The following is a 115,343-nucleotide window of genomic DNA, read 5'->3' as shown; positions in this document are numbered from 1 at the left end:
ATGTTTTACCAACGATTCAATCTCGTTGTCAATCTATCGTGTTTCGTCCGCCATCGATCGATGATCTATATGACGCATTAAAAGAGGAAATTGACGATGAAAAAGCGAATATGTTAGCGCATAGTGGCTATATGTATGAGCAAGCTATCGAAATCGCGAACGATTCACAATTTGAAATCATCGAACAATCCGCAAAGAATTATCGAGAACATTGGCAAAGTTGGCAAGCCATTGTGGATATGCAAACGCAAATTTTTGTTCCCAAAAGTCCATTGTGTGATAAGACCTGGATTCGCATTTGGATCCAATGGCTACTCTTTTTCATTAAGAAAGATAAGACACTTTCCTTAACTACTCGGGTGGACTTGGAATTGATTCTTGTGGAAGCGATAGATACATTACGCATACCTGTTGATCTAGGTTTGTTTTTAGATCGCGTGTATGCGCAAATACGAAAGGTTGTGCAAAATGAAAGAAGATAAAGAAAGAAGGAGCAATCCTCGTTATAAATTTTTAATATATATTCAGTTTGATCATTCGGCCAAACAATACAGTTTTGGAGCTCGGACCGACTATCATAAAGGACAAAAAGTGGTTGTTGAAACTGTGCGGGGCAAAGAATTAGGAACCGTATGTGCACCAAGCGTGCCTTTTGATCCCCAAAAAACAAAGGGAGACATCAAGCCTGTCATTCGTTTGGCGACCAAATATGATGAGATCCAAAAAGTAGAAAATGAAGAAGCTGCTGAAAAAGCCATCAAAATTTGTCGGCAATGCATTGAAAACCTAGACTTAGACATGCATTTGATCAATGGCGAATATACATTGGATCGTGCCAAAGTCATTTTTACCTATGTCGCTGATCAACGTGTGGACTTTCGTCAATTATTAAAAGATTTAGCTAGTCAACTTCATTGTCGAATTGAATTGCGACAAGTAGGACCGCGAAATAAAGCAAAAATGATTGGTGGACTGGGAAATTGTGGAATGGAAACCTGTTGTTCTCGGTTCTTGAACGATTTTCAAACGGTATCGATCAATATGGCAAAAAACCAATTATTAGCGTTAAATATTTCTAAATTAAGTGGCCAATGCGGCAAGTTAATGTGTTGTTTGCGTTATGAAAACGACGAATATACCAACATGCGTAAAGGTTTGCCAAAGATTAATTCCAGGATCCAATTTGAAGGGAATACCTATAAGATTACGAGCATGAATGTGATTCAAAAAACCGCAAAATTAGAGAATCGGGAAGAAGTTCGTTTTGTGACATTTAAAGAATTATGGCCAGACAAGGATTTTGATGATGATTAGACAAAAAAGTTTTGCCTTTCAAAGACCCACTGTATATTTGGTACCCACACCCATTGGAAATTTAACGGAAATGGCACCCCGCGCCTTGGATATCCTCAATCAAGTGGATGTCATAGCGGCAGAAGATACCCGAAATACTCGAAAATTGTTAATGCACTATTCCATTCATAAATCGCTTTTTGCTTGTCATGAACACAATCAACAAGTTGCCATTCCTCAAGTACTAGATGCCATTGCATCCAATCAATCGGTTGCTCTTGTATCGGATGCAGGATATCCACTCTTATCCGATCCAGGACAACATTTGGTTGAAACTTTGATCCAAAAAGAAATCCCTGTGGTATCGATTTCAGGTCCCAATGCCGCCTTGGATGCCTTGGTTGCGAGTGGACTTCCCTGTTATCACTATATGTTTTATGGCTTTTTAGATAATAAACACAATAAACGCATCCAGGAATTAGAAACCATAAAAACGTTTCCTTATACCATGCTTTTTTATGAAGCTCCACATCGGATCCAAGCAACATTGACCGATATGCTTGCAGTATTTGGGAATCGTAAAATGGTCCTGGCTCGCGAATTGACCAAATTACATGAAGAATATCTACGAGGAACGATTTCGGAAATTCTTGAAGTATGTGAGGAACTAAAAGGCGAAATGGTCATTGTGATGGCTGGCAACCAAAAAGAAGAAAGTTTTGATCTTGATCAAGCTATCGAACGAGTGATCGAGTTATCGAAGACCCTGAAATTGAAAGAAGCCTGTAAAGAAGTCGCGAAAGAAACGGGCGCTTCAAAAAATCTTTTGTACCAAGAAGCTTTAAAGCGAAAATAAGAGTAGAAATTGGGATAATTTCTACTTTTTTTATGAGGAAGGAATACGAATAATGGCATTGGTAAAAAGAAGTCATAGACGTTGGTGCCAATTTCATGTAAAATAATGGTGCATAGAAGTTTTGGAGGTCTAACTTATGGTCTTAAGTAGATTCACAAAAATGTATGATAAAGCTGTCATAGTGCGCCATTTTTAGGTGCGCTTTTTTTGTATAAAAAAGGAGGAAAAACGATGTCAAAGAAAGTTTTAATTGTGATGGGATCCCGTTCGGATCTACCAGCTATGGAAGGATGTATGAAACAATTGGATGAATTTGGGATGGAATATCAAGTTCGTGTATTGAGTGCACATCGTACACCAGAAGCGGTATTAAAAGTGTCTAGTGAAGCCAAAGAAAAAGGTTTTGGTGTGATTATTGCAGCTGCCGGTGGAGCCGCTCATCTAGCCGGTGTGATTGCGAGCTCAACACCATTGCCGGTCATTGGTATTCCAATCCAGACATCGGCTTTAGGCGGTATGGACTCTTTATTATCCACCGTACAAATGCCAAGTGGCGTACCTGTTGCGACCGTTGCGATTGGTAAGGCAGGACCCAAAAATGCAGCTATCTTAGCTTGCCAAATGATTGGGATTGGTGATGAACAAGTCCAACAAAAAATCATTGATTTTAAAAAAGCCCAAGCCGATAAAGTTTTGGCCGATTCAGTCGTAGAATAGGAGACTATATGGATACAAGATTCTTTGTTCAAAAGAAAGAACAATTTCGCACCGAAGGAAGATCTTTGACCAATGAATTAAGAGATTCATTGGGATTATCAGATGATTTTTCTTTATCTCGCTACAATATCTATGATGTATTTAATGCCGACCATCAAGATATTGAATTGTTGAAAAAAGAGGTATGTAGTGAAGTGGTCACCGATTCTGTGTATGATCACGTGGATCTAGAAGGCAAGATCTATTTGGCCTATGAATATTTACCTGGACAATATGATCAACGTGCCGATAGCGCGATGCAATGTTTGATGCTTTTAAACAATAAACAAACTGTTCGGATCCATTCTGGAACTTTGTTGGTTTTTGAAAATGTCAAAGCCGATCAATTAGCTGCCATTGAACACTATTTGATCAACCCCGTTGAAGCACGAAAAAAAGATCTAGCCATATTGGAAGATGATCTAGACATTACCGTCAAAGACGTTCCCGTATTGACCGGGTTCAATACGATGGATCCAAAAGCATTGTCCGATTATCGTGAAGAATTGGGTTTAGCCATGTCCCAAGAAGATATCGAATTTGTACAAAATTATTTTAAAGATACGGAACAACGAGAACCAACCATGACTGAAATCCGCGTTTTAGATACCTATTGGTCCGATCATTGTCGACACACGACATTTGAAACCGTATTAGAAAAAGTCGATTTTCAATTGGATACATTTGCCGAACAACTCCAAGCAAGTTATGAACGATATTTAAAACTGAGAGAAGACCTAAACCGTACGCATAAAGAACAAACCCTCATGGATATGGCTACCATTGGCGGTAAATATTTGCGGAAACAAGGCAAATTGGAAAATCTAGAAGTGAGTGATGAAATCAATGCTTGTTCCATTGAGATCAAAGTCGATGTGGATGGCAAAGATGAAGATTGGTTATTGATGTTTAAAAATGAAACCCATAACCATCCAACAGAAATTGAGCCATTTGGTGGTGCAGCCACCTGTATTGGTGGTGCCATTCGTGATCCATTGAGTGGACGTAGCTATATTTATCAAGCCATGCGTATTACAGGTGCAGGAGACATCACCAAACCCATCAGTGAAACGATGGAACATAAATTACCACAATCGAAGATTTCTACCGAAGCTGCACATGGTTATTCCAGCTATGGCAACCAGATTGGTTTGGCAACCACCTATGTAGAAGAAATCTATGATGAAGGTTATGTAGCCAAACGTATGGAAGTCGGTGCCGTGGTCGGAGCGGCTCCCAAAGATCATGTCATTCGTGAACATGCCGAACCTGGTGATATCATCGTTTTATTAGGTGGAGCAACTGGTCGAGATGGAATTGGTGGTGCCACCGGTTCAAGTAAAGAACACAATGATACGTCCTTAGATAAATGTGCCAGTGAAGTACAAAAAGGAAATGCTTTGATTGAACGAAAGTTACAACGTTTATTCCGTAATCCGGAATGCACTCGATTGATCAAGATTTGTAACGATTTCGGCGCAGGTGGAGTATCCGTTGCGGTTGGTGAATTGGCTGATGGCCTCGACATCAACTTAGATGCTGTACCCGTAAAATATTTAGGCTTGGATGGTACCGAACTTGCCATTTCGGAATCTCAAGAACGAATGGCTGTTTGTATTGAAGCCAAAGACTTTGATCATTTTGTACAATTGGCCCATGAGGAAAACTTGGGTGCTGTCAAAGTCGCTGATGTAACGGATAAGAATCGTCTGGTCATGCGTTGGCGAGATCAAGTCATCGTCGATATGTCACGTGACTTCCTAAATACCAATGGTGTTCGTCAACATCAAAATGTAGAAGTCGTAAATAGTGAATACAATGTGGATCCGTTTGCCCCTTCCAATACAACTTTAACCGATGTGCTCCAAAGTCCAAATGTAGCTTCTCAAATCGGTTTGAGTGAAATGTTTGATGCATCCATCGGAAAAAGTACCGTGTTGATGCCTTGGGGCGGAAAATATCAATTGACCCAAGAAGAAGGTTCTGTACAAAAATTACCAGTACATGGTTTTACCAATACTTGTTCATTGATGACCTATGGATACGATCCAGATCTAAGCAAGTATTCACCGTATTTAGGTGCTCAATATAGTGTAGTGGAAGCCTTAGCACGATTGACTGCATTAGGCGCCGATTACTCGACCGCTCGTTTAAGCAACCAAGAATATTTTGAACATCTAAGTAAAGATAATCAGAAATGGGGCAATCCATTCCAAGCGTTATTGGGATTGATCGATGCCCAATTGGCCTTTGAAACACCTGCCATCGGTGGTAAAGATTCCATGTCAGGAACGTATAATGATATTCATGTACCACCAACCGTCATTACGTTTGCGGTTACCACAGCCAAGACCGATGACATTGTCAGTGCAGCTTTCAAGAAGGCAAGCAACTATGTCTATTTGATCAAACATCATCCAAGTACGAACAATGTGCCAAATTATGAAGAATTGAAAGATAATTTCCAAACGATTCATGCATATATGCACAATGGCAAGATCGTCAGTGCAGCCACTGTCAAATTCGGTGGCCTAGGAGCTACGCTTGCACGGATGAGTTTTGGTAATAAGATTGGGGTAGCCATTCAAACCAATGAAGATCTTTATGGATTTAATATTGGTTCGATCGTGGTGGAAACGACCGAAACCATTCAAGATCCACATTTCACTTTATTAGGAATGACAAAGGCAGAACCAGAAATCATCTTAAATGAAGAAAAGACAAAAATTAGTGATGCGATCACAACATGGCAAAAACGCTACGATAAGATTTATCCAGCAACCACCGATCGTAAGGGAAAAGCGCTACAAACGCCATTGACCAATGTCGAATTATCACTATCTAAGAAAATTGTGGAAACACCAAAAGTTGTGATTCCGATTTTCCCAGGTCAGAACTGTGAATATGATACGACCCAACAATTTGAACGTGCTGGAGCAACGGTAACCCAAGTCGTCTTCAATAATATGAGTGTCGAGGACATTCAAGCAAGTATCGATACATTGGCCAAAGAAATTGAATCTGCGCAAATTTTGATGTTGGTTGGTGGATTCTCGAGTGGTGATGAACCCGATGGATCGGGTAAATTTATCGCAACGGTATTAAAGAATCCAAAGATCAATGCGGCTGTGGAAAAGATGCGAGCCAACGAAGGATTGATCTTGGGTATTTGTAACGGCTTCCAGGCATTGATCAAATCCGGACTCTTACCATATGGAGATGTGAAGAAATTGGATGCACAAAATCCAACATTGTTCCGCAACAATATCAATCGTCATGTGAGTCATATTGCTCGTACGCGTGTAACCTCCAATAAATCGCCTTGGTTACAAGGATGTACACCAGGAAGCATGTATTCGATTGCGATGAGTCATGGTGAAGGAAAATTTGTAGCCAGTGAAAAAGTCATTGAAAAATTATTGGCAAATGGACAAGTTGCTACGCAATATGTCAATGAATTTGGACATCCAACCATGAATGGAGTGGACAATATCAATGGTTCCACATTAGCTATTGAAGGAATCGTATCCGAAGATGGTCATATTTTTGGAAAGATGGGTCATAGTGAACGGTATGAACCAGGATTATTCCAAAATATTGACGGCAATAAAGTACAGAACATCTTTGCGAATGGTGTGCGATTCTTTACACATAAATAAGGAGAAGGAAAATGGCAGAAAAATATAAAGAGGCAGGCGTCAATCTAGAAGCGGGATACGAATCGGTACGTCGTATCCAATCGCATGTAGCTCGTACAAAAGTAAAAGGGGCCATGGATTCGATTGGTGCGTTTGGTGGTATGTTTGATTTGAGTGCTTACAATATCAAAGAACCTGTATTGGTTTCGGGTACGGATGGTGTCGGTACCAAATTGATGTTGGCCTTTGAAATGGATAAACACGATACCATTGGTATCGATGCTGTCGCAATGTGCGTTAATGATGTATTGGTACAAGGTGCACAACCTATTTATTTCTTAGATTATATTGCGGTTGGACAAAATAAACCGGCAGTGATCGAACAAATTGTCAAGGGTGTTGCGGATGGTTGCGTCCAATCCAATGCCGCATTGATTGGTGGTGAAACCGCAGAAATGCCGGATATGTATGACAAAGACCATTATGATCTGGCTGGATTCTGTGTTGGTGTTGTGGATAAATCCAAATTGAAAGATTCAAGAAATCTAAAAGTTGGGGACACCTTAATTGGTTTGCCTTCTACGGGTGTTCATTCCAATGGCTTTAGTTTGGTTCGTAAAGTATTATTCAAAGATGCACATTTAGATCCACATGCTACGTATGATGAATTGGATGGACAAGTTTTGGGTGATGTTCTTTTGACCCCAACAAAGATCTATGTCAAAGCAATCACTTCTTTGTTTGATGTGGTTGATATTCATGCGATGAGTCACATTACGGGTGGTGGTTTCTTTGAGAATATTCCACGCATGCTAAAAGATGGAATGGGTGTAGAAATCGATACAACATCATTCCCTCGCCCAAAGATTTTTGATTTCATTCAAAAAACAGGCAATATTGAGACCCAAGAAATGTACAATGTCTTTAATATGGGAATTGGCTTTATGATGGCAGTAGATCCAAGTGATGTCGATACTGTACAAGCCAAACTACAAGAAATGGGAGAACCATCCTATGTTGTGGGAAGCGTGACCGATTCAGGAAAGGTTGTCTTGAAATGATCAATATTGCCATCTTTGCTTCTGGATCCGGTACAAATTTTGAAGCAATCATGAAACACATTCAAGATGGTTCTTTGCCTGTTTCATGTCAATGCTTGATCGTTGATAAAAGTGATGCCTATTGTATTCAACGAGCTGAAAAATATAATGTGCAATCCTTTTTTGTGAATCCCAAACGATATGCTAATAAAGAGGAATATGAAACGATGATCTTGCATATTCTTCAAGATAAGAAAGTGGATCTGATCGTCTTAAGTGGATATATGCGATATATTGGAAAAGTTTTATTGGAAGCCTATCCAAACCGTATCATCAATATTCATCCTGCGTATTTACCGGAATTTCCAGGGGCTCATGCGATATTGGATGCTTTTGAAGCCCATGCGAAACAAACCGGTGTGACGGTTCATTATGTGGATGAAGGTGTCGATACAGGACCGATCATTCAACAACGTCGCTTAGATATTGATCCAAATTGGGATCTAGCCACGTTGGAAACGCATGTTCATGCGATTGAATATGATTTATTTTGGCGTGTGATCAAAGAAGTAGCAGAAAAAATAGAACAGGAGAAAAACGAATGAAAAGAGCATTAGTCAGTGTATCCGATAAGAGTGGTTTGATTTCTTTTGTACAAGGATTGGTCGATGCCGGTTATGAAATTATTTCTACGGGTGGAACGAAAAAAGCTTTGGAAGAAGCGGGTTTAAAACCTATTGGGATTTCCGAAGTTACTGGATTTCCTGAAATTTTGGATGGTCGAGTAAAAACTTTGCATCCAAAAGTACATGGTGGTTTGTTGTCGGTTCGCACCAATCCCGATCATATGAAACAAATCCAAGAATTAGGCATTGATCCCATCGATATGGTGGTCGTAAACTTGTATCCTTTTAAACAAACCGTTCAGAAACCAGGGGTATCCCACGAAGAAATCATTGAGAATATTGATATTGGTGGTCCATCGATGTTGCGTAGTGCGTCCAAAAATTATCAATCGGTTACCGTTGTTTGTGATCCTGCCGACTATGATAACGTATTAGAAGAAATCAAAGCAAATGGGGATACGACACCAGCAACAAGAGAGCGTTTAGCCGCCAAAGTCTTCCGTACCACGGCACAATACGATGCGATGATTGCTGAATATCTAACCAAGAAAACGGGCGAAGAGTTCCCAGAAAAATTAACGATCACGTTTGATAAAGTACAGGATCTTCGTTATGGGGAAAATCCTCATCAAAAGGCAGCTTTCTATAAAGGTATGCAGCCACAATATTCTTTAGCGAATGCGAAACAGTTGCATGGAAAAGAGCTTTCCTACAACAATATTCAAGATGGGAATGCAGCCATTGAAATTTTAAAAGAATTCGATGGGCAACATGCCGCTGTTGGCTTGAAACATATGAATCCATGTGGCATTGGTCTAGGCAATACGATTGATGAAGCTTGGGATAAATGTTTTGAAGCCGATCCCGTTTCTATTTTTGGTGGTATTGTTGCCTTTAATGATGAAGTCAACGAAACGACAGCGGAGAAGTTATCCAAGATCTTCTTGGAAATCATCATTGCACCTTCCTTCTCACAAGATGCATTAGATATCTTGACAAAGAAAAAGAATATTCGTCTGATGACTTTGGATGTAACTCAGAATGTACATAATACATTTAAGTATACCAATGTCAATGATGGTTTATTGGTACAAGAAATGGATATGAAACAAGTGAAGAAAGAAGATCTTCGTTGTGTGACCAATCGAAAACCAACCGAGGAAGAAATGGATCAATTGTTGTTTGCCTGGAAGGTTGTCAAACATGTCAAATCCAATGCTATTGTATTGGTCAAAGATAATATGACCATTGGTGTGGGTGCTGGTCAGATGAATCGTGTCGGCTCCGCTGAAATTGCAATCAAAGAAGCTGGTAAAAAAGCACAAGGATCCGTGATGTCGAGTGATGCGTTCTTCCCATTTAAAGATACAGTCCAAACAGCCATCGAAGCGGGTGTGACGGCAATCATTCAGCCAGGTGGATCCATTCGTGATCAAGAATCGATTGATGAATGCAATGCCCACAACATTGCGATGGTATTTACGGGTGTTCGTCATTTTAAACATTAATTTTTCTCATTTAAGTTAAAATTAAGGTAGCTCTACTATGATAAAACCATCAAGGAGCTACCTTGAATTTGTTTACTAGAAAATCCCTTTCTCTCTCTCAAAAATTATATTGCTTACTTTCTAGTAGACAAATGAATAGAAGGCGAAGATTCGTCTTCTTTTTTTTGTAGTGTTGACTGAATGCCATAAAAAGAAATCTGGTAAAGCAATTGATTGACTTCATCCAAAGACATTTTATCCGCGGAACGAAAATAATTGGTATATACAGCCAATAGACCCGAGGCAAAATAGGTGATGTACACTTCTTTTTCAACGGCTTTCATACCTAATTGTTCCGCATAAATATCTTTTAAATATGTAATGCATTCTTTTTCAAAAGGCGGCCAAAATAAATCATATAAAGCATCACTTGAAAAAAATTGGAACAGACGAAGATCACTTTGAATAAATTGATTGATGATCTTGAAGAGTTCTTTGGAGTCATAGGGATCTTGAAAAAAATGTTCGTCATTTAATTGAGAAAAAAGTTCAACAATTTTACGATGTGCAAAATCTTTTATGATGTCTTCACAAGAGTTATAGTGTAAATAAAAGGTTTTACGATCGATATTGGCTTCTTTGGCAATACTGGTGATCGATATCCGTTTGCCTGGAGTGGCTTGAAGCAAACGAAAATAGGCCGATTCAATGGCTTGTTTGGTTTTGATGATTCGACGATCCATAGTCAACAATTCCTTTCTAAATGTGGAAAATTCCCCAATCTTTTTCAAATTGGGAATTGATTTTATAAATATTAGTAATAATAATACTCATATGTAGAAAAATCAACAAAGGAGGGCAACAATGAAAATTAAAGTTGTGATGGACAGTGGCGGTTTGATGAACAAACAAGAAGCCAATCAATTCGGAATTGATTATTTACCTCTACAAGTAAGGATCAATGATCAATCCTATCTGGATGGTGTTGATTTGGATCGGAACTTTCTTTATGATCAAATGGAAAAAGGGGCAAAAGTACAAACCAGTTTACCTCCATTAGGCCTTGTTGATGAACTATTTCAAGCATATAAAAATACCGGTGTGACCGATGTTCTTTTGATCACATTATCCAATGCCTTATCTTCAACCAATGAAAAAGTGCAATGGTTAGGAAAAGAACTTGGCTTACATATGCATACCTTAGATATCTATTCAACCCTTGGCATGGAAAAGTATATGGCCATATATGCCAAACGGATGGTCGATGAAGGCATGGAACCAGAAACGATCATTGCCCGTCTACAAGAAAGTGTTGATCGTTCTTGTGGGTATTTAATTGTGGAAGATTTGGATCATTTGGCTAAAGGTGGTCGTTTAACGCCTATGGCTGCAAAATTAGGCGGTATGTTGAAGATCAAACCTATTTTACGTGTATCCAAAGATACCCAGGGACGTGTGGATCTTTATGATAAAGTCCGAACGATGAAAAGAGCCATCAAAGAAGCTTGCGAAATCATCAGTAGAGATCCCCAATTGAATGCAGAAGACTATCAAGTGGTGATCATGGATTCGCGGGCACAAGGGTATGCACAATATGCCCAAGATATGTTAGAGTTATTGGTACCAGGAATCGAAATTGAACGGGATGATCTATGTCCGGTCATCAATTGTCATACAGGGATGGGTTCCGTTGGTATTCAATATATCTATAGGAGGTAATTGTGAAACTTATTTCTTGGAATGTGAATGGGATTCGTGCGGTCCTAAAAAAAGATTTTGTGGATATATTATATACGTTAGATGCAGATGTATTTTGTATTCAAGAAACCAAAGCACAACCCGATCAAATAGAAGTGGACTGCAAAGATCTATATCCTTATCAATATATGAATAGTGCCGAACGAAAAGGATATAGTGGCACGATGATCTTTTGTAAGAAAGAGCCACTATCGATCACATATGGAATGAATCAGCCAGCATACGATACGGAAGGACGTGTGATCACGATTGAGTATGCAGATTTTGACATAGTTACTGTGTATACACCCAATTCAGGAACAGGTCTAAAACGATTGGACTATCGAATGGAATGGGATCAAGTCTTTACCGATTATGTCACGCATTTAGAAAAACCCGTTATTATATGTGGAGACTTAAATGTGGCAAATGAAGAAATCGATATCAAAAATCCAAAGACAAATCATAAGAATGCTGGTTTTACAGATGAAGAACGAAATAGCTTCAAAGCCAATTTGTTGAAACATTTCAAAGATAGTTATCGTACGTTATATCCAGATAAAGTCGAGTATTCTTGGTGGAGTTATCGGTTTCATGCACGGGAAAAAAATGCGGGATGGCGCATTGATTATTGGTTAGTTGATCCAAGACTTTGGGATGCAGTAGAAGATTCAAAAATCTTGACCGATATTTATGGTTCGGATCATTGCCCCATCGAATTGGATCTAAAGTAATGTTTTTCTTTTTTTCGATTTTACCTAAAACCAAAGATCTTGGATCCTATTGGATCGATTGCTTGGAAATGAATGCCCATGTCTATGTAACCTATCAAGAATTTGCGCTATTTCTGATACCACTCTTTCATTGGAAAAGAACCTATCATATCCAAACAGAGAATGGGGATATCTATTCATTGGATCCTGAAAAAGGCAAACAATTTGAAAAAGGAAAGGTTCCGATTACTTGGTCCGATCTAAAGAACATGCAAAAAGGAACTCGTGTTTGTCCCCATTGTGGAATGCCCATTGAAAAAGATTCCTATTCTTTTTGTCCTCATTGTGGAAAGCCGTTGTATTAAAAAAAGGAGTTTTAACTCCTTTTTTCATCTTTTAATAAATCCCTGATTTCTTTTAATGTTTCTAAGCTCTCATCGACTTCAGGGGCAGCCTCTTCTTTTACTGGTTTATGCATTTTTGCTATGGCTTTGATGGCACAGAAAATACATAGCGCAATGATCAAGAAATTAACAACGGACTGAATGAAATTACCAATTTTCAATGTTAGGCCAGTACCTGCATTGAGGGTGATCACCAATCCTGTAAAATCCAAACCACCGGTAATGGCACCGACAATGGGCATGATGACATCATTGACTAAACTGGTAACAATGGATGAAAAAGCACCACCAATAACGACACCAATTGCCATATCTAAGACATTGCCTTGCATGGCGAATTCTTTGAATTCTTCTAAAAACTTCTTCATTTTTTTCTCTCCTATATGACAATCATACCATGATTTAAAGAAAAAAAGTGTAAAAGGATGTATAATAAAGAAACAGGAGCATGCATATGAAAGATCAAATTACTTGTTCATCGAAGACTTCATCAAACTTATTATTGCCGTTGGTTATTTTTGTTTTAGCCATTTATTTTGGGTATAGTACAATTCAAGATTTGATGAAGGGTGTTGGCAGCAACAGCACAAACATCTTGTTTTTACTTGTTTATATTCTTATTTTTGCGGATAGTGTTCGTTTGTTGCTTGTGTATGCCAATCGTAAAATTATTGTGACAAAAGATAAAGTCATATATACTTCACCCACGAAAAAAACCGAGACATTGAATTGGGATGAAGTCAAAGTATATTCATTAGGAGACAATCGTATTTCTTTTGAATGGAAAGATAAAAGAGCCATCTTTTCTACCAAAGATGCCCATTATCATGATCTTGTTTTATTTCTACGGAAAAATGATCGATTAACAAATAATTAGTAGAGCCATCGGGCTCTTTTTTAAAGGAGACCTATGTCATCATTAATCAAACAAATCCAAGCCTATAGACAAAATCCAACGAAGACTCAGTTGGCGGATACATTAATTTTATTGTGTCAAAGTTCGTTGTGGATGCCTATGACCATATTGCCAAAAACTGGCATTAAAAAAGTACCGGATGAATTCCTTAAAGAAGATCGATCCTATATTCCTTTGTTTACGGATCGTAAAGAAATCAAAGATTCATACTATGATGAATTTTTTTGGGCACATGTGAAAATTGTAGATCTTGTGGATCAATACAAGGCCTTTGTGATCGATCCATTCACAACCAATTTTGTGATAGAACAAGACTTAGTCGATGTGATTCGCCAATCAAGAAAAGAGGGATAATATGTCATTTGATACCATAATGAAAACGATCCAGTCAGGATTAACCGGAAATAATAAAGAAGATATTGTCTATTTAAAAGAACAAATGCAGAAGTATAAGGATCATCCGATGCAGGAAGAAATCCATCGTGAAATTGGCAAGATGATCTATGATCGCTTGGATGCAAATCAGCAACAAGCCTATCAGGTTTCCATTGAAAAGGATCAAAAACAAATTGAACAAACATTAAAAGAAGTCAATTATTATCGCGAAAAGAAAGAATTGGATAAAGCAGTATCCATTATACGACCCATCATCAAAACTATGGAAAAAGAAACGCTTTTTAAAAATGATCAAATTCAAGATTATTTTTCTTTTCATGAACCCTTTGAACAAGCCTTATATATATATTTAGAAAAACCTAAAAAGAAAGTATCGACAACGCCGGTGATGTATAGTGATGTATATTATTTGTATGCTTCTTTATGGAAAGATAAAGGCGATCCATCTGCTTGTAAAGCGGCATTGGAAAAAGCTTTGGCATGGAATCCCATGTCCGCAAAAGTCCATTTTCTCTATATGAGTGAGATGAAAGATCTAGAAAAATATTTTGCGTATACAAAATTTTCATTCCAATATATGTTTCATCCTTGCGATTTAGCGCAATTGTATAAAAATTTCGCAGCCTATTATGAAAAGAAAAAACAACCCAATTATCAATATGGATGTTTGGGACTTAGCCTTCAATTTAAGGATGATGAAGAAGTAAAGAAACAAATGCAAGCCTTAGAAACACCAACGTTTGTACCGGCTACTTTAGAGGATCTAAAAAACGCAAATCTTCCTATTGGTGCGGATCAAACTGTAGTTGGTTTAGCTTATGGCTATGGCAAGACCTATTTTGAGAAAAAACAATTTGATCAAGCTCGATATTATCTACAAATTGCGTATGATCTGAGTCATGCGAAAGAAGTAAAAGACTTGATGGCGGAAATGAAAAATTGATTTTTAATAGAAAATAAGGTATATTTTTCTACAAATAGGGGGCTGTAAAAATGTTATTAAAAGTGTATAAAAATCAAGTACAATTGGTTGATGATAATGATGTAGTATTGGCACATTTAGATTTTACCAATGAAGACGGCGTATATCGAGTTGGTGATGTGGCCAAGAATACCCAAATTAGTCCAAAGGTTGAAAATAAAATGATGTCTTTGGCATTGGACAAGATTCGTAAGAATGGTGGTTTGGTCGTACCAACATCCACTTATGCGAAAGAATGGTTCAATAAGCATCCAGAAGATCGTGATTTGGTTGCGGCCGTAGAAAGTGTTGCACAAGAAACCGCAAGTATTCCACAAGAAACGGAAATTCAATTGGTGAAACAAGAACCTTCCAACAATCCACTACAAAATTTGAATACCGAAGAGATCAAGAAAAAAGGTGCCAAAGGTGCTTTAAAGATCTTATCGCGTTTGATGCAAGTAGTTTGTGCATTGTGTATGTTCGGTTCAGCTGTCTTGTTTGTGATGAATGCATTGAATTATACAGAATTTGTTCGTGTCATGATCACATCACAAGGACAAGATCATAAGATCTTCTTAGGTGGTATGGCTGCCTTTGTGGTATTCTGTGTCATCGAAGGTATTTGGACCTTAACAACAAAGAAAATGAAAGCTGGCGAAGAAGAATATCGTGTCGATACCGGTCGTGGTCTGATTGGTTTTATTCTAGTTGCTTTATCCTATCCAATCACACTCTATGTTGCGGGTATGTATGGTGAAGCCGGTGCATGGCAATGGGTCCAATACTTCATTACACCTATGCGATATATTCCTTTATTAGCTGTCATTGGTCTATTGTTGTGTATCTTGCGTAAATTGATCAATCGTTAGAGTTATAAGCTTGCTTATAGCTCTTTTTTATGCATGAAAAAAAGCACAGCAAGGCTGTGCTAGTCCAATTTTCGATATTTTCCCAAGAAAGATTGTGTTCGTTTGTTGGTGGAACGAAATAGTTCTTCTGGCGTACCATTTTCAACAATGACACCTTTATCCATAAAGATCATACGATTGGATACATCATGGGCAAAAGTCATTTCATGGGTAACGATGACCATTGTCATTTTTTGTGCGGCCAAGTCTTTGATGACTTTTAAGATTTCCAAGGTCAATTCCGGATCCAATGCGGAAGTTGGTTCATCAAAGAAGAGAATTTTGGGATTGAGTGCCAATGCACGAGCAATGGAAACACGTTGTTGTTGACCACCTGATAACTGACTTGGATAGGCATCTTCTTTATCAGATAATCCCATTTGTGATAATAGTTTTCGTGCTTGGGCATATACTTCTTCCGAATTTCTTTTTTGGATTCGAATAGGTGCATCCGTAATATTCTTCATGACTGTAAAGTGAGGAAATAAATTAAAGTTTTGAAAAACAAGACCAAAATAGCTTAATGCCCTTTTCTGTTGTTGTTTCGACCCATATATCGCATGACCATTCATGCTCTTGACCACTTCATCTCCCACATAAGTTAAGGAGCCATCATCCATGGTTTCTAAAAATGTTGCACAACGAAGAAGGGTGCTTTTTCCCGATCCTGAAGGGCCAATGATCGAAACAACTTCTCCTTCATCGACCGATAAACTAATATCTTTTAAAACTTGGTTGTCACCGAAACTTTTCTTGATATGATTCATTTCTAAGATTTTCATCGTGCCCAGCCTCCTTAGTCATAATAACGCATGCGTTTTTCGAAATATTCCATGATGGTAGCCACAATAAAGTTGAAAATGTAGTAGAAAATAGCAGCAGCTACAAATGGAATCATGCTCTTAAAGCTAGCAGCCAAGGCTTTTGCCTCAGTGAACATTTCCATATAAGCAATCGAATAAGCCAATGATGTATCCTTGACCAAGGTGATGATCTCATTGGTCAAGGCAGGCAAGATGCGCTTTAAGACCTGAGGAAAGATGATCGTAAAGAATGTTTGAGTCCGACTATAGCCTAATACTTTAGCCGCTTCATATTGACCTTTAGGCATTGATTCAATACCACTTCGATATATTTCCGCAAAATAAGCGGCATAATTTAAAGCAAACGCAATAATGACGGCTACACCTCGATATGCCGGTGTAATACTTATATCAAATAAGTAGTAGGGACCAAAATAAACAACTAAGAGTTGCAACATCAATGGTGTTCCACGCATGATAGAAATATAGATCTTAACAATGGTTTGAAGGATTCGATTTTTTGACATTCGTCCAAACGCAATCAATAATCCTAAAGGAAGAGAAAATAAAAGCGTTAATAAAAAGATTTGAATGGTGGTGCCCATTCCACCAATAAGTTGTTGGAAAGACTCCATCAAACTAATTGTTTCCATAATTGGCTCCTTTCTTACAAATTGAAACCAGGCAGATTGCCTGGCTTTTTTGAATTAATCAGCACTCAATACAACGACATTATCGCCAAAGTATTTTTCGGATAACTTCGCATAGGTGCCATCTTTGACCATTTTTTTCATGGCTTTCTGAACCTTGTCACGGAGTTTGGTATTTCCCTTTTCAAAACCAACCGCATATTGTTCTTGGCTCAGCTTGTCATCCAGGATCTTGAATTGGTCTTTACCCTTGGTTTGATCCAAAGCAACAAAGTAATCCATCGCAACGGCATCGGCTGCACCAGAATCGAGATCCATCATAGCGGTGTTATAGTCAGCTACCGAAGTATATTGTGCAAAAGAAGATTTTAGATCTTTATCATCATTGATAGCCGTTTCGGCACTCGATTCTTTTTGAACTTCGACATTTTTATCTTTTAAATCAGCCATGGTATTGATACCGGAATCCGACTTTACGACAAAGACTTGATAATTATTCATGTATGGTTCTGTCCATGTGTATTTCTTTTCACGTCCATTGATGGTGAAACCATTCCAGATGCAATCGATGGTTCCAGATTCCAATTCCATGTCTTTGGAATCCCAATCGATCGGTTGTAACTTGATATCAACGCCCATTTCTTTGGCACAAGCTTTTGCGGCTTCAATATCAAAACCAACATATTTCCCTTTTTTGTTTTTATAGCCAAAAGGCGGGAAATTTTGATCAAAACCAACCACTAAAACGGAATCATCATTTTTACTTGCGGTCTTGTCACTCTTTGAACTACTTCCACAAGCAGATAAACCAAGACTCAATCCAGCCACAAGTGCCAATGCCATAATTTTATTGAATATTTTCATTGTTCGCTCTCCCTTATATTCATATACATAGTAGATTTTACCATAAATGAATGGGAATGTGGTTTTTTTTCAGAAAAGAGTTTCACTTTCGTGAAAACACAATTTTCAGTATTGTTATGGCATTTTTGTGATAGAATAAAAACGACAAATTGGAGGAATTTAAAATGGAAAAAAGACCTGTAGTTTTGGTTGTCATGGATGGTATGGGTTTAGCTGAAACGCATTTAGGCAATGCCGTTCAACAAGCACATAAACCAACCTTGGATTACTTATATGCAAGTTGTCCACATACTCGTTTGCGTGCACATGGTTTAGCTGTTGGTTTGCCAACCGATGGTGATATGGGAAATAGCGAAGTTGGTCATAATGCCATTGGTTGTGGTCAAATTTATTCACAAGGTGCAAAATTGGTGAATGAAAATATTGATTCTGGTGAAATCTTCCATTCAAAAGCATGGAAAGAATTAGTTGCTTTTTGTAAAGATGGTCATAAGATGCATTTTATTGGTTTATTGAGTGATGGAAATGTCCATTCTCATATCAATCATTTAAAGGCTTTGATCAAACAAGCAAAAGCGGAAGGCATTCATGAAGTTCGTGTTCATGCATTATTGGACGGTCGTGATGTACCTGATACAAGTGCATTGACGTATGTAGATGATATTGAAAATTTCATGGGTGAATTAAATGATGATACGTTCCATGCATGTATTGCCAGTGGTGGTGGACGTATGCAAATTACGATGGACCGTTATGAAGCCGATTGGTCCATGGTTGAAAAAGGATGGCGCATTCATGTACAAGGTGAAGGTCGCAAATTTGCATCCGCAACCGAAGCCATTGAAACCTATCGTAAAGAATTAGGTGTGATCGATCAAGATCTTCCTGGATTCGTCGTTGCCAAAGATGGAGAACCTGTTGGTACGATCGATGATGGCGATAGCGTGATTTTATTTAACTTCCGTGGAGATCGTGCCCAAGAAATTTCACGTGCTTTTGATGGCGATGCATCGTTTGATAAATTTGATCGTGTCAAAGTACCAAATGTTAAATTTGCAGGTATGTTACAATATGATGCCGATCTTCAAATTCCTAAGATGTATTTGACGGAACCACCAAAAATCAAATACACATTGACAGAAGAATTATGCAAACATGGCATTCGTGAATATGCTATCAGTGAAACCCAAAAATATGGTCATGTGACATACTTCTGGAATGGTAACCGTTCGGAAAAATTTGATGAAGACTTAGAAACGTATGTAGAAATCAAATCCGATGTCGTTCCATTTGAGCAACGTCCTTGGATGAAATCAGCAGAAATTACAGATGAATTATGTGCAGCCATTGAAAGTGGTAAATATGATTTCTTGCGTACGAACTATCCAAATGGCGATATGGTTGGACATACAGGTAGTTTAACTTCAACCATCATTGGGGTTGAAGCCGTGGATCTTGGTTTACAACGTGTCATGGAATCGGTTAAGAAAGTCAATGGTGTGTTGTTGATCACAGCGGATCATGGAAATGCGGATGAAATGTATCAAGCACCAAAAGAAGGACAACCTTTGAAAGCAAAAACATCCCATACATTGAATCGTGTTCCGTTCATTGTTTACAATGCAAAATGTAAATTAAAAACAGATGATAACTTAGGATTAAGCAATATCGCAGCTACAGTTGCTGATTTCTTAGGCATTGAACCAAATGAACATTGGAACGAATCTTTATTGAAATAATGATTCAAGAGCCATCTTCGGATGGCTTTTTTTGTGCAAAAACTTTCATATAGAAGAAATAACTTTTAAATAATGGTTCATTAATTGATGGGAAATGAAATAAATCCCAATATACGGTACAAATCCTAAAAATTGTTGACTTCACCCGAAAGAAATGAAATACTGAACTCGTAAAAAATATGAAAGGCCTTTCATAAATGTGAGGAGGAAGAAAATAACATGGAAGTACTATCAAGTATTGCCCAAGGATTTATGAGTTTGTTCACCGCTGGTGGAAAAACATTTACAGGATGGGTCACAGGTATCATTCCAATGATCGTTTGCTTACTGACATTTATGAATTCAATCATCAAACTCGTTGGAGAAGATCGTGTCAATCGGTTTACAGCCAAACTAACCAAACACGCAATCTTACGCTATACATTGATGCCAATGATTGGCTTGATCTTTTTAGGAAATCCAATGGGATATTCCGTTATGCGTTTTTGTGAGGAAAAAGATAAACCAGCCATGTTTGATGTTGTGGCTACATTTGCACACCCCGTTACCGGTTTGTTCCCCCATGCCAATGCGGGTGAATTATTTGTGTATATGGGAATTGCCACAGGTATCAAAGAACTAGGCTTGCCATTGGGAGATCTTGCCATTCGTTATTTTATTGCCGGTATTGTATTGTGTGCCATTCGTGGTTATATCACCCAAGGCATTTATTTACATTTGACAGCGGCAGAAAGAGGATAAGAAAATGGCATATAAAACTATTAAGATCACAAAAGGTAGTGCTGGATTTGGTGGACCCTTGATCATCGAACCCAATGAAAAAAAGAATAAAGTATTGTGTGTAACGGGCCAACAAATCAGTCCCGTTGCCCAAAAAATTGCTGAAATGACTGGTTGTGAATTGGTGGATGGATTTAAGACAACCGTTCCCGATGATGAAGTGGCAGTCGCTGTTGTCAACTGTGGTGGTACGGCACGTTGCGGTGTCTATCCAAAGAAACGCATCATGACCGTCAATGTCGAACCGGTTGGTGCTGTCGGTCCATTAGCCATGTATATCACACCAGATATCTATGTATCGGATGTAAAAGAGAGCAACTTAGCGTATACGAATGAAACGAATACATCCACTGTACAAACAGTAGCCACTACGGATGGTCCAAAGACCAAAGACCAAGCCAAAGCCGAAATTGCTGCTGCGCAAGAAGAAAAGAAACCAGGCGTGGTTACGCGAATTGGTATTGGTGTAGGACATGTCGTCAATAAGTTCTTTGCGGCTGGTCGTGATTCGATTGATATGGTCATTCGTAATATCTTACCATTCATGGCTTTCACATCGACTTTGTTGGGTATCATTTCTGCCAGTGGATTGGGAAATGTTATTGCCCATACCATCAGTCCATTGTGTTCGACATTACCCGGTATGATCGCAATTTCCTTTATTTGTGGTTTGCCATTCTTGTCACCTATTCTTGGTCCAGGAGCTGTCATCGCTCAAGTGGTTGGAACTTTATTAGGAGCAGAATTCTCAAAAGGAAATATTCCTCCACAATATTCATTGCCAGCTTTGTTTGCTATCAATGCACAAGTTGGATGTGACTTCATTCCCGTAGGTTTGTCCTTGGGAGAAGCGGAACCAGATACCATTGAAATGGGTGTTCCAGCTGTGTTGTATTCGCGTATCATCACTGGTCCTATTGGTGTACTGGTTGGTTTCTTATTCAGTATTGGTTTGTATGCGTAAGTAAGTCGCATGTAAATATATTCTCTTCTTTTCCCATCTTTGGCCAGATGGGAATTTTTTTTGAAAAAAAAGAACGATGATCAAACATCGTTACAGATCCAATTTATTCGATAATTGTAAAACTTTTCGTGCGGTGGGTTGATCTATATATAAATAATCAACCAACTGACCATGAATGGCCGATAAAATGGATTGCGCTTTTTCGGTTCCTACCGCAATCACCACTTTATTCGGAATGGTACGGATGATGGATAATGGAACCGCAATCACACGACTATCTAATTCTTCATCGGCAATCTTTCCATCTTGGTCAATAAAATGACTACATACATCGCCAACTGCTTTTTCGGCAATATGATCATATTGTTCTTCCGTAAAATAACCCATTTGATAAAGAACCGTATCATGACCGATGGCACCAATGGAATAGACTGCAATATCACATCGTTTTGCACGATCTAGGCTTTCATGAATAAATTGATCGGTTTGAATGCTTTGGGCAATATCGGGATTGGATACGATGGCTGGAGCAGGCAACATATAACCATCGCCATTGAAGGCATCCACAAATGAACGAATCGCCGTAGTATACCCGGCATCATAAAGGACTCTAGACACCCCACCATTCAATTGTACAATGGAGACATCCTTCTTTTTTACTGGGACCAAAACTTGTGAAAGCGTTGTTAGAGTACGTCCCCACGCAATACCAATCGTACTATGATCATTGACCAGCTTCGATAGATCTTCAGCAGCCACTTGGCTGACATCTTGTAACAAGACACCTTGATTCTCGACGATATCGGATAAGATCGTCACTTTTTTTAGATGGAAGCGAGCCATAAATAAATTTTCCAAATCGGTAAAGGAGTGTTTTGGCTCGACAATGGATATTTTTACCAATCCCATTTCTGAAGCTAATTTGATCAAACGACTGACCGTAGACGTGGATAAATGTTCTTGTTTCGCAATTTCAATTTGTGACAGCCCCAATTCATAATGCAATTTCGCAATGCGGACAATCAGGTTGGTACGATATTGATCCATAGGACAACCTCCTTGCAATAAATTTCATATCATGAAATCGTTGATCTTCATATATCAATATAACGAAATAAATAAAAAAATACAATAAAAATAAATCCTTTATATAAGGCTATATTTCATCAAAATGAAATTAATCCCAATATATAAGAATAATCCTATTTCTTGTTGACAAGCCCCTTTTTTATGCAATAATGAACCTGTAAAAATAAATCTGGAGGAACAATAAGATGAGTATCATTACATTTATTGGTGCTGGACAAATGGCCAGTGCATTGACATTCCCTGCTTTTGAAAATGGTCATGAAGTACGTCTGGTTGGTACACCATTGGATCGTGACGTGATCGATGGATTAAGAAAGGATAATTTCCATATTCATTTAAAGAGAACCCTACATGAAGGCATTCAATACTATCAAGTGGAAGAAATGGAAGAAGCCATTCAAGGAGCAGATGCCATCTTAGGTGGTGTATCTAGCTTTGGTGTAGATTGGTTTGCTCAAGACGTTCTACCCAAGATTCCAAGAAATATTCCATTGCTTTCGGTTACCAAAGGGATGATTGATCAAGAAGACGGTTCCATGATGACGTATCCTGAATTTTGGGAACAAACCGAAGGAGGAAAAGGCCTATCGATCAATGCCATAGGTGGACCATGTACTTCCTATGAATTAGCGGATAAAGATCATTCCTGTGTTGCTTTTTGTGGAAGAAATATGGAAACATTACACGAGTTAAAGCAGTTATTCTCAACGGATTATTATCATATTTCTTGTTCCACGGATGTGGTTGGTGTGGAATGTGCTGTTGCCTTGAAGAATGCCTATGCCTTGGGTGTATCCCTAGCGGTCGGTTTGGCCGAAAAGAAAGAAGGCATTGGAGCCATTCATTACAATTCGCAAGCCGCTTTATTTGGTCAAGGGGTTCGTGAAATGCGTAAACTATTAGCCATCGTTGGTGGTAAGGATGACAATATCGTATATGGTGCTGGTGACTTATATGTAACGGTATTTGGTGGACGGACACGTAAGATTGGTACCCTATTGGGACGAGGTCTAAGTTTTGATCAAGCGATGGAAGAATTAAAAGGGGTCACTTTGGAATCCATCGTCATTGCCACGCGTACTGCACGGGCAGTGAAACGCTTAGATGCATTGGGAAAAGTCAAAAAAGAGGAATTTCCATTGTTGATGCATGTTGATGAGATCATCAATCAAGGAAAACCAGTCAATATTCCTTGGAAATCATTTGAAGTTGAATATAATGGATAATTTTTTAAGGTGTTAAGCATATCTTGTGTTTACACCTTTTTTTTATGCTAAAATGAAGCCATGCTCAAAGATTTATTAAAACGAAATCGCAGTACACGTGGTTTTGATGAAACACAAAAAATAGATAAAGAAACATTGAAAAAATGGATTTCATATACTCGTTATTGTGGTTCGGCTTCCAATCGACAACCGCTTAAATATTGTCTTTTCAATGAAAAGAAAGATGTTGAAGGTTTATTATCGCTGACAAAATGGGCGGGTGCACTACCCGAAGAGCATTTGCCAAAACCCCATCAACATCCAGTTGCTTTTATTGTGATCTTACAGGATACAACCATTTCCAATGGACGATTTGTGATGACCGATGTAGGCATTGCCGCTCAAACCATTCTTTTATCTGCCGTAGAAGAAGGATATGCAGGATGCATGATTGGTGCTTTTGATCCGAACAAAGTTCAAACATATCTACATCTTGAAGACCATCTGGTTCCATGCCTTTTGATCGCATTAGGAAAAGGAAGGGAATCAATCCAATTGATTGATCATACGGATTCGATCCAGTATTATCGAAAAGATGGCGTCCATTATGTGCCCAAACGAACGATGGATGAAATACTTGTGGAAAAGGAGTAGTAGACGATGTTTTTTCAACGAAAGAAAATAGATATTCAAGCAGGAATCAAAGAATTTCAAGAGACACCAAATAGTATATTATTGGATGTACGGACCAGAGAAGAATTTGCATCCAAACATATTCCCCATGCGATCAATGTCCCGCTGGATGAAATCGATGCGTATCAGCCTGAAAATAAAAAATATTTTGTATATTGTCAAAGTGGTCGACGATCGATGATTGCCGTTCAACAATTGAAACAAAAAGGGGTGGATGCCGTGAATATTGGCGGGATCCAAGACTATGTGCTATAATCGACAAAAATAGTAAGGATGTGAATTTATGTATTATCCTATGTTTTATATTGATCCCCTCTATATTATATTGGTAGGACCAGCGCTTATCTTTACTGGATGGGCCCAATGGAAGGTGACTTCCACTTATAAAAAATGGCGTCAATACGGGAATAGTCGTGGTATGACAGGGGCTCAAGCAGCCAAATATATGATGGAACAAAATGGCATTTATGATGTTGATATTCAAATGATTGGTGGAGAATTGACCGACAATTACAATCCGGCCAATAAAGTAGTCAGTCTTTCTAGTGATATTTATAATGGCACAAGCATTGCGTCCATTGGCGTGGCTTGCCATGAAGTAGGACATGTGATCCAACATCAGGTTGGGTATTTCCCTATCAAGATTCGTAATGCGATCATTCCCATTACGAACATTGGTGCGACATTAGCGATTCCATTGATCATTTTGGGTTTGATCTTAAATGCGGTCAACCTAGCATGGCTTGGCGTTTTATGTTTTGGCTTATCTACCCTTTTTCAATTGATCACATTACCCGTTGAATTTAATGCGAGTCATCGTGCCCTGCAAACCATTGATTCTTGTGGTTTGTTTACCGGTACCGATTATCGTGGAGCCAAAGCCGTTCTCACGGCTGCTGCATTGACATACGTCGCTGCCCTATTTGTGAGCTTGATGCAATTGTTGCGATGGGTCATCATTATTGGCGGCAATTCACGCGATGATTAAACAAAGAAGGCTTGATTCTTCATTAGGAAGAATCAAGTTTTTTTGTTGGCAACAGTTATAAACTGTTATATACTGTTATATGAAAGGAGCCCTATGCCTATTATTATCAATACATCTTTGATGATTCCTATTTATGAACAAATTGTGGATCAAGTCAAGACCATGATTCGAAATGGCGAACTACAAGAAAATGATGCCTTGCCATCGGTACGTTCCTTATCCAGAACATTAAAAATTAGTGCTTTAACGGTTAAAAAAGCATATGATACCTTGGATCATGAAGGATTTACGGTAACGATTCATGGAAAAGGAACCTATGTAACGGTAACCAATACCGAATTGTTGTTAGAAGATCAAAGAAAAGAATTGGAATCCGACTTAGAAAAAGTGATTCAAAAAGGAAAACGATTTGGTTTTTCACATGAAGAGCTCAAAGACTTGTTGGATGTGTTATTGGAGGATTGATGTATGGAAGTTTTAAAAGTAGACCAAGTACAAAAACGATATGGTTCGTTTGCTTTACGTTGTTCGTTACAAGTGGAAGCTGGTCATATCACAGGCTTGATTGGCAAGAATGGAGCGGGGAAAACAACCTTATTTAAAAGTATTTTGGGATTGATTGCTATAGATGGCGGAACGATCACATTATGGGAAAAGAATATCCGTCAAATACAAGCCAACGATCGAAATGCTCTGGGCGTTGTCCTTCCCGATACGGGAATGAGTGAATATTTAACCATTTCACAAATCCTTCCCATCTTACAAAATATATATACCGTCTTTGATCGAGATTTTTTTATCCATCAGGCACATCATTTTCATTTGCCTATGGATAAGAAGATCAAAGATTTTTCCACTGGCATGAAAGCCAAATTAAAAGTATTGATTGCGATATCTCACAAAGCCCAATTATTGATCTTAGATGAACCAACAGCAGGATTGGATGTGATGGCCCGTGAAGAAATCTTAGATCTTTTAAGAATGTTTATGGAAAAACAAGAACAAGGAGCAATCTTGATGAGTTCTCATATATCGAATGATCTGGAACAACTTTGCGACGATATATATTTGATCGATGAAGGACAGATCCTGCTTCATGAAGATACCGATGTGCTATTGGATGAATACGCTATCTTAAAAGTCAATGAAGGACAATACCAAAAGCTTGATACGTCCTATCTTCTGCGGGTAAAAAAAGAGGACTATGGCTTTCAATGTTTGACCAATGAAAGACAATATTATGTTGAAAATGCACCAGAAGTTGTCATGGAAAAGGCATCCATTGAAACCATACTTGTCTTGATGACAAAAGGAGAAAAAATATGAAGGGACTCTGGATCAAAGACCTACAATATGTCTATCTACAAAAATATTATTTCATCATGGTCGTCTTACTATCGATTGGATCGTTATGGTCGGATGATCCCGATTTCATCCTTACTTTTTTTCCTGCCATTCTTTCCTTTTTTACCCAAAGTTCAATCAGTTATGATGAATTGGATCATGGCTATACATTTCTATTTACGTTGCCCATTTCACGAAAAGACTATGTGATTGAAAAATATCGTTTTATGTTGGTTTTTTTATGGGGTGGTTGTTTGTTGATTGATTTGTTGATGATTCTATTGGGTAAGGTACCAAATACAACAGATACCTATGGACATATGATCATGATTGCTTGTGCAATGGTCATGGTTCAATCGATCCTTATTCCAATTCGTTTGAAATTTGGTATGGAAAAAAGTCGCATTGTGATGTTTTTGATCTTTGGTGGTTTTTTCCTATTGATTGCCAAACTAACAAAAGTGTTTGCTTCGATGCATCTATCGAATACTTTATGGTTAGGAATCTTTCTGTTTCTTAGTGTCATAGGATATGGAATTTCCCGCTGCTTAAGTATTCGCATCATGAATAAAAAAGAATTCTAATAAAAAAATACCAACAGATTTCATTCTGTTGGTATTTTTATCTAATCCAGACCCAATTCAATTCGCATGGATTTTGATAAATAACGAATATTCAACATTTCGCCAATGGCACAAACTTTATCCATGATCGAAACCAAATAGCTTTCTTTATATTTGGGTGGAATCGGTGTTAAAGGGAACATATGACGATGAATGATGTTGGCTTCCACTGGATTGATTCCATAATCCTCATTGGCTTTATTCATCGCGATGCGCGGATGACAGAAACCATGCCATTTATGCGAATCATCTTTTTCATGCCAGTCATATAAAAAATAATCATGTAATAATGCACCTTTGACCAAGGATGCTTCTCGAAAAGAAAAAGGCATATGTTTCGCAATAAAGTAACTGGTGTACGCTACACCAATGGAATGTTCATAAACAGTTGTACCACGATGTTGAGTGAAATTACGCTCTTGATTCATTAAATCGGAATCGGCAATTCCTTTACTATAAGCTAAAAACTCTTTTTGTGTTTGTGTTAACGGTTTAATTTTGTTTCTTTCCATTTATACCCCTCTTTGTTAAGATCGAGAAAAGTATAATCACTTTTATTTCAATTTACAAGTAAATTGACAATTTCACATAATTTGTAAGTATAATGATATAATGAAGCTATTAAGGAGCAAGAAATATGATCGCATTTATTCAAGGAACCGTACGATTGATCCGAACAGAAACCATCGTTGTGGATGTACAAGGTATTGGCTATGAAATTTATGTAAGTCGACCTGAAACGGTCCACTTGGGTAAAGACTTATTTTTATATACCTATCAATATGTACGGGAAGATGCCATTCTCTTATTTGGTTTTGAAAAAGAAGAAGATTATGAAGTATTTATGCGCCTGATCAATGTCCGGGGCATTGGTCCGAAAAGCGCATTAAATATTTTATCAGCCATTTCAGGTTCACAAATGATTGAAGCAATCGAAAAGGATGATGTCCAACGCTTGAAATCGTTACCCGGTATTGGTGCGAAAACGGCCAGTCAAATCGTGTTGGATCTAAAAGGTAAATTTGTTTCGATTGAAAAAGAAGATGCCAGCATGGATGATCCAGCATGGAAAGAGACCCAGGAAGCTTTGATCAGTTTAGGCTATAAAGCCAATCAATTGCAAACGATCAAAAAAGAATTGGCCAATCAAGATCTGACCACCGAACAAATGTTACAAAAAGCATTGCGTCTTCTCGCAACACAATAGAAATGAGGAATCTTATTGAATACAAGAACAATGGATGCACAACTTCAAGAACAAGATACGATTGAAGTCAGTTTACGTCCCCAAACCTTGGATGAATATATTGGTCAAAAGACTTTAAAGGCAAATTTATCTGTTTTTATCAATGCTGCCAAACAACGAAATGAAGCATTGGATCACGTGTTGCTCTATGGTCCACCGGGACTAGGAAAAACCACATTGGCCTATATCTTGGCCAATGAGATGCATGGCAATCTAAAAACAACATCGGGGCCTTCCATTGAAAAAAGTGGGGATCTCGCCGCTATTTTATCGACTTTGGAACCTGGTGATGTATTGTTTATTGATGAGATCCATCGCTTACCCAAACAAGTGGAAGAAGTGCTTTACCCCGCCATGGAAGATTATTGTCTGGATATTGTCGTGGGCAAAGACAGTGCCACGACCCATTCGATTCGATTGGATCTTCCGCCCTTTACTTTAGTGGGAGCAACAACGCGTGCGGGTGATTTAAGCGCGCCTTTACGCGATCGTTTTGGGATCACTAGTCAACTGGAATACTATTCTTTAGAAGAACTGTCACAAATTGTGGCACGGACCAGCCGTGTTATGAACACAACTTGTGAAAAAGAGGCTGTCAATGAAATTGCTTTGCGTTCACGTGGCACACCACGTATTGCCAATCGCCTATTCCGTCGAGTACGTGATTTTGCCCAAGTCTATAATGAAGGAGTCATTTCCTTAGATATTGCCAAACAAGCACTGGATCGTCTACAAGTGGATCATTTGGGATTGGATCGAGTCGACCACAAATATTTACGAGGAATCATTGAACGTTTTCGCGGGGGTCCAGTGGGATTGGAAGCCATTGCTTCCAGTATTGGTGAAGAACCAAGCACCATTGAAGATGTGTATGAACCCTATTTACTTCAAATTGGTTTCATCAATCGGACGCCGCGTGGTCGTATTGCTACGCACAAGGCATATGAACATTTACATATCCGTTATCAACAAGATCTCTTTGAGTAAAAAGATGGAAGTATCCATCTTTTTTCGTTATAATGAGTCGCGAAAGAAGGGGGATGTACCATGGCACAAAAATATATAGATATCAAAGGAGCTCGTGAAAATAATTTAAAAAATATCAATGTGAAAATTCCCAAAGATCAGTTTGTAATCCTGACAGGGGTTTCGGGTTCTGGCAAATCATCTTTGGCTTTTGATACGATCTATGCAGAAGGACAACGCCGATACATGGAAAGTTTATCCAGTTATGCGCGTCAATTTTTAGGCAATAGTGAAAAACCAGATGTGGATGAAATTTCAGGTTTATCACCAGCCATTGCGATTGATCAAAAGACCACATCCAATAACCCACGTTCAACCGTTGGTACATCCACGGAAATTTATGATTATTTGCGACTGTTATATGCACGAGTAGGAACGCCCTATTGTCCGCATCACCATATTCCTATCACAGGAAATACGATTAAAGAAATGGTCGATAAGATCATGGAATTACCCGAAGGTACGCGTTGTACTATTTTAAGTCCGGTCGTTTCAGGGAAAAAAGGCATGCATAAAGATTTATTGAACGATCTTGGAAAAGAAGGATATGTACGTGTTCGCGTCGATGGCGAAATCAAATATATCGAAGAGATGGATGATCTGGAAAAAAACAAAAAACATTCCATTGATGTTGTCGTTGACCGCATTATTCGTAAAGACAATCGTTCGCGTTTTTATGATTCCTTAGAAACCGCTTTAAAATTAAGCGATGGATTGGCCATCTGTATGACACCGGATGGTGAGACTTTGTTTTCTAGTAACTATGCTTGTAAGATTTGTGGCTTTTCAGTTCCCAAATTAGAACCACGCTTGTTTTCTTTTAATGCCCCTTTTGGTGCTTGTCCAACATGTAACGGGTTAGGGATCACGCAAAAAGTAGACTTGGATTTGTTGATTCCAGATTGGGATAAAAGTATCAATGAAGGCGGAATTCGATATTATAAAAATATTGTGAATAGTGAAAACCTGGAATGGCAGCGTATCGATGCTTTGATGCAATATTATGAAATTGATAAAGACCTGCCCTTAAAGAAACTCAAGAAAAAGGAGTTGAACTATATCTTATATGGTTCGGATGTAGCTATTGCGTATACGTTACATTCTCGTTCAGGCATTACCCAAACCAAATTGGAATATATTGAAGGTGTTTGCCCAATGATCGAACGACGCTATCGTGAAACCGGATCGGCATTTTCCAGAGAATGGTATGGCTCCTTTATTTCCGATCAAGAATGTCCGACTTGTAAAGGTGCTCGTTTGAATGAACAAGCTCTTTCGGTACAAATACAAGGTAAAAATATCTATGAATTTACGCAAATGAGCATTCAAGAAGCCCGACAATTCATGGATCATTTGGAATTGAATGATATGCAAGCCAATATTGCCCAATTAATTGTAAAAGAAATATCCAATCGATTAGAGTTTTTGGATCATGTGGGTCTAGGCTATATGACTCTTGATCGTTTGGCCGGTTCTTTGAGTGGTGGTGAGGCCCAACGAATTCGCTTGGCTACGCAAATTGGTTCCAAACTGACGGGTGTCATGTATGTATTGGATGAACCAAGTATTGGTTTACATCAACGAGATAATGATAAGTTGATCCATTCTTTAAAAGAAATGCGGGATCTAGGAAACACCTTGATCGTTGTGGAACATGATGAAGATACGATGCGTGCGTCCGATTATATTGTCGATGTGGGTCCGGGTGCGGGCATTCATGGAGGAACGATCGTTGCTGCCGGTACACCCGAAGAAGTGATGGCCAATCCGAATTCCTTAACCGGTGCCTATTTGAGTGGTCGTAAATATATTCCGATTCCGAAAAAAAGACGAAAAGGCAATGGTAAAAAAATTCGTATTGTCCAAGCCCAACAAAATAATTTAAAGAAAGTGACCGTTGATTTAAAATTAGGTACGTTTACTGTAGTGACGGGGGTATCGGGTTCGGGCAAGAGTTCTTTGGTAACCGAAGTATTGACGCATGGTATCCAACATACGTTGGGAAAAGCACATGTACAACCGGGCAAGGTCAAAGCCATCAAAGGATTAGAAAACATCGATAAATTGATTGAAATTTCGCAAGATCCGATCGGTCGGACGCCACGCTCCAATCCAGCCACTTATACGGGTGTCTTTGATGATATTCGTACTCTATTTGCGCAAACCAAAGAAGCAAAATTATTAGGATATGATAAAAGTCGTTTTTCTTTCAATGTGAAAGGGGGACGGTGTGAAGCTTGTCAAGGGGATGGTATTTTAAAAATATCGATGCAATTTTTACCCGATGTCTATGTAAAATGCGATCAATGCGATGGGACACGATACAATGAAGAAACGTTACAAGTCAAATACAAAGGAAAATCGATTGCCGATGTTTTAGATATGACTGTCGATGAGGCTGTGACTTTTTTTGATTCTGTATCCAAAATCAAACATAAGCTCCAAACCTTATCGGATGTAGGGTTGTCTTATATCAAATTGGGGCAATCGGCAACGACTTTAAGTGGTGGTGAAGCACAACGTGTCAAATTGGCGAGTGAGCTGCAAAAAAAGCCGACGGGCAAAACATTATACGTGTTGGATGAACCGACAACGGGTTTACATAGTGATGATGTAAAAAAATTAATTGATGTTTTACAACGTTTAGTTGATCATGGTGATACAGTATTAGTAATTGAACACAATCTAGATGTTGTGAAATGTGCGGATTGGTTAATTGACATGGGTCCTGAAGGGGGCGATCAAGGTGGAACGGTTGTTTGTACAGGTACACCGGAACAAGTTGCCCAAGTGGAATCCAGTTATACCGGTCAGTATTTAAAGCCGTTGTTAGAAAGAGGCCACTATGAATAAAGTCACAGTCAGAGATTTAGCGGAAAAATTTCATTGGAAAGTTGTTGTTGGCGAACAAGAAGCTTTCAATCGACCTGTCAAAGTAGCAGATACTAATCGTCCGGGATTGGAGTTGGCTGGTTATTTTCCTGATTCGATGACCAAACGATTGGTGATCATCGGTGAAAAAGAAAGTAAATATATTGAAGAAGAAATGGATCAAGTTTCGCAGCGACGGGCTTTTGAATTTTTAACCAGTGATGAAACACCGGCCATTGTTGTGTGTCATGAACAATCGGTACCGGAATCTTTGATCGATATTGCGCAGCGAAAGAATTTTCCTGTTTTCACAACAAATGTCAATACTTCACAAGCAATCATCAATGTGACGAATTATTTAGATGAACGATTGGCTGAATCCATGATCATTCATGGTGAGCTCATGCGTATATTTGGCGTGGGTGTCTTGATCACGGGGCGTTCTGGTATGGGAAAAAGTGAAATTGCTTTGGAATTGGTCAAAAAAGGACATCAGATCATTGCGGATGATCGGGTGGATTGTTATCATATCCATAATGGTTTGATTGGTCGATGTCCCGAATTACTACAAGGATATATGGAAATGCGTGGTATTGGAGTCATCGATGTTACACGTATGTATGGCGTCAGTTCTTTTTCGCCCCAAGCACAAATACGCTTGCATTTAGTTTTGGAACCATTTAAAGATTCAGTCCAATATGATCGTGTGGGTATTGAAAAGAAAGAATATACGGAAATATTTGGCGTTAAGATCTTAAAACAACGGATTCCAGTGAGTTCTGGACGGCCAATGTCGACAATTATTGAAACAGCAGTCACAAATTATTTATTGATGCAAAATGGTATTGATTCTGCGAAAGAATTTGAGCAGCGTGTGATTGCGCAAATTGAAAAAAATAAAGAAGAAGAGGATGATGCGTGAGTTATGCAGTTTTTTCCTAGTTCAAAAATATTCGTGTCCTTTGGAACACTCCATATTACTTGGTATGCCGTATGTATTTTGACAGGGGCTTTGCTGGCTTATATACTCTGTCAAAGAACCATTCAAAAATGGGGATATGCCAGTGCTTTATTGGAAGACTATTTATTTCCTTTATTATTGATTGGTATTTTGGGTGCACGAATCTATTATGTGATCTTTCAATGGGGGTATTATTCGCACCATGTGGAAGAAATCATTGCGATATGGCATGGTGGACTAGCCATTCATGGTGGTATCATTGCGGGGTTGTTATTTAGCCTGTACTATTTTCATCGCCACCATGTTTCTTTTTTGCGTATGTTTGATCTGATCATGCCCAATGTTTTGTTGGCACAAGCTTTTGGTCGATGGGGCAATTTTGCGAATCAAGAAGCCTATGGACAAATTGTATCCGCTTCGTATTATCGATATTTCCCTTCCTTTATCAAGAATCAAATGTTGATTGATGGATATTATCGTCAACCTACTTTTTTATATGAAAGTTGTTTGAATCTCATCGGTTTTCTTTTAATTTCTACCATTGGTCGAAAGAAATTGTATCGACATCGTGGAGATTGTGGATTCATGTATTGTGTTTGGTATGGCATTACGCGTTTCATCGTCGAAGGAATGCGTTCGGATTCTTTGATGATTGGTTCTTTTCGAATGGCCCAGATCATTTCCATCGTGGCCATTGTCATTGGCCTGTTGGGTTTAAAAGGCATTTTTCATCGTATTTTTGGATGGTATCACAAACCGGTGATCTTATTGGATGTGGATGGTACCATTTCTTCAAGCAAAGCTTGTGTTTCGCAAATTTGGACGGATATCTTTGAAAAATATCGTCCGGATATTCCATTGACCCAAGCTCAAAAAGATTCTTTTTTAGGACCTACGGTAGATGCTACGATAAAGAAATATTTCCCAAATGAAGATGGTCATACGATTCATGAAATGTATGATGCTTTATATGAAAAATATGCCTCACAAATGATCATGCCGATTCCCGGGGTTGAAGATACACTTCAATACCTACATGACAATGGGTATTTGATTGGGGTGGTTTCCAATAAAACCACCAATTTGATCGAAATTGATCTGAATTTGATGGGAATCGATTCTTGTGTGGATTGTGTCATTGGTGCTGAAAATATGCCAAAACCAAAGCCGAGTGCTTCTGGTTTGGTTGCAGCTTGTGATGTTTTAAATGTGGGCCATGATGATTTAATTTATGTAGGAGATACTTGTCAAGATGTACAAGCGGCCCGCAATATGGCAGCTTATTCCATTGCGTTTAGTGCGTATTCATCGGAAAAAAAGGAATTATTGGCATATGATCCTTGTCGTTTGATTCATTCGTTTCATGAGCTCCAAGATATTGTCCAAGAAAGTCGTTCTTGGTGTGATACGCGAATCTGGTGATTGTTTGATCACCATTTTTTTATGCATCCTCTTTGAATTTTGATCCAAGTTCCGCCATACTAATAAAAAAGGAGATTCATCATGGAAATAAAAAAGTTTGATTTGATTATTATTGGGGCAGGGCCAGCCGGTATGAGTGCTGCCATTTATGGTTCTCGTGCGGGATTACATACAGTCATGATTGAAAGTGGTGCGCCAGGTGGTAAATTATTAAAAACATTTAAAATAGCGAATTATCCAGGTACGCCTGATGTCAATGGCGCGGATCTTGCGGCGACCATGTTTGAACAATCGACGGCCTTTGGGGCGGAATATGTGTATGGTGATGTTGTTGAGATCACCAAAGAGAAAGAAGTAAAACTTGCCGATGGCACAGTATATCAAGGGAAAGCGGTCATTGTCGCAACGGGTACTCAAGAAGCCATGATGGGTATTCCAGGCGAAAAAGCGGCTGTGGGTCATGGCGTTAGTTTTTGTGCCGTATGTGATGGTGCTTTCTTTAGAAATCAGCCAGTAGCGGTCGTAGGTGGCAATAACTCTGCCATCGAAGAAACGGCGTTTTTATCACAATTTGCCAATAAGATCTATATGGTTGTTCGTGGCGATGATTATACGGCTGAATCAAGCAATCAGAAATTGATTGAAGGTGATGAAAAGATCGAGAAGATCACAAACGCAAAACCAGTAGAAGTCATTATGGAAAAAGGCAAAGTGACCGGTTTGGTGATTGAAGATCTGAAGACCCATACACAACGCACATTGGACGTAAAAGGAATCTTCCCTTATGAAGGTGAAAATCCAATGAGTTCTGCTTTGGTTTCTTTGGATGTTGTGAATACCCGTGGCTATGTGGTCGTAGACCAAGATCGTATGACCAAAGTACCAGGTATTTATGCGGCAGGCGATATTGTGGATAAAGATCTTCGTCAAGTGGTTACGGCCACCAATGATGGAGCCATTGCTGCGCAACACATCAATCGTATGATCAAGATGAAAAAGTATCAATAGCCAATATTTGTATTATAATAAGGGTAGGAGGAAGTACGTATGAAACTCATTTTAGCCATTGTTTCCAATGATGATAGTAGTATGTTGATTCGCGGTTTGAATAAAGAATCTTATCAAGTCACCAAGTTGGCAACAACCGGAGGATTCTTACGTGCTGGCAATACCACTTTATTGATTGGTTGTGAAGCTGAAAAAGTACAACGCGCTATTGAGATCATTGGGAAGTATTCTTCACAAAGAGAAGAGCTGGTTCCCAATACAGCAGGTTATGATATGGGCGCATTTTCAACCTATCCCGTAAAAGTGACCGTTGGCGGCGCGACCGTTTTCGTCTTGGATGTCGAACAATTTTTAAAACTTTAAAAATAGAGCTTTTTGGCTCTATTTTTTTGGTACAATAAAACCGATGAGGAAAAGAAGGAGTAGACTATGAAAATATTAGTTGTTGGAAAAGGCGGTCGGGAACATGCATTAGCATTGGCTTGTTCCAAATCACCACTTTGTACAGAATTATATGCGGCCCCTGGAAATCCAGGCATGGCTCAATTTGCGCATTGTGTAGATATCCGTGATAGTGATATTGATGGATTGGTGGCTTTTGCGAAAGAAAAGCACATGGATTTGACGGTTGTTGGTCCAGAAGCAACATTGGCATTGGGAATCGTTGATGCGTTCCAAGATGCGGGACTTCGGATTTTTGGCCCTACGAAAGCAGCTACACAAGTCGAATCGAGTAAAGATTTTGCGAAGAAGATCATGGCTAAGTATGATATTCCAACAGCTGCGTATCAAACATTTGATCAAGAAGAAGAGGCTTGGGCTTATGTACAAGCCAAAGGCGCTCCCATTGTCATTAAGGAAGATGGTTTGAAAGCCGGAAAAGGGGTTACTGTATGTCAAACCATAGATCAAGCCAAAGAAGCATTGGATGTTGCCTTTGCGATTGAAGGCAATCGCGTTGTTATTGAAGAATGTTTGGTAGGTTTTGAATTTTCATTGATTTCATTGGTTCATAACGATAAAGTATATCCTTTAGAAGTAGCCCAAGATCATAAACCCGTTGGGGATGGTGATGTTGGTGCCAATACCGGTGGTATGGGTTCCTATAGTCCCGTAAAAAAGATCACGCCGGCTTTAAAGGAAGAAGCCTTAGAAAAAATTATTTATCCAATGGCAAACGCAATGGTCAAAGAAGGCGTACCATTTACGGGATTCCTATATGGTGGCTTGATGGAAACCAAAGATGGCGTGAAAACAATTGAATTTAATGCACGTTTTGGTGATCCCGAAGCCGAAGTGATTCTACCTCGCTTAGAAAGCGATTTCGTTCAAGCGATGTTAGATGTCATGGATGATAAACCTGTGGATCTAAAATGGACAAAACAAGTGAGTCATGGTGTGGTCATGGCAAGTACCAATTATCCACAAAGTTCTACCAAGGGAGCTGTGATTGAAATTCCGGATGATCTAAATGGTTATGTTTATCATATGGGAACCAAGATGCAAGATGGAAATTTGGTGACCGATGGTGGTCGAGTTTTGATGGTTACGAACATGGCTGATACACTAGAAGAAGCATTTGAAAAAACATACCAAGATGTAGAACGTATTCAATGTACTGATTTATTTTATCGTCATGATATTGGAAAGAAGGATATGGACTAATGACAGATTTAGAGATTGCTCAAGCAACACCAATGGAACCGATTCAAAAAGTAGCTGCAAAAATTGGCATTCCCGAAGATGCTTTGGAGTATTATGGGAAATATAAAGCAAAATTATCGTTTGATTATTTGAAATCGATACAAGATCGACCACATGGAAAGTTGATCTTAGTGACAGCTATCAATCCAACCAAAGCAGGTGAAGGAAAGAGTACCACAACGGTGGGTTTAGGTGATGCTTTGAATCGCTTAGGCAAGAAAACGATGATGGCTTTGCGTGAACCAAGTTTAGGGCCTGTTTTTGGCTTAAAAGGAGGAGCAACGGGTGGTGGCTATGCCCAAGTCGTACCGATGGAAGATATCAACTTACACTTTACCGGGGATATGCATGCGATCACAACGACGAATAACTTAGTTTGTGCTTGTTTAGATAATTCGATCCATCAAGGCAATCCATTACATATAGATCCAACGAAAGTCACATTTAAACGGTGTTTAGATATGAATGATCGTACCCTTCGTGATATTACCATTGGGCAAGGTTCAAAAGCCAATGGAGTGGAGCGGAAAGATGGATTTAACATCACGGTGGCATCGGAAGTCATGGCTGCTCTTTGTTTGGCTGATGACTTGATGGATCTAAAAGAGCGTTTTGCTCGTATGCAAGTAGCCTATACATATGATGGCGATCCTGTTTATGTTCGTGATCTAGGAATTCAAGGTGCCATGGCGATGGTCATGAAAGATGCCGTATTGCCAAATGTTGTACAAACACTGGAACATAATCCAGTATTGATCCATGGTGGTCCATTTGCGAATATTGCCCATGGATGCAATTCGGTCATTGCGACAAAAGCTTGTTTGGAATTGGCCGATTATACCGTAACGGAAGCTGGTTTTGGTGCCGATCTAGGTGCTGAAAAATTCTTGGATATCAAGTGTCGATTAGCCAACTTACAACCAAATGCCGTAGTCATCGTGGCAACGATTCGTGCATTGAAGCAACATGGTGGCGTTGCCTTTGAAGATTTGAAAGAAGAAAATGTGGATGCGATGTTAGCGGGTTGTGGCAACTTAGCAAAACATATCGATACGATCCAAAAATTTGGTTTACCTTATATTGTTGCAATCAATCAATTTGAATCCGATTCACAAAAAGAAATTGAAGCATTGGAAAATTGGTGTAAAGAAAATGGTCATCCAATGTCTTTGTCCCAAGTATGGGCAAAAGGTGGTGAAGGAGCATTGGATCTTGCACAACAAGTGATCGATCTTTGTGATCAACCAAATACTTACGCGCCATTGTATGATGTCCATGCTTCGATCGAAGATAAGATCAATACCATTGCCCAAAAAGTATATGGGGCAGATGGAGTCGATTTTACGGATGAAGCCAAAGCACAAATCGAAACATTCAATCGATTGGGTTGGAATGAATTACCGATTTGTATGGCCAAAACCCAAATGTCATTGACCGATGATGGCAAGATCATGGGTCGTCCGACTGGATTTAGAATCACGGTTCGTGAATTACGTCCTAGTTTAGGAGCTGGTTTCATCGTAGCATTGACGGGTAAAGTATTGACGATGCCAGGTTTACCAAAACATCCGAGTGCATTGGATATGGATATTGACGAAAACGGCAAAATCGTTGGTTTATTCTAAGGAAAGAGGACATATGAAAAAACATATGTCCTTTTTTTTGAAGTTCATGATATAATAAAGCCACTTGCAGAAGTGGCGGAACGGCAGACGCGCTGTCTTCAGGCGGCAGTAAGAGCAATCTTGTGAGGGTTCAAATCCCTTCTTCTGCACCATATGCCATAAAAGCCCTTATCTAAAGGGCTTTTTATTTTTTATATCTCATTTATATCTCATTTATGTTTCATTTATCCATTTTCTATAGCATCCAGTATCTCATCTTCCTGGCGATCGAGCAGATGTCCATATCTGTCCATGGTGATGCTGATCGAGCTGTGCCCGAGACGCTTGGATATCTTGTACATGTTGACGCCTTTGTCAATCAGATACGATGCATGCGAGTGCCGGAAGTCATGGATGCGGATATAAGGGAGTCCGCTCTTTTCGATGGCTTCTTTTTTTACGCGGTCGATACTGGTCAGTGATAACGGCTTGTATCCGCCGAAAAGGAACCAATCTGAGCTGTATCCGGGCATGCCCTTATATTTATCTATCTGTTCATTCAGTAGCTCTATCGTGGCTTTATCCAATGCCACGGTACGCTTGGATGTTGGACTTTTGAGGACCGTAAATTCACTGTGTGAACTTCGCTTCAACTGTCTCCAAATATTGACACGCTTTCCGTCATAGTCATTGAAGGTAAGGCTCATGGCCTCGTTCTTTCTAAGGCCTGTCCAGAACAGCAGATGGAAGAATATCATATATTCACGTTTGGCCTCCGGGATCGCATCACAGAACGTTTTGAATTGGTCAGGTGTATAAATGGTCATCTCATGAAGTCGTTCCTTGTCAGTCATCTTAAACGAAGGGATAGACTTCATTGGATTGCGAGGCAAATCGTAGAAATTGCAAGCATGTTCAAATACTCCCTTGAAGTAGATGTATATCTTGTTCTTGCGAGCGGTTGAAAGTCGTTGGATATCATCTGACTCAAATATCTGTTTGATCATGGCCGGCTTGATTCGGTCCACTTTAACATCCAGCAACGGTTTAAGGTATGTGTACAGTATGAATTCCTTGTCCTCGATCGTTTCGGGCTTGTTATTAGATTTATGTAGTTCTATGTAGTCTTTAATAACGTTTTTTAGTTTGGCACTGGATGAAGATTTGGCATCCTCGATGAACTGAGCCTCCGCTCTTGTAGCCTCTTTCTTCGTATCAAACCACTTCGAATTTTTTTGTTTGCGCTTTCCAGTATGGTCCGTATAGTAACATCTATACGACCACTGTTTTTTACCATTATGCATACGGGTCGCAATTGACATAGTACTCATTCCTTTCTATTTTCAAAAATATCTGTTAAAATGAGCACATAAAAAGATGGAAAGGCCATATCTCCTTATTCTTTTTATGCGAAGCCCTCTATGACGAGTCCCAGTCGCCAGTGGGGGCTTTTTTATTTTTATTCGAAATTTATTATTGAGTCTAATTTTGATATAAAATCATTTGGCAAAGATAATATTCCAAAAATATTTTGTCCGGTAGAGAAAGTAACGTTTGACATCATTGAGAATGCCAGCCTAATTTCTGAGAAAAATATTTGTTTTGTATTTTTATCTAAAATCGAACAGATAGTTAATATAACTGCAAAGATATCATTTTTACCTATTCCATTTACATAATCGGCATTTGTGATATTTCCGCCGGATAACAACAAAACTTGTTTCTTCGGCAGTTCTTCTTTAATAGAATTGTTAAATGTTCTATTTCCATGAGCGATATTATTGCGGTATTTTCTTAAAATTTTAATACCCTTGTTAAAAAATTCTTTTTTTTCTTCAATTGTTAACTTGTCGGATTTGATCATGTGTTCGCAAACATAGGTTTTATCATCGGCTAACAATATATTATATAGTTCAATAGTTACGCCTAAAGATATACCATTAACCAATATCCAGCATGGTATATGATTGTGATTATTTTTATAGTGTACAATACTTTGATTTTTACTTTTCAATACATCGTGTTTGATTTTTTTGATTGTATTATTAGTAGACCATGTATTTTTGAAATGCTGCTTTGATAAATAATCATCAGGAGCATAATTTATCGGAGTATGAAGATCTGTTGTAACACCATACTTTTCGGAGATGCGATATGAAATATGGGTTTTCAATTCTTTTTCTACTCTGATTATGTATTTAAAGAAAATGTTATTTAAATATCTGTCCAAAAAAGATAAAAAATAAAAATCATAAATTACAACAGGGACAATAAACTTATCATTATCCATCGGGAATAAATCTTTATATCCGTTGATAAAACTATAATATGAAAATGTAGATAAGAATTCGATAGCTTGCTCATCATCTGGAATGATTACATTTCGCGATTTCAATATCTGAATCTGTTCATCATAGGTTTTAAACGGTTTATCGGGCTTCATATAAAGCAAAAACCTCCTTTCCAATGAAAAGGAGGTTCTTACTAGTCCCATCGAATGTGACCATTTCAGTTCCTTTTCATTATAATATGCTAATTAGAACAATTCAATATTTTTTGACATAATCGCCCACATGTATTTGTTTATCTTTTTCATTATTTTCTAATGGTTCTATTTCATTTTTATCAACGTTTAAACTTTCTTTCACTGTATATTCGCTTGTCGTAAAAGCATTGCTCAATGATGCATATGAAGATGTTCTTTTTGTTGTGATTTTTTCACAAATTGAATAATTGGCTGCAGTTTGAGTCACATCTAAAGTATCTTTTATATTTTCATATAGACCGAGTGAGTTGCCTTCCAGATCTTTGATTTCGTCAAGCACGGTATATATTTGAACTTTATCTCCAATTGTAAGATAGTCCTCACCAACATCAATAATGAGTGCCTTATCACTAATTATTCGTACAACACTGCCTAGATAATTATCTCCCTTTTTGTTATTTTCCATCTTATATCTTTCCTTTCTAATTATTTCTCTCATATTCCACATCGCTTTGAAATGCCCTAATGTCAGTGAGGGCGCTTTTTTATTTTCTTTTGATCATGTTAATCAATGATTCCTTTTTTCTTTTATAGCGTTCTTCCGCCGGGCTCATAGCAATTGAATCATTACATATGTCAATTGCTTTTTGTATATCGCCACGGCGTTGATAAAGCAAGATCAATTTATATGATCCTTCACAATAAGTCATTGGATCCACATTGTATTTTTTATCTATATTTTGTATTTGAATAAATAACTGTATGCTATATTTACAGCAGTCTTCTATTTTATTTGAAACTTTCCCGTTCCAATCTTTTGTGTGATAGCATACCTTCCACATTTTCTTTATTTTCTCAATCATGGAAATATATTTCTGTATAACAGGTTGCAATTCATTTTCGTATAGAATAAATGGATTTTCTTTCACCTTTATTCCCTTTAATTGTTGCCATTCATCAAAATCTAAATGGTGCCTTTTATACGTGCTGAGCCATTCATCATAATATTTGGAATCGTATTCGACCTCTTTTTGTAGCATTTCGAGCACCTGCCTCCCTCACGTCATAATTTATAATAATTTCATTTGTGACATTGATGATGTCAGAATAATAAATATATTAGTAAGTGTCGATCAGATGCACAAGATCATCGACAGAGCACCCGTAGATTCTGCAAAGTTTCTTTGCGTCTCCGAAATATATATTTTTCTTACCATTCTCTATTTCGGATAGCCATACTTTGCTACGGCCAAAGTGCTTTACAGTTTCTTCGAGTGTCATATTAGATCTTTTTCGCATTTCTTTCAGGGCCATGCCCTGCTTTTCCAATTCTGTCATAATATGCCTCCTTATATGTAGAATATCATATATGTTAGCTAAAAGATAACAATAATCTTCAAAATAGAAACAAATGTATTGACAAAGATTAGCTATCAGCTTACTATAAAGATACAAGTTAGCCTTCGGCTAATTTCGAAAGGAGAATTGCTATGGACAAGTTTACTATCAAACAAATTCGTGTAGGACTTAACATGACTCAAAAAGAAATGGGGGACTTTCTTCACATTTCCGAAGTTGCATATCGCAATAAGGAAAAAGGATATACCCCGTTTCTTTTTACTGAGGTAATAAAAATATGCGAGCTTGCAAAGCTAGATGTTTCTAAAGTAAAAGAAAATTAATATTTTTTTGCAAATAAAGTAAGCTAATAGCTTACTCGATGGAAGAGAGGGGAGCATGGATTATGAATTCATGAGGCGCATTACTGATGCGCAGATTCAAAAAGAAATCGATGCCCGTATGGCTAAGGATGCCATCCGGGAAAAGAAGCACCAAGAAAAATGCGACAGACGTGATGCATTCATACTGATCACGGCATTCATAGTATGTGTGCTTGTGGTTGGCCTTTTAGGCGGATAGAAAGGAGGTGATCGGAATGGTAGAGAATGAACAAGCGATACGTAATGCGATTCTAAATGCGATCACAATGGGCGAGGATAAACAAGCGATATGTGATGCTCTTTTAGTAGCGCTAAAAAAGACACGACACCTACACGATCTTGTCGAACTTAAGTATACCAAGCTGGATGATGATGAAATCGTAGTAGCCTAATTCGAAAACGGCCATAAGAAAAAGATCAATGTCACTCTCGATAGCGGCATAGCCATGATCGCAGATATAGCAACCAAGATTCTATAGAAAGGAGGTAATTATGTGCACGGCAAAAGAACGTTTGGCACTGCTTGAACAGCCATATTTGACCGGTGCCGAGTTTTCAAAAGTATTGAACCGCTCGCCATCAGTAGTCAACCGTGAGATCAAGAATGTAAAGGATAACCTTTTCTACGTAGATGGATGGGGATATCTGACTGATGACTTGATAAAGGTATTTCGTCTTAAGCCGTTTGTGGCACGACTTAAGAAAGAGCTGCAAGACACAAAAAAAGCAGCTGATGCTTAGATCAGCCACATCTAAAAATTACTAAATAAAGTATAGCACAAAATCCATGGGCATGACGGACTGGGTAGACACTTTTTACAGTTTTCGGTTTTGGTTGCATGATTGAAATCTTAGTGTGAGGCCTCCTTACTACTCTTTTATGCATGATTTTCATTTTTTACTCACACTAGCATCGTTGATGGTTGATTCATACCGTCTGCCTGGCCCGTCATGTCCATGGATAAACTAAGGAGGCAAAAATTGAAACCTTATATCAAACAAAAGCTTCCTTCCAGTCATGAAGAATGGCTGAAAGGACGGATGAAAGGGATAGGCGGAAGTGATGCCGGCGCTATCCTTGGATTCAACCCGTACAAGTCACCATATTATCTGTGGTGCGAAAAGACAGGACGAATCAAATCTAAGGAGGACAATGAGTCCATGCGGCAAGGACGTGATCTAGAGGATTACGTCGCACGCAGATGGATGGAAGCGACTGGAAAGAAGGTCCATAAGAGCGGCTTCTCTTACCAGTCAAAGGAGCATCCATACATGCTTGCCAACGTTGACCGTCTTGTCGTTGGTGAGAATGCCGGATTGGAGTGCAAGACGGCCAATGCATTGACTAGAACACGATATGACAAGGGCGACATACCGGCGTCATATTATGCCCAATGCATGCACTATATGGCCGTCACAGGCATGGACAAGTGGTATATCGCCATTATTGTCCTTGGCAAAGCATTCTATTTTTTCGAGGTCGAAAGAAATGAAGAAGAAATAGAAGCATTGATCCGTGAAGAGCATAGATTCTGGAACTATGTCAAGACGGATCAGGAACCACCAGTAGACGGGACCGATTCGACCAGTGAAGCACTCAACCAGGTATTTCATCCATCTGATGATGCCGGAAGTGTGATCATAAGTGATGATCTTACATCAATGCTCCTCGAGCTAAAGTCCAAGCAGAAAGAGCTTCAGACGATACAAAAGGAGTATGAAAATCAAATAAAAGACGTGATGGGAGATGCTGTATATGCATATTCCAATCATGCAAGCATCACCTGGAAGGAATCTGTATCGAAAAGATTCGACACGACCAGATTCAAAAAAGAAAATCCAGATATTTATGAAAAATATTTAAAGGAATCAAAGACAAGACGATTCCTTATCAAAGAAATAGAGGAGGAGGAAGAAGAATGACAACCACAACAAATCAACAAGGAATGATCGCTAAAACAGCAAATAAGAGCGTTCCAAAGAAAACAAACCGAACCATGAAGGACTACATCACAATGTATCAGGGTGAGATTGCCAAAGCCCTGCCATCCGTGATGACACCGGAACGATTCGTTAGGATTGCTACAACCGCCGTTACGAACACACCGAAGCTAGCGAACTGTACACCGCAGTCATTTATCGGTGCATTGCTTAATGCGGCACAGTTAGGGCTTGAGCCTAACACACCATTGGGACAGGCATATCTGATCCCTTACAAGAATCAGTGCCAGTTCCAGATTGGATATCTAGGCATGGTCGAGCTTGCACAGAGAGCCGGTACCAATGTCGATGCCCATGTCGTCTATGCCAATGACGAATTCGATTATTCACTTGGTCTGCATCCGGATATCAAGCATGTTCCAGCCATGAAGGACCGCGGAGAAGCCATCGCATACTATGCCGTATGGCGCAATGGCGAAAACTTCGGCTTCGAGGTAATGAGCCGTGAAGACGTAGAGAAACATGCATGCAAGTACTCGAAGACCTTTAATGATGGTCCTTGGAAGACCGAGTTTGACGAGATGGCAAAGAAAACAGTGCTTAAACGGGCACTGAAATATGCGCCGAAGAAGACAGACCTTGCTAGAGCCGTCATGCAGGATGAATCAATCAAACAGTTTGATCCAAAGTCGGACAATAACATGTCCGATGCAAAAAATGACTTCTTTGACGTCGAATATGAAGAATCGTATGTCGATGAACATACGGATCCGGATACCGGAGAAGTCAAATAATGGCGGTCCTTTTTTCCGTGCCCGGTGAGCCTGGGCACAAAGGAAGGCCAAGATTTACACGGTATGGGCATACCTATACCGATAAGAAGACGGTTGAGTTTGAGAACCTGGTGCGTGTTGCATTCACACAGCACGTGCCAGGCCATCAGCCTTATGAAGGACCGTGTCGTGTACATATCGATGCGTACTTCAGTATCCCCAAAAGCGCATCAAAAAAGCGCAAAAAGCTGATGATTGATAAACAGGTCAGACCTACAAAAAAGCCCGACTGCGACAACATCGAGAAAGCGATACTGGATGCACTGAACCATATCGCTTACGACGATGATAAGCAAATAGTCGAAACATCGGTATGCAAATACTATTCCGATGTGCCTAGAACGATAGTGATGATCGAGGAGATTTAACATGGACGATGAGAACTACATTGTTGTAAAAGAATCAATGGTAACCGAGCTGAAATTAAAAGGCAGTGAACTTTTGGCGTACGCATTGATTTATGGATTTAGTCAGGACGGCAATAGTTGGTTCCAAGGTTCTCAATCATATATCGCTAAGTGGTGTTGTGTATCACAAAGGCAGATCATTAAAACATTAAAAAAATTAGAAGAAAAAGGATGTATCGAGAAAAAAGAAACAATTTGGAAAAATGGATCTAAGCATTGCTATTACAGAGCTATCCGAACAAAGTTCACAGAGCCCAGTGAACAAAGTTCACATAGCTCACTGAACAAAGTTCACATAGCTCACCGAACAAAGTTCACAGAGCCCAGTGAACAAAGTTCACATAATAATATAGATATAAACAATAGTAAAGATAATATAGTCATAAAAAATAGTGATTATAAAGAGATATATAGAGAAATCATCGATTTCCTAAATCTCAAATGCGGAACGCATTACACTACACGATCAAAAAAGACTCAATCGCTTATTCATGCAAGATTGAGTGAAGGATTTACAGTAGAGGATTTTCAAACAGTGATCACAAAAAAAAGCGCAGACTGGCTTGGAGATGAACGAATGAGGAAATATCTAAGACCGGAAACACTGTTTGGTACTAAGTTTGAAAGCTATTTGAATCAGCCGTATAACCGCAATCAAGATAAATCATTCTATGAAAGACTTAGTGAGATAACAAACAGAATGGAAAAAGGACAATTATGACATTAAATGAAGTATCAAAAATAATATCTTACATAAAAGCAATATATCCTAACGCCTATAAAGATATGACGGATACAGATATGGCACTGGTTGCAAAAGTCTGGAAACGACACTTTGACGGATACAGTATGCAAGAAGTTTTATGTGCCGTAGATACATATGTATCCAGTGATGTCTCTGGATACCAACCGAATATCGGAAAAATTAAAAATATAATAAGCAATAATCGGCATATCAATGATACGGATCCAGAAGATGCATGGGCACATGTTGTCCAGAATCTGCAAGGGTCCATCCAGAACCCTAACAGACAATTCAAGAAGCTGACTAAAAAAGAACAGCAAGCTTTAGGCACACCACTGGCATTGTCAATGTTAGGAAGAGCGGATAGCAAAGAACTTGAATTTCAAAAGCAGAACTTTATCAAACGCTATAAAGAAGTCCAAAAAGAAGATATCGAGTATGAAATGCTCCCATCTGAAACAAAGACATTGATAGAGAACATGTCAAATCGGCTATCAATGGATGATGATGAATGATTAAAAATCATGAAAGAGGTTAAAAATGTACGGAATAATCACAGATGCGGAGCTTGAACGTATCGAACAACAGCGTGAATCGATGGATTCACTGGACTGGAGAAGTCCAAATTACGAGCCTGAAGAGGGCGACAGATATGAAGATTGTGACGCAAATGAGACGGAAAGAGACGGAATGTGACGATGAAAACTAATCCAGCTGATGGGTTAAAAGATACGATGTGGCGATTCCTTATGACGGGCAACCAGAAAGGGAATCCGCAACTTTTAAAAGAATATGTTTATGACCTTATACAAATGGCAACACAAAAAACGGCCGGGCAGAGAGGCAATAAAAAGGATATTTCTTATAGAGAATTAGAAGCGCTTGAATGGTCGATAGTTATCGAAGCTACATGCCTTGTGCTGTCCGGACAGATAGATAAATTGATAGAAGACAAAGGAGAAAACAATGATCAAAACAGATAATTTGAATGAATACGTGATGCTTTCTGTGCTCAAAAACATTTGCAAAGTAGAATTCAACGCTAACGGTTGTTCGAAATGCAATATAAATGCGGCTTGTGAATGCGGCTGTGGAACAGAGGCGATTAAAAATTTGGATATCAAATATGAACCCGAACAGGAAGAACAGATTAATGAAAATGAAAATGCGGAGGAAAGATCATGATCAATCGAGTTGTATTAACGGGTCGCTTGACAATAGATCTGGAATTGCGTAGAACGCAAAACGGAACTTCGGTTGTATCGTTTACTTTGGCCGTAGATCGTAGTTTCAAGAAAGAAGGGCAACCGGAAGCCGATTTCATCAACTGTGTTGCATGGAACCGCCAGGCGGATACCATGGCACAATACTTGCATCGCGGATCATTGATCGGTGTGGATGGACGTCTGCAAACACGTAATTATGAAAATCAGCAAGGACAGCGCGTCTATATCACAGAAGTTTTTGTTGATAATTTTACGTTCCTGGAATCGCGTGCACAGTCACAGCCAACACCACCTAAGGAGTCACCGAACGCATCGAATGGGTACTACAGAACGGATACGAGCGATGTCGAAACTATCGGCATCGAAGGCGATGATCTGCCGTTCTAAAGGAGAAAACAATGAACGAAATCGTTGAAGAAGGAAGTTACAGAGACGCATTTGATACATTAATGAAAACCATTGACAAAGATGATATTGCTTTTGGAAATGGTCAATTCTGGGCAGTCCATAGGGTAAGACAAGCATGCACAATTGCAGATATAGGAAACTACATAGGTTTTGGCCAATGGATCAGTGTAAATGACCGATTGCCAAGAGTTGGAAAATATGTGATTGCTTATGGCGATAATGGTCCAAAAGGATGCTGTATGGCATTTCTTGGCTCAGATGATGAATTTATATGTGAGATAAATGGCTATTACGTAGAAGCGTATGGCATTACGCACTGGATGCCATTACCTGAAAGGCCGAGATAGTAGGAGACAAACATGTACACATACAAAGCAAAATCAATTTCAACAGGGAAGGAAGTGCAGGGAGAGCTTGCCTATGACGGGCTTAGTTGCTTCATCATAGAAAAATGGCCTTACGGCACATCGACCGTAAGGGTTGACCCCAATACGATCGAGAAGGTTGAAGATGCAGATTCTTAGAAGGTGGAATATGCAGATTCAGAAATTCGACCACATCGACTGTGCATGGTGCGGAAAGCGAAAAATAATATCAAGCTTGAAGCGTGATTGGACGTATAAGACGTCCAATCTGAAGCACGGTTACATCTATTTCTGCTCATATGGCTGTTACCGACAGTGGATGAAAAAGTACAGACAGCCGAACAAAGAGGAGGATTAATATGCCAAACAAAGGAGCCGTATTTACGGTCGATAGCAAGACAACAGCGGATATGATCAATGATTTTCTTGAAAAATATCCGGGGCTTAGGGCATACAACATATACCAGCATGCAGGTGTTTCCGGTGCTACATACTTTAAGATAATGGAAGGTAAACAAGCGACCAAAAAAGTTCTTGATAAGATCGTAAAGGCAATCAATGATCTTGATTCGCTTGGATCCATCGAGGAAATCCGTCAAGAACTTATGGTTAAGGGAAACCTGGAAATGAAAGAGAAAAAAGTCAAGCAGTCACAAAATAGAAATCCGGATGATAATCGCAAACTTCAGATGGAACTTGGCGGACTGTGCATCCAGTACGGTCTTGCCAAAGCGGACCTTATGCAGATGGATTCGATCCGGAAGTATGGAAAACAGGAAATTGTTGACTATATCATCGAGCACCACATGACACTGAAATCATGCAAAAAGGTGTATGAACAGTCCAAGGCGTTCGATGCGGTCAACTGGAGGAAATCGATGTGAAAGAGAAACTGTATGCCGTTTACGACGAACATGAAACCTGTATGTTTGTCGGCAGTCTGAAAGAGGTGGCCGAGTATCTTAACAGCAACGTGAATAACGTTTGTTCCCGGCTGGCACAATACAAGGCGAAGCACGGTATCGAGAACGAGGCCAAGATCAACTTTCACGGGTGGAAGACACTGGCCAGGATAGAGGTATAAGATGGATGCAAAAGAGTATTTGACACAGATAAGGAAGATCTCGATGCAGATCAACGAGAAATCCGAAGAAATTGCTAAGCTGAAGGCGCAAATCGAAGGCGGCTCGATTCCCTACGAAAAGGACGGTACGACATCCGGTCACACCGATACGGAACGCAACGCCCATATGATCATGCGGCTTACTGAATTGAAAGACGATATCAATCACCAGGTGGACATGCTGATCCTGGCGAAGCAGAGGGCTATGGCCCTTATCGATATGGTTCCGGATGCCAATCAGATGACGGTACTGTATGAGCGGTACATCCATCTGAGATCATGGGAGAAGATCAGTGAGAAACTGAACTACTCACTGCATTACATCTACCGGATCCACAACCTGGCACTGGACGAATTCAACAGGATTCTGAAAGAGGATACTAAATGATACCTAAGAGTGCGCTATAATGGTAATGTACAAAGTTCGACAGAAACGGTCATACTCAACTTTTTTGCCGATCTTTAACAAATAAGCACACGAGGCGGATGCATCAGGCATGCCGCCTTTTATCGTGCTTGAAAAGGTTGGAACTACATGGCAGGAAAAGAATTGACTTACAAAAAATATAATCTGGACATATATGACCCATTTGATGTTACCGGTCCGTATCAAATGCCAATCATACATCGTTGTGATACTGTTCCGGATATCCTTATCGGATTCAATGAAGCCATTTCAAGCAAATGCTACAATTAATAAATCTGGAAATAGCGAGCTAATAAACAGAGCTAAGAAATTAGGACTATGGTCTTTGTAAATTAGAGAGGGGTGATGGCATGAAGCTGACGGCAAAGCAAAAGCGATTCGTCCAGGAATATCTGATTGATCTAAACGCTACACAGGCTGCAATTCGTGCCGGATACTCTAAAAAAAGTGCGCATTCCATTGGCCCCGAAAACCTGGAAAAACCTGAAATCAAACAGGCCATTGAAGAAAAACTCAAACAGATTGACGAGGAGAAGACAGCCGATGCGAAAGAGATCCGCGAGTTCTGGACAAGAGTTATGCGAGGCGAAGAAAAAGATACCGTATTGCGATATGACAATGAAGGGCATCAGGTCGAAACAGAAATCAATGTATCCATGAAGGATCGGATCAGAGCATCTGAGTTGATGGGCAAGTCGTTTGCCATGTTCACGGATAAGATTGATTCCAATGTGGATATGGATTTGAATATTGAGGTTGAATATGAAGATAAAGATTCAAGCGAATAAGATATTCAAAGAGCCTGATCAGTCCAAATGTCGGTATGTCGTCATGAAAGGAAGCGCCGGATCAGGCAAGAGCGTAGACACGGCACAACATTATATCCTTCGATTGATGAAAGACAAAGGCAGAAACCTTTTGTGTGTGCGAAAAGTTGACGTGACAAATAGAGATAGCACTTTTGCGGAATTGCAAGGTGCTATTTTTCGTATGTTCGGCGATAAATGGGAAAGGTACTGGCGTATCAATCAAAGCAATATGATCATGGAATGTCGCAGCAATAACAATCAGATTATATTCCGTGGTATGAAGGACGATAATCAGCGTGAACGTCTAAAGTCAATCACATTCAAGCGAGGCAAGCTTACAGATGTGTGGATAGAAGAAGCAACCGAGCTGATGCAATCCGACTTTGAGATCATCGATGACCGTCTGCGTGGTGTGCTTCCGCCTGGACAGTTCTATCAGATACGCATGACGTTCAACCCGGTAAGTGCATCGCACTGGATCAAGGCACAGTTCTTTGACCGAAAGGATCCGGATGTGTTCACACACAGCTCGACGTATCGAGAGAATCGATTCATTGACGAAGGCTATTACCGACGCATGGAGCGACGTAAGGAAGTTGATCCGGAGGGATATCTCATCTATGGGCTTGGTGAATGGGGCGAAACAGGAGGATTGATTCTTCATAATTACGTTGTTGAGGACTTCAACATATCCCCGGAACGATTCGACTACATGGTCAATGCACAGGACTTTGGTTTCAACCATGCGGACTGTCTTCTTGAGGTCGGCTTCAAGGACGATGAAATCTATGTATGTCGTGAGATGTATGAGTTTGAAAAGGATACGGATGAATTGATATCGGAAGCCAATTCAAAAGGGTTCCGCAAAGATATCCGCATGTGGTGTGACTCGGCAGAACCGGACCGCATCAAGATGTGGAAGAAGGCCGGATATAAAGCAAGAGGCGTCAATAAAGAGCGCAACAGTGTACACGCTCAGATTGATTATCTGAAACAGCACAAGATACACATCCATCCGGATTGTGTAAACGTTTATAAAGAAATTCAACAATGGAAGTGGCAGAAAGACGCGAAGACAAACACGTATCTGGATGAGCCAGTTCCTTTTTTTGATGATGCGATGGCAGCACTTCGGTACTCGATTGAGACGATGCGAAAGCCACCGCTCAAATACAACAAACTAGGAGGTGGTTTGTAATGGCACAGAATGTTAGATCAGACATCAAACCGGATGAGCTGATATGCATCAACACAGATGAAGCCATGGACGTGACCAAGCTCGGCGAGCTGATTGCCAAGCATAAGGGATTGATCACGGACCGGTATACGAAGCTGAAAGATGCATACATGAATATCTACCCTAATTTAGGGTGGACCGAAAAAGAAAAGTGGAAACCGGATAACCGCGTGACTGTCAACTTTGCAAAATACCTGGTGGATACTTTCAACGGCTACTTCATCGGTATCCCGATCAAGGTCCAGTCTGATGACAAAAAAGTAACGGACTATCTGGACATGCTTGATAGTTACAACGATATCGAGGATAACAATGCAGAATTATCACGTATCTGCTCCATCTATGGCAAAGGCTATGAGCTCTACGCCAATGATGAGAGCGGAGATGTATCCATCGTATATCTTGATCCAACGGAAGGTTTCATGGTATATGACAATACGTATGAACAGCATCCGCTGTACTTCGTGACGTACTATCTTGACTCGAAAAAAGTCATGCATGGCGAGGTGCTTACACCGTCAGAGATATGGCCGTTCACGGACAAAGGCGGACTGCATTACATCGAAGACGAGTTCAGACCGCACAACTTTGCGGACATTCCGGCAACGGAATATTTAGAGAATGAGTCACGTATCGCGGTATTCGAGTCGGTGTACTCGCTTATCGTTGGATATAACAAGGCTCTGTCCGAGAAGCTCAACGATGTGGATGCATTCGCGGATGCCTACCTGAAGATATTAGGGCCTAAGCTTAATGACTCCATGCTTGCCAACATGCGTGACAAACGTGTCATCAGCTTCGAGGGCGATATGAGTGAAAACCCGGTCGATGTCGGCTTCCTGGAAAAGCCGAATGCGGACGGAACGCAGGAAAACGCTTTGAACCGGATGGAACGTCTGATCTACCAGGTGTCCATGATTGCCAATATCAATGACGAGAACTTCGGTAACAGTTCCGGAATCGCTATGGCGTACAAACTGCAGTCCATGTCTAACCTTGCCAAGACCAAGGAACGGAAGTTCACATCCGGTCTTAACCGAAGATACCGCATCATCTTCTCCAACCCGGTCAACTCGATGAACGAGAAAGACTGGATCGGATTGACTTACCACTATACACGCAATCTTCCGCAGAACATTCTGGAAGAAACACAGATTGCACAGAACTTGTCAGGCATCGTATCACAGCCGACACAGTTGTCAGTCTTGTCGATCGTTGATGATCCGCAAAAAGAAATCGAGCGAATCGAGGAAGAACAGGTGGAAAAAGCATACAGCATTGATGATCGTCTTTTTTCTTCTATAAACGGTGAACAAAATGGCGAAAACAAAGACAAGAGATGATGCGGAAAATTACTGGGTAAGACGTGAAGCAAAGGCTAGAGAGAAATCACAGTCAGATGATTCAGACAAATCAGATGTGGTTAAACGCATATTCGAGTATATGTTCCATAACGTAACGGAACAAATTAATGCATGGTACAGCAAATACGCATCAAAAGAAGGAATATCAATGTCTGAAGCCAAGAAACGAGCTGACAAGCTAGACATCAAAGCGTATGAAGAAAAGGCGAAAAAGTATGTAAAAGAAAAAGACTTCTCACAACAGGCAAATGATGAAATGAAGATATATAACCTGACGATGAAAGCAAATCGTCTTGAATTATTAAAGTCTGAAGTGGCGCTTGAGCTTGCCGCCGGAAATGATGAGTATGAAAAATACGTTGAAGACTGTTTGAAGGACAAAACCATTGATGAAATGGAAAGACAGGCCGGTATCCTGGGCAAAACTATCAAAAATAACGGAGATATGATCAAATCAATCGTAAATGCATCGTTTTATAATGCGACATTTTCTGAACGTATTTGGGCCAATCAAGACATGTTAAGGTCGGAATTAGAGGGATACATGATTAAGGCCATCATTCAAGGGAAAAGCACAACTAGTCTTATTTCTGATATGCGTAAAAGATTTGATGTTAGCTATTATGCAGCTGATCGTTTGCTGCGAACAGAAGAAAGACGCATACAAACCGATGTTGCCAAACGGTCATATGAAGAAAATGGATTCGGCCAATACAAATATGTCGTCATGAATACAAAAGCTTGCGATGAATGCAGAAAGCTTGACGGTAATATTTACGACACGAAAGATATGACTCCGGGCGTTAATGCGCCACCAATGCATCCGATTTGTCATTGTTCCACGGTTCCATATATTGATCGTAAATTATTCGATGAATATTTGGGTGATCCTGATTCAGGTGATATGACATTTGAGGAGTGGAAGAAGCAAAAGAACCAAGAAAAGGAAAGAATCAATATACCTGACACAGGGAAAAATGTTCCAGGGCATGTTAATTCTAGATTGATAAATACGAAAACTTATCACAACAAATTTGAAGGACTAACAAGTCATAAAGCTGTTAATGAATCGTTATATAACGAATCATTGCAAATATTATCAGATAATAATGATACTCAATATGAACACATTGTTGCGATAGATGCAAAAACAGGAGAAAGACTAGCTAAAAACACATCTGCAGCAGATAACAAAATGATATTACAAAGTGGTTTTTCGAAGGGGCAAAATAGTATGCTATCTAATGAGTCAACACCATTGTTTGAAGCCGTTCATAATCACCCAAACAATTCTATTCCATCAAGGGATGACATAATAAAACTATTTGAAAGGCCAAGACAAATTAGTTCTGTAATAATTTGCCATAATGGCGCTGTTTACAGGTTGGAAAAGCTGGAGAAATATGAAAAAGTTGACGACTTAGCAAATAAGATTTATTCTTTCAATAAGAAAAAATATATAGATTATAGTGAAGATAAGGCAGAATATGAATGTTCAATGTCTTTAATAAAATATTTGGTAAAGAAAGGAGTTATGGCCTATGAAAAGAGGTAAAAAAAAGGTTAAGGTTTATCTACCCGATTTGGCCGATGATAGTAAAATGCCAACTCCTGAACAGGTTGCAGCATTTCCTAATACAAAAGAATATGATACAAAAGTTAGAAAAGAACTTTTTAAAATGTTGAAAAAAGATGGGTTTTAATAAAGTGCGATAATTGGAATCGTGCTTTTTTAGTGCAAGAAATAGAGGATTAAGCATGAATAATGATTATAAACCTAGAAATGGGATAAGCTTTTGTGAAGCCTTGACTATCACTTTTATCGTGTTAAAACTGTGCCATGTTATTGCCTGGTCGTGGTGGCTTGTGTTATTGCCCTTATTTATTCAAACTGCCATACTATTTATCTTAAATATTTATAACGAAAGGAATTGAACATGATACATATCACGATCAAATACGACGAATGGTTCGATATTCAAATCGAAGGCCATGCCGGATATGCACCGAAGGGAAGCGATATCGTATGTGCAGCAGTGTCTGCGCTGTATCAGACAATGGCGCAGACCATACAAACTAGATCATATGGAGAAATGAAGCATGTCCGAAGCAATGATGGCTTCGAGCATATCATCATCCGTGATGTAACACAAGAAGGGTTTGGCGCGGTCATGGCATTTATCACAGGATGCGAAGAAATAGCTACCGCATATCCAGATTATGTGAGTGTGGATGATGAATTGACCTAGGAGGCACGGTATGTGCAGACACATCTATACAGAATCGATTGAGAAATCTTATTATGATCATAATTTACAATGCAAGGCGGAAAGAAGAGTACGTACTTGCATTTTTTGTGGAAAAACGGAAAAGGAGACAGTTTATATGAAAGACCCGCCGAAGCGAAAGCTACCAAAGTTCATAAAGCACGATCTAAGCGATTAGGTTGTGCTTTTTTATATGTCCGAGCATTGACGACATTAAAAGCCATGGGTCCAGGCATGGATGACACAAAAAGCTATGGAAGACAAGCATTGCGTCTCAAAACTATGGAGGAAATTTACATATGGAAAAAAATCTATTTGACTTGCAACTTTTCGCAGATGAAGACACCGAAGATAAATCGACAGATAACGACGATACAAGCAAGAAAGATGATTCTGAGAAAGAAAACAAACCTCAACCAAAGTACACGGACGAGGACCTTGACCGAATCATCCAGGAGAAAAAAGCAAAGTGGGATAAACAGGCCAAAGAAGCCGAAGAAGAAGCCAAAAAGCTTGCAAAGATGAATGCTCAGCAAAAGGCCGAGCATGAACGCGACAAGCTTCAGAAAGAGCTTGATAAATTGCGCGGTGAAAAAGCACGTGCCGATATGGCCAAAGAAGCACGCAGAATGTGTGCTGACGCAAACATCAATGTAAGTGACGACATTCTATCAAGCATCATCACATCGGATGCAGACACCACAAAAGAAGCTGTTGAATCCTTTATCGAACTGTTCAAAAGCGAAGTCGAAAAGGCAGTCAAGGAAGCGTTGAAAGGGAACTCTGTCAAACGCGGTACTTCGCCTAACGGAGGATTGACCAAGGAAGACATCATGAAAGTGGCCGATTCCGTTGAGCGTCAGCGTCTGATCAGAGAAAACATGGATCTTTTCAAATAATAGGAGGACAACATGGAAGAATTAATTAATTTGCAATTATTTGCAGAGACTAACATCACACAAACCGCAGATTTGGATCCGGCCATTTCTGTGGACTATACATCACGAATCGCAACAAATATCGACGAATTGCGCAAAGTATTAGGTATCAACCAATTGACGCCAATGGCCAATGGAACAGTGATCAAATCATATAAATTGACCAAAGAGAATACGCCTGATCAGGTCGGCGAAGGTGAAACGATTGGAATGACCAAGATCACTCGCAAATTGGCATGGCAAAAAGAAATCGTATTGAAGAAATATCGAAAAGTGGCTACTGCAGAAGCTATCCAAAAGGTTGGCGCACAAAAAGCCATCAATGATACCGATGCCAAAATGACGTTGGAGTTGCAAAAAGATATCAAGAAAGACTTCTTTGCTTCTTTGGCAACTGGAACTGGCAAGGTAACCGGTAAAGGATTGCAAGCCGCTTTAGCCAATGCGTGGGGACAAGTGGAAGTTCGTTTTGAAGATCTAACAATTGATCCAATTTATTTTGTATCGCCATTGGATGTGGCTGAGTATTTAGGTGGTGCACAGATCACGACACAGAATGTGTTTGGATTCCAATACATCGAAGGTTTCTTAGGATTAGGAACAGCAATCATTTCTCCGCGTTTGGCGAAAGGTACTGCATTTGCCACTGCTAAACAAAACTTGACAGGCGCATATATTCCTAACGGCGGAGATGTGGCGAGTAAATTCGGATTGACCTACGACGAGACTGGATTGATTGGTATGACGCACTCGACAATCACATCCAATGCGACTATCGAAACATTAGCGTTATCCGGTGTACAATTCTGGCCAGAATATGTCGATGGCGTATTCAAGGTATCCATCGAAGCCGCCACAACTGCATCAGGAACGGGAGCCTAGTAGCATATGGCGGTGATCGATGATGTCAAGGCGCTGCTTGGAATCGAGGATGAGGACAATAAGTTGAAGGTAATCATCACCTTGACCGAGAGCCGCCTTAAAGCATTGCTTGGCCAAAAGGAAGTGCCAAGCGAACTTGAATATATCGTTACCGAAGTTTCGATTGCACGGTTCAATAGAATCGGCTCTGAAGGATTGAGCGGACACACGGTAGAAGGCGAAGCATTGACCTTCAAGGACAATGACTTTGATTCCTATGCCGACGATATCCAAACATGGCGCGACGCACAGTCCGACCAGGATATCGGAAGGATACGCTTCTTATGAGATACGACACACCAATCCTATTCAGACGGCTAGCGGCCGGGGCATATGACCCGGATACAGGCGATTATAACGATGATACATACACTGATACCAAGATATATGGCTCTGTTATGGATACCAATACGCAGACCATGAATCTTGTATATGGCGGTATCAAACAGGGAAGCCTGACGGTGCATATTCAGAACCATATCGATGTTCCGTTTGACCAATTGATCATTGGCAACAAGAAATATCGTGTTGATTACACAAGGCGGCTTAGAACGAAGCAATCATTTATCGTATCGGAGGTGCAATAGTTATGGGTGCAGTAGAGATATCCGGGCTGAATGAGCTCATTTATAAAATTAATGACTGTAAGAATCTAACCAAGATCAAAGAAGTTGTAAGAGCCAATGGCGCAGATATGAATGACAAGATGAAAGGCATAGCAAAAAAAGGTGTTGCCTTCAAAAAAGGGTATTCAAAAGGCGGACTGGGCGGAAGTATCAACACGACCATATCTGAAGGTGGAATGAAAGCAACGGTTGGCCCAACTAAAGAGTATGCGCCTTACGTTGAACATGGTACTCGTTTCATGGAAGCGGAGCCATTTTGCAAGCCGGCCTTCAACGAACAGAAAGAGAAGTTCATATCCGATATGAAGAAAGTCGTAGGTGACTGATATGGATGCGCAACAGGAACTATATAGTGCTTTACTGATAGCACTTAAAACTAAATACAAGGATACGGGAATCGGCGTGTATGATACCTTCCTGCCACCGGATGGAACACCGTATCCTTTTGTATATTTAGGCGACAGTCAGACCGTAGACGATTATGGAAATAAGTCATTTATCGGCGGTCATGTGTATCAGACAGTGCATGTATGGCATGACGACCCTAAAAAGAGAGGTACACAGTCCAAAATCATGGCGGAAATCAAGGATATTGCCAGACATATCCGAGATACGAAGTCATATCACTGGTCGGTCCGCAACATCAATCAGCAAGTGATACCGGACACAACCACCAGTCAACCGCTATTGCATGGCGTGCTTGACCTGGAATTTGAAATAACAGGAGGAAAACAATAATGATCAATTTGCAATTATTTGCGAACGATGTGGATAAAGTCAAAGGAACGCAGATCATCTATCTATATCGTTTGTTGAGCGAAAAATCAAAAGAAGATGCAACGCATATCGCATTCACGGAAGAAAACGAACTATCCATGAAGCGTGATGCGGATACAACACAGACCAAAGACGGTCCAATCCGTACACCAGGAACACCGGAATTGGAAATCACGGCCAAATCTATCCTTGCCAAAGGCGATAAGTTCATCAAAAAATTGAGAAATGCTTTGTTATCGGGTGAGATCGTAGAGGTATGGCGTGTAAATCTGGCAGAAGAAGGCACGGATACTAATGCTGGAAAGTATGAAGCTACATATTATCAGGCAAATGTTACAGAATTTACAGAAACATCCAATTCCGAAGATGCAACCGAAGTAGAACTTACATTCGGTGTACAAGGAAACGGAGCAGATGGATATGCAACTGTATCCGATGCACAGAAAGAAGCCGCTTCTTACGTTTATAAAGACACAACGAAAGAAGCAGCATAACTTATAGCAACTGGGACGTGATGACCACGTCCTTTTTTTGACTGTAGAAACGAAAAGAAAGAGGTAGATACATATGAATACTATGCAACTTGAAATCGGCGGAAAAGAGTACACATTCAAAGCGTCCATCGCATTTATGCGAGACCTTAATAAAAAGGTAAAAGAAAAAGCAAACGATCGTGATGTAGATGTAGGTATGATCTACTCATTGGCCGGTGTCATTGACCGAGATATCGAGGCTCTGATTGACGTATTGTACGCCATGAATATCAACTTCACGCCACGCATCAAAAAGGAAACTCTGGAATCATATATTGAAGATTGTGAGGACATCGACGGATTGTTCGATGAGGTGACCGATTTTTTATCGAAAGCGAATGTCTCAAAAGCCAAGATGAAACAGCTGATGGATGCAATCAAGAAGAATCAGAAAGGAACGAAATAACATTTTCTGATTTTTATGAATCTGTTGCTCTGAACTGCTTCCGCTATCTCGATTTCAAGTCATTTGACGAAGTAGACCGCTTAAACATCAAGGAATATCAGCTATTGATGAAAGCTCATAACCTTCGATTTGTTGATGAAATGTATATGCTTCATATGCAAGCTTTCAAAAACTTCCAGGTAAGAGCCCGAAAGAAGAGCGGACGACCGGTATATCGGAGCTTTGACAAATTCTATAACTATAAACGAGAAGTGGATCGTGTCATGAACGGAAACAGAACCGCAGAAGACGACAGGTTCGCAGACCTCAAACGTTTCGTTTCACAGCAAGCAAAGAAAAAGGAGGGCAAATAAAATGGCTGAAACGTATTCAGTAACAGCCTCCCTTGAAGCGAGAGATTCGAATTTTACAAGCACATTTGAGGCGGCGCTCGATGTGCTTCGTTCACTGGACAGAGCAGTCAATCAGATTGCAACGGTCGTTCTGAAAGCTCAGGATAACGCCACACCAGTGATTGATGATGCCATCAAGGCTTGTCAACAGGCAGACCAAGCGGCATCCGACATTGCAGAGGCAAAGCTTGATGCCAACGATAACATGACACCAACGGTCGAAGGTGCCGTCGGTACGCTTGAAAAAGCCAAGTCCGAAGCATCGGAAGGCGTCGAAGCGGAACTTAAAGCAGAAGACAACATGTCACCAAAAGCAACCAAAGCAGAGAGCGTTATCTCCAAATTAAAAGGGTTCATCAAGTCTATACCGGAAATGGTGTTAAAAGGCCGTGATGAATCGCTTGGAAAAACGGCAGACGAAGCTATCACCAAGATGGATACACTGTCTTCCAAGATTAAGAGTGGCATCGGTTTTGGCGCACTGATGGCCATCGGAAACCGTGCGGTCAATGCCTTATCCAACGGCGTTCAAGGACTTGGTGAATCATTTAACACATCAAGTCTAGCGTGGAAATCATTCAACGGAAACATGCAGATACTCGGTGCATCCGGTGACCAGATAAAATCTGTACAAAAAGACCTGGAAAACTATGCACAAGCCACTGTTTATAATGCCAGTGATATGGCATCCACCTATGCACAGTTGGCCGCAGTTGGCACGAAAAACACGACCAAACTGGTCGAAGGCTTTGGCGGTCTTGCAGCTGCGGCGGAAAATCCGCAACAGGCCATGAAAACATTGAGCCAACAGGCAACACAGATGGCCGGACGTCCAACGGTCGCATGGCAGGACTTCAAACTGATGCTTGAACAGACTCCATCCGGTATTGCCGCAGTTGCAAAACAGATGGGAATGTCCACACAGGATATGGTCCAGGCAGTTCAAGACGGCAAGATCAAGACAGAAGACTTCTTCAATGCTGTTGAACAGGTCGGAAATTCCGAAGCATTCACCAATATGGCACAGAACTTCCATTCAGTAGGACAGGCTATGGACGGACTGTACGAAGGAATCACAGCCAAGTTCATGCCCGTATGGGACAAACTCCAGGATGTAGGTATCAATGCTATCCAAGGCATCATTGATGCGATGGACCGTATCGATGTTGGCAATCTTACGGCCAAGATTGACGGATTCATAGACGGTGCCAAAAAGAGCTTTGATGATTTCTGGAGCTCGTTCATCAATTCGGGTGCCGTTGATTCACTGAGAAATCTATTTGACGACCTTGGCCCGGCCATCTCCAATGTGGCAAGTTCTCTGAGCGGAGCGAGCGGTATCTTCTCGACCTTAGGCACGGTCATTGGTACCGTGGTAGACAAGGTTGCAGAACTGGCAGACAAGATTGCACAGTTTGTAGCAAATATGTCACCGGGACAGATACAAGCCTTTTCTGATGCAGTATTAGCATTGGGCGTGGCTTTTCTGACAATCAAAGGCGTCAGTGCCATTGCCGGAAAGATAAAAGCAATTGGAAATGCGGCAAAAACATCTGTAGGAAACGTCAAAACTTTGGCTGGAAAGATTAAGAGCATCTTCTCAAAAGGCGGAGGTTCATCAGATACTGCCGAAGAAGTCAAAAAGATTGGTGACAATGCGGAACAATCATCTCGCAGAGTATCCAGTTCCGTATCCAAAATCAACGCCAGATTCAAAGGTGCAACTAATATCATCAAGCAGCTAGGAAATTCGATAAAAGACATAATCAAACAAATTGGACAATCCATATCTTCTATCGTCAAACAATTGGGTACATCGATATCACAAATTGTTAAATCTTTAGGCACTGCAATCAGCACGGCAGCGAAGGGAATCGGCACCGGACTTGCAACTGCATTCCGAGGTCTTGGTGAAGCATTGGCTATGGTTCCGCCTAGCACATGGCTTGCTATCGGTGCAGCTGCATTGATGGTTGGTGCGGCATTTGCACTGGTTGGTACACAGGCCGATGGACTGTCACAGATATTACAGGCATTGGCACCTATCGTTAGTACGGTAGTTGCCGGTATCGTGGCCGTAGCACAGACATTGCCGGCCATTATCCAGGCCATTGGCGATGCGATCCAGTCCACACTGGAAGGTATTGCATCGGTCGTTGAGTCTATCGGTACGGCCATCAAGGATGCTTTCCAGGGCCTGGCAGACGTCATTTCATCAGCTGGCGATGCGATCAAGTCGGCACTGGACGGTGTGGCAGATGTCATCACGGCTTTCGGTGACAACGTCAAATCCGTACTGGATGGTGTATCCGATGTATTCAAAGGATTTGGCGAGGGTGTAAAGAGCATCCTTGACGGTGTGGCCGATGTGGTCGAATCGTTTGGAAAGAGCGCTCTGAATGCCGGAAAAGGTGTTGAACACCTGGCAACTGGATTATCCAAGATAACAAACTTGAACCTAGGCGACATGACCGCATCTTTGGCGGCAGTAGCTCTGGGAATCGGCAAGATCACGAAGAAATCTGCGGAAATCGATACCGTAGGTGATTCCATGCGAAACCTTGGAAGTGCGGTACAGACGCTATCAACAAATGGAAGCACAGCGGCCGCATCCATGTCCACAATCGCCACATCGATAAGTACGATGGGTTCGTCTATCTCAACGATTCCGGCACAGTTCCAGATGCTCAATGCGTCACTGGTACAGTTTACGGCATCGGCAATGATGGTCGGTACAACATCTATGCTTATTGCAACGGGAATGACGGCCATGACCGCATCGCTCATGATGGCATCCACATCCATGCTCATGCTTGGTACCATGAGTGCCACGGCATCGGCATCTATGACCATGCTTAGCGCCATGATCACGATGGCAAGCGCCAACATGTCGATATTCGGAACTGACCTTCTGATTGCATCCAACTACATGACCATGCTCGGAACGTCTGCTATGACGGCATCTGCAAGCATGACAAGCATAGCCGCATCCGCAATGAGCGCATCGGCGTCTCTGATGATGATAAGTACAGGTGCAACCGCGGCAGTCGCATCCATGATGATGCTTTCCGCAGCTGCTATCGGTGCTATGGCCGGATTTGCATCGGCTATCGCAGCAGGTGCAAGCGCAGGTGTATCAGCCATGACAAGTGCGTGCAGTTCAATCGTGAGTGCTGCAAACAGCGGACTTTCAAGACTGCCAAGCATCGCAACCAGTGCGATGGGTCGCTTTGGCTCTGCTCTATCCAGTGGCGGTGCAAGAGCGGTATCTATCGTAACGAGCATGATGTCAAGCATATACAGTGCAATGTCATCCGGTGCAGGACGTGCATACAGTGCCGGACTGATGATTGGTCAAGGTTTGGCCAACGGTCTGAATGCATCGGCCGGAGCCGTAGAGGCGGCTGCTGCAAGACTGGCTAGTGCCGCCAATGAGGCAATCGCGGCAAAAGCCAAATTAGGTTCTCCGTCACGATTGACACGACAGTATGGTATTTGGGTCGGTCAAGGATATATCAACGGTATCAAACGCATGGTCACAAATGTACGACATGCAGCAGAGAATCTTGTCTATCTTCCAAGCCTTGCATTTGCACAGGCGGATGCCAATTTAGGAAGCTTCAATGCGGAGCTGAATGATAATTACGACTATAGAAACAGCTCGGAATACACGATCAATGTGCCACTGGATGTGGACGGCAAGAGATTTGCACGTGCCACGGCCAAGTACAATGAGCAGGAACTCAATCGAGCTAAGAAATTCAAAAACAAATTAGGAGGTGATAGATAGTGAGCTTATACTCATATCACGACACTTCTGTACGTATCCCGGACGGTACCAATTTGCCGTCCGAGGCTATGTCTTACGATGGCGTTTTTTTGGAAAACGAGATTGAAGGGTATCGGACCCTGTCGGTATCCGGTCGAGAGCTCTATGGTGCAGAGATCAAGGAGCACTCTATCGATACCATCGACGGTTCGGACTACATAGCCCGAAGATATCCGCCACGCACCATCACGGTCACTTATCAGCTTCTTGCTTCCAGTGACCAGGCTTTTCGCGATGCCTATAACAAGATGAACAGGCTTTTAAATGGCGAACAGGTCAAGATCATTTTCAATGACGAGACCGACAAATATTTCATTGGCACAAAAAAGGGAATCACGGAAAACGAAAAAGGAACCAACTTTATGGTTGGTGAAATCGAAATATACTGTACGGACCCGGCCAAATACTCCACGACGCTAAAGGAAGTGACGGCTGCCAAGAACAGTGATGGCGACCTTGTAGCAACCATACAGAACAACGGAAGCAGACCGGCCACGATCGATTATGAGATCAAGACCAACTCGGATACCGGATATATCGGTATCGTATCGGGCAATGGGATCATGCAGTTCGGCAAGATCGATGAGGCCGATGGGGAAACCTTCCAGCAGAACGAGACACTAGGAACGATCAATGACCTATTGAACTGTGCGGATGATACCGCAGGAACCATCGCTATCCATCCGAAGTATGGTGCCAAAGGTACATTGGCCAAAAAGACGTGGTTCAACAACACCTTCCTTGGATTCGGCTCAGAGGGGGCCATCGTCGGCGATGCCAATGGCGGATTGAGGACATTCACATTCCCGGCCGATTCAAACGGCGATTCAGACGGTGCGGTGAACTTCTATTCCTACTTCCATATCCTGATGTATGCCTCGAGGATGGGGCAGACCGGAGAAATGGACCTTGGATTCCTTACGGCAGACAATCAATTGATTTGCGGTGTCAATTGGTACAAGACGGACACTTCGGGGAATACCGGAAGATATGAACTGATCGTAAATGGCACCAATGCCAATCCGAAGCTTGGCGGAAAGGTGCTTCGTACATGGTCATTTCAGACCAGTCACTTGCACTCACAGAATCCATGGTACTGGGACTGGGGGCACTGTGATATCCGCAAGGAGGGCGCCGATGTGACCTTCTACTACTGGGGCAAATATTACAAGTACCATATCCCGGAGATCGAGAAGATGAAGTGCGCCAAGGTACAGGTCAGTATCAAGGCATGGAAGAATCGTACAGGCAACAAATTCTTGTATTTCCTGGGATTGAATCGATTCACGTATCAAAAGATGCATGTCGATAAGTGGAAGGATATCCCGAATCGATTCAATAGTGGTGATGTGATCACGATCGATGGTGATAAGGGCAAGTTCTACGTCAACGGAATGAACCGTCAACAGGATGAAATTTTAGGAACGAAATACTTCAAAGCTGATCCGGGCAAATCAGAAATCAAGTTCCGAGTATCGGAATGGACCAAGACAGACCCTACGATCAAGGTATACATTCGGGAGGCATGGTTATGACGGATATGCCAAGAATCGCAATATTGAGCGCATACGATGTAGTGTGCGCTTTTTTAGATAATTCTCTAGATGATACGCTGCATTACTGGGATGATAATCTGCACACCTATTTGCAGGGCTCGGCGTATACGTTTGAATTCACGACAGAATCATGGATGGATGATGCCACATATCTTGTGGAGGGGAATCACTTGTCTTTCAAGTACAAGGACAAGAGCTACTATCTGAATATCGTCGAAACAGAGAAGGATGAACTGGAAATCAAGGTCACGGCTTACGGTCTTGTGTTTGAGCTTCTCAATGAAGAAGTGGACACGTACGAAGGCAAATCCATGAGCTTTGAGGCATACGTCAAGGCATTCAACTATGAAAAAAGCTTCGATATCGGTATCAATGAAGTTTCCGATAAGAGGATATCCAATAAGTGGGAAGGAACGGATACGGTACTGAAAAGGCTGTATTCACTGGCCACGGTATTCGACGCAGAACTTGAGTTTGTGACGGAACTTAACGATGATTATTCCTTGAATCGAATCGTCTTGAACGTCTATCGGGAACATGATGATACCCATCAGGGGATGGGGCAGGATCGTACCGGGGAAGTACTTCGATTTGGCAGAGAAGTCACTGGGATCACGAAGAAATCAGACATAACCGAGCTATGTACGGCCATACGTCCGACTGGAAAGGATGGGCTGCAGCTCAACAAGCTGAGCGGAAAGAAAGAGTACGACAGTGACGGGAACGTCGAATTCCAGGTATCAGGGAACAATCTACTTGCACCGCAGGCAAGGGACCGGTTCCCATCTTTGTTGAAATCGTCAAAAAATGACCGCTATATCGTCAAGATATGGAGCTATGATACATCAGATGTCAATGCCCTGTACGGACAGGCCAAGGCAGAGCTCGCGAAGATCATGGTTCCGAAAGTATCCTATGAGGTCGATAGCTATGTTGATGCCAATATCGGTGATACATTCACGATCGAAGATACGGACTATAAACCGACACTGTATCTGACGGCTAGAGTCACGGAGCAGGAAATCTGCTTCACGGACCCATCAGCATCCAAGACGACTTTTGACAACTTTGAGGAGGTCGAATCACAGGTTGATCAGTCATTGATCAATGCTATGCAGAAAATGATTGATGCAAAACGAACCTTTGAGGTCAACATCATATCTTCCGACGGTACGGTGTTCAAAAACAGCACTGGATCAACGACACTGACGGCCAAAGTACTGGCCAATAATCAGGATGCTTCCGGAGAGATGACGTATCGATGGTACAAGGACGGTATATCTTATTCGACCGGTCAGACATTGGCCATATTCGCGAAAGATATCACCAATACGGTCACATACCGTGTGGAAGCTATCGATGCCAACGATGTAGTGAGAGGTGCGACAGAGGTCACATGCGCCAATGTGATTGACGGCGATTCAAGCCATATCCATATTGCATATGCCAATTCGGCAGAAGGATCAAAAGACTTCAGCACATCCTGGTTCGATGGTGCCATGTACTTTGGCATCTATACCGACGACAAGGAAACGGCATCTGAAACATATACCGATTACAAGTGGACACGTATCAAAGGTGAGCAAGGTGATAAAGGCGATACTGGTCCTCAAGGAAATCCTGGAGCGAAAGGTGACCCGGGAACGAATGGTAAAAATGGGGAAGACGGTATATCAGTTGCGAGCAAGACAATGTGGTATCAAGCAAGCGACCACACCAAAGCTTATACATCTAAAGGCCGGAACCTGCTTGTAAATTCCTCTCATTATACACAAGAGTCACCATATACAACCACAAGTACGAGTATTGATAATTATACCTATACATACAATGACGGCGAATATATTTTTAGCCGAGAAATGTTGCGTAAAGGTACAGAAATTTATATCCAAGCAAAATCAAATCTTCCATGGTCATCCGTACATGGTGGCAGCGATACCAACAAGAACAAAGTTGGATTTTTTTTAGTCGTAACTAAAACTAAGTCATCTTATGCTGGTGATTTTGAAGAAATTCAATTAATTAAAGACGATGATACCAATACAACGTTAAAAGCAAAATATACATTGGGACATGATGGCTATATACAAGTTAGGCTAAACACCTATTCAAATGGCACTGATTCGGTAACTGGAAAATTCTGGGATATCAAGGCTGAAATTGGCGATACATGGACAGATTGGTCGCCGGCTTTTGAAAATGATGTTTTGATATCGTGCCCAGTTGGCAATCGGAACTTGGTTGAAGATACATCAGATGTAGAACTTGTCGGAGAATATCCAAGCAATGAATATATCCAATTATTTTATAAGAGAATGACGATAAACGTTACAGAGGGGACATATATACTGTCTTTTCAGGCCAAGTCAACAGTAGAAGGGGATTGCATTGAAAACTTTCTTTACGGGGGCGGCAAACCCAATGTGATCAGTGATAATTATCTGCTATCGAATGGTTCAACTAGAAATGGGCATGACGGTTATGCGCCATTCTATCTATCGACCGAATACAAAAAATACTGGGTCAAATATACAATCACCACGCATACAGATTATCCGCTTGGTTTGATCGTTGCCCGATTAAAAGCAGGACAGGGGACAGGGACAGTTTCCGTCAAAGACATCAAACTAGAATATGGCGGTACACCAACCGATTGGTCGCCTGCACCGGAAGACCTTGGATGGTCCACTGCAACGCAAAAAACAACAGATGATAAGAAATATCTGTGGGCATACGAAGAAACGCGAATGTCTGATGATACCACACAGTATACAAGCCCAATTGTCATAGGCACTCAGGGACCAAGGGGGCCATCTGGCATCAGTGTTACATCCGTAGTCATCCAATACTATCTGTCCACTTCCAGTACATCCATGACCGGTGGATCGTGGTCGGCGGACTATCCGAAATGGGAGCCAAATAAGTGGGTATGGATTCGGCAGGAAACCACGCTTTCCGATGGTACGAAAAAATACTCAGATGGAAAACTGTGGTCGAACCTTAACGAACTGTATGAACTGGAAACTTCCAACAGTGCCGAGATCATCAATGCCAATGATTCCATCAAATCAACGGTCGAACAGGTCAATACATATCACTCCGAACTATCGGAGGCGATCAAGTCAAATGCCGATGCACTGGACGCTTTCAAAGAAAACGTGAGCGGTACATATGCCACAAAGTCAGAGATAGCGCAGACCTCACAGTCCATCCAGGCAAGCATCAAAAAGACCATCAGTGATAGCACATATCAGACAGTCTCAAATGTCAAACTGGATGAATCCGGATTGCATGTGGGTACATCCAATACACAGACCGAATCCCGTATCGATGGGTCCGGGCTTACTGTATCGGATGCAGATGGAAATACGCTTATGAATGTTACGACGGCACAATCAATGATACAGAACCTTAAGGTAACGGAAAAAGTGCAGTTCGGTGCCCATCAGATACAGGCCTATGACGGCGAAGAAGCAGATGGCTCGACCGTGGTAGGAACAGCCTTATTATGGATTGGAGATGTTAAATAATGCCAAGCATAAGCAAAACGGTGCAACTTGGAAGTTACTGGAAGATGACGCTGAACGTGTCTGAATCCAGTACAAGCACGGCCAACAATACATCTACATTGTCGTACTCGCTTGTACTTACATCTACAGGCGGATCGGCGCAGTATAACGACGCGGGCTCTTACGCAATCAATATCAACGGATCAAGAGTAAGATCGGGGACGGCCAATCTTAATGTGGGCACTTATGGATCGGTTACACTAGCATCCGGATCAACAACGGTTGGCCACAATAATGATGGCACGAAGACCGTATCCGTATCTGCATCGTACTCAAGCGCTGCAAGCGCCTACTATCTGCCTTCTTCAGGCAGTACATCTGGAAGTCTGAACCTTACCAAGATTCCAAGAGCATCAAAAATTGATACTTTTACGGGTAGTACGGTTGATGGCACATTCACGGTAACATATACCAAGAGCGTATCGACCTACACGGATAAGCTTCGTATATCGATACCTAACGTCAAGGCACTTATGACCATCGATTACAACACGTCCGGAACGAGCTTCACGCTCGATTCAGCAAGCCTTGAATATATTTACTCCAACTACACGACCACGCAGACGGTACAGCTTGGCGCCGTATTGGAAACATATAACGGCACGACCAAGATTGGCGAATCATCCGAGGTCAAGATAGATGTATCTATCAACTGTCCACCGGTCATAAGTGGTGTAACACTGACCGAGACAGGACTGAGCGGGATCAGCAGCACCGATTGTGTAGCAATCATCGGAAAGAAGTCCGTCAAGGTCACGGCAACCGCACAGCATCATGCATCGATAGCCTTGATACAGGTGCAGAACGGCAATGTTACCAAGTCGGTATCTGATTCTTCGACAGCAACAATTGGATTTGACAATTTAAGCTCGGCAAGCTTTGTGGTCACGGTCACAGACAGCCGAGGCTTTACGGTTAGCAAGACAGTAACCGGTACCTACTATGATTACTTCAGGCCGACGATCCAGTCTCTGACCGTAGCAAGGCCGACAGATACGGCAAGCACGGCAACCATATCCGGTAAAGGGACATACTGGAACGGAAAGATAGGAACCAAAGCCAATACAATAACATATACGATCACGGACGATGCTTCGGTATCGGCAACCGTACCGACGATATCCGGAACAGCATGGACGATAAGCCAATCGGTATCCAATGTTCCATATCAATCAAGCTTCCACTTCACGGTAACGATCAAGGACGCTTTCGGCCAGTCCGAAACAAGACAGATCACGCTTCCTTCGACAACTCCGGTAGTATGGATCGGTAAAAAGACGGTACGCATCAATGGTGTGGATCTTGATCAGTATATACTGGACAAGTTTCATCCGATTGGCTCTCTGTATCTATCCGCAAATAATGTCAATCCTGGCGACCTTTTTGGTGGAACATGGGTATCATATGGAGAAGGTCGAGTATTGATTGGCGCAGGAACCGGAACAGATGCGAATGGCAAGCAGATGACGTTTACGGCAGGTGCAACTGGTGGCGAATATAGCCATCGGATCACAATCGATGAAATACCTAGCCATAGCCACCAATATTATTCGCCAATTGTTCAAAAGGTAACCGCTGCATCAGGCGGATCTACTTATGGAAACTACAATAAGCAGTACAAAATTAGTACAGATAGTAGTGGCGGTGATCAAGCTATTTCATTGATGGGCCCATACATTGTTGGCTATATGTGGAGACGTATCGGTTAAGCTACCCGCCGCCAAATGTATCCGCCGATATAAGGCATCATATTGTTATGGGATTGATTGCCGCCGGTTGATGCAGTCTTATATGCCCAGTTAGTATTACCTTTTTGACTCAAGTCGGCCACAACATAAGACCAACCACCTAAATTTGCAACTTGCACTTTTCCAGTGCTAGATGGGGAGTGATTGTGGCTCGGCATCTCGTTTACGGTAAGCTGATGGCTATATTCGCCACCAGTTTTTTTATAGGAGGAAAATTATGTCGCAAGCAAATGTATATGTGAAAGTAGGGGCCGATGGAAGCATTGAAAATATCGCGATGCAGAAATCGGAAGATATCGATATCGAAGCCGTATGTGACGGCATGCCTGAAGGATGGCCGGAAGTGCATGCATACAAGTCATACACTTCAAAAGCCGACAATAAGTTACATATCTACTTTTCAAAAGCAGAATATGAAAAATATATTGCCGATGAAAAAGCGAAACAGGCAGAAGTTGAGAAGAACAACCGTCGCCAGGAACTATTTGGAGAGATTGCGGATCATATCGAAGAAAAAGAGGTCGAATCCGACAAGGAAGGATACAAAAAGACCGAAGTCAAATTAGGTGAAATGACCTTGTGGAGCTACTACACAGAAATCAGTAGCACAGAAAACAATGGATAAGGAGAAACGAACCATGAATCAATTACAATCAAAAAAATGGTGGGATGCGGCACTGATCCGTGCCGTAAAGACAGTATGCCAAACCGCGGTCGGTACCATCGGAGCTAGTACCATGATCGAGTCAGTCGACTGGAAAGTGGTGCTATCCGCAAGCCTTTTGGCCGGACTGGTATCACTTCTTACTAGTCTTGGCGGCTTACCTGAGGTGTCTGATGGTAACGCCTAAGGACGGCATGACCTTTGAATTCCTGTTTTCTTTGGCCGCCTTCGCGGTCCTGATCGTCAATGTGGTGGTCATGATCAAGAACAATTCAAAGTCAGATGCCGAAGGTGTGGTCAAGGCAAATCTGAAATTAGATGCGCTATGTCGCGATTCGAGCGAGACAAGACTGGATCTCAAAAGCATGAAATCAGACATTGAAAAGATGACCAAGAAACAGATGGAGCATGACTTCCGCCTTGAGAAAATTGAAGAAGACCTAGACAGTGCATGCTGTCGAATCACTAAGCTAGAAGAGAAAGAAGGGTAGTATATGTCATTTACTCCACGAACATCATATGGAAATTTCGGAAGTACACAGTGGATGAATTATGCAGTAGCACGTACTGGTGTGGCCATGCCTAACTGTTTTACTTATGCAACTGCACGTATCAGTGAAATTGTCGGTCATAATCAATCTTTAGACGGCAATACAAAAGTAGCAGGAGCAGGAAATTTATGGGAAACACATGCACCAGAATTTAGTCAATCCAGTGTTGCACAAGTCGGTGATTTAGCTATCTATAAAGGTGGCTATGGTAATTATGGTCATGTTGCCGTTGTCGAGGTCGTAGGAGTCAATATGGCTATGTCTCAATCCAATTATGGCGGTAACTTGTTTGATTATGTAGAAGTACCTAAAAATGTCGGTTCATATTATCCTGGAACGGCATTAAGATTGGTTGGATTCTTACGGCACAAAGAATTAGGAACGACAGTTTCTAACAGTTATAGCGAGAAGCAATTAATCAATGAAAATGGTGTTGCTACTCTTACACAGGATGTAAATAAACGCCGTGATAGTCCTACAGGAATTGTTGCAGAAACCTTGAAAAAAGGTACAAAATTGACCTATACACAGAAATGGGTAGGTAACGGACATAGATATATCAGTTTCGTTGAACATCAAAATGATGGACGCATGTATCGCTATTTCGTTGCTATCAGTGGAAGCGAAAAACAAGGCGTTGATTTGTGGGCGACTTTTGAGCAACCAAACACTACACCAAGTTACAAATTAGAAGACGAACATGGTTGGGCTAAGTATAAAGTAGACCAAGTGCAAATCAGACAAGATAGTCCTACAGGTAAAGTAGTAGGAGTAGCGAATGCCAATACGCTTATTGAATACACTCAGAAATGTGCCACAGACGCTCATAGATACATTGTCTATAAAAAGGACGGACACAATTATTTTGTCGCTTGTAGCCCAACAAAAGACCGTTCTACCGCATGGTGCGACTTTTACGCAGATAACCCAGATAAAGTAGAAACTTCTAAGCCTAGCATTGACCAGTCTAATGTGAAACATTGGGGTGTTGACTTGTCGGAAGCAAATAGAGAATCCGATGTAGATATGTCTAAATACGATTTTGCCATCATCAGATGCAATTTTGGTGAGAAGACAAGCGATGCTAAATACAAAGATAAAAAGGTCGAACATTGGGTATCTGAATGCCAAAAGCATGGCAAGCCTTTCGGACTGTATTGTTACGATTACGCATACGATGCAGACGGAGCTAAACTGGAAGCAGAATATGCCGTAGAATTAGCGGAGCAATACAAACCAACATTGGGTATCTGGTTTGATATGGAAGATGCGGACTCATGGAAAAAGAAACGTGGCTTGCTTACAAAAGAGCATTGTTTGGAAATGTGCAAAACATTCTGCAAGTACGTTAAAGAAAAAGGATGGTACACTGGAGTATATAGCTCCACATGGTGGTTTGATAATTGGTTGACTGATTTAGACGAATATGATAAATGGGTCGCTCAGTGGGACTCAAACGATGGCAATTACAACAGTGATACGTCTTATCGTGGTACAATCCACCAATATACAAGTATTGACAAGGCAACTGGAATTGGATTGGATAAAAATGCGATGTACGTAGATTTTGAACACTATAAAGTAAAAGCAGATAAGCCATTAGAAGAAAAGCCGTCAGAGCCACAGAAAGAGCCTACAGACGACAAAAAAGGAAATGACGAACAATCTAACGTTGAAAGTAAAAAAACGCTCTTAGGCGTTCTATATGAGATATTAAAATGGATTCTATCATTATTTGGAAAGAAACAAGGTGATAAATAATGGCATTGCACTATCGCAAGAAGCCTTATGTTATCGAAGCCATGCAACTTAATTTAAATAATCGTGATAAAATTATCGAATTTGGCGAAGGGAACATAACGCTAGTGTGGCGTGATGGATATCTTGAAGGCGCTTATGTAAACACTTTGGAGGGTGGCATATACGCTACCTACGGTGACTATATCATCAAGGGTGTAGACGGAGAATTTTATCCATGTAAACCGTCAGTGTTTGAAAAGACATATGAGCTTGTGGAAGAATTGTTCTAGGAGGTATAAATTTATGGATGATAAAGCTATTAATATTGTCAACAATTATATTGCAAAGCATCTGAATCAAACAGATACAGATACCAGTTTTGAAGCGTATATTGTTTGGAAGTGCAAGACTTTGCAAAATTGGAAGTGGTTGATTTCATCAACGCTTGCCGATGGGATGTATTATGAAGTGACTTATAATGGTGATAAAAAAGAATTTTACTTGGATGCATATAAAAAAGTTGAAAATGTATGCATTAAATAAAGTTAATTTAGGTATTGTTTTTGACGGTTTCTAAAAACCGCATTGTTGAATTTATCAACTATTTTCTATCGAGTAAAAAGGGATGTCCTCAACGGTCATCCCGATTTTTTTTGTTTTATTTTGCTAAATTCGGCACTTGCATTATTCTTAGTGCCGTATTTTTAAAAAAATGGCACTAAGGCATCTGAAAGCTAAAAAAATAGAGAGAAGACACAGGTGTCCTCTCTCCGAAAAAAAGATTCAACTTTTTTTGTTCCTGTCATCATTATAAACAATCTATTTGGTTTAAGCAAATAGCAAGTTACAGGCAAGTTAAATTACGGCACCGGCCATATTTGACCGGTGTTTTTTTATTTGCCTTTTCATTAAATAAAAGTATTAACTTTTATATAAAAGTATTGACTTATGTATAATGCGGATGTATTATACTTATAGAGATAAGGGAGAGCATCCCGGGAGGAAATATCATGTTACCAACAGCAGAAGAATGGAACGAATATATGAAGGCGGTGGAAGAAAGAGAGTTGTCAACCGCCCAGGTCAAAAAAATAGAAAACGAAATTAATCAAATTGCGGAGCTAGCAAACAAAGAATTAAAAAAGCAGCTCACCCAAAAATCTGATGAAAGAGATTTCACGAAGTATCAAAATTTGCTTTGTGAAATCGAAAAATTCGCAAAAGAATTCAGTCAAAAAAATCCGGATTATGTAATCGTTGATTTACGATCACTAGGGCATCTTCACTACGCAGTCGAAACGGCTGCTCACCAGATGTACACGGATCATAAGATTGTGGGAGAATAAAATGGTAAAAACTGATGAAAAAAACGGGGTTTTCGAAATGATCACCCCGTATAATAAAGATTTCATTAGCAGAATCAAAACAATTGGTTCTGCCAAATGGGATCCTGACAAAAAATGCTGGGCAGTTGCTAAAGAGGATAAGGATCAAGCAAAAAAGATTCTTATGGAAGTATACGGCGAAGATGGCGATACGGTGCCTGAAGAAGTAACAATTAGAGTACGATTCACGGACGATATTGAAAAAACACGCGAACCCGTTACATATGCCGGCAAAGTGTTAGCCCGGGCATGGGATAGAGATTCGGGAGCTAGAGTGGGCGACGATGTCGTCCTTGAGTCCGGCAAGATTGATTCCGGTGGTTCTAGAAATTACTGGAAAACAGTTGTTGCAGAAGGTACCGTAATGACTGTAAAACATGTTAACAAATTGATGCTTGAAAAAGAATTAGAAAACGATGATTCTTATGGCATCGAATTGATCGAAAAGGTAGTCAAAGAACAAGTTGACAAACAAGCACTTTTGGCAGAAAAAGAAAAATTGCTAGCTAGACTATCAGAAATCGAAAAATTGTTAGGAGGCGAGTAAAATGAAACTAACTGATAGCACTAAATGTTTTATGAAAATTCACGGTATTGGGAAATTCCAGGTTTTCAAATGCAATATTGGATATTGCTATGGTCATGAATATTTTTTCAATGACACATATGAGCTAAGAAAAGTATCTGAAAGCTCTATGTGCGGTTATGATTGGCCTGAATATGGTGAGATCGGAACAATCGTAGCTAGACAAGAAATGATTGAGGTTACAGAAATGTTTGCAAATTAAAAAAAAGGAGGAAAATAAAAATGAAAAAAATTATCAGAGGAAAGAAGTACGATACGGATACGGCGGAATTGGTAGGAGAATACCAATATTCGTATCCAGGGCAATTTGAATATTGTCTAGAAGAACTTTACCGGAAACGAACCGGAGAATTCTTCTTGTACGGTACTGGTGGGCCATTGTCCAAGTACAGAGAAACTACCGGCCAAAATGAGTGGTCGGGAAGTGAAGCAATTACTCCGCTCGATCTAGTCGATGCTAAAGACTGGGTAGAGGAAAATTGTGATGCCGAAACTTATGAAAAATTATTCGGTGTCGTTGATGATGATGGCGAAAAGGTAATAACTACTATCAGTCTTTCGAAGCCTGTTGCACAAATGCTTGAGCAGCAAGCCATTGATCATCGGGTCCCAAAATCCGAGTGGATCGAGAAATTAATCAAAAAAGAAAATCAATAAGAGAAGAAAGAGATGCTATCAAGGTATCTCTTTTTTATCTCTCTTTTTTATATCTCATTTTATATCTTAAAAAATTGCAAAGATATGAATATATATTATGTATTGTGTTGGATATTGCCTTAAATAAAGCTATATTCATGCGTATATTCCTTTTTGTCGTCTCCCTTCTTCTGCACCATATGTCTAAGAAGTCCTTATCAAAAGGGCTTTTTTTATGTGTTTTAGTATTTATTGGTTGATAATGTCTTATATCTTGTCTTTCGAATATTTTTCTACTACATATTGTATTGTTCATTCCATGTTCTGTTGATGTGTATGTGAGATATCAATGGATTAAATCATGATGGATATAAATGTGTTCATCGTCGATTGCAAACTGTAAATCCTGACTATAGATACTATGGAATGATGTTAAAGTATCGATGAATGGTTTGACAAATCCCCCCTGGTTTTGAAGGAGTTTTTTCATCATCATTTCTGTATGAGCATTATTGAAAGAAATCAGTTTATCAGAAGCAGAAATCAAAGCTTCATCGATGGGAGACTTACTTAATAATGGAGCTTTTTCAATTGTTTTTCCCATGGCTTTGCTTAGAGTAGAAATTCTTTTTCTAGTTTCATATTCGACAGAATTTTTTGCGTCTTTTTCTATGATATCATAGCATTCTGTGTATAATTTTCGATACTCCAATGAGTAATGATACAGTTTGTTAATAACAGATTGAATATAACCAGGATCAAATGATTCACTTAAAACAATTTCTAACAAAGAAGCAAAAGACAAAAGATAAAGACTCAGTTGATCATTGACCAAGTCATTTTTTACAGTATATAGTTTCTTTTTTACGTCCTTATCCAGGAATAAGAATTCCTTTTTAGTGATTTCTTTACGAATTTGACTTTGAAAAAAATCAATTTTCTGTTCTGCCCTTTCTTTGATATCTAATGTTTTTAAATGATTATTCTTGAGATACAATTCATTGTTCCAATTATATTTGTAGGTATTGATCACATCTGTTAAATAAACTAAACTTCCTTGTAACTCGGAGTGTTCCTTTTGTTCTAAGAATGATTGGATATCTTTTTGCGCTTCGTTGATTTCGCTTAATTTATAATCAATAGCGTAGAGAGTTACCATCATAAAAAGTGTGGTAGGATCTACAGGAGCTGTTTGTAGTATGGCTTGCCCAACCACTTGGTTTGTTTCATTGTTAAGAACAGCTCCTAGCAACCCAATGCCATTCCTTCGTTTTGCTAAATGAGTTCCTTTAGGAACATTGACCCAATATAACCCACTTTGATTATTTCCTAAAACAAATTTTTGTAACAAATTGGCAACAGGTTCCAATCCTGCTCCCAATGTTAAAAAAGTAGTATAAGGAATTTTTGTAAAATTATCATCCTTTTCTATTTTTACTTCATCTTTTATCGGGAGAATAGAAATAGAAGACATTTTTTTTGCTATTTCTTTTTGTTTGTTTGAAGAATGAATAGTTGTAATATCGTTTTTCATGATTCGAATCCTTTCTTCTACAGGATAATTTATATGTTCTTTATTAATATTTTACTGCTATGACAGATATAGCGAAAGATAGATAGGTGTATATAATATGTATTTCACAGATTTGCTATTTAGAGTTTCTTAACAACGAACATAAAAGAAAATAAACGAAAAAATATAGTTTCATAACGAACATAATGTGCTATTATATAGTCGCAAGGAGGAAAGATAACAAAAGTTATCAAAAATACATACTATGAAACCAAATAAACCAGCAAAAGAAATGACGACGAGAGAATTAGCACAATACATTGATTACAGTGTATTGAAACCAGAATTTACTGAACAAGAAATTATTGATTTGACCAAAGACGGTGTGCAATTGGGATGTGCCACAATTTGTATCAATCCGGGATACATGGATCTTTGCGAACCGTATGTGAAAGGATCCGATACCATGCTTTGCCCTGTTACCGATTTTCCATTTGGTGATAGCTCAACAGAAAGTCGTGTACAACAGATTGAAGCCGTCGCAAAATATGATACAGTAAAAGAAGTAGATATCGTTGCCAATTTTGGTAAGATTCGTTCTGGAAAATTAGATGAAGTAACAGAAGATTTAAAAGCTTGTGCACAAGCAGCACATAAATATGGACGTGCATTGAAAGTTATTTTGGAAACCGATGCATTGACAGAAGAAGAAATCAAGGCTGGATGCCATTGTGTCATGGATTCAGGTGCCGATTTCATCAAGACAAGTACGGGATTCTTAACCGGACATGAAAATGTCGGTGCTACCCCAGAAGTTATCCAATTGATCATGGACGAAAACCAAGGAAAATGTAAAATCAAAGGTTCTGGATGCATCCGTACACGTGAACATTTCTTGAAATTAATTGATATGGGTATCGATCGTATGGGTGTTGGTTATCGTTCTGTGCCTGTTGTACTTGATTTGAAAAAGTAAAAAAATAAGGAGGTTTGGCCTATGATCAATGAGCGTATGAAACGCCTTCGAGAAAAGATGGAAAAACGCAAAGCCACAATTTGTTCCCAAAGAGCCGTATTGTATACGCGATCTTTCCAACAAACCGAGGGCGAACCATATATTTTGCGTAAAGCCAAAGCATTTGCTTATACCCTAGAACATATGACCATCTATATGGAGCCAGACTCTTTAATCTTTGGCAATCAGGCATCTCATAATTTTGCCGCACCGATCTTTCCAGAATATTCCATCCAATGGGTCATTGATGAATTGGATACTTTTGAAAAACGATCCGGAGATATCTTTTATATTGACCAACAAACTAAATCAGATCTTCGTTCGATTGCCCCTTATTGGCAAGGACATACGCATGAAGACCGCGTAAATGCCCACTTGACCGATTCCATACGAATGGCTGAAAAACAGGGCGTACTCCATCGAGGGGGCATTTCGATGAGTGGTGATGGCCATATCGTACCGGATCATGAAATGGCGTTAAAACAAGGCTTTCGCGCCATTATTGATGAAGCGAAAACCAAATTAAATACAGAACTTTCCGATGAACAAAAAGCTTTTTATCAAAGTGTCATCATTTCTTTAGAAGGCGCATTGACTTACTTTAAACGCTATGGAAAACTCGCCAAAGAACTGTCTATAAAAGAAACCAATCCGAATCGTAAACAAGAGTATGAAGTCATGTCGACCATGGCTATGACCATGATGGAACAAGGGGCTCGCAGTTTCTATGAAGCTGTGGAAGTCACCTATATGATCCATGTGCTACAAATGATTGAAAGTAATGGACATTCCTTCTGTTATGGACGATTTGATCAATATCTCTATCCTTATTATCAACAAGATCGTAAATCGGGCCTCCTAACACCAGAAAAAGCCTTAGAGATTATCACGCACATGTTCATTATGAATTCTTCCCTCAATAAAGTACGTCCGTATGGTCATACAAAGTTTTCCCAAGGCTATCCGCTCTATTCGAATCTAGTGGTTGGTGGCTTAAAACCAGATGGTAGCGATGGAACCAATGATTTGACATATATGTGTATCGAAGCCATGCATCAATGTCGATTGTCCGAACCAAACTTCTCCGCACGCTATCACGCAAACTCACCACGATCTTATTTACGTGCTTGTGCCAAACTCATCCGAACTGGATGTGGGATGCCAAGCATGTTCAATGATGCGATCGTAGCCAAAGGTATCATGGATCTAGGTATCTGTAAAGAAGATGCCCTGGATTACTGTCCAATTGGTTGTGTAGAAACTGGTGTTCCTGGTAAATATGGACACCGAGCTACCGGAATGACCTATGTAAACTGGGGAAAAGTATTAGAAATCATGCTCCATGATGGAGTCGATCCCAATACGGGCATTTGTATGTTGAAAGGAAAACCCAAAGAAACATACGATCAATTATGGGCAGAATGGAAACGTTATTTAAAATTCTATTCGGATATTAGTGTAGCTTGTGATGCGATATGTGATGAAAGCTTAGAAATCTATGATGCAGACCCACTCGCTTCGTGTTTGATCCAAAACGCGATGAAATTAGGTAAGACCCTAAAACAAGGCGGGTGTAAATATGATGTGATATCCCAATCGAATATTGGACCATCGGTCGTAGGCAATTCTTTATATACAATAAAGAAACTGGTGTATGAAGATCACACATTGACATGGGAACAATTGCTGAACGCTATGGATGAGAATTGGCAATCCGAAGAATCCATGCGCATACGCAACAAAATATTACGTTTGCCTAAATTTGGAAATGACATCGATGATGTCGACCAAATCGTTGCGGATGTATTTGATTCTTATTTGGAATTATTGCCTTTTTACCATACCATTCGTCAAGGTAGAGGACCAGAAGTCAGTTGTTATACGATGTCAACTTCAAACATCACATCGTATGTGCCAAATGGCTTTGTGGTTGGAGCTACACCCGATGGGCGCATGGCTGGTAGCCCATTAAATGAAGGCTGTTCACCAACGCAAGGAACGGATCAAACCGGACCTACCGCATTAATCAATTCGGTATCCAAATTACCGAATGTACGTGTAGCAGCTGGACAATTGTTAAATATGCGATTGAGTCCACAAACACTAGCGAAAGAAGCTGATTTAGAACGCTTTATTGACTTCTTGATTGTTTCTGCAAAAAAAGGCATTTATCATAATCAATTTAATGTTGTATCCTCTCAGGAACTCAAAGAAGCTCAAAAATATCCGGAAAAACATACGGATCTCATTGTTCGTGTGGCTGGATATTGTGCCCAATTTGTATCGTTGATGCCAGAAGCACAAAATGCTATCATCGCACGAACCGAGAATACGTTTTAAGTCATAGTTCGATGAATTATGACTTTTTTATGTGGTATACTTTTTTTATGAGAAAGAGATTTATTATATTATTTTGTTCCCTGCTTTTATTTTTTAGTACGGCTTGTGTACATGCCCAAGAAGGCGATATCGATCTATCAACGATTCCTGCTTATTCCGGTACGCCCTATGTAGAAGTGGATGACAATGTTCCATCGTTTACTGATGAAGAAAAATCAACCACTGTGTATCAATCGTACTCCAAATGGGATGAATGGGGGCGGTGTCATCAAGCCCAAGCTATTTTAGGCAAAGAGACCATGCCAACCAAGAAACGCGGATCCATCGGAATGATCAAACCCAGTGGATGGCATACCATCCGGTACGATGATTTGATTGAAGATCATTATTTATACAATCGTTGTCATTTGATTGCATATATGTTGAGTGGACAAAATGCGAATAAATATAACTTAACTACAGGTACCCGATATATGAATGTTGACGGCATGTTACCATTTGAAAATCAGGTCGCTGATTATATACGATCCACCCATCATCATGTCCTCTATCGAGTAACACCCATCTATGAAGGAAATGATCTAGTTGCCCATGGAGTCCATATGGAAGCCTTATCGATCGAGGACCAAAATCTATCGTTTAATGTATTTGTCTATAATGTCCAACCGGGCATTACCATTGATTATGCAACCGGTGATAGTCATCGTACGGAAAATACGAGTACAGAAACGAATACACAAATTGAAACGGAAACTACAAGTACAGAAACACAAACCGAAACAACAAGTACGACATATATATTAAATCCAAACACTCATGTCTTTCATCGACCCGATTGCTTCAGTGTAAAACGAATGAGTGAAAATAATAAAATCATATCAACAGATTCTCGTGAAACAATCATCAGTGAAGGATATCGACCTTGTAAAAACTGCAACCCATAGGTATGGGTTGTTTTTTTCTTTCTGAATTTTAAGCTATAATGAATCTATGTGGAAACGATTATTCATTCTCATTTTTTTCTTAGTTGGTTGTACTTACAGTCAAGATGCTAAACCGATCGATCTCAAAGAGTATGTACAAGTAAAATATGAAGGCAATCAAATTGAATCGATTCATATGAACAAAAATTTAATAAAACAATTTGATCAGACCAATGAAGTAGAAATGCAATTTGTGAAAAGCATACAGATGATGACAAAGACCAAACAAGTCCATGATGGCCAACATATTAAAATTCATGTATCTTATGATCCAGAATTGTATGAACAGATCAATTATCATCTATATCCTGATAATAATCAAACAATAGACTATGTTATTCATTTTAGATAAATTGAAACTTTTGTTCATTGACAAATAATAGGCAATACAAGAAGATGAAATTATGAAATTCAATTATAAATTTGATGAAGATGGCTTCTCTGCTCGGTACTATCAGGGAAAGGCATCCAACACCTCTATATTGATCATATTAAGTACCATGCGTAATGATGCGATTGCGAAAGCATTTACAGAAGCGAAAATGGATACATTGGCGCTTGATTTTATTGAACCAGGACGAGAAATTTCTTTGGATGATATTTCTTTTGTTGCCGAAACCATGCACGCCCAAGGCTATGAACATGTAGGCTTATGGGGATGGGGACTCGGAGGCAGTGTTGCCCTAGGGGTAGCCAGTCACTATCCAGAAGATATTGATCTTGTGATTGGGGTCAATCCATTCCATATTTTATATCAACCATTATCGATCAAACCAACGACCATGACGATCTTATATAAAGGATTGCCATTGCCTTTATTAAAACCAGAAACAAAGATGTGGAAACAAGTTGCGAAAGAGATGAAATGTAGTCATGAATTTCATACGGTCGATCGGTATGAACAATGTTTGACCTACGGATTGAGAGAAGAAATGATCATTCCCGTAGAAAAATGTCAATGTCCGATTCTCTTGCTTTCTTCACAAAACGATGTCGTCTTGCCGAGCGAATATGCATGTCGTCAAATCGTGCGTCGTTTACAAGATCATGATTATCGATATGGTGCTCGACATCTACAATATCAAATGGTCAGCCATGTGATATTGCCGCCAAAAGCCTTCAATCGAGATCGTTTATTGTATCGTCGGATATCCCAAATTGAGAGAAATTATCCCAAACATTGTCAGAAAGCAAGGCAAGATGCCTTTCAAAAAACACTGACTTTTATCCAAGATAAATGGCCTGAAGCAAATGAATAGACATCGAATTTCCCATTGGTTACAATATCTTTAACAATAGGAGGATTTCTAATATGGTGAACAAAGTAAATACAGAACAATTCAATGCATTAATGAAAGAAGACGCTGTTTTAGTAGATTTTTCAGCAACTTGGTGCGGCCCATGTAAAATGTTGGCCCCAATCATGAGTAGCGTGTCAGAAAAACTTGCAGGAAAGTGCAAAGTTGTATCTGTGGATGTGGATGAATCTAGTGACTTAGCCGAAAAATTTGGTATCATGGCTGTTCCTACGGTGATCTTATTTAAAAAAGGTGAACAAGTGAATGCTTTTTCAGGATTTATTCCAGAACCAAAAGTACTTGAATTCGTTGAAAATAATCTATGATCCATTAAGCATTGGTTGTACCCAATGCTTTTTTTTTAGTATAATGAAATAAAGAAGGAGCTTTATTTATTATGAAAAGAAAACATGTAATGGGTCTTTTATTTGCTGCAACAATGGTATGTTCCAATTTTGGTAGTGTTCCAATTTATGCGCAAGAAACCACAAATTATAATGAAGCGGGTACGGTTCAACTTCTAAAAGATGAAACACCAATCGAAGACGATACAAAAGTAACTATCAATGATCAATTGGTCATGGAACTGAATGATGTAAATTTCGATGGTACGGATTTAACCTTGAACTTGCCAAATATTGATGTGCAAGAAGATGAGGTAAAGATCGATGGTCAAGTGGCTGAAGTGGAAACGACTGATAATAAAGGTCAAGTCAGTGAACTGACATTGAAAAGTGAAGATATTTCAGCAGGTACACATTCCGTGACGATTCCATTTACCGTTCAGAAGGATACAATTATAAAAGATGTCCAAGTGCAAAAAGAACAAACAACGGATGATTCTACGAATCAAGATAATGAAACAGAAGTGACGGATCAAGAGAATCAAGACAATGAAGCAGATACAACACTAACGGAGAAAACATCATCACAAGATGATACAACCGAAACCAAGGATATCACTCTTACTTTAGATGATACCACTGTAAAAACTGTATCGTTACAAGGTGTCATTGATTGGGATACAGACATTAAGGATTCTCAGAAACCAGAAGAAGTCAAAGTCAGTTTATTAGCCAATGGGCAACCAACTGGTGATTCGTATGAAGTAAAGGGCAGTGATTGGAAATTTACATTTGGACAAGAACCAAAGTATGCCGATGAAGAACAAAAGGAAGAAGTCAATTACTCGGTTGAAGTGGAACCCGTTGAAAACTTTACAAGTGAGGTAAAGACCAATAAGAAATCCAATGCGACAGTGAAATATATCGATGTAGATATGACTGCCGATACAACAAGTACAGAATCAACCACGGATACAAAGTCCAATGAAGATTCCACGACGACTTCGGATACGAAATCAGACAGTGAATCGACGACGAAATCCGATAGTGGATCGACAACTACCAACAATAGTCAAACAAATATTGAATTGAAACAAAACAATATTGAAGTGAATGTGGAAAATGTCCAACAAAATAATATCTTAGTGGTTGATCCATCGAAGGATACTGAAGTATTGGCAACAGATAATGCCGATGAAACAGTGAATGTGCAAGGCAAGATCGTATGGAAAGACGATTCCGATAAAAATAAACAACGGCCTAAAACTGTAACGGTCATCTTATATGCCAACAATAAACAATTTAAAGCCATGGAAGTCCAAGGTAGCAGTGATGAATGGACATTTGAATTTGATGGATTGCCAAAAAACGATGAGAATGGAAAGGCATATTCCTATACCATCAAAGAAAAGGCATTGAGCCATTATCGTGGTGATGTGGATGGCTATACGTTGACAAATACTTATATTGCTGAAAATACGCAAACAACATCGGGAACCAATACGGGAACCCAAACCAATACAGGATTATATATCGGCGTTGGAGCTGCAGCCATTGTAGTCATCGTGATTCTCGTTGCCTTAAAACGAAAACAAAACGAATAATAAAAAGAGCGAATGCTCTTTTTATTTGGACATTTGGCGAAATAACCAATCCATGATGACCTGACAGATATAGTCTTGTTCCTTATCGGTCAGGTCTTTTTCTTTGGGAATCTGATGCCATTTATATAAGCAATTTCGACAACAAGTACCCGTGGCATGTTGTGCTAAAAAAACCGGATGTCCTTTCATTGGCGTTTGTTTGCCATCATGATACGGAACTGCTGGCGCTAAACGAGAGGCAATAAAATCATGAGCATGTTCATCAATCGTTTCCCATCCTTTTTGTTGGATATAAGTTCGATCTTTTGGTCGCAAATAGAAGGAAGATCGAAATTGTGAATGAGACAAACGACAAAATAAATCTTCATTGGGCGAATAGTCGATCTGTGCTTTTCTTGCTTGAGAAACCTGTTGATTTTTGGGAATAGAATAGATCTTTCCATCTTTGATCAAAGCAGGACCGGTGGAAAGAAAACGAAATAGAATTTTTTTCTTTATGCATTGATCACGAATATCTAAGATCCATGAAAAATCACAGTTTGGACTTGCTATACATCCTAAAACATCGGTATCAAAATCAATCGATTGAGGCTGATCAACCTGAAGTATTTTCATGGCTTTATCATAGAAAAAAAGACGTTGAATATCAACGTCTTAATGAGCGGAATTGGTTGGGATCTCAGCAGGCTTGTTTAAGATATACATAAATTGTTCACCTGTGATCGTTTCCTTTTCATATAAGTATTTTGCCAATTCATGTAGCTTAGGCATATTGTCTTTTAAGATTTGTAGCGCTTCTTGATGAGCCCTTCGAATCAAGGCAATGACTTCTTCATCTACTTTTGCAGCGGTTTCAGAAGAACAAGCTAGACTGGTATCGCCACCTAGATATTGATTCGATACAGTTTCTAGGGCGGTCATATCAAAGTTTTCACTCATACCAAATCGAGTGATCATCGCCCGTGCTAATTTGGTTGCTTGTTCAATATCATTGGAAGCACCCGAAGTATAATTATGGAAAATCAATTCTTCGGCAGCTCGACCAGCTGTATACGTAACAATACGACTGTATAATTCATCTTTCGATAATAAATTTTGTTCGTCTTCTTCCACTTGCATCGTATATCCCAAAGCCCCTTTGGTTCTTGGAATGATCGTGATCTTATGAACAGGAGCTGAATTCTTTGATTTTGCGGCAACCAGGGCATGACCAATTTCATGATACGATACGATCAATTTCTCTTTTGGCGAAATGACCGCACCTTTCTTTTGCTCACCGGCAATGACAATTTCAATGGCTTCTTCCAAATCACGTTGGATCACTTGATGACGACCATCACGAACCGCTAATAAAGCCCCTTCATTGATGATATTGGCAAGATCTGCACCACTTGAACCGGCAGCAGCACGCGCCACTACATTGAAATCAATATCTGGTGAATGTTTGATTTTTTGTGCATGCAGACGCAAGATGGCTTCACGACCTGCTAAGTCTGGTAATTCAACAGGAATACGACGATCAAAACGACCTGGACGTGTCAAAGCGGGATCTAAGATTTCTGGACGGTTGGTTGCAGCTAAAAGAACAACACCTTTGGATCCATCAAAACCATCCATTTCAGCGAGTAATTGGTTCAATGTTTGTTCCCGTTCATCATTACCGCCCATGGATGCAGCACCATCACGCCGCTTACCAATGGTATCGATCTCATCGATAAAAACGATACAAGGCGCTTTTTTACGTGCTTGCGTAAACAAATCCCGTACTTTGGCGGCACCACGACCTACGAACATTTCCACAAATTCGGAACCGGAAATCGAGAAAAATGGGACGCCTGCTTCACCAGCAACGGCTTTCGCTAATAGAGTTTTACCTGTTCCTGGCGGACCAACCAATAAAGCACCTTTTGGCATCGTGGCACCAATATCTGTATATTTCTTCGGATTATTTAAAAAATCCACGATTTCTTTTAAATTTTCTTTTGCTTCTTCTTGACCAGCCACATCCTTAAATGTGATACCGGTCTTTTTACCTTCATATACTTTGGCATTGGATTTTCCTAAATTGCCTAGACCACCAAAGCTGCCAAAGCCACCAAATCCATTATTGTCATCATCTTCGTTACCACCTGGTGTAAACGTAAATGTATTACCGCCACCCATTTTATCTTGGAATCGTTTCATGCTTCGTCGCAACAACCAAGTCATTAAAATGATTGGCAACAAGAAAAGAATCAAGAAATTGAGAAATGGATTATCCAACCAAGATTTTTGATGAATACGTTGTGAAAACTCTACACCATTATCTTCCAAACGATCCACCAACTTGGCATCGTTCATTTCACCTGTCTGATACGTGGTGGCATCATCTTTTTTCAATGTATAATAAATGATATTATCTTCAATTTGTACTTCCTTGACTTGACGATCTTCTACCTTATTCAAAAAGTTAGAATAGGATGTTTCTTTTGTATGTGCTCCGGAGATCATTGGGACAACGACCCAATCAAAGATCAATAACACAATTAATATGATTGTCCATATCCGAAAATACCTCTGTCTTTGATTCTGATTGTTCATATCGAATCCTCCTATTGAAAACATTATACACCGTTTTAGCACCATTGCAATAAGAGTGCTAAAATCACTTACTTTCACAAAATTGTATCTTATTTACAGACAAATGTATGTAAATTTTGAAAAAAACGTAGAAATAAAGTAAAATTAAATAGATAAGGAGAAAGGGATATGAAAGTCATTCGAAAGTATAATGAAACAAGTTTGATCATTCGCATCGTGATTGGCTTGATCATTGGTACCATTTTAGGCATTTTATTTAAAAATCTACCCATAGGGATCTTAGGTGATTTATTTAAAGGCGCCCTACGCTCGATTGCACCCGTCCTGGTTTTTGTGTTGATCACCAATTCATTGGCATCATCCAATACAGGAATGGACAAACGATTTGGACGCGTTATCTTTTTATATATGATCAGTACGTTTTTAGCAGCTGTGGTTGCGGTCACGGTTAGCTTTGCGTTCCCACAAACATTGGTGTTAACCGAAAAAGCGGCACAAGAAGCCACGGCTCCAGGTGGTATTGGTGAGGTCATGACCAATTTATTGAATACCATTGTCATGAATCCCATCGAAGCCTTGGCCAAAGGACAATATTTAAGTATTTTATTCTGGTCCGTTTTGTTGGGATTGGCATTGAAATCCATCGCAGCCGAAACCTCCAAGACCTTCTTAAATGACATCAGTGAAGGCATTAGTACCTTGGTTCGTTGGATCATTAATCTAGCCCCTTTTGGTATCATGGGATTGACCTATCAAATGGTCAGTGCCAATGGTTTAGGTGTTTTTGAAACCTATGGTTCGCTATTGCTTGTATTAGTGGGATCGATGTTGATGGTTGCCCTGGTCGTCGATCCATTGATTGCCTTTCTTTTCTTACATCGAAATCCATATCCATTGGTATTCCGTTGCTTAAAAGAAAGTGGCATCATGGCCTTCTTCACCCGAAGTTCGGCAGCAAATATTCCCGTGAATATGGAACTTTGTGAAAAATTATTATTGGATGAAGAAATGTATTCGGTTGCCATCCCATTGGGATCCACGATCAACATGGATGGGGCCGCCATTACCATTACGATTTTTACGCTCGCAACTTGTAACACGGTTGGAGTTCGGGTTGATTTTGCTACCGCTCTGATCTTAAGCGTCTTAGCAACCTTTGCGGCTTGCGGAGCCAGTGGTGTGGCAGGAGGAAGCCTATTGTTGATTCCTATGGCCTGTTCTTTATTTGGCATTAGTGCCGATGTAGCGATGCAAGCCGTTGGTATTGGCTTCATTATTGGTGTTGTTCAAGACAGTGTGGAAACGGCCTTGAACTCTTCAGGTGATGTCATGTTTGCGGCAACTGCCGAATATACACAATGGATCAAAGATGGCCATCCCGAAAAACTCCCCAAGTTTTTAGGGGGTCAAAGAGATACAAACGTATAATAAAAAAACGTTGTCGCGACAACGTTTTTTATTTGTTGAAGAGTTGACGACGCTCGGTGGATTGAATAAATAAGCGTTTCATCTCTTCTATATCTTCGGTTTTTAAGGCATCTCGAAAATGCGTAATGGCTGTAATAAATTGATTGGTTTCATCCAATAAAATATCTTTATTTAAGATAAATAATTCAGACCATAGATCTTCATTGATCGAAGCAATACGGGTCAAATCGCGGAAACTATCACCGGTATATTCGACCAAATGGCTATTATCATGCGTATTCATCAAAGAAACCGCGATGACATGGGTCAATTGAGATAGGAAACCAATCATTCGATCATGCTCTTGTGGAGTCAGGGTTGCCACACGACTGCACCCTAAATACGATCCCAATTGTTCCGCCAATAAAATACTGGAATGGGTATTTTTTTCGGTGGGTACGACAATAAAGTTCGCATCATCAAAGATGGTTGGATCCGCTTGTTCGATACCACGACTTTCTCGTCCACACATAGGATGGATACTGATCAATTCCAGGCCATCTTTTAGGATCTTTTGACAAGGCGTCACAATATTTGATTTTACACCACTAATATCCATTAAGATGGATCCAGTTTTGATCGAAGATTGATATTTTTCGATCCAAGGTTGGATCTGCGTCGGATATAAAGCTAAAATGATAATTTGGCAACGATCCAATAATTCTTCGGGATTGGTTGAACCTTCAGTAATATAATTGCGATCTTTGGCAATCTGAATGGTCAACGGATTGATGTCAAATCCATAGACGGCATTATGACCCAATTCCATTAATCGACTGGCTAAACTGGCTCCCATAAGACCTAAACCAACGATTCCATAATTCATAGTATTTCCACCTTTCCACCAATATCTTGTATATCCTGAAAAAAGTTTGGATATGATTTTGTGATGGCTTGCGCATCATCAATGATACAAGAAGAGCGTGCACATAAACCAAAAACGGTCATGGCCATCACAATGCGATGATCATTATGACCATGAATGACCACATTATCTTTGGCGTATGTATCTTTACCTACAATGGTAATCGTATCATAGGTACTGGATATCTCCACGCCCCATTTTCTTAATTCGGTTTCCATCGCCTCGATTCGATCACTTTCTTTCATGCGTAAACGTTGTGCATGGATCAAATGCGTGGTTCCTTGACTATAGGCAGCCAAAACACATAAGATCGGCCCTAGATCTGGACAATCCGCTAGATCGATGGTTTGTCCCGTCAACGGTGCTGGATCAATGATCAGATCTTCTTGTTGCCACGTTTTATTCTTTATCGCCTCGATCACCACTTTATCCCCTTGTAAAGAATCCGCATTCATATTTTTTAAGGTCAGAGGACCTTGAATCGCACCCAATACCGTATAGAAAGCCGCTTGTGACCAATCTCCTTCTACGCGTACATCGCCAGCAAGATACGATTGATGAGTCGGAATTTGGTAATGGGTGTCATCGATTGGATGAATCGTGATTCCAAAGGATCTCAACATTTGTAACGTCAGATCTACATAAGATTTAGATTCAAACGGAGGAATGATCGCAATTTGACTTTCTTGATCTAATAATGGTAAAACGAAAAGTAAACCAGTGATAAATTGACTGGAAATATCACCACGAATGGTATAGGTGCCGGATCGTAACGGTCCACACACCTCGATATGATCCGTTTGTTGAAAGGTGAGTTGTTGTTCATCAAAAATCTGGGTGTATACATCCATAGGACGTTGCATCAAGCGGCCATGGCCCATAAGGGTTGCTTTTTGATTGGATAAAGCGCATAAAGGAATTAAAAAACGCAAGGTAGAACCAGATTCGTTGCAGTCCATTGATACTGGCATCGTTCGTTTTTTGACATTGGTACCAGTAATGATACAAGAAGTTTCTTGTTTTTTGATCGTTGCTCCCAATGCTTCCATACAAGCAATTGTCGCATCGATATCTTTCGAATACGTAATATTCGATATGGTACTGGTTCCTTGCGCTAGGCTGGCACAAATGATGGCACGATGGGCTAATGATTTACTGGAAGGAATCGCAATAGATCCTGCCACTTGCGATGGAGATACTTTTACTCTCATACTAAATCTCCTTGTGCGTTTTTGGACATCCATAGATCCAATAGACCAAAAGCCACAACGGAATCAATCACAATACGAGCGCGATGAATAATACATGGATCATGACGACCTTGGATCTGCAATTTTACATTTTCTTTGGTCAGATAATCCACCGAGGCTTGTTCCTTATAAATGGAAGGGGTTGGTTTGACACATGTATGAATGAGGATTGGCATCCCATTGGTGATTCCCCCATTGATTCCCGCATTATGATTGGTCATGGTAAAGATCTTGCCGTCTTGACAGGCAAAATCATCATTGGCCATCGATCCTTTCACATTCGCAAAGCCAAAACCTAAACCAAAGGAAACGCCTTTAACGGCGGGTACCGAAAACAATAAATGCGAAAGAATGCTTTCCACACTATCAAAAGCAGGTTCACCTAAACCAGTTGGTAAGCCAATAACAGCGGTTTCGACAATACCACCCAAAGAATCCCCTTCGGATGCTACTTTTTCAATCAATGTTTTCATCTCTTTTTCACATTGTGGATCCAAGGTCGCAAATTCCTTTTGATTGACTTGTGCGATTTGTTCTTGTAAGGTATCCAGATCATTCGAAAAAATATCATCATGAATGGTATACAACTGTTCGATATGGGACCCGATCTGGACACCATTGGCTTCAAGGATTTGTCGACAAATACTGCCTGCAGCAACAATGGGTGCGGTTAAACGACCGGAAAAATGCCCACCGCCACGATAATCTTGAAATCCATGATATTTTTCAAAAGCAGTATAATCGGCATGACCCGGACGCAATCGACCATGTGTTTTTGTATAATCTGAAGAACGCGTATTGGTGTTCTGGATCAACAATGTTAATGGCGTGCCCGTGGTCTTCCCTTCAAAGAACCCCGATACGATTTGAACGGCATCAGCTTCATGACGTTGGGTAGAGATACGACCTTTGGCCTTGCGCTTTTCCATATCCGCTGCCAGACGATCCAAATCAATCGGAAAACCGGCAGGAAGACCGTCTAAGGTGATACCAATGGCAGCTCCATGGGATTCACCAAATAAAGTCATCGATATATTTGTACCAATATTATTCTTCATATGGACCTCTTTCTAATCGGCATCGAATCTTGTCAAACGATAGATTCTCTAAGTTATAAGAACCCGGTGATTGTACTTTCACGACGGTTACGGAATCACGATTGCTTTTTTTATCATGCGCAATATAATGCATCAATTGATCAATCGAATAATCAGGCACTTTAGGCAAATCTAAACGTTCATAGATCCGTAAGATTCGATCTTTTAAAGCTTTATCTTCGATAAAGAACAACATGCCCATGGCTACACATTCACCATGTAGGTAGGTATCCAAGCCGTAGGCACTTTCAATGGCATGACCGATAGTATGACCAAAGTTTAAGATCTTGCGTAATCCTGCTTCTTTTTCATCTTTTTCTACGACTTTTCGCTTGACATCAATGGAACGTGTAATGATCTGTGAAAGATCCAGGGTATCTTGTTCAAATAAATCAACCAAAACAGGATCTTGGATCAATCCGGTCTTTAATGCTTCCACCAAACCATTATTCACTTGTCTATGCGATAGAGTAGTTAACACATCGGGATCAATGATCACGGCTTTTGGTTGCCAAAAAGCCCCAACAATATTTTTATACGATCCCATATCAATCGCGACTTTACCACCTACACTTGAATCCACTTGGGATAATACGGTGGTCGGAATATTGTAGAAATCGATCCCGCGCATATAGCTAGCCGCCACAAAACCGGATAAATCCCCAGTCACACCACCGCCAATTGCAATGATGGCATCTTTTCGCGTCATTTCTTGGGTAGCCAGTTGGTCCAATAACGATTCATATTGCGCAAAGCATTTGGATCCTTCGCCGGCAGGAAAACGCAATACGAACGCATTTTCACATTGATCCTTAACGATTTGGACCCAAGTATCAGGTACTTGATCATCGGTAATGATCGCCATCTTACGATGTGTATCTATGGTATCTTGTATATGATGGATTGCCCCTTTTTCAATGGTAATGGGGTAAGAATTTTCACCTAAATGGACTGTCATCTGCATAAAGTTCCATCCTCCTGTGTACCATCATAGCACGAAAGAAACAAATTTTCAGAAAACGAAATGAAAATTATGATATGATGATACCGGTATGAATCAATTAGAAGAAGCAAGAAGAGAAATCGACGCGGTCGATCGTGAAATGGCGAAATTGTATACGCGTCGTTTGGATGCGGTGACAAAGGTTCTTCAGTATAAAAAAGAACATGGTTTACCCATATTAGATTCCAAACGAGAAGTACAAGTCATCGAAAAAAATGTCGACCAGATCGAAAATCCTCACTATAAAAGACCGTATCGTGATTTTGTGAAAATGATGATGCGAAATTCACGCGAATATCAACAAACATTGTTGTCAAACGAGGTGATCGCATATTGCGGAGTGAAAGGTGCATTTGGCCATTTAGTGACCGAACGCTTATTTCCAGGCAGTCCAACGATCCATTTCAAGTCGTTTGATGAAGTTTTTCAAGCTGTCGTCAATCGAAAAGCACATTATGGTGTGATTCCATTCGAAAATAGTAATTCCGGTTTGGTAGGGGAAGTATTGGATGGCTTACGAAAATATCCGGTATATATCCAAAAAATGGCCGATCAACAAATCGAACAGTGTTTATTGGGTATGCCCGAAGCAACGTTAAAAGATATTGAATATGTTTATTCCAAGGATCAGGCATTGGCACAATCCAAACGTTTTCTCCAACAATTGAGCGTACAAACGATTGCGTATCCAAATACGGCCATGGCAGCTCAATATGTGGCTAGTGAAAATGATATTCATAAAGCTGCCATTGGTGCGAAAGAAAATGCCGATTTATATGGTTTAAAAATATTAGCCGAACATATTGAAGAAAATAGTCAAAATACAACGCGATTCTTAGTGATTGGGCTGGAACCAGCCAAAACGGGAAATCGTTTTAGTATCATTTTTGAAACACAACATATTAGTGGATCTTTGGCAAAAATCATTGAGATCATTGCGAATCATCATTTGAATATGGACAGTATTCAATCGCGTCCACGTAAAAATGAACCATTTGAATATTTTTTCTATATTGAAATATTGGATGACATGCTCGATTCAGACAATGTGAAAGCCGCATTGGCTGAAATCAAAGAAGTATGTGAATCATTCAAAGTATTGGGTATGTATCCCGTTGAAGGAATAGAGGAGGAAAAGAAATGAGTTTTGTGAAAAAGAGTGTAAGTACTGAACCCATTGTCGATACGGTATTTGCGATTGTCAGAAAAGCGAAAGAAGATGTGGCCAAAAATGGTGCCGATGTTGTGACCGATGCAACCATTGGTTCTTTATATGATGAACAAGGACAATTGGTTGCGTTAGATACTTGTTTTTCATCTTTAAAAGCCTTGGATAATCGTGTTTTAGCGAAATATGCATCCGCTTTTACCGGAAATCCTGATTTTTGTAAAGATGTATATGATTGGGTATTGAATGGTAACAGTACATTACCACATGAAGTCATTGCGACTCCAGGTGGAACCGGTGCGGTTGATATGACCATTAGTGAATGCTTGGATGCAGGACAAACCGTAATTTTACCAGAAATTGCTTGGGGATCGTATAAATTGATGGCAGGCATGGATAGTTTGGAAGTGGAAAATTATTCCTTATTTGATGGGGATGCATTCAACATCAAAGATCTGGAAAGAGCTTGCCAAACGGTCATGGCCAAACAAGATAAGTTGGTCATCGTGATCAATGATCCATGTCAAAATCCAACGGGCTATTCGATGACAGTCGATGAATGGAAACAAGTTGTTGCGTTATTAAATGCATGTGCGAAGACCCATGAAGTCGTATTATTGAACGATATTGCCTATATTGATTTTGCGTATGGACAAGAAAAAGCGAAAGATTACTTTAAAGTATTTGATGATATCGATGAAAATGTAGCGGTCGTGGTATCGTTCTCACTATCGAAATCCATGACGGCTTATGGTATGCGTTGCGGGGCTGCCATTGTCATGACTAAAAATGAAGATAACCTACGAGATATGAAGAATGTCTTTGAGAAAGATGCACGTGCTACTTGGTCCAACATCAATAATGGTGCCATGGCTATGTTTGTGGATGTATTGGAAAATCATAAAGAAGAATACAATGCCGAGCGTAGAAAATATGTGGCTTTATTGAAACAAAGAAGCGATATCTTTATTCAAGAAGCCGCTGAAGTTGGATTAAAACACTATCCATATCGAGAAGGATTCTTCGTAACCTTATCGATGGACAATGATGTACGTGATGCTTTCCATGAAGCATTGATGAAAAATCATATTTATACCGTAAAAGTCAATAAGGGAATTCGTGTGGCTGTATGTTCTTTGTCGGTCGAAAAGACAAAGGGTCTAGCCAAAAAGATGAAAGATATCTTAGATCAAGTTGCGTAAGCCTCAGAAATGAGGCTTTTTTATGAAAAAAAGTGAATACGCTTTCAGTAAATTTATTGAAATATTTTATTGACTTTGAAAAAATTAGGACTATACTTGCAAATGTACATAGAAATAAAAAGACTTCGAACAAGACAAGATCGATTCAACAGTCCCTGACTAGAGAGCATCACAGGGGTGGAAGTGATGCAGGCAACGTTTAAGAGATTATCCCTTGCGAGTTGATTTCTTGAAGCAAGTAAAGAAATCCGCGGATTCGGCGTTAATGAAAAAGACATTGTTGGATGTCAAAGAGATGTAAATTATTTACATAAACTGAGTGGTACCGCGGAACAGCTTTTCGTCTTAGTAAGATGAAGAGCTTTTTTATTTGTATGTACAAAGGAGGAGAGATTGTATTATGAATGGTTTAGTATTGTTAGGATTGGTCGCTGTATTATTTGTATGCGCCTATCTATTCTATGGAAGGTATTTAGTTAAGACTTGGGGCATCGATCCCAATGCGAAAACACCAGCACAAGAATTTGAAGATGGTGTAGATTATGTACCTAGTAATAAATGGCGTGTATTCGCTCATCAATTTTCATCGATTGCCGGTGCTGGTCCAGTAACAGGTCCAGTTATGGCTTTAATGTTTGGTTGGTTACCAGCTGTATTGTGGATTGTCGTTGGTGGTATCTTCTTTGGTGCCGTTCATGATTTTGGTGCTTTGTATGCATCGGTTAAATCAAAAGGTAAATCCATGGGACAGATCGTTGAACAATATATCGGTAAAACCGGAAAACGTTTGTTCTTCTTGTTCTGCTGGTTATTCTGTATGATCATCATCGCAGCATTTGCCGATATGGTTTCTGGTACATTCAATGGTTTCTCAGCTACTGGTGCTCGGTTGACACCAAATGGTTCCGCTGCTTCGATTTCGATCTTCTATGTTGTTGGTGCTATCTTATTTGGATGGGTCGTACGTAAAGCCAAATTAGATGGTTGGAAACAAGTTGTATTAGGCATTGTCTTTGTATTAGCCATGTTAGCATTAGGAATTGCGTTCCCTGTATTCTTCAGTAAACAAGTTTGGACATATTTAGTTTTTGCTTATATCTTCTTTGCTGCGATTTCACCAATTGCATTTATGAAACAACCACGTGATTACTTAACTACATTCTTATTTGTTGGTATGATCGTTGCGGCTGTCTTTGGTGTCGTTGTTTCTAATCCAACGATCACAACACCCGCTCTAACCAATTGGCAACCTGTTAAAGGAACGTATTTATTCCCAACTCTATTTGTAACGATTGCTTGTGGAGCTGTCAGTGGTTTCCACTCTTTGGTTTCTAGCGAAACAAGTTCAAAACAAATTGCGAATGAGAAAGATATGTTACAAGTTGGTTATGGTGCTATGCTGCTTGAATCTATGTTAGCTGTCTTAGTTATCGTTGTTGTTGGATCTTTACCAAGTCTTGCAAGCAATGGTGTATTAAATAAACAATTAGCGAGTCTTGCTTTAGCCGATGGTGCAACTCCATTCACAAAATTTGCTGCTGGTGTTACTGGCTTAGTTGATCAATTGGGATTACCACAATCGGTTGGATTATGTGTTATGACCATGTTCGTATCTGCTTTGGCCTTAACGACATTGGATGCTGTTTCTCGTATCGCTCGTATGTCTTTACAAGAATTGGTTGAAGACAACAAATCATTACAATGGTTAACCAATAAATATGTAGCTACAGCTATTTCTTTGTTTGGCGGTTATTTATTAGGTTTAGGTGGATATCAAAATATCTGGCCACTATTCGGAGCAACCAACCAATTGTTAGCTGCCATGACCTTGATCACATTGGCCGTCTTCTTAAAGGTTACAGGACGTAAAGGCGCGATGTTATATGTACCAATGGTCTTCATGTTTGTTGTTACGGTATCTTCATTATGCTTAAGTATCTACAACATCGTCATGAAGTTATTCGTTACAGGTGGATTCGTCTTCATGACCGATGGTTTGCAATTGATCTTCGCAATCTTGTTGTTAGCCCTTGGATGCATGGTTGCATTCAAGTCAGGCAAGAAATTGGTTGAACCACAAAGTCATAGTGGATCCAGCAAGATGGCTTTTGAAGCTCGCAATAAAGACTAATCCATGAAACAGTGTATCGAAAGATATGCTGTTTTTTTGTGCTTGCTAAAAATATCACAAGTTCTATATAATGAGGGAAAGAAAGAGTGGTATTTTTATGGCAAAAATTCTCATTGCACCAAGCAAGTATATCCAAGGTCCTGGCGAAATGAATCATTTGGGTTTATATGCCAGTCAATCGGGAACCAAAGCACTTATTTTGATTAGTCCGGGTGGTTATAAGCGTTCGGGTGCACAAATCGAAGCGAGTTTTCAGGATCAAGATTGCGATCATGTATTTGAATATTTCAATGGCGAATGTTGTATGTCTGAAATCAATCGCTTAAAAGACATCGTTTATGACAATCAATGTGATCTTGTTATTGGTATTGGTGGCGGTAAGATCTTTGATACCGCCAAAGCGGTTGCTTATTATACGAAAAACCCTGTATTTATCGTACCTACTATTGCTTCAACGGATGCTCCTTGTTCCGCTCTATCGGTAATCTATAGTGAAGAAGGCGTTTTTCAAGAGTATTTATTTTTACCAGCCAATCCCAATCTGGTGATGATGGACACAGAAATCATTGTGAAATCTCCCGTTCGTTTAACCGTTGCTGGTATTGGCGATGCATTGGCTACTTATTATGAAGCGCGTGCTTGCCAAAGAAGTGATGCTATTTCTTGTGCCGGTGGAAAAACCACCCAAGCGGCTATGGCCATTGCGAAACTATGTCGAGATACCTTGTTGGCAGAAGGTGTAAAAGCGAAAGTGGCTTTGGAAGCTGGGGGATGCACACCAGCTGTGGAAAAGATCATTGAAGCCAATACCTTACTTTCGGGCATTGGTTTTGAAAGCGCGGGACTTGCGGGAGCCCATGCGATCCATAATGGCTTAACGTGTTTGGAAGAATGTCATGCCATGTATCATGGCGAAAAAGTGGCCTTTGGTACCTTAGTTCAATTGGTATTGGAAGATGCTCCGAAAGAAGAATTGGATGTCCTAGTCCCTTTCTGTATCGAAGTGGGATTGCCAGTCACGATGGCACAACTAGGTGTCAAAGAATTGACGGATCAAAAATGTATGGATGTTGCGACATTGGCTTGTGCAGACAATGATACCTTACACAATATGCCATTTGAAGTCGATCCAACCATGGTTGCCCATGCGATCAAAGCAGCCGATGCATTGGGGCACTATTATTTAAACAAATAAAAACAGCACTTATTGTAGTGCTGCGATTTGAAGGAGTCCTTGTTCATCAATAAGGGCTTTTTTTAGAATTTGTAGATCTTGATCATGGATAACATCGTATTCTGCTCGATTTAAACAAATCATGACCGTTTGAAGAAGTTGTTTCTCTTTGACCCATTGTTCGGTCGAACCAAAGTCTTCATCGGCCAAGCGATGGATGTTTTCATCGGTTAGCACATTCCAATACGATGGGATCGTCGTGGTTGCCGGATTGGTGAAGTTGGGTTCTTGTAACACATTCTTGAAGATGGGAAAGTGATATTCTCGTTCCATGGCTAAAACGGCTTTGGCATAGTAAAGAGCTGCGGCAGAAACATCAGCCATTTCATCATCTTCATAAAATTGTTCCATATCACTGGCAGCTTCGATATAATCTAAAACTTGACCAGGGAGTTCTTTATAGTCGTTTTCGTCGATATGTAAGTACTCATAAAAACTGATTTCTTCTTCTGGTTCATTTTGTACTTTATCCATCATATCTTGTGCCATAGAATTCAAGTCTTCTTTTTGTTCATCACTTAAATTATTCATCATATTGGCAAGGCTTGAAAAATCAATATCACTAAATTTCATATCGTTCATCCTTTCGTAGATAGTCATTATAGCACAAAAGAAAAGCTTGGAAACCCAAGCTTAAACGGATTCTTCTGCGAACTCATCCACCGCAACCGATTGTTTTTCTGGTGCCTTGAAGTAATTCATCGTTTCTTCATAAACGACTTTACGTAAGCCAATCAAACCAATCAAGTTTGGTATAGCCATCAAACCATTGACGATATCCGCTAAGATAAAGATAAAATCCAATGTCATGAAAGGACCAATGGCGATAAATACGATATAAATGATTTTGTAGACTTTGACCGCTTTTAAACCTTTTAGATAGTACATGCAACGTTCGCCATAGTAGTTCCAACCGATGATCGTTGTAAAGGCAAAGAAAACCAAACCAATATTGACAATATATTTACCAACATAAGGAATAAATAAACCATTTTGGAAGGCATATGTGGTCATGGCTGCACCTTCTAATCCAGTTGTATTCGCATTCATGATCAAGATGGCAAGACCAGTCATGGTACATACGATGATCGTATCAATAAAAGTACCGGTCATAGAAATTAAGCCTTGTTCAACATGGGATTCAGTCTTAGCAGCTGCTGCGGCAATAGGAGCAGAACCCAAACCACTTTCATTGGAGAAAATACCACGGGCAATTCCTTTTTGCATCGCAACGCCAAGTCCACCACCAACAACGCTGGATGGAACAAAGGCGGTTTTAACGATCAAATAGAAAACACCGGGAATAGCGGATAAATGGGTGGCAAGAATCAGGATCACGCCAGTGATATAGAAGATACACATAAAAGGAATGATCTTTTCAGCTACATGGGCAATGCGATGAATACCGCCAATGGTAATGAAGGCAACCAAGATCGTTAAGACGATCGCCGTTACATAGTTTGGCACATTAAAGCTTAATGTCAATGCATCGGAAATCGATTTGACTTGGGTGAATGTACCAATACCTAATAGGGCAACGCCCACACCAAATAAAGCAAAGATTTTCGCTAATAATTTGGAGTGAAGACCATTTTGAATGTAGTACATGGGCCCACCTGCAATTTGGCCATTTTCATCTTTTACACGATATTTATGAGCCAATAAGCATTCGGAATACTTTGTGGCAATGCCAAAGAAGGCAGATACCCACATCCAAAATAGAGCACCGGGTCCACCAGCTGCAATGGCCGTGGCCACACCAACGATATTTCCCGTACCAATGGTGGATGATAGGGCCGTACACAAAGCTTGGAAACCGGATACATCCCCGTTTTCGTCATTTTCTTCACTGTCACCATGGAAAATATAGTGAAAAGCAAGTGGTAATTTCCGGAATTGTAAAAAACCAAGACGGAAGGTAAAATAAATTCCCGTTCCGAGAAGCAAGAGAATCAATGGTAGGCCCCAGATGGCACTATCGATCTTAGTAAGTATGGCAGTAAGCTCAGACATAAAAAAATTCCTCCTTAATTGGAGGAGACATATAAAAAAACTGTATCTCCTCTGTCCTTTTACCTGAGAGTTTTGCTCCTTCGGTGTCCATACGGATCTCTCCAGAGGTTCGTCCAATAGTGATCTATAGACCTGAAATCATTAATTCTTCGGTACATGCTTTCCATGTTCTCTCACTATTTTCATCCGAACACATGAAATATTATAGGTACATCCTATATATTATGCAAGATATTATGCAAGAAAAAATCATAAAAGCGTTGACAAATCGTTTAGGCGTGCTTTGTAAAAGAGATAAAAAATTTAGTATATTTTGCTTGAATGTTGTACAATGAGCTAAGTAAAATAAGACAATTTGCCTTAGGGAGAGTCTACATGACAGATTATCGTTATTTGTTGGATATCGCATTAATATTATTAAGTACCAAAGTTTTTGGTTTATTTACTCGTCGTCTTCAAATGCCTAGTGTTGTTGGGGCTTTGATTGCTGGTATTCTTTTAGGACCAGCTTGCTTAAATCTTGTCCAGATGAGCAATTTAATTGAATCTTTATCCGAAATTGGTGTCATTATTCTGATGTTTGGTGCCGGTTTGGGAACAAGTATTACCGATCTAAAACGAGCAGGACTCAAAGCGTTCATCATTGCCACCATTGGCGTCATTGTCCCATTGATCGTTGGTTATATCATTGGTGGTTTCTATAATGTAGGACCTGAAGCTTGGCTAGGCAATTTATTCTTAGGCGTTATCTTAACAGCAACAAGTGTAGGAATTACGGTAGAAACATTGAAAGAAATGAATTGTTTGGCAACAGAAAGTGGCAATGCCATCTTAGCTGCAGCCGTCATTGATGATGTTTTAGGTATCATTTGTTTGACTCTCGTTTCGGGAATGGCGGATACATCCGTGCATATTGGCATTGTTTTATTGAAAATTGTTTTGTTCTTCGTGTTCGCAATTGTTGCAGGTATCTTTTTACATAAAGCCTTTGAATTTTGGTTTGAACACGATTCACGAGGAGGTCTACAAAGATATTCAATTACTTCCTTTGCGTTCGCATTGATCATGGCTTATATTGCGGAAGCTTTCTTTGGTGTAGCGGATATCACAGGATCTTTTGTTGCAGGTTTGATCATTTCGGGTACGCAACAATGTCCATATGTCACCAAACGAATTGGCACGGTATCTTATATTTTGATCACGCCTATTTTCTTCGCAAGCATTGGTTTAAAACTTTCACCGATTCATTTTACCGGTGAAGTGTTGGCCTTAACTGTCATTTTGTGTATTGCAGCGGTTTTGACCAAAGTTGTTGGTTGTGGCTTGGGCGCTGCCGTCTGTCATTATTCGAAAGAACAATGTATTCGCATTGGTTGTGGTATGATTTCTCGTGGTGAAGTGGCCTTGATCGTGGCCAATAAAGGAATGGCATTAAACTTGTTGCCACAAATCTTTATTACCCCGGTCTTATTGAGCGTAGTCTTCTCAACGATCATTACCCCGATCTTATTGAAGGTCGTTTATAAACATGGTGATAACGATCCAGATTTCAATGTTCAAAATGCATAGGAATACAGTCTGAAGTCTTTTATCGAGATTTCAGACTTTTTTTATATAAGCATAAATTATTGTATGGATACTCCTAGTGGAGTCTTTTTTTATTTATAAAGTATACACTACATATTGAAAAAGTCTTTTAAAAGTATATACTATAAAGTACAAAAGGTATATTTTATATATATCATTTAGGAGGAAGTACGATGCGAACAAGAGAAGAAGCCTATGTATTGTGGTTTGATGAATTGCGAAGAGAAGATGTGGCATTAGTTGGAGGAAAATCTTCTTCATTGGGAGAAATGACTTCCAAGACCAAGGCACCGGTGCCTTATGGTTTTGCGACAACGGCCTATGGCTATCGATATTTCATGGAAGCAACGGGAACCAATCAAAAGATTCGTGATGCATTGGCCCATTTGCATGATGTGGATGATTCGAATGAACTGTCCAAAGTGTGTAAAGAAATTCGTGAGATCATCATGGCTGCGTCCATGCCAAATGATCTACAAGAAGCCATTGAAGTTGCCTATGATCAATTGGCAAAAAAGATAGGAGAAGCGGATCCATTTGTAGCGGTCCGTTCCAGTGCAACAGCAGAAGATCTTCCCGATGCATCATTTGCTGGGCAGCAGGATACCTATTTGAATGTTAGAGGAAAAGCGGAAGTTGTCGAAAAAGTCAAAGAATGTTATGCCTCTTGTTTTACGGATCGGGCCGTATATTATCGGGAAAAACAGGGATTTTCTCATGAAGAAGTGGCTTTATCGGCAGCCATTCAGTTGATGGCTTTCTCTAAGGCTGCAGGTGTCATGTTTACCGTAGATATTTCGAATGGCTCGGATGAAAATATCATGATCGAAGCAGCCTGGGGACTGGGCGAATATGTGGTACAAGGAACGGTCACACCTGATAATTTTTTGGTTCGTAAAAGTGATTTAGCTATCGTCCGAAAACAAATCAATCGCAAACCCGTGGAATTGATCCAAAAAGCAGATGGTGGTGTTGAAGAACATAAAATTCCTGATGATCGTGCCCATGCCCCATCGATCACGGATGATCAAGTTAAGGCATTAGCTAAAATTGCGTTAGCGATCGAACAACATTATGGCTGTTACATGGACATTGAATGGGCCGTAGATCGAAGAGATGACCAAATCAAGATCCTACAAGCTCGTCCCGAAACGGTCTGGTCACGAAAAAAGAAAGAAAAGAAGGAAGTATCCAATATGACAACAAATCATCTTGTTTTAGTGAAGGGATTGCCCGCCAGTCCTGGCATAGCCACAGGAAAAGTACAAGTGATCCTGGATCCAGATGATATGGATCAATTTAAAGCTGGTGATATTTTGGTGACATCCATGACTTCGCCCGATCTTGTGCCAGCGATGAAAAAAGCAGTAGCCATCATTACCGATGCCGGTGGAATGACTTGTCATGCATCCATCGTATCTAGAGAATTAGGGATTCCATGTATTGTGGGGACAAAATCGCGTTCGCAATGTGCAACCGAAGTCTTAAAAACGGGCATGGAAGTTACTGTTGATGCACACAATGGGATCATTTATGAAGGTATAGTTGCGGATATGATCAAACCAAAGGAAAAGCCAGAAGCAACAAGTGTCCAAGTGGAATACTTTGCACCGACGGCCACAAAGATCATGATGAATTTAGGAAATCCAGATCTAGCTGAAAAATACGCATCTTTACCATGTGATGGTGTTGGGCTGATGCGTGAAGAATTTATATGGACCACGTTTATTCATGAACATCCTTTGTATATGATCAAGACCGGTCGAGCACAAGAGGTCATTGATCAATTGGCTGATGGCATTGCCAAAGTGGCTCGGGCCTTAAATCCTCGTCCGGTTGTATTGCGGTTCTCGGATTTTAAATCGGGGGAATATCGCAATCTAAAAGGTGGCGAAGAATTTGAACCCGTAGAACCTTCGGATTTATTGGGTTGGCGAGGAGCCAGTCGTTATTATGATCCACGATATATCGAAGGATTTAAATTGGAATTGCGTGCAGTAAAAAAAGTGAGAGAAGAATTTGGTTTGAAGAATCTCCATTGTATGATTCCATTTTGTCGAACAGTTGGTGAGATCCAAAAGATCACGACCATCATGCAACAGGAAGGATTGGTTCGAAATGATGATTTTAAATTGTATTTGATGGCTGAAATTCCGGCAAATATCATTTTAGCGGATCAATTCAATCCATATGTGGATGGCTATTCCATTGGTTCCAACGATTTAACGATGCTCCTTTTGGGTTGTGATCGTAACAATGAAGGCATTTCCTATTTATTCGATGAACGAAATTTGGCTGTAAAACAAGCCATTCGTCATTTGATCGAAACGGCCCATCAAGATGGCAAGACGGTTTCAATTTGTGGACAGGCACCATCGGTGTATCCAGAATTTGCCCAATTTCTTGTGCAAAATGGTATTGATTATATTTCGGTCAATCCGGATATGGTCAAGATTACGAAGAAAAATGTGGCATCGTTTGAACAACGCTTGATTTTAGACAAAGTCACCGGTAAAGGTCGCAAGGATCCAGAAGATACAACTTGGTAAATATGATAAAATAAGTACAACTAAGGATGGTGGAATCATGGAGCTGAGTGACCGACAAGAAAAGATCGTTGAAATTGTTCGTCGACAAGGACCGATTTCAGGCAATGCGATCGCATCACAGTGTCATGTCACACGTGCTGCATTACGAGGAGATTTTGAACTGTTGACCTCGTTGGAAATTATTGGTGCCAAAAGAAAATTGGGCTATTACTATATAGGAAAACCGATGGATCCTTTGTACAATACCCTTTTAAATCGAAGTGTTGAGCAATATTGTTCATTACCGGTTGTCGTAGCACCCGATAGCCATGTTTATGATGCCATCATTGCACTGTTTACAGAAGATGTGGGAAGCGTCTTTGTCTCGGATCAAGAGCATTTGATTGGTATTGTATCCCGAAAGGATCTCTTGAAAGCAGCAATGCGCAATGATGATCTGAAGACCCTTCCGATTTCTATGGTCATGACACCGAAATCGAAGTTGGTGACGATCTTGGATTCGGAATCCATTGTGGTTGCTGCGCAAAAAATGATTGATCATGAAGTGGATTGTTTACCCGTTCTTCATCAAGAAGAAGATGGATCCCTTCGTATTCGTGGACGAATCACCAAAACGAATTTTACTCAGATCATCGTGGACTTAGCCAAACAGAAAAGGGGATGATGGTGTGTCAAAAACCAAACCGACAATCTATGTTGTTTCGGATTCGATTGGTGAAACTGCAGAGACCGTTGTGCGTGCTGCTATTTCTCAATTTCCTGATGAATCGTTTGATATGATTCGTTTACCGAATGTTCGCGAGTTTTCCCAAATTGATAGCTTGTTAGCGGAAATCGGAAATCAACCCACGATCATTGCGCATACATTGATTTCACCAGAATTACGTACGTATTTGAGTGTGCGTTGCCAACAAAATTACATTACAACGGTCGATATCATGGGACCGATCATGAGTGCGGTGGGAACGATCACGACAAGTTCACCCAGTCTAGAACCTGGATTGGTGCATCGACTTGATCAGGAATATTTTAAGAAAGTCAGTTCCATTGAATTTGCGGTCAAATATGATGATGGTAAAAATCCTGTCGGTTTTTTACATGCCGACATTGTCTTGGTGGGAGTATCCCGTACATCAAAAACACCATTATCCATGTATTTGGGAAATAAAAAGATCAAGGTGGCGAATTTGCCATTGGAACCACAATTGCCATTACCACCTGAAATCTTTCAGGTGCCTCCCTATAAAATTATTGGCTTGAGCGTATCCAAAGAAAAATTAAGTTCGATTCGTAGTGAACGATTAAAAACCATTGGTTTGGAACCAGAAGCCAATTATTCTAATGTGCATTGGATCGAAAAAGAATTAGAGTATGCCAATAACATCATGTATCGTCTACATTGTCGTGTGATTGATGTGACCAATAAAGCCATAGAAGAAACGGCCAGTGAAATCATTGAGATCGTTCAGAAAAATCGAGAACGATACGGCGAAGAATAAATGTTTATGAAAAAAGGTCAATGCCTGGAAAATATTCAGGAGCATTGACCTTTTTATTATGGGCTCTATCCATTGTGTCTTGTAGATTGTACTGGATCCACAAAATATTTTCTGGTGATACAGAACAGGGTATGTTACAAGCAGGTAAAGAAAAAAAGCCTGTATTCAAGGCTTTTGATAACAATGGCGGAGACGGAGGGATTCGAACCCTCGTGCCCGGATGGACAACTCGATTTCGAGTCGAGCTCGTTATGACCACTTCGATACGTCTCCATGCCCGATCATTATAACATAAACTTTCATGAAGAATAAAGAGTTTTATGCAGCTTACGAAAATCCATTGAAAAGGAAAAGTGGGAATGCTAGTATCATGGGTATGATTCAATGGTTAATTCGACGATATACAAAAGGACAAGATCCAACTTCTGCGCATACACGTGATATTGTGGGTCGTATTAGCGGCAGTTTGGGTATCTTTTTCAATATATTTTTATTTGTGATCAAATTTGGCATTGGCACCATTGTCCATTCAATTTCGATCCAGGCTGATGGAATCAATAACTTAACCGATGCAGGCTCCAGTATTGTGTCTGTCATATCTTTTCATTTTGCGAATAAGCCAGCCGATCAAGAACATCCGTTTGGACATCAACGCACCGAAACATTGACCTCCTTTGTGATTGCTTTATTTCTATGTGTCTTAGGCATTCGCATGATGGAAGAAAGTATCCTGAAGATCCAACATCCCAATGCGATTGATTTTCGATGGATCACTATTTTGGTTTTGGTGATTTCCATTTGTGTCAAAGGATATATGTATTTCTATAATATGGACCTGTCCAAAACGTATCATTCTTCTCTATTAAAAGCCGTGGCCATGGATGCCATCAGTGATTTGTTTGGTACCAGTGCGGTATTGCTTTCGACATGTATTTCACCACTGCTTCATGTGAATTTAGATGGATATATGGGTGTCATCGTATCTGTGTTGATCATGTACAATGCTTTCCAACTCATCAAAGAAACCGTGAATGATTTGATTGGTAAGGCGCCAGATCCAGAAACGATCAAAGCCTTGAAAACAATACTGATGGAAGACGATAAAATTTTTGGTGTACATGATGTCATGATCCATGATTATGGTCCAGGTCAAGTCTTTGCGAGTGCGCATGTGGAAGTCGATGCCGAAGATAATATCTTGGATATTCATGATACCATTGATAATTTGGAACACATAGTCAAAGACCAACTTCAAATGGAATTGGTCCTTCATATGGATCCGGTAAAAATCAATGATCCATTGACGAATCAATATCGATTGGTCGTAAAAAATGCGATAAAAGAAATTGATGAAGGATGGACCTTTCATGATTTCCGTATTGTGGATGGGCCCACCCATACGAATTTAGTATTTGATTTAGTGGTGCCATTTAATGAAAAAAGATCGAAAGCCGAGTTGACCCAAATCTTGGAAGCCCATATAAAAACCCATAAAAAAGTTTATTTAGTGATTACCATCGATCATCCCATGACAGGTGCTTGATCGATGGACATAAAACAAGTCCGGATAGAAAGATATCGGGGCTTTTTATGTATTTAAATTATGAACAAATGAGTGAAAAATATAAACAAATGTGGGAAATTATGGTATGATACCTCCATCGGGAGGAAAATGACATGGAGAAATATGTGGAAATCATTCGTGATGGATTGACACTTCGAGGCATGATGCATGTTCCAGACGATTTGAGCCAACCAGTTGGTATGGTCATCTTGTTGCATGGATTCTGTGATGATCGCAATGAAATCAATTTTGTTCATACCGAATTATCGAAAAGACTCTGTGCAGACGGCATTGCGAGTGTTCGATTTGATATGAATGGCAGTGGTGAAAGCGATGGACGCTTTGAAGATATGACTGTATCTAGTGAAATCAAAGATGCGGAAGCGATGTTGTCGTTTGTACGAGCACAAAATTTTGTGGATCCGCACAAAATCGCGTTACATGGAACAAGTCTAGGCGGAGCGGTTGCATCGATGGTAGCCGGTCGTCACAAAGATGAAATCAAAGCGTTATCAATGTGGTGTCCAGCACCGGATCTGATCTACAACTTACGTGAACACAAGACATTATGTGGGACCGATGTATCGGATATTGAACAAATCCAATGTGCCGATGCTGAAGGATTAAAGATGGGCTATGCCTTTTATCAAGATTGTTTTCAATTGGATCCGTACAAAGAGGCGGCACAATTTGACAAACACGTCAATATTGTACATGGAGATCAAGACACTACGGCAAGTTGCCAATGTTCCTATACGTACAAAGAGATTTATCAAGACCGAGCCAATTTATTGATCGTACCTGGGGCAGAACATCGATTTATGTCATTTGCCTATCGAAAAGCACGTATGGAAAGTGCAGAAAACTTTTTGAGAAAGGAATTGAAATAGTATGGAGGAGAGAAATAAACCATCAACGGCGTTTGCGTTGATTTCATTTTTGGCAATCGTATTGACCTTGATCGTGATGATCAATATTGGGGTCAATACAACAATGTCCGTATTTGCCGGTGTTGTTGTGTCGGTCATCATCACAAAGATCTTAGGGATTCCGTGGAAAGAAGTTGAAAAATCAATCATTTCAACAGCTGCCGATTGTATGCCAACTTTTTTGATCGTCATCATGGTCGGTATGTTGGTTGGTATCTGGATGGCAGGTGGAACCGTTCCAAGCTTGATGTATTATGGCATGAAAGTCATTTCACCAAAGATCTTAGTACCATTGGCTTTTATATTATGTGGATTGACTTCTGAATTTACAGGTACGTCATTTGGTTCTGTAGCCACAATGGGGTTGGCCATGGTGGGGATTGCTTCCACAACAAGTATTCCCATTCCATTGGTTGTCGGTGCCATCGTTTCTGGTGCATGGTTAGGTGATAAAATGTCACCATTATCGGATACGACCAACTTAGCGAGTGGAGTATCCAAAGTTCCATTGTATGATCACATTCATTCGATGCAATTTACGACATTGCCTGCAGGAATCGTTGCCTTGATCTTATTTACGATTGCTGGTCTTCATTATAGTGGTGGATCCATGGATCTGGCCCAACAAAAATTGATCATGGATACGTTATCCAAAAATTTTAATATCAATTTATTATTGATCTTGCCCGCTATCTTAGTTATTTTGGTTTCGGTATTTAAATTGCCATCTTTATTGGGAATGGGATTGGCCGTTTGTGTATCTGTTCTTTTTGCGATGGTGTTCCAAGGCGTAAATTTTGTCGATTTGATGAATTTTGCCTTCAATGGCTTCTCCATCAAAACAGGCGTAGCGATCGTCGATCCTATGTTGAATCGAGGCGGCGTTCTATCCATGGCCGAATTGTTGGTAACATTTATGATTGCTTCTGTCATGGGTGCTATCATCACATCCACAGGAATCTTGGAAGTCTTAGCACAAAATGTCTTATTGAAGTTTATCAAGAATAAATCCATCTTGGTCTTTGTAACCTTGATTTATTGTTACATTGTCAATTTCTTGACAGCTGGTGGCCAAACCGTATCGATCATCGTTACAGAACAAACTTTTGAATCGACTTTTGATGATATGAACATCAACCGAAAAGTACTGTCTCGTACCTTAGAGGATGCCGGAACTCTATCCGCACCTATCGTTCCTTGGGGAGTTGCTACGATTTATGTCATGGGCGTATTGGGATGCTCCAATGCATATATTCCTTATGCATGGTTTATCTTCATCGTGCCTATCTTCTCGATGATTTGTGCAATCACTGGAATTGGTATGTGGGATAAAGAAGGAAAGCCACTTCGCAATAAATAAATTTCTTCAAAAAGAGGGTTGACAGTAGACCCTCTTTTGATTATTATAAAAACAGTAATAGTTACTATTATTGAAAAGGAGAAAACATGGCAACATTGAAGTATACCCGACAAAGGGAAGCTATTTTAGAAAACATCAAACATCGAAAAGACCATCCTACAGCGGATGATGTGTATAGCGATGTATCTAAGATCTTTCCTAATATTAGTTTGGGTACGGTCTATCGAAATTTGTCAGTATTGACAGATTTGGGTGTCATACGTCGATTACCAACAGGTATCGGTGCGGATCATTATGATGGAAATATGATTCCCCATAATCACTTCATCTGCCAAAAATGCGGACGTGTATATGATATGGAAGATGATCTGGATATTTCGGAAATAGAAAAAAGAGCCAGTCATCAATTCAAGGGTCAGATCACGGGGTGTTCCATTCAGTTTTTTGGCACATGCGCGTCATGTTTAGAAGAATCCCAATCAAAAAATAGAAACTAAAGGAGGAAATTTTTATGGCAAAGTATAAATGTACAGTATGTGGTCACATCTATGATGAAGAAGTAGAAGGCGTTAAATTTGCAGATCTTCCTGCGGATTGGAAATGCCCAACATGTAAACAACCAAAAGACAAATTTGTTTTGGTGGATGAAACAGCTGAACGTCAATGGGCTGCTGAACATGTTGTTGGCGTAGCTAAAGGTGTGGATCCAGAAATCATTGAAGGATTGCGTGCAAACTTCGAAGGGGAATGCTCAGAAGTTGGTATGTATTTGGCTATGAGCCGTGTAGCTATGCGTGAAGGATATCCTGAAATTGGTATGTATTATCGTCAAGCTGCCTTTGAAGAAGCAGATCATGCCTCTCGTTTTGCAGAATTGTTAGGTGAAGTTGTAACCGATTCGACCAAGAAAAATTTGGAACTTCGCATTGAAGCAGAATATGGTGCAACCGAAGGTAAATTTGAATTAGCGAAGAAAGCAAAACAACAAAACTTGGATGCCATCCATGATACCGTTCATGAAATGGCACGTGATGAAGCACGTCATGGAAAAGCTTTTGAAGGTTTGTTGAAACGTTATTTAGGTGAATAAATAAACAAAATAAAATCCAAACAAAATAGCCGGGTTATCATAGATAATTCGGTTATTTTTTGTGAAAGTAAAATATATGTAAAAAACGATATTTACATTATTCGGGGAAGGGGGGTAAAGTTTATGTAAGAGCATGCAATGTTTTAAAGGAGAGGAAAGAAGATGAACAAGTGGAGTAAGAGAACAATATCGTTTTTTTTAGTTGTCGTTATGTTTTTTGGTGTGTTCGGATCCAATGCAACAACGATACAAGCAAATTCAATGGATGACCCAACAACGGCAGTAGCTAATACATCATCCGAATCAGCAGAAAATACTACTTCGACAGAGGATACGACAACGGAACTAAACAATGTACAAAATCAAGTAAGTCAAGATGTATCTTCTTATTTTCATGCATCGATCAGTACCAACAATGATACCTTTCAATCGGGTACCACAGCGATTGTCTCGGCTCGCTACACAATTGATCAACAAAGTGCTACGGCAGGAGACTATATTATCGTATCCATTCCAACGGATATTGCGAATCACGTTCAATTTTCCCTAAATGCCCAACATTTTACCAATTCTATTGATTTAGGTAACGGGCAATATAAGCTGGTTCTTGCACAAGGAATTGAAAGTGGTTTATCTGGTAGCTTTAGTGCTTATGTGAGCATGCATGCCGATACCACAACAACCGATGATATTACGGTAGGCGATGCATCTAAAACAATTACCGTTCTTCCGGTCAGTTCTTCGGGAGGAAGTGGCATATATACAGATACGATCATGAAAGATGCTGCCGGTAATGATGGCGTTTCCTTTGGCGGATATGATTATTCGGAAGGGAATGGGGATAGTGCCTCACAAATTGGAGTGGCTGACTTAAGTCAATCAGCTACGATTCGATATCGATTGCTCATCAATAATAAGAAAGGGAAAATTTCAGATTTTAATATTGTTGACATCATACCCGATGGAATGACATTGAATTTGTCAAAACCAATTGAAGTAATCAATACATCAACCAGTGAGGTAATTGATCCATCTCTATATTCAGTTCAGCTTTCAGGACAAACACTGAATTTCTATTATCCAGGAGAGTTAGAAGATGCTATCCAAATCAATTATTGGGTAGATATCCCAGAAGGATCCAATACCTCAAAGTTTACAAATACAGCTACAATTACATATACGGAAGATGGAAGTCGACACCAAGAAAATCGAAGCTATGTCTTACAAGGAAGAAATAACAGTGCCTCTAATGGTGAGAAAAGCGTAGATAAATCCATTATTTCTAGTGATCCAAGCGATCAATATGTTACCTATACTATCAAATTCTGGAATAGTAATGGTTTTGCGAAAAATGAAATTCGTTTGATTGATCATTTAGATCCACATGTCAAATATGTGAGTGCTGAATCCAATGACTATTTTTCCATTCAACAAGATACTACCAATCCGCAAGATATCCATATCACAAATATCAAAAAAATCGAAGGATCGATGACAACCTATGTACGATTTGTTGTGGATATGACAGATGTACCAATTGGATACACCGTCAAAAATACTGTAGGTGGGAATACCACAAAAACCGTTAAATACGGTGGAGGACTGACTCTAACAGCGAATAAAACAATCAATGGATCACAAAAACCGGATAAAGGACAATTTAATTTTCAATTGCTAACATCTACAGGAAAAGTACTTCAAACAAAGAAAAATGACGAAAATGGACAAATCCATTTCCGTGAAATTTCCTATGATAAAAATGATGTTGGTAAGACCTATACATACACAATAAAAGAAGTGCCGGGGCCCGATAATACATATACATATGATAATAGTGAATACACAGTTACGGTAACACCGCAATTGGAATACGATGCATCCGGCAATGAAACAGGACGAATCCTTGCCAATCCAACATATCAGAAAAATGGAACGAATGTTGATGCCATTACTTTCGATAACCAAGTAGCAACAACATCCATCACGGTTTCCAAGAAATGGGAGGATGCGAATGATCAGGATGGCAAACGAGCCAAAGAAGTAAAGGTACATCTGCTGGCCGATGGCAAGGATACGGGAAAAACAGTAATCTTAAATGCGGACAATAACTGGAAAGCAAGTTTTA

At 40.0% G+C, this 115,343-nt stretch carries 123 protein-coding genes, 2 tRNA genes, 1 pseudogene and 1 riboswitch (1 of these 127 running past the window's edge); of the genes and pseudogenes, 103 read left to right on the top strand and 23 right to left on the bottom strand.

All coding sequences use genetic code 11. From position 1 onward, the window contains the following. The 8 genes from SOS22_RS01745 to purH all read left to right on the top strand — a co-directional run. On the top strand, positions 1–482 hold the 3' portion of the coding sequence (locus tag SOS22_RS01745; RefSeq protein ID WP_320596141.1) for a hypothetical protein. 517 nt of this gene lie to the left of the window's left edge; the window shows 482 of its 999 coding nt (coding positions 518–999); the start codon falls outside the window, past its left edge; its stop codon occupies positions 480–482. Then, positions 469–1,314, top strand: coding sequence for a regulatory iron-sulfur-containing complex subunit RicT (gene ricT / locus SOS22_RS01740; protein ID WP_320326594.1), 846 nt, complete (start codon positions 469–471; stop codon positions 1,312–1,314). The genes SOS22_RS01745 and ricT overlap by 14 nt, the downstream gene beginning before the upstream one ends. Next, the gene (rsmI, locus tag SOS22_RS01735) at positions 1,307–2,149 is read left to right on the top strand and encodes a 16S rRNA (cytidine(1402)-2'-O)-methyltransferase (RefSeq protein WP_320596140.1); all 843 of its coding nucleotides are present in this window, start codon (positions 1,307–1,309) and stop codon (positions 2,147–2,149) included. The genes ricT and rsmI overlap by 8 nt, the downstream gene beginning before the upstream one ends. Positions 2,150–2,380: 231 nt before the next feature. Next, the gene (purE, locus tag SOS22_RS01730; protein ID WP_320326595.1) at positions 2,381–2,866 is read left to right on the top strand and encodes a 5-(carboxyamino)imidazole ribonucleotide mutase; all 486 of its coding nucleotides are present in this window, start codon (positions 2,381–2,383) and stop codon (positions 2,864–2,866) included. Between the two features lie 8 nt (positions 2,867–2,874). Further along, on the top strand, positions 2,875–6,564 hold the full coding sequence (locus tag SOS22_RS01725; protein ID WP_320596139.1) for a phosphoribosylformylglycinamidine synthase: 3,690 nt from the start codon (positions 2,875–2,877) through the stop codon (positions 6,562–6,564). Between the two features lie 11 nt (positions 6,565–6,575). Beyond that, positions 6,576–7,604 (top strand): phosphoribosylformylglycinamidine cyclo-ligase, encoded by a 1,029-nt coding sequence (gene purM / locus SOS22_RS01720; RefSeq protein WP_320326597.1) that lies wholly within the window; start codon positions 6,576–6,578, stop codon positions 7,602–7,604. Continuing rightward, a complete protein-coding gene (purN, locus tag SOS22_RS01715; protein ID WP_320326598.1) occupies positions 7,601–8,188 on the top strand; it encodes a phosphoribosylglycinamide formyltransferase in 588 nt (195 codons plus the stop codon). The genes purM and purN overlap by 4 nt, the downstream gene beginning before the upstream one ends. Continuing rightward, positions 8,185–9,717 (top strand): bifunctional phosphoribosylaminoimidazolecarboxamide formyltransferase/IMP cyclohydrolase, encoded by a 1,533-nt coding sequence (gene purH, locus SOS22_RS01710; RefSeq protein ID WP_320326599.1) that lies wholly within the window; start codon positions 8,185–8,187, stop codon positions 9,715–9,717. The genes purN and purH overlap by 4 nt, the downstream gene beginning before the upstream one ends. Before the next feature lie 113 nt (positions 9,718–9,830). Here purH and SOS22_RS01705 read toward each other — a convergent pair whose 3' ends face one another. Beyond that, the gene (locus SOS22_RS01705) at positions 9,831–10,439 is read right to left on the bottom strand and encodes a TetR/AcrR family transcriptional regulator (protein WP_320326600.1); all 609 of its coding nucleotides are present in this window, start codon (positions 10,437–10,439) and stop codon (positions 9,831–9,833) included. Between the two features lie 121 nt (positions 10,440–10,560). Between SOS22_RS01705 and SOS22_RS01700 the strand changes: the two genes are divergently transcribed. The 3 genes from SOS22_RS01700 to SOS22_RS01690 are packed head-to-tail and all read left to right on the top strand — an operon-like array spanning position 10,561 to position 12,511. Then, positions 10,561–11,415 (top strand): DegV family protein, encoded by an 855-nt coding sequence (locus tag SOS22_RS01700; protein ID WP_320326601.1) that lies wholly within the window; start codon positions 10,561–10,563, stop codon positions 11,413–11,415. Positions 11,416–11,417: 2 nt separating this feature from the next. After that, positions 11,418–12,167 (top strand): exodeoxyribonuclease III, encoded by a 750-nt coding sequence (locus SOS22_RS01695; RefSeq protein ID WP_320596138.1) that lies wholly within the window; start codon positions 11,418–11,420, stop codon positions 12,165–12,167. Then, complete coding sequence (locus tag SOS22_RS01690; protein ID WP_320326603.1) at positions 12,167–12,511, top strand: zinc-ribbon domain-containing protein; 345 nt, start codon at positions 12,167–12,169, stop codon at positions 12,509–12,511. Before SOS22_RS01695 ends, SOS22_RS01690 begins: the two co-directional genes overlap by 1 nt. 11 nt (positions 12,512–12,522) lie before the next feature. On the opposite strand, the gene mscL is transcribed toward SOS22_RS01690, so the two are convergent. Further along, positions 12,523–12,918: a large-conductance mechanosensitive channel protein MscL gene (gene mscL, locus SOS22_RS01685; RefSeq protein WP_320326604.1), complete on the bottom strand. Its 396-nt coding sequence runs from the start codon at positions 12,916–12,918 to the stop codon at positions 12,523–12,525. Positions 12,919–13,004: 86 nt separating this feature from the next. On the opposite strand from mscL, the gene SOS22_RS01680 reads away from it, so the two are divergent. From SOS22_RS01680 to SOS22_RS01665, 4 genes are read left to right on the top strand one after another with little or no spacing between them, the layout of a single operon-like run. Then, entirely contained in the window at positions 13,005–13,427 is a 423-nt protein-coding gene (locus SOS22_RS01680) for a hypothetical protein (RefSeq protein ID WP_320326605.1), read from the top strand. Between the two features lie 33 nt (positions 13,428–13,460). After that, complete coding sequence (locus tag SOS22_RS01675; RefSeq protein WP_320326606.1) at positions 13,461–13,820, top strand: SseB family protein; 360 nt, start codon at positions 13,461–13,463, stop codon at positions 13,818–13,820. Position 13,821: 1 nt separating this feature from the next. After that, positions 13,822–14,805, top strand: coding sequence for a hypothetical protein (locus SOS22_RS01670; protein WP_320326607.1), 984 nt, complete (start codon positions 13,822–13,824; stop codon positions 14,803–14,805). A gap of 50 nt (positions 14,806–14,855) precedes the next feature. Beyond that, a complete protein-coding gene (locus SOS22_RS01665) occupies positions 14,856–15,695 on the top strand; it encodes a hypothetical protein (RefSeq protein ID WP_320326608.1) in 840 nt (279 codons plus the stop codon). A gap of 59 nt (positions 15,696–15,754) precedes the next feature. Here SOS22_RS01665 and SOS22_RS01660 read toward each other — a convergent pair whose 3' ends face one another. From SOS22_RS01660 to SOS22_RS01650, 3 genes are read right to left on the bottom strand one after another with little or no spacing between them, the layout of a single operon-like run. Next, positions 15,755–16,516: an amino acid ABC transporter ATP-binding protein gene (locus tag SOS22_RS01660; RefSeq protein WP_320596137.1), complete on the bottom strand. Its 762-nt coding sequence runs from the start codon at positions 16,514–16,516 to the stop codon at positions 15,755–15,757. Between the two features lie 14 nt (positions 16,517–16,530). Then, positions 16,531–17,190: an amino acid ABC transporter permease gene (locus SOS22_RS01655; RefSeq protein ID WP_320326706.1), complete on the bottom strand. Its 660-nt coding sequence runs from the start codon at positions 17,188–17,190 to the stop codon at positions 16,531–16,533. A gap of 54 nt (positions 17,191–17,244) precedes the next feature. Further along, on the bottom strand, positions 17,245–18,051 hold the full coding sequence (locus SOS22_RS01650; RefSeq protein ID WP_320596136.1) for an amino acid ABC transporter substrate-binding protein: 807 nt from the start codon (positions 18,049–18,051) through the stop codon (positions 17,245–17,247). A 164-nt stretch (positions 18,052–18,215) separates the two neighbouring features. Here SOS22_RS01650 and gpmI point away from each other — a divergent pair, with 164 nt between their 5' ends. The 3 genes from gpmI (at position 18,216) to SOS22_RS01635 (ending at position 21,534) form a co-directional block, all read left to right on the top strand. Next, positions 18,216–19,790, top strand: coding sequence for a 2,3-bisphosphoglycerate-independent phosphoglycerate mutase (gpmI, locus tag SOS22_RS01645; RefSeq protein WP_320326708.1), 1,575 nt, complete (start codon positions 18,216–18,218; stop codon positions 19,788–19,790). 219 nt (positions 19,791–20,009) lie between these two features. Further along, complete coding sequence (locus tag SOS22_RS01640) at positions 20,010–20,531, top strand: PTS glucitol/sorbitol transporter subunit IIC (protein WP_320326709.1); 522 nt, start codon at positions 20,010–20,012, stop codon at positions 20,529–20,531. A gap of 4 nt (positions 20,532–20,535) precedes the next feature. Continuing rightward, complete coding sequence (locus tag SOS22_RS01635) at positions 20,536–21,534, top strand: PTS glucitol/sorbitol transporter subunit IIB (protein ID WP_320596135.1); 999 nt, start codon at positions 20,536–20,538, stop codon at positions 21,532–21,534. Positions 21,535–21,624: 90 nt separating this feature from the next. Here SOS22_RS01635 and SOS22_RS01630 read toward each other — a convergent pair whose 3' ends face one another. Beyond that, positions 21,625–22,581 (bottom strand): sugar-binding transcriptional regulator, encoded by a 957-nt coding sequence (locus tag SOS22_RS01630; RefSeq protein ID WP_320596134.1) that lies wholly within the window; start codon positions 22,579–22,581, stop codon positions 21,625–21,627. A gap of 227 nt (positions 22,582–22,808) precedes the next feature. On the opposite strand from SOS22_RS01630, the gene SOS22_RS01625 reads away from it, so the two are divergent. From SOS22_RS01625 to SOS22_RS01595, 7 genes are all read left to right on the top strand, one after another. Beyond that, positions 22,809–23,849: an NAD(P)H-dependent glycerol-3-phosphate dehydrogenase gene (locus SOS22_RS01625; RefSeq protein ID WP_320324987.1), complete on the top strand. Its 1,041-nt coding sequence runs from the start codon at positions 22,809–22,811 to the stop codon at positions 23,847–23,849. A gap of 60 nt (positions 23,850–23,909) precedes the next feature. Next, positions 23,910–24,482, top strand: a complete 573-nt coding sequence (locus SOS22_RS01620; RefSeq protein ID WP_320324986.1) for a nitroreductase family protein — start codon at positions 23,910–23,912, stop codon at positions 24,480–24,482. 6 nt (positions 24,483–24,488) lie between these two features. Next, a complete protein-coding gene (locus SOS22_RS01615; RefSeq protein WP_320324985.1) occupies positions 24,489–24,776 on the top strand; it encodes a rhodanese-like domain-containing protein in 288 nt (95 codons plus the stop codon). 28 nt (positions 24,777–24,804) lie between these two features. Further along, entirely contained in the window at positions 24,805–25,509 is a 705-nt protein-coding gene (locus SOS22_RS01610) for a zinc metallopeptidase (protein WP_320596133.1), read from the top strand. A gap of 93 nt (positions 25,510–25,602) precedes the next feature. Next, positions 25,603–25,974, top strand: coding sequence for a GntR family transcriptional regulator (locus SOS22_RS01605; protein WP_320324983.1), 372 nt, complete (start codon positions 25,603–25,605; stop codon positions 25,972–25,974). A 3-nt stretch (positions 25,975–25,977) separates the two neighbouring features. Further along, positions 25,978–26,835, top strand: coding sequence for an ABC transporter ATP-binding protein (locus tag SOS22_RS01600; protein ID WP_320324982.1), 858 nt, complete (start codon positions 25,978–25,980; stop codon positions 26,833–26,835). After that, on the top strand, positions 26,832–27,437 hold the full coding sequence (locus tag SOS22_RS01595; protein ID WP_320596132.1) for an ABC-2 transporter permease: 606 nt from the start codon (positions 26,832–26,834) through the stop codon (positions 27,435–27,437). The genes SOS22_RS01600 and SOS22_RS01595 overlap by 4 nt, the downstream gene beginning before the upstream one ends. A gap of 41 nt (positions 27,438–27,478) precedes the next feature. Here the strand turns inward: SOS22_RS01595 and SOS22_RS01590 are convergent, their stop codons facing one another. Then, positions 27,479–27,988 carry an HD domain-containing protein gene (locus tag SOS22_RS01590; protein ID WP_320324980.1) on the bottom strand — a complete coding sequence of 170 codons (510 nt, stop codon included), beginning with the start codon at positions 27,986–27,988 and terminating at the stop codon, positions 27,479–27,481. 125 nt (positions 27,989–28,113) lie between these two features. Here SOS22_RS01590 and ruvA point away from each other — a divergent pair, with 125 nt between their 5' ends. From ruvA to SOS22_RS01540, 10 genes are all read left to right on the top strand, one after another. Next, positions 28,114–28,683, top strand: coding sequence for a Holliday junction branch migration protein RuvA (gene ruvA / locus SOS22_RS01585; protein ID WP_320324979.1), 570 nt, complete (start codon positions 28,114–28,116; stop codon positions 28,681–28,683). Between the two features lie 30 nt (positions 28,684–28,713). Continuing rightward, the gene (gene ruvB, locus SOS22_RS01580) at positions 28,714–29,709 is read left to right on the top strand and encodes a Holliday junction branch migration DNA helicase RuvB (RefSeq protein ID WP_320324989.1); all 996 of its coding nucleotides are present in this window, start codon (positions 28,714–28,716) and stop codon (positions 29,707–29,709) included. Between the two features lie 60 nt (positions 29,710–29,769). After that, positions 29,770–32,601, top strand: a complete 2,832-nt coding sequence (gene uvrA / locus SOS22_RS01575; RefSeq protein WP_320596131.1) for an excinuclease ABC subunit UvrA — start codon at positions 29,770–29,772, stop codon at positions 32,599–32,601. Further along, positions 32,594–33,541, top strand: coding sequence for an HPr(Ser) kinase/phosphatase (gene hprK, locus SOS22_RS01570; RefSeq protein ID WP_320324977.1), 948 nt, complete (start codon positions 32,594–32,596; stop codon positions 33,539–33,541). Before uvrA ends, hprK begins: the two co-directional genes overlap by 8 nt. Before the next feature lie 3 nt (positions 33,542–33,544). Continuing rightward, on the top strand, positions 33,545–35,002 hold the full coding sequence (lgt, locus tag SOS22_RS01565) for a prolipoprotein diacylglyceryl transferase (protein ID WP_320596130.1): 1,458 nt from the start codon (positions 33,545–33,547) through the stop codon (positions 35,000–35,002). Between the two features lie 81 nt (positions 35,003–35,083). Continuing rightward, positions 35,084–36,010, top strand: coding sequence for an NAD(P)/FAD-dependent oxidoreductase (locus SOS22_RS01560; protein ID WP_320596129.1), 927 nt, complete (start codon positions 35,084–35,086; stop codon positions 36,008–36,010). A 39-nt stretch (positions 36,011–36,049) separates the two neighbouring features. Further along, entirely contained in the window at positions 36,050–36,373 is a 324-nt protein-coding gene (locus tag SOS22_RS01555; RefSeq protein ID WP_320324974.1) for a cyclic-di-AMP receptor, read from the top strand. Between the two features lie 66 nt (positions 36,374–36,439). Continuing rightward, a complete protein-coding gene (purD, locus tag SOS22_RS01550; RefSeq protein WP_320324973.1) occupies positions 36,440–37,675 on the top strand; it encodes a phosphoribosylamine--glycine ligase in 1,236 nt (411 codons plus the stop codon). After that, positions 37,675–39,339, top strand: a complete 1,665-nt coding sequence (locus tag SOS22_RS01545; RefSeq protein WP_320324972.1) for a formate--tetrahydrofolate ligase — start codon at positions 37,675–37,677, stop codon at positions 39,337–39,339. Before purD ends, SOS22_RS01545 begins: the two co-directional genes overlap by 1 nt. Positions 39,340–39,405: 66 nt before the next feature. Beyond that, a tRNA-Leu gene (locus tag SOS22_RS01540) sits at positions 39,406–39,491 on the top strand. Between the two features lie 72 nt (positions 39,492–39,563). Here the strand turns inward: SOS22_RS01540 and SOS22_RS01535 are convergent. The 5 genes from SOS22_RS01535 to SOS22_RS01515 form a co-directional block, all read right to left on the bottom strand. Next, positions 39,564–40,640 carry a site-specific integrase gene (locus SOS22_RS01535; protein WP_320596128.1) on the bottom strand — a complete coding sequence of 359 codons (1,077 nt, stop codon included), beginning with the start codon at positions 40,638–40,640 and terminating at the stop codon, positions 39,564–39,566. 137 nt (positions 40,641–40,777) lie between these two features. Continuing rightward, positions 40,778–41,761, bottom strand: coding sequence for an Abi family protein (locus SOS22_RS01530; protein ID WP_320596127.1), 984 nt, complete (start codon positions 41,759–41,761; stop codon positions 40,778–40,780). Between the two features lie 103 nt (positions 41,762–41,864). Then, positions 41,865–42,269, bottom strand: a complete 405-nt coding sequence (locus SOS22_RS01525; RefSeq protein WP_320596126.1) for a hypothetical protein — start codon at positions 42,267–42,269, stop codon at positions 41,865–41,867. 79 nt (positions 42,270–42,348) lie between these two features. Next, complete coding sequence (locus tag SOS22_RS01520) at positions 42,349–42,843, bottom strand: hypothetical protein (RefSeq protein WP_320596125.1); 495 nt, start codon at positions 42,841–42,843, stop codon at positions 42,349–42,351. A gap of 79 nt (positions 42,844–42,922) precedes the next feature. After that, positions 42,923–43,141 carry a helix-turn-helix domain-containing protein gene (locus SOS22_RS01515; protein ID WP_320596124.1) on the bottom strand — a complete coding sequence of 73 codons (219 nt, stop codon included), beginning with the start codon at positions 43,139–43,141 and terminating at the stop codon, positions 42,923–42,925. Positions 43,142–43,293: 152 nt separating this feature from the next. Between SOS22_RS01515 and SOS22_RS01510 the strand changes: the two genes are divergently transcribed. From SOS22_RS01510 to SOS22_RS01335, 36 genes are all read left to right on the top strand, one after another. Further along, a complete protein-coding gene (locus tag SOS22_RS01510; protein ID WP_320596123.1) occupies positions 43,294–43,485 on the top strand; it encodes a helix-turn-helix transcriptional regulator in 192 nt (63 codons plus the stop codon). Between the two features lie 70 nt (positions 43,486–43,555). Then, positions 43,556–43,723, top strand: a complete 168-nt coding sequence (locus SOS22_RS01505; protein ID WP_320596122.1) for a hypothetical protein — start codon at positions 43,556–43,558, stop codon at positions 43,721–43,723. Positions 43,724–43,739: 16 nt separating this feature from the next. Then, positions 43,740–43,916, top strand: coding sequence for a hypothetical protein (locus SOS22_RS01500; protein ID WP_320596121.1), 177 nt, complete (start codon positions 43,740–43,742; stop codon positions 43,914–43,916). Positions 43,917–44,016: 100 nt separating this feature from the next. Then, positions 44,017–44,265 carry a hypothetical protein gene (locus SOS22_RS01495; protein ID WP_320596120.1) on the top strand — a complete coding sequence of 83 codons (249 nt, stop codon included), beginning with the start codon at positions 44,017–44,019 and terminating at the stop codon, positions 44,263–44,265. A 240-nt stretch (positions 44,266–44,505) separates the two neighbouring features. Further along, positions 44,506–45,447 carry a lambda-exonuclease family protein gene (locus tag SOS22_RS01490; RefSeq protein WP_320596119.1) on the top strand — a complete coding sequence of 314 codons (942 nt, stop codon included), beginning with the start codon at positions 44,506–44,508 and terminating at the stop codon, positions 45,445–45,447. Then, positions 45,444–46,259, top strand: a complete 816-nt coding sequence (locus SOS22_RS01485; protein ID WP_320596118.1) for a recombinase RecT — start codon at positions 45,444–45,446, stop codon at positions 46,257–46,259. Before SOS22_RS01490 ends, SOS22_RS01485 begins: the two co-directional genes overlap by 4 nt. Beyond that, complete coding sequence (locus SOS22_RS01480) at positions 46,259–46,666, top strand: RusA family crossover junction endodeoxyribonuclease (RefSeq protein ID WP_320596117.1); 408 nt, start codon at positions 46,259–46,261, stop codon at positions 46,664–46,666. Before SOS22_RS01485 ends, SOS22_RS01480 begins: the two co-directional genes overlap by 1 nt. Position 46,667: 1 nt before the next feature. Beyond that, positions 46,668–47,426 carry a conserved phage C-terminal domain-containing protein gene (locus SOS22_RS01475; protein WP_320596116.1) on the top strand — a complete coding sequence of 253 codons (759 nt, stop codon included), beginning with the start codon at positions 46,668–46,670 and terminating at the stop codon, positions 47,424–47,426. Further along, on the top strand, positions 47,423–47,965 hold the full coding sequence (locus tag SOS22_RS01470; protein ID WP_320596115.1) for a replicative helicase loader/inhibitor: 543 nt from the start codon (positions 47,423–47,425) through the stop codon (positions 47,963–47,965). Before SOS22_RS01475 ends, SOS22_RS01470 begins: the two co-directional genes overlap by 4 nt. A gap of 183 nt (positions 47,966–48,148) precedes the next feature. Beyond that, complete coding sequence (locus tag SOS22_RS01465; RefSeq protein WP_320596114.1) at positions 48,149–48,433, top strand: hypothetical protein; 285 nt, start codon at positions 48,149–48,151, stop codon at positions 48,431–48,433. Next, positions 48,417–48,635, top strand: coding sequence for a hypothetical protein (locus SOS22_RS01460; RefSeq protein ID WP_320596113.1), 219 nt, complete (start codon positions 48,417–48,419; stop codon positions 48,633–48,635). Before SOS22_RS01465 ends, SOS22_RS01460 begins: the two co-directional genes overlap by 17 nt. Continuing rightward, positions 48,632–49,063 (top strand): single-stranded DNA-binding protein, encoded by a 432-nt coding sequence (gene ssb / locus SOS22_RS01455; RefSeq protein ID WP_320596112.1) that lies wholly within the window; start codon positions 48,632–48,634, stop codon positions 49,061–49,063. The genes SOS22_RS01460 and ssb overlap by 4 nt, the downstream gene beginning before the upstream one ends. Before the next feature lie 11 nt (positions 49,064–49,074). Beyond that, a complete protein-coding gene (locus SOS22_RS01450) occupies positions 49,075–49,431 on the top strand; it encodes a DUF551 domain-containing protein (RefSeq protein WP_320596111.1) in 357 nt (118 codons plus the stop codon). Between the two features lie 12 nt (positions 49,432–49,443). Next, positions 49,444–49,608, top strand: a complete 165-nt coding sequence (locus SOS22_RS01445; RefSeq protein WP_320596110.1) for a hypothetical protein — start codon at positions 49,444–49,446, stop codon at positions 49,606–49,608. 200 nt (positions 49,609–49,808) lie between these two features. After that, positions 49,809–50,333, top strand: coding sequence for a hypothetical protein (locus SOS22_RS01440; RefSeq protein WP_320596109.1), 525 nt, complete (start codon positions 49,809–49,811; stop codon positions 50,331–50,333). Next, complete coding sequence (locus SOS22_RS01435; RefSeq protein ID WP_320596108.1) at positions 50,330–50,533, top strand: hypothetical protein; 204 nt, start codon at positions 50,330–50,332, stop codon at positions 50,531–50,533. The genes SOS22_RS01440 and SOS22_RS01435 overlap by 4 nt, the downstream gene beginning before the upstream one ends. 1 nt (position 50,534) lies before the next feature. After that, a complete protein-coding gene (locus SOS22_RS01430) occupies positions 50,535–50,960 on the top strand; it encodes a DUF1492 domain-containing protein (RefSeq protein WP_320596107.1) in 426 nt (141 codons plus the stop codon). A gap of 147 nt (positions 50,961–51,107) precedes the next feature. After that, positions 51,108–51,269 (top strand): hypothetical protein, encoded by a 162-nt coding sequence (locus SOS22_RS01425; protein ID WP_320596106.1) that lies wholly within the window; start codon positions 51,108–51,110, stop codon positions 51,267–51,269. Between the two features lie 80 nt (positions 51,270–51,349). Continuing rightward, positions 51,350–51,787, top strand: a complete 438-nt coding sequence (locus tag SOS22_RS01420) for a terminase small subunit (RefSeq protein ID WP_320326177.1) — start codon at positions 51,350–51,352, stop codon at positions 51,785–51,787. Then, positions 51,762–53,006, top strand: coding sequence for a PBSX family phage terminase large subunit (locus SOS22_RS01415; RefSeq protein WP_320596105.1), 1,245 nt, complete (start codon positions 51,762–51,764; stop codon positions 53,004–53,006). Before SOS22_RS01420 ends, SOS22_RS01415 begins: the two co-directional genes overlap by 26 nt. After that, the gene (locus SOS22_RS01410; protein ID WP_128520917.1) at positions 53,006–54,388 is read left to right on the top strand and encodes a phage portal protein; all 1,383 of its coding nucleotides are present in this window, start codon (positions 53,006–53,008) and stop codon (positions 54,386–54,388) included. Before SOS22_RS01415 ends, SOS22_RS01410 begins: the two co-directional genes overlap by 1 nt. Beyond that, positions 54,363–55,964 carry a minor capsid protein gene (locus tag SOS22_RS01405; protein WP_320596104.1) on the top strand — a complete coding sequence of 534 codons (1,602 nt, stop codon included), beginning with the start codon at positions 54,363–54,365 and terminating at the stop codon, positions 55,962–55,964. The genes SOS22_RS01410 and SOS22_RS01405 overlap by 26 nt, the downstream gene beginning before the upstream one ends. Then, positions 55,951–56,112 carry a hypothetical protein gene (locus tag SOS22_RS01400; RefSeq protein WP_320596103.1) on the top strand — a complete coding sequence of 54 codons (162 nt, stop codon included), beginning with the start codon at positions 55,951–55,953 and terminating at the stop codon, positions 56,110–56,112. Before SOS22_RS01405 ends, SOS22_RS01400 begins: the two co-directional genes overlap by 14 nt. A gap of 234 nt (positions 56,113–56,346) precedes the next feature. Continuing rightward, on the top strand, positions 56,347–56,658 hold the full coding sequence (locus tag SOS22_RS01395) for a ribosomal-processing cysteine protease Prp (RefSeq protein ID WP_320596102.1): 312 nt from the start codon (positions 56,347–56,349) through the stop codon (positions 56,656–56,658). Between the two features lie 317 nt (positions 56,659–56,975). Then, positions 56,976–57,575, top strand: a complete 600-nt coding sequence (locus tag SOS22_RS01390; RefSeq protein WP_320596101.1) for a DUF4355 domain-containing protein — start codon at positions 56,976–56,978, stop codon at positions 57,573–57,575. A gap of 12 nt (positions 57,576–57,587) precedes the next feature. Next, positions 57,588–58,496 (top strand): hypothetical protein, encoded by a 909-nt coding sequence (locus SOS22_RS01385; protein ID WP_320596100.1) that lies wholly within the window; start codon positions 57,588–57,590, stop codon positions 58,494–58,496. A 6-nt stretch (positions 58,497–58,502) separates the two neighbouring features. Further along, complete coding sequence (locus SOS22_RS01380; protein ID WP_320596099.1) at positions 58,503–58,823, top strand: phage head-tail connector protein; 321 nt, start codon at positions 58,503–58,505, stop codon at positions 58,821–58,823. Then, entirely contained in the window at positions 58,820–59,122 is a 303-nt protein-coding gene (locus SOS22_RS01375; protein WP_320596098.1) for a hypothetical protein, read from the top strand. The genes SOS22_RS01380 and SOS22_RS01375 overlap by 4 nt, the downstream gene beginning before the upstream one ends. A 2-nt stretch (positions 59,123–59,124) precedes the next feature. Further along, the gene (locus SOS22_RS01370) at positions 59,125–59,487 is read left to right on the top strand and encodes an HK97-gp10 family putative phage morphogenesis protein (protein WP_320596097.1); all 363 of its coding nucleotides are present in this window, start codon (positions 59,125–59,127) and stop codon (positions 59,485–59,487) included. Between the two features lies 1 nt (position 59,488). Continuing rightward, positions 59,489–59,899: a DUF3168 domain-containing protein gene (locus tag SOS22_RS01365; RefSeq protein ID WP_128520928.1), complete on the top strand. Its 411-nt coding sequence runs from the start codon at positions 59,489–59,491 to the stop codon at positions 59,897–59,899. Then, complete coding sequence (locus SOS22_RS01360; protein ID WP_320596096.1) at positions 59,899–60,432, top strand: phage major tail protein, TP901-1 family; 534 nt, start codon at positions 59,899–59,901, stop codon at positions 60,430–60,432. Before SOS22_RS01365 ends, SOS22_RS01360 begins: the two co-directional genes overlap by 1 nt. 73 nt (positions 60,433–60,505) lie before the next feature. After that, the gene (locus SOS22_RS01355; RefSeq protein ID WP_320596095.1) at positions 60,506–60,877 is read left to right on the top strand and encodes a tail assembly chaperone; all 372 of its coding nucleotides are present in this window, start codon (positions 60,506–60,508) and stop codon (positions 60,875–60,877) included. A gap of 354 nt (positions 60,878–61,231) precedes the next feature. Continuing rightward, the gene (locus SOS22_RS01350) at positions 61,232–65,059 is read left to right on the top strand and encodes a tape measure protein (protein WP_320596094.1); all 3,828 of its coding nucleotides are present in this window, start codon (positions 61,232–61,234) and stop codon (positions 65,057–65,059) included. A gap of 68 nt (positions 65,060–65,127) precedes the next feature. Next, entirely contained in the window at positions 65,128–66,633 is a 1,506-nt protein-coding gene (locus SOS22_RS01345) for a distal tail protein Dit (RefSeq protein WP_320596093.1), read from the top strand. Next, the gene (locus tag SOS22_RS01340; RefSeq protein ID WP_320596092.1) at positions 66,630–70,184 is read left to right on the top strand and encodes a phage tail protein; all 3,555 of its coding nucleotides are present in this window, start codon (positions 66,630–66,632) and stop codon (positions 70,182–70,184) included. The genes SOS22_RS01345 and SOS22_RS01340 overlap by 4 nt, the downstream gene beginning before the upstream one ends. After that, entirely contained in the window at positions 70,184–71,932 is a 1,749-nt protein-coding gene (locus tag SOS22_RS01335) for a DUF859 family phage minor structural protein (RefSeq protein ID WP_320596091.1), read from the top strand. The genes SOS22_RS01340 and SOS22_RS01335 overlap by 1 nt, the downstream gene beginning before the upstream one ends. On the opposite strand, the pseudogene SOS22_RS10855 reads toward SOS22_RS01335, so the two are convergent. Further along, positions 71,929–72,174, bottom strand: a pseudogene (locus SOS22_RS10855) (phage baseplate protein); the annotation flags it as partial. The gene SOS22_RS01335 and the pseudogene SOS22_RS10855 overlap by 4 nt on opposite strands. 14 nt (positions 72,175–72,188) lie before the next feature. On the opposite strand from SOS22_RS10855, the gene SOS22_RS01330 reads away from it, so the two are divergent. The 10 genes from SOS22_RS01330 (at position 72,189) to SOS22_RS01285 (ending at position 77,554) form a co-directional block, all read left to right on the top strand. After that, complete coding sequence (locus SOS22_RS01330; protein WP_320596090.1) at positions 72,189–72,596, top strand: hypothetical protein; 408 nt, start codon at positions 72,189–72,191, stop codon at positions 72,594–72,596. Positions 72,597–72,609: 13 nt separating this feature from the next. Next, complete coding sequence (locus tag SOS22_RS01325; RefSeq protein ID WP_320326195.1) at positions 72,610–72,822, top strand: holin; 213 nt, start codon at positions 72,610–72,612, stop codon at positions 72,820–72,822. Further along, positions 72,809–73,126, top strand: coding sequence for a hypothetical protein (locus tag SOS22_RS01320; RefSeq protein WP_320326196.1), 318 nt, complete (start codon positions 72,809–72,811; stop codon positions 73,124–73,126). Before SOS22_RS01325 ends, SOS22_RS01320 begins: the two co-directional genes overlap by 14 nt. 54 nt (positions 73,127–73,180) lie before the next feature. Continuing rightward, on the top strand, positions 73,181–74,947 hold the full coding sequence (locus tag SOS22_RS01315; protein ID WP_320596089.1) for a GH25 family lysozyme: 1,767 nt from the start codon (positions 73,181–73,183) through the stop codon (positions 74,945–74,947). After that, entirely contained in the window at positions 74,947–75,216 is a 270-nt protein-coding gene (locus SOS22_RS01310) for a hypothetical protein (protein WP_320596088.1), read from the top strand. The genes SOS22_RS01315 and SOS22_RS01310 overlap by 1 nt, the downstream gene beginning before the upstream one ends. Positions 75,217–75,229: 13 nt before the next feature. Continuing rightward, positions 75,230–75,469 (top strand): DUF6275 family protein, encoded by a 240-nt coding sequence (locus SOS22_RS01305; RefSeq protein ID WP_320596087.1) that lies wholly within the window; start codon positions 75,230–75,232, stop codon positions 75,467–75,469. A gap of 467 nt (positions 75,470–75,936) precedes the next feature. Then, on the top strand, positions 75,937–76,272 hold the full coding sequence (locus SOS22_RS01300) for a hypothetical protein (RefSeq protein ID WP_320596086.1): 336 nt from the start codon (positions 75,937–75,939) through the stop codon (positions 76,270–76,272). A gap of 1 nt (position 76,273) precedes the next feature. Continuing rightward, positions 76,274–76,858, top strand: a complete 585-nt coding sequence (locus SOS22_RS01295) for a hypothetical protein (protein WP_320596085.1) — start codon at positions 76,274–76,276, stop codon at positions 76,856–76,858. A 1-nt stretch (position 76,859) separates the two neighbouring features. Further along, a complete protein-coding gene (locus tag SOS22_RS01290; RefSeq protein ID WP_320596084.1) occupies positions 76,860–77,099 on the top strand; it encodes a hypothetical protein in 240 nt (79 codons plus the stop codon). Positions 77,100–77,119: 20 nt separating this feature from the next. Next, entirely contained in the window at positions 77,120–77,554 is a 435-nt protein-coding gene (locus SOS22_RS01285; protein ID WP_320596083.1) for a hypothetical protein, read from the top strand. 325 nt (positions 77,555–77,879) lie between these two features. On the opposite strand, the gene SOS22_RS01280 is transcribed toward SOS22_RS01285, so the two are convergent. After that, on the bottom strand, positions 77,880–79,067 hold the full coding sequence (locus SOS22_RS01280) for a hypothetical protein (RefSeq protein WP_320596082.1): 1,188 nt from the start codon (positions 79,065–79,067) through the stop codon (positions 77,880–77,882). A 244-nt stretch (positions 79,068–79,311) separates the two neighbouring features. On the opposite strand from SOS22_RS01280, the gene deoC reads away from it, so the two are divergent. The 7 genes from deoC (at position 79,312) to SOS22_RS01245 (ending at position 86,630) form a co-directional block, all read left to right on the top strand. Continuing rightward, positions 79,312–80,022: a deoxyribose-phosphate aldolase gene (deoC, locus tag SOS22_RS01275; protein WP_320596081.1), complete on the top strand. Its 711-nt coding sequence runs from the start codon at positions 79,312–79,314 to the stop codon at positions 80,020–80,022. Positions 80,023–80,043: 21 nt separating this feature from the next. Continuing rightward, positions 80,044–82,401, top strand: a complete 2,358-nt coding sequence (locus SOS22_RS01270) for a formate C-acetyltransferase/glycerol dehydratase family glycyl radical enzyme (RefSeq protein WP_320596080.1) — start codon at positions 80,044–80,046, stop codon at positions 82,399–82,401. A 47-nt stretch (positions 82,402–82,448) separates the two neighbouring features. Next, positions 82,449–83,345, top strand: coding sequence for a DNA/RNA non-specific endonuclease (locus SOS22_RS01265; RefSeq protein WP_320596079.1), 897 nt, complete (start codon positions 82,449–82,451; stop codon positions 83,343–83,345). Positions 83,346–83,391: 46 nt separating this feature from the next. Beyond that, positions 83,392–83,736: a hypothetical protein gene (locus SOS22_RS01260; RefSeq protein WP_320596078.1), complete on the top strand. Its 345-nt coding sequence runs from the start codon at positions 83,392–83,394 to the stop codon at positions 83,734–83,736. A 52-nt stretch (positions 83,737–83,788) separates the two neighbouring features. Next, the gene (locus SOS22_RS01255) at positions 83,789–84,643 is read left to right on the top strand and encodes an acyl-CoA thioester hydrolase/BAAT C-terminal domain-containing protein (RefSeq protein ID WP_320596077.1); all 855 of its coding nucleotides are present in this window, start codon (positions 83,789–83,791) and stop codon (positions 84,641–84,643) included. Positions 84,644–84,696: 53 nt separating this feature from the next. After that, positions 84,697–85,008 carry a thioredoxin gene (trxA, locus tag SOS22_RS01250; RefSeq protein ID WP_320324965.1) on the top strand — a complete coding sequence of 104 codons (312 nt, stop codon included), beginning with the start codon at positions 84,697–84,699 and terminating at the stop codon, positions 85,006–85,008. Between the two features lie 71 nt (positions 85,009–85,079). Next, on the top strand, positions 85,080–86,630 hold the full coding sequence (locus tag SOS22_RS01245) for a Cna B-type domain-containing protein (RefSeq protein ID WP_320596076.1): 1,551 nt from the start codon (positions 85,080–85,082) through the stop codon (positions 86,628–86,630). 21 nt (positions 86,631–86,651) lie between these two features. Here SOS22_RS01245 and SOS22_RS01240 read toward each other — a convergent pair whose 3' ends face one another. Beyond that, a complete protein-coding gene (locus SOS22_RS01240; RefSeq protein WP_320596075.1) occupies positions 86,652–87,245 on the bottom strand; it encodes a DUF4186 domain-containing protein in 594 nt (197 codons plus the stop codon). A gap of 39 nt (positions 87,246–87,284) precedes the next feature. Then, complete coding sequence (gene ftsH / locus SOS22_RS01235; protein ID WP_320324962.1) at positions 87,285–89,210, bottom strand: ATP-dependent zinc metalloprotease FtsH; 1,926 nt, start codon at positions 89,208–89,210, stop codon at positions 87,285–87,287. Positions 89,211–89,378: 168 nt separating this feature from the next. Here ftsH and sstT point away from each other — a divergent pair, with 168 nt between their 5' ends. Continuing rightward, positions 89,379–90,638, top strand: a complete 1,260-nt coding sequence (sstT, locus tag SOS22_RS01230) for a serine/threonine transporter SstT (RefSeq protein ID WP_320596074.1) — start codon at positions 89,379–89,381, stop codon at positions 90,636–90,638. A 28-nt stretch (positions 90,639–90,666) separates the two neighbouring features. On the opposite strand, the gene SOS22_RS01225 is transcribed toward sstT, so the two are convergent. From SOS22_RS01225 to aroB, 4 genes are read right to left on the bottom strand one after another with little or no spacing between them, the layout of a single operon-like run. Further along, positions 90,667–91,503 (bottom strand): prephenate dehydrogenase, encoded by an 837-nt coding sequence (locus SOS22_RS01225; protein ID WP_320324960.1) that lies wholly within the window; start codon positions 91,501–91,503, stop codon positions 90,667–90,669. Beyond that, positions 91,500–92,753, bottom strand: coding sequence for a 3-phosphoshikimate 1-carboxyvinyltransferase (gene aroA, locus SOS22_RS01220; RefSeq protein WP_320596073.1), 1,254 nt, complete (start codon positions 92,751–92,753; stop codon positions 91,500–91,502). The genes SOS22_RS01225 and aroA overlap by 4 nt, the downstream gene beginning before the upstream one ends. After that, positions 92,750–93,850 carry a chorismate synthase gene (gene aroC / locus SOS22_RS01215; RefSeq protein WP_320596072.1) on the bottom strand — a complete coding sequence of 367 codons (1,101 nt, stop codon included), beginning with the start codon at positions 93,848–93,850 and terminating at the stop codon, positions 92,750–92,752. Before aroC ends, aroA begins: the two co-directional genes overlap by 4 nt. Next, positions 93,840–94,853 carry a 3-dehydroquinate synthase gene (gene aroB / locus SOS22_RS01210; RefSeq protein WP_320596071.1) on the bottom strand — a complete coding sequence of 338 codons (1,014 nt, stop codon included), beginning with the start codon at positions 94,851–94,853 and terminating at the stop codon, positions 93,840–93,842. Before aroB ends, aroC begins: the two co-directional genes overlap by 11 nt. A gap of 88 nt (positions 94,854–94,941) precedes the next feature. Here aroB and SOS22_RS01205 point away from each other — a divergent pair, with 88 nt between their 5' ends. The 4 genes from SOS22_RS01205 to SOS22_RS01190 all read left to right on the top strand — a co-directional run bounded on the left by SOS22_RS01205 (position 94,942) and on the right by SOS22_RS01190 (position 100,588). Next, positions 94,942–96,036 (top strand): bifunctional chorismate mutase/prephenate dehydratase, encoded by a 1,095-nt coding sequence (locus SOS22_RS01205; protein ID WP_320324956.1) that lies wholly within the window; start codon positions 94,942–94,944, stop codon positions 96,034–96,036. Continuing rightward, positions 96,033–97,262: a pyridoxal phosphate-dependent aminotransferase gene (locus tag SOS22_RS01200; RefSeq protein WP_320324955.1), complete on the top strand. Its 1,230-nt coding sequence runs from the start codon at positions 96,033–96,035 to the stop codon at positions 97,260–97,262. Before SOS22_RS01205 ends, SOS22_RS01200 begins: the two co-directional genes overlap by 4 nt. A 400-nt stretch (positions 97,263–97,662) precedes the next feature. Next, entirely contained in the window at positions 97,663–99,393 is a 1,731-nt protein-coding gene (locus tag SOS22_RS01195) for a carbon starvation protein A (RefSeq protein WP_320324954.1), read from the top strand. 97 nt (positions 99,394–99,490) lie between these two features. Further along, the gene (locus SOS22_RS01190; protein WP_320324953.1) at positions 99,491–100,588 is read left to right on the top strand and encodes a glycerol dehydrogenase; all 1,098 of its coding nucleotides are present in this window, start codon (positions 99,491–99,493) and stop codon (positions 100,586–100,588) included. Positions 100,589–100,597: 9 nt separating this feature from the next. Here the strand turns inward: SOS22_RS01190 and SOS22_RS01185 are convergent, their stop codons facing one another. Beyond that, a complete protein-coding gene (locus tag SOS22_RS01185; protein ID WP_320324952.1) occupies positions 100,598–101,200 on the bottom strand; it encodes a hypothetical protein in 603 nt (200 codons plus the stop codon). A 60-nt stretch (positions 101,201–101,260) separates the two neighbouring features. After that, a complete protein-coding gene (locus tag SOS22_RS01180) occupies positions 101,261–102,640 on the bottom strand; it encodes a sodium:alanine symporter family protein (RefSeq protein ID WP_320596070.1) in 1,380 nt (459 codons plus the stop codon). 41 nt (positions 102,641–102,681) lie between these two features. Next, a riboswitch (glycine riboswitch) is annotated at positions 102,682–102,755 on the bottom strand. Between the two features lie 260 nt (positions 102,756–103,015). On the opposite strand from SOS22_RS01180, the gene SOS22_RS01175 reads away from it, so the two are divergent. The 4 genes from SOS22_RS01175 (at position 103,016) to SOS22_RS01160 (ending at position 108,275) form a co-directional block, all read left to right on the top strand. After that, a complete protein-coding gene (locus SOS22_RS01175; protein WP_320324950.1) occupies positions 103,016–104,209 on the top strand; it encodes a cation:proton antiporter in 1,194 nt (397 codons plus the stop codon). Positions 104,210–104,400: 191 nt separating this feature from the next. Then, the gene (gene ppsA, locus SOS22_RS01170; protein ID WP_320596069.1) at positions 104,401–106,776 is read left to right on the top strand and encodes a phosphoenolpyruvate synthase; all 2,376 of its coding nucleotides are present in this window, start codon (positions 104,401–104,403) and stop codon (positions 106,774–106,776) included. 37 nt (positions 106,777–106,813) lie between these two features. After that, the gene (locus SOS22_RS01165; RefSeq protein ID WP_320324948.1) at positions 106,814–107,440 is read left to right on the top strand and encodes a helix-turn-helix transcriptional regulator; all 627 of its coding nucleotides are present in this window, start codon (positions 106,814–106,816) and stop codon (positions 107,438–107,440) included. A 4-nt stretch (positions 107,441–107,444) separates the two neighbouring features. After that, positions 107,445–108,275: a pyruvate, water dikinase regulatory protein gene (locus SOS22_RS01160; protein WP_320324947.1), complete on the top strand. Its 831-nt coding sequence runs from the start codon at positions 107,445–107,447 to the stop codon at positions 108,273–108,275. A 184-nt stretch (positions 108,276–108,459) separates the two neighbouring features. On the opposite strand, the gene SOS22_RS01155 is transcribed toward SOS22_RS01160, so the two are convergent. After that, positions 108,460–108,548 (bottom strand) — tRNA-Ser (locus SOS22_RS01155). Positions 108,549–108,651: 103 nt separating this feature from the next. On the opposite strand from SOS22_RS01155, the gene SOS22_RS01150 reads away from it, so the two are divergent. The 6 genes from SOS22_RS01150 to SOS22_RS01125 all read left to right on the top strand — a co-directional run. Then, a complete protein-coding gene (locus SOS22_RS01150; protein ID WP_320596068.1) occupies positions 108,652–109,818 on the top strand; it encodes a cation diffusion facilitator family transporter in 1,167 nt (388 codons plus the stop codon). A gap of 134 nt (positions 109,819–109,952) precedes the next feature. Beyond that, positions 109,953–110,729: an alpha/beta hydrolase gene (locus SOS22_RS01145; RefSeq protein WP_320324945.1), complete on the top strand. Its 777-nt coding sequence runs from the start codon at positions 109,953–109,955 to the stop codon at positions 110,727–110,729. A 1-nt stretch (position 110,730) separates the two neighbouring features. Next, positions 110,731–112,128 (top strand): Na+/H+ antiporter NhaC, encoded by a 1,398-nt coding sequence (gene nhaC / locus SOS22_RS01140; RefSeq protein ID WP_320324944.1) that lies wholly within the window; start codon positions 110,731–110,733, stop codon positions 112,126–112,128. A gap of 86 nt (positions 112,129–112,214) precedes the next feature. Then, a complete protein-coding gene (locus SOS22_RS01135; protein ID WP_320596067.1) occupies positions 112,215–112,625 on the top strand; it encodes a transcriptional repressor in 411 nt (136 codons plus the stop codon). A 14-nt stretch (positions 112,626–112,639) separates the two neighbouring features. Next, a complete protein-coding gene (locus SOS22_RS01130) occupies positions 112,640–113,218 on the top strand; it encodes a ferritin family protein (RefSeq protein WP_320596066.1) in 579 nt (192 codons plus the stop codon). 162 nt (positions 113,219–113,380) lie between these two features. Then, positions 113,381–115,343: Cna B-type domain-containing protein (locus tag SOS22_RS01125; protein ID WP_320596065.1), on the top strand; the 1,963-nt coding region annotated here is incomplete at its 3' end.

It is taken from the genome of Absicoccus sp. (assembly GCF_034090965.1).
GTDB classification, from domain to species: domain Bacteria; phylum Bacillota_I; class Bacilli_A; order Erysipelotrichales; family Erysipelotrichaceae; genus Absicoccus; species Absicoccus intestinalis.
This window is presented reverse-complemented; position numbering and strand designations above follow the sequence as displayed.

Excerpts from the sequence above, each read along its gene's own strand:
- ricT (WP_320326594.1), top strand. The coding sequence starts at position 469 with ATGAAAGAAGATAAAGAAAGAAGGAGCAATCCTCGTTATAAATTTTTA.
- rsmI (WP_320596140.1), top strand. The coding sequence starts at position 1,307 with ATGATTAGACAAAAAAGTTTTGCCTTTCAAAGACCCACTGTATATTTG.
- purE (WP_320326595.1), top strand. The coding sequence starts at position 2,381 with ATGTCAAAGAAAGTTTTAATTGTGATGGGATCCCGTTCGGATCTACCA.
- SOS22_RS01725 (WP_320596139.1), top strand. The coding sequence starts at position 2,875 with ATGGATACAAGATTCTTTGTTCAAAAGAAAGAACAATTTCGCACCGAA.
- purM (WP_320326597.1), top strand. The coding sequence starts at position 6,576 with ATGGCAGAAAAATATAAAGAGGCAGGCGTCAATCTAGAAGCGGGATAC.
- purN (WP_320326598.1), top strand. The coding sequence starts at position 7,601 with ATGATCAATATTGCCATCTTTGCTTCTGGATCCGGTACAAATTTTGAA.
- purH (WP_320326599.1), top strand. The coding sequence starts at position 8,185 with ATGAAAAGAGCATTAGTCAGTGTATCCGATAAGAGTGGTTTGATTTCT.
- SOS22_RS01705 (WP_320326600.1), bottom strand. The coding sequence starts at position 10,439 with ATGGATCGTCGAATCATCAAAACCAAACAAGCCATTGAATCGGCCTAT.
- SOS22_RS01700 (WP_320326601.1), top strand. The coding sequence starts at position 10,561 with ATGAAAATTAAAGTTGTGATGGACAGTGGCGGTTTGATGAACAAACAA.
- SOS22_RS01690 (WP_320326603.1), top strand. The coding sequence starts at position 12,167 with ATGTTTTTCTTTTTTTCGATTTTACCTAAAACCAAAGATCTTGGATCC.
- mscL (WP_320326604.1), bottom strand. The coding sequence starts at position 12,918 with ATGAAGAAGTTTTTAGAAGAATTCAAAGAATTCGCCATGCAAGGCAAT.
- SOS22_RS01680 (WP_320326605.1), top strand. The coding sequence starts at position 13,005 with ATGAAAGATCAAATTACTTGTTCATCGAAGACTTCATCAAACTTATTA.
- SOS22_RS01675 (WP_320326606.1), top strand. The coding sequence starts at position 13,461 with ATGTCATCATTAATCAAACAAATCCAAGCCTATAGACAAAATCCAACG.
- SOS22_RS01670 (WP_320326607.1), top strand. The coding sequence starts at position 13,822 with ATGTCATTTGATACCATAATGAAAACGATCCAGTCAGGATTAACCGGA.
- SOS22_RS01665 (WP_320326608.1), top strand. The coding sequence starts at position 14,856 with ATGTTATTAAAAGTGTATAAAAATCAAGTACAATTGGTTGATGATAAT.
- SOS22_RS01660 (WP_320596137.1), bottom strand. The coding sequence starts at position 16,516 with ATGAAAATCTTAGAAATGAATCATATCAAGAAAAGTTTCGGTGACAAC.
- SOS22_RS01655 (WP_320326706.1), bottom strand. The coding sequence starts at position 17,190 with ATGGAAACAATTAGTTTGATGGAGTCTTTCCAACAACTTATTGGTGGA.
- SOS22_RS01650 (WP_320596136.1), bottom strand. The coding sequence starts at position 18,051 with ATGAAAATATTCAATAAAATTATGGCATTGGCACTTGTGGCTGGATTG.
- gpmI (WP_320326708.1), top strand. The coding sequence starts at position 18,216 with ATGGAAAAAAGACCTGTAGTTTTGGTTGTCATGGATGGTATGGGTTTA.
- SOS22_RS01640 (WP_320326709.1), top strand. The coding sequence starts at position 20,010 with ATGGAAGTACTATCAAGTATTGCCCAAGGATTTATGAGTTTGTTCACC.
- SOS22_RS01635 (WP_320596135.1), top strand. The coding sequence starts at position 20,536 with ATGGCATATAAAACTATTAAGATCACAAAAGGTAGTGCTGGATTTGGT.
- SOS22_RS01630 (WP_320596134.1), bottom strand. The coding sequence starts at position 22,581 with ATGGATCAATATCGTACCAACCTGATTGTCCGCATTGCGAAATTGCAT.
- SOS22_RS01625 (WP_320324987.1), top strand. The coding sequence starts at position 22,809 with ATGAGTATCATTACATTTATTGGTGCTGGACAAATGGCCAGTGCATTG.
- SOS22_RS01620 (WP_320324986.1), top strand. The coding sequence starts at position 23,910 with ATGCTCAAAGATTTATTAAAACGAAATCGCAGTACACGTGGTTTTGAT.
- SOS22_RS01615 (WP_320324985.1), top strand. The coding sequence starts at position 24,489 with ATGTTTTTTCAACGAAAGAAAATAGATATTCAAGCAGGAATCAAAGAA.
- SOS22_RS01610 (WP_320596133.1), top strand. The coding sequence starts at position 24,805 with ATGTATTATCCTATGTTTTATATTGATCCCCTCTATATTATATTGGTA.
- SOS22_RS01605 (WP_320324983.1), top strand. The coding sequence starts at position 25,603 with ATGCCTATTATTATCAATACATCTTTGATGATTCCTATTTATGAACAA.
- SOS22_RS01600 (WP_320324982.1), top strand. The coding sequence starts at position 25,978 with ATGGAAGTTTTAAAAGTAGACCAAGTACAAAAACGATATGGTTCGTTT.
- SOS22_RS01595 (WP_320596132.1), top strand. The coding sequence starts at position 26,832 with ATGAAGGGACTCTGGATCAAAGACCTACAATATGTCTATCTACAAAAA.
- SOS22_RS01590 (WP_320324980.1), bottom strand. The coding sequence starts at position 27,988 with ATGGAAAGAAACAAAATTAAACCGTTAACACAAACACAAAAAGAGTTT.
- ruvA (WP_320324979.1), top strand. The coding sequence starts at position 28,114 with ATGATCGCATTTATTCAAGGAACCGTACGATTGATCCGAACAGAAACC.
- ruvB (WP_320324989.1), top strand. The coding sequence starts at position 28,714 with ATGGATGCACAACTTCAAGAACAAGATACGATTGAAGTCAGTTTACGT.
- uvrA (WP_320596131.1), top strand. The coding sequence starts at position 29,770 with ATGGCACAAAAATATATAGATATCAAAGGAGCTCGTGAAAATAATTTA.
- hprK (WP_320324977.1), top strand. The coding sequence starts at position 32,594 with ATGAATAAAGTCACAGTCAGAGATTTAGCGGAAAAATTTCATTGGAAA.
- lgt (WP_320596130.1), top strand. The coding sequence starts at position 33,545 with ATGCAGTTTTTTCCTAGTTCAAAAATATTCGTGTCCTTTGGAACACTC.
- SOS22_RS01560 (WP_320596129.1), top strand. The coding sequence starts at position 35,084 with ATGGAAATAAAAAAGTTTGATTTGATTATTATTGGGGCAGGGCCAGCC.
- SOS22_RS01555 (WP_320324974.1), top strand. The coding sequence starts at position 36,050 with ATGAAACTCATTTTAGCCATTGTTTCCAATGATGATAGTAGTATGTTG.
- purD (WP_320324973.1), top strand. The coding sequence starts at position 36,440 with ATGAAAATATTAGTTGTTGGAAAAGGCGGTCGGGAACATGCATTAGCA.
- SOS22_RS01545 (WP_320324972.1), top strand. The coding sequence starts at position 37,675 with ATGACAGATTTAGAGATTGCTCAAGCAACACCAATGGAACCGATTCAA.
- SOS22_RS01535 (WP_320596128.1), bottom strand. The coding sequence starts at position 40,640 with ATGTCAATTGCGACCCGTATGCATAATGGTAAAAAACAGTGGTCGTAT.
- SOS22_RS01530 (WP_320596127.1), bottom strand. The coding sequence starts at position 41,761 with ATGAAGCCCGATAAACCGTTTAAAACCTATGATGAACAGATTCAGATA.
- SOS22_RS01525 (WP_320596126.1), bottom strand. The coding sequence starts at position 42,269 with ATGGAAAATAACAAAAAGGGAGATAATTATCTAGGCAGTGTTGTACGA.
- SOS22_RS01520 (WP_320596125.1), bottom strand. The coding sequence starts at position 42,843 with ATGCTACAAAAAGAGGTCGAATACGATTCCAAATATTATGATGAATGG.
- SOS22_RS01515 (WP_320596124.1), bottom strand. The coding sequence starts at position 43,141 with ATGACAGAATTGGAAAAGCAGGGCATGGCCCTGAAAGAAATGCGAAAA.
- SOS22_RS01510 (WP_320596123.1), top strand. The coding sequence starts at position 43,294 with ATGGACAAGTTTACTATCAAACAAATTCGTGTAGGACTTAACATGACT.
- SOS22_RS01505 (WP_320596122.1), top strand. The coding sequence starts at position 43,556 with ATGAGGCGCATTACTGATGCGCAGATTCAAAAAGAAATCGATGCCCGT.
- SOS22_RS01500 (WP_320596121.1), top strand. The coding sequence starts at position 43,740 with ATGGTAGAGAATGAACAAGCGATACGTAATGCGATTCTAAATGCGATC.
- SOS22_RS01495 (WP_320596120.1), top strand. The coding sequence starts at position 44,017 with ATGTGCACGGCAAAAGAACGTTTGGCACTGCTTGAACAGCCATATTTG.
- SOS22_RS01485 (WP_320596118.1), top strand. The coding sequence starts at position 45,444 with ATGACAACCACAACAAATCAACAAGGAATGATCGCTAAAACAGCAAAT.
- SOS22_RS01480 (WP_320596117.1), top strand. The coding sequence starts at position 46,259 with ATGGCGGTCCTTTTTTCCGTGCCCGGTGAGCCTGGGCACAAAGGAAGG.
- SOS22_RS01475 (WP_320596116.1), top strand. The coding sequence starts at position 46,668 with ATGGACGATGAGAACTACATTGTTGTAAAAGAATCAATGGTAACCGAG.
- SOS22_RS01470 (WP_320596115.1), top strand. The coding sequence starts at position 47,423 with ATGACATTAAATGAAGTATCAAAAATAATATCTTACATAAAAGCAATA.
- SOS22_RS01465 (WP_320596114.1), top strand. The coding sequence starts at position 48,149 with ATGAAAACTAATCCAGCTGATGGGTTAAAAGATACGATGTGGCGATTC.
- SOS22_RS01460 (WP_320596113.1), top strand. The coding sequence starts at position 48,417 with ATGATCAAAACAGATAATTTGAATGAATACGTGATGCTTTCTGTGCTC.
- ssb (WP_320596112.1), top strand. The coding sequence starts at position 48,632 with ATGATCAATCGAGTTGTATTAACGGGTCGCTTGACAATAGATCTGGAA.
- SOS22_RS01450 (WP_320596111.1), top strand. The coding sequence starts at position 49,075 with ATGAACGAAATCGTTGAAGAAGGAAGTTACAGAGACGCATTTGATACA.
- SOS22_RS01445 (WP_320596110.1), top strand. The coding sequence starts at position 49,444 with ATGTACACATACAAAGCAAAATCAATTTCAACAGGGAAGGAAGTGCAG.
- SOS22_RS01440 (WP_320596109.1), top strand. The coding sequence starts at position 49,809 with ATGCCAAACAAAGGAGCCGTATTTACGGTCGATAGCAAGACAACAGCG.
- SOS22_RS01430 (WP_320596107.1), top strand. The coding sequence starts at position 50,535 with ATGGATGCAAAAGAGTATTTGACACAGATAAGGAAGATCTCGATGCAG.
- SOS22_RS01425 (WP_320596106.1), top strand. The coding sequence starts at position 51,108 with ATGGCAGGAAAAGAATTGACTTACAAAAAATATAATCTGGACATATAT.
- SOS22_RS01420 (WP_320326177.1), top strand. The coding sequence starts at position 51,350 with ATGAAGCTGACGGCAAAGCAAAAGCGATTCGTCCAGGAATATCTGATT.
- SOS22_RS01415 (WP_320596105.1), top strand. The coding sequence starts at position 51,762 with ATGAAGATAAAGATTCAAGCGAATAAGATATTCAAAGAGCCTGATCAG.
- SOS22_RS01410 (WP_128520917.1), top strand. The coding sequence starts at position 53,006 with ATGGCACAGAATGTTAGATCAGACATCAAACCGGATGAGCTGATATGC.
- SOS22_RS01405 (WP_320596104.1), top strand. The coding sequence starts at position 54,363 with ATGGCGAAAACAAAGACAAGAGATGATGCGGAAAATTACTGGGTAAGA.
- SOS22_RS01400 (WP_320596103.1), top strand. The coding sequence starts at position 55,951 with ATGAAAAGAGGTAAAAAAAAGGTTAAGGTTTATCTACCCGATTTGGCC.
- SOS22_RS01395 (WP_320596102.1), top strand. The coding sequence starts at position 56,347 with ATGATACATATCACGATCAAATACGACGAATGGTTCGATATTCAAATC.
- SOS22_RS01390 (WP_320596101.1), top strand. The coding sequence starts at position 56,976 with ATGGAAAAAAATCTATTTGACTTGCAACTTTTCGCAGATGAAGACACC.
- SOS22_RS01385 (WP_320596100.1), top strand. The coding sequence starts at position 57,588 with ATGGAAGAATTAATTAATTTGCAATTATTTGCAGAGACTAACATCACA.
- SOS22_RS01380 (WP_320596099.1), top strand. The coding sequence starts at position 58,503 with ATGGCGGTGATCGATGATGTCAAGGCGCTGCTTGGAATCGAGGATGAG.
- SOS22_RS01375 (WP_320596098.1), top strand. The coding sequence starts at position 58,820 with ATGAGATACGACACACCAATCCTATTCAGACGGCTAGCGGCCGGGGCA.
- SOS22_RS01370 (WP_320596097.1), top strand. The coding sequence starts at position 59,125 with ATGGGTGCAGTAGAGATATCCGGGCTGAATGAGCTCATTTATAAAATT.
- SOS22_RS01365 (WP_128520928.1), top strand. The coding sequence starts at position 59,489 with ATGGATGCGCAACAGGAACTATATAGTGCTTTACTGATAGCACTTAAA.
- SOS22_RS01360 (WP_320596096.1), top strand. The coding sequence starts at position 59,899 with ATGATCAATTTGCAATTATTTGCGAACGATGTGGATAAAGTCAAAGGA.
- SOS22_RS01355 (WP_320596095.1), top strand. The coding sequence starts at position 60,506 with ATGAATACTATGCAACTTGAAATCGGCGGAAAAGAGTACACATTCAAA.
- SOS22_RS01350 (WP_320596094.1), top strand. The coding sequence starts at position 61,232 with ATGGCTGAAACGTATTCAGTAACAGCCTCCCTTGAAGCGAGAGATTCG.
- SOS22_RS01345 (WP_320596093.1), top strand. The coding sequence starts at position 65,128 with ATGTCTTACGATGGCGTTTTTTTGGAAAACGAGATTGAAGGGTATCGG.
- SOS22_RS01340 (WP_320596092.1), top strand. The coding sequence starts at position 66,630 with ATGACGGATATGCCAAGAATCGCAATATTGAGCGCATACGATGTAGTG.
- SOS22_RS01335 (WP_320596091.1), top strand. The coding sequence starts at position 70,184 with ATGCCAAGCATAAGCAAAACGGTGCAACTTGGAAGTTACTGGAAGATG.
- SOS22_RS01330 (WP_320596090.1), top strand. The coding sequence starts at position 72,189 with ATGTCGCAAGCAAATGTATATGTGAAAGTAGGGGCCGATGGAAGCATT.
- SOS22_RS01325 (WP_320326195.1), top strand. The coding sequence starts at position 72,610 with ATGAATCAATTACAATCAAAAAAATGGTGGGATGCGGCACTGATCCGT.
- SOS22_RS01320 (WP_320326196.1), top strand. The coding sequence starts at position 72,809 with ATGGTAACGCCTAAGGACGGCATGACCTTTGAATTCCTGTTTTCTTTG.
- SOS22_RS01315 (WP_320596089.1), top strand. The coding sequence starts at position 73,181 with ATGAATTATGCAGTAGCACGTACTGGTGTGGCCATGCCTAACTGTTTT.
- SOS22_RS01310 (WP_320596088.1), top strand. The coding sequence starts at position 74,947 with ATGGCATTGCACTATCGCAAGAAGCCTTATGTTATCGAAGCCATGCAA.
- SOS22_RS01305 (WP_320596087.1), top strand. The coding sequence starts at position 75,230 with ATGGATGATAAAGCTATTAATATTGTCAACAATTATATTGCAAAGCAT.
- SOS22_RS01300 (WP_320596086.1), top strand. The coding sequence starts at position 75,937 with ATGTTACCAACAGCAGAAGAATGGAACGAATATATGAAGGCGGTGGAA.
- SOS22_RS01295 (WP_320596085.1), top strand. The coding sequence starts at position 76,274 with ATGGTAAAAACTGATGAAAAAAACGGGGTTTTCGAAATGATCACCCCG.
- SOS22_RS01290 (WP_320596084.1), top strand. The coding sequence starts at position 76,860 with ATGAAACTAACTGATAGCACTAAATGTTTTATGAAAATTCACGGTATT.
- SOS22_RS01285 (WP_320596083.1), top strand. The coding sequence starts at position 77,120 with ATGAAAAAAATTATCAGAGGAAAGAAGTACGATACGGATACGGCGGAA.
- SOS22_RS01280 (WP_320596082.1), bottom strand. The coding sequence starts at position 79,067 with ATGAAAAACGATATTACAACTATTCATTCTTCAAACAAACAAAAAGAA.
- deoC (WP_320596081.1), top strand. The coding sequence starts at position 79,312 with ATGAAACCAAATAAACCAGCAAAAGAAATGACGACGAGAGAATTAGCA.
- SOS22_RS01270 (WP_320596080.1), top strand. The coding sequence starts at position 80,044 with ATGATCAATGAGCGTATGAAACGCCTTCGAGAAAAGATGGAAAAACGC.
- SOS22_RS01265 (WP_320596079.1), top strand. The coding sequence starts at position 82,449 with ATGAGAAAGAGATTTATTATATTATTTTGTTCCCTGCTTTTATTTTTT.
- SOS22_RS01260 (WP_320596078.1), top strand. The coding sequence starts at position 83,392 with ATGTGGAAACGATTATTCATTCTCATTTTTTTCTTAGTTGGTTGTACT.
- SOS22_RS01255 (WP_320596077.1), top strand. The coding sequence starts at position 83,789 with ATGAAATTCAATTATAAATTTGATGAAGATGGCTTCTCTGCTCGGTAC.
- trxA (WP_320324965.1), top strand. The coding sequence starts at position 84,697 with ATGGTGAACAAAGTAAATACAGAACAATTCAATGCATTAATGAAAGAA.
- SOS22_RS01245 (WP_320596076.1), top strand. The coding sequence starts at position 85,080 with ATGAAAAGAAAACATGTAATGGGTCTTTTATTTGCTGCAACAATGGTA.
- SOS22_RS01240 (WP_320596075.1), bottom strand. The coding sequence starts at position 87,245 with ATGAAAATACTTCAGGTTGATCAGCCTCAATCGATTGATTTTGATACC.
- ftsH (WP_320324962.1), bottom strand. The coding sequence starts at position 89,210 with ATGAACAATCAGAATCAAAGACAGAGGTATTTTCGGATATGGACAATC.
- sstT (WP_320596074.1), top strand. The coding sequence starts at position 89,379 with ATGAAAGTCATTCGAAAGTATAATGAAACAAGTTTGATCATTCGCATC.
- SOS22_RS01225 (WP_320324960.1), bottom strand. The coding sequence starts at position 91,503 with ATGAATTATGGAATCGTTGGTTTAGGTCTTATGGGAGCCAGTTTAGCC.
- aroA (WP_320596073.1), bottom strand. The coding sequence starts at position 92,753 with ATGAGAGTAAAAGTATCTCCATCGCAAGTGGCAGGATCTATTGCGATT.
- aroC (WP_320596072.1), bottom strand. The coding sequence starts at position 93,850 with ATGAAGAATAATATTGGTACAAATATATCGATGACTTTATTTGGTGAA.
- aroB (WP_320596071.1), bottom strand. The coding sequence starts at position 94,853 with ATGCAGATGACAGTCCATTTAGGTGAAAATTCTTACCCCATTACCATT.
- SOS22_RS01205 (WP_320324956.1), top strand. The coding sequence starts at position 94,942 with ATGAATCAATTAGAAGAAGCAAGAAGAGAAATCGACGCGGTCGATCGT.
- SOS22_RS01200 (WP_320324955.1), top strand. The coding sequence starts at position 96,033 with ATGAGTTTTGTGAAAAAGAGTGTAAGTACTGAACCCATTGTCGATACG.
- SOS22_RS01195 (WP_320324954.1), top strand. The coding sequence starts at position 97,663 with ATGAATGGTTTAGTATTGTTAGGATTGGTCGCTGTATTATTTGTATGC.
- SOS22_RS01190 (WP_320324953.1), top strand. The coding sequence starts at position 99,491 with ATGGCAAAAATTCTCATTGCACCAAGCAAGTATATCCAAGGTCCTGGC.
- SOS22_RS01185 (WP_320324952.1), bottom strand. The coding sequence starts at position 101,200 with ATGAAATTTAGTGATATTGATTTTTCAAGCCTTGCCAATATGATGAAT.
- SOS22_RS01180 (WP_320596070.1), bottom strand. The coding sequence starts at position 102,640 with ATGTCTGAGCTTACTGCCATACTTACTAAGATCGATAGTGCCATCTGG.
- SOS22_RS01175 (WP_320324950.1), top strand. The coding sequence starts at position 103,016 with ATGACAGATTATCGTTATTTGTTGGATATCGCATTAATATTATTAAGT.
- ppsA (WP_320596069.1), top strand. The coding sequence starts at position 104,401 with ATGCGAACAAGAGAAGAAGCCTATGTATTGTGGTTTGATGAATTGCGA.
- SOS22_RS01165 (WP_320324948.1), top strand. The coding sequence starts at position 106,814 with ATGGAGCTGAGTGACCGACAAGAAAAGATCGTTGAAATTGTTCGTCGA.
- SOS22_RS01150 (WP_320596068.1), top strand. The coding sequence starts at position 108,652 with ATGATTCAATGGTTAATTCGACGATATACAAAAGGACAAGATCCAACT.
- SOS22_RS01145 (WP_320324945.1), top strand. The coding sequence starts at position 109,953 with ATGGAGAAATATGTGGAAATCATTCGTGATGGATTGACACTTCGAGGC.
- nhaC (WP_320324944.1), top strand. The coding sequence starts at position 110,731 with ATGGAGGAGAGAAATAAACCATCAACGGCGTTTGCGTTGATTTCATTT.
- SOS22_RS01135 (WP_320596067.1), top strand. The coding sequence starts at position 112,215 with ATGGCAACATTGAAGTATACCCGACAAAGGGAAGCTATTTTAGAAAAC.
- SOS22_RS01130 (WP_320596066.1), top strand. The coding sequence starts at position 112,640 with ATGGCAAAGTATAAATGTACAGTATGTGGTCACATCTATGATGAAGAA.